This is a genomic window from Rhizobium sp. AG207R, from assembly GCF_027109195.1.
GTDB classification, from domain to species: Bacteria; Pseudomonadota; Alphaproteobacteria; order Rhizobiales; family Rhizobiaceae; genus Rhizobium; species Rhizobium dioscoreae.
This window is the reverse complement of sequence record NZ_JAEPVT010000011.1, coordinates 169,968-285,310: the sequence shown is the minus strand read 5'-3', so window position 1 is coordinate 285,310 and position 115,343 is coordinate 169,968. Positions and strand designations below refer to the sequence as shown.

The window sequence follows — 115,343 nt, the reverse complement described above, 5'->3', positions numbered from 1 at the left end:
GGATGTAGCCGCGGGCGCCGCACTCCAGCGCATGCAGCAACTGTGCAAGCTCATCGCCATCAGCGCCGACGATCACAGGGCTCGTCTGGAATCTTTCCACCAGAGCGCAGATCTTGGCACTGACATCCGCGTCGGAAACCTTACGGCCGCCGATCATGAAGAGAACCGCGGACGGTAATACTTGCATATTGCGCATCTGCCATTCGTCGAGCGAACCCACGGTAACGATATGCATGGCGCTATCGCATTCGGTCAGACTTTTCGACAGGCACTCGCGATCGAGAGCGCGAGAATCTATGAGAAGAATATAGTCTTCCCATTCATCGATCCCGGGCGTGCCGGATGCGATGAATGGCCTCAACGTGTCGGATGTCCGAACTGAAATGATGCGTGCGCCCGTGTCTGACGTGAATTTTTCACTTGTGAGCGATTGTCCAATCATGGCCGTTACCCCCAACTTTTAAAATGGCCTTTGTATTTCTTGCAACCTTTAGAGTATTTACTCGATTTAAAGAGAATAACATCCGTTTAAGCCGAGGATCTTCTTGAGTTCCCATATTTTTCCCCTCTTTTTAGGTTTATGTTACCGTAGTAATTGCTTATTTTGTTTTTCCGCGCATTAACATATGTTAATAATGAATTTAAATATTGCATAAAATAATTCTTTCTTGCTCCATTAGTAATGGAGACAAAGTATTGCTCAAACCATAGTTGTATCGAAACAGGACTCGTCGAAGTCGACGAGATCGGCTAGACGCGGCCGATCGAGAAAGGCGACAATGCCGTTGCGGAAGGACAGCAGGCCGGCTTCACGCATGTCCCTGAGGACGCGGTTGATGTGCACCGTCGACAAGCCAACCGCGTCGCCAATATCCGCCTGGGTCAAAGGACAATCGAAGTATTCTGCGTTTGCATAGTCCCGCGAAGTACCGATGCGTGCCCCGAGCTCCAGCAGCAGGTAGCCGGTTTTCTCCAGAGCGTCGCGGCGTCCTATATTGGCGAGCCTCTCAGACATGCGCGCCTGATGTCGCACCAGTTCAGCAATGACGATACGATAGAAAAACGTTGGCGCCTCGATCTTCGGCAGAGAGGTGAAGTCAGGGAAGACCATCACCGTGACATTGGTGATCGCCCGCACGGTCTCGCGCGAAAGCGCCGTCAGGGATGTCGAAATCATATCGCCGCGCAACACGAATTCCGTCATGAAGCGCGTGCCGTTCGGAAGCATCTTGCTGCGCGAGGCCCACCCATCGAGCACAAAGAGAAGGCGTGGCGTATCGTGGTCGTAGTCGCAGATCACACTACCTGCAACAAAGGTCCGCGCTACACCACCGAGGCTGCGAATATGCTCAATTGAAAGCTGCGCTGCCATGCCGTCATCCCCTCGGACGAAAAGCATATTTCGAACGCTCCATGGGCCTTTCGAAAATATATTTTTCGTGAGTTCCAAGTATTTAATACCATAGAAAATCCACGATGTCTTTATTGCAAATCGATATCCGTTGTTCCTCGAATTTTTACCGCCATAGCGGGACAAAATTCGATGTCTTTATGTATACCTTTTAGTATTTCCGTCCGCGTCACAAATTCTATACTAACGACCTCTTGTATCGTTTTGCGTGCACCTATATCCGCGACATAACGCATTGGTCGCGCTCGACCAGATGTCGCCGCATGTTGGAGATTCCGGCGCGGGCTTCCGAAATCGTGTCGCGATGGCGGCGCGCCTCTATGCCTTCCTGCTGTGCTGCCTTCAGGAGCAGGGCGACGTGCTTCGGCGGTGGCGATACTCCCTTTATGAAGTAGCTTTCGCGCCCGACCGAGTTGAAGAAACCTTCGACCTTCTTGTCCCAAGCCAAGCCGACATGCGGAATTCCGAGCGCATAGGCGGCAATGCATGCGTGCAATCTGTGAGCCAGAACCACATCCAGCGACTGGATGATCTGGATGAGATCGATCGGAAGCCGCGGGCGTCTGCAAACATCCAGGGTGCCGGACGTGGCGATACGCTGCCTGGCGAGCGAAGCGCCGATGCGCTCCGCAAAAGCTTGATCCTCTTTGGCTCCATTGCAAAACAAGACCACCTGCTGGCCGTCATCCAGGAGAAGCTCGATCAGATCGCGATAGGCTTCAACATCGGCGAAGGGGATACCATCGGTCTGAACGGCACCATGCCGATGCAGGACGATGGGATCCGTCACGCATAGACCTATGGTCAAAGGGCCTTTGGACGGAGCACGTACGCCTTCATGCCCCGGCGAGGCCTGGATCAGCAGTCCGGGATCACGCACGATCTTCGCACCGGGTCCATCGGGAAAATGCTCGCGCCAGTTATCCTGCGCGAAGCCGTCGCGTACCGAAAGATGAACAAGGCGCGCCTGCTTCAATCGCGCGAAGAGATGATATGCTGGCTCCGACCAATGGGCGCCCACCCCAACCGCATAGATCGCCAGCGGCCGATCGTACCGCACGACACAATCGAGCACAGCACCGATCTTCAGCGGGAAATTGAGATCATCGTCCTGAAACAGGTTCCCGCCGCCGATCACGACGGCATCGGCAACCGCAACCTTCTCTTCCCACTGTCCGCGAAGCGCGCGCAGCCTGCGCTCCAGTACGACGCGAACGAGCCGCCGACGGGCGCCCGCGGGCAGTCGATGGAGCAATTCCAGCGCAAGCCGCCTGCGGCCGCCATGGCCTGTCGCGAAGGCCTGTCGCCCGGCAAGGTCGATCGTCTCCACTTCGATCTCATCCCTGCCGCTCGCCAAGGCGGATTCGACGCATTCCGCAAGCAGCCCGTCCCCGAGGTTTTCGCTGTATTTGACGTTGAAGACGACAACCTTCATTGCATCTCCCCGATGGTGCGCAGCCGCGGAGTGTATTCGCCCCCGATCTGCCGTGCTTCGGCACTCAGCGCGGAAATGCTGCCAGCGAGGATATAGAACATCAGTCCGAGGTCATAAACAGTGCCGGACGTGGCCGCTGAAATGAGAACCGTGATGATCCCGGCCTTAGCAGCGCGCAGAACCGCGGTGGTTTCCCGCGATGATGAATGCGATCCGCACATGTCGGCCAAGAGCAGCCGAGCGACGAACATCGCAAAGAGTAGCGTTCCGAAGACGCCGATATTGGACAGCAGCACCAGACCGAAGCTCGATGCCCGGGCACTCCCAAGGCCGGCGCCAAAACCACTCGTGTCCAGAAAGGCCCGGTAAGCCATGGCGTTCCACATGAAGCGCTCCCGCCCCGACTGGCTATCGGCCTTCGAAAAGAGCATCTCGTCCAGAAAATCTTGCAGATTATGCGCGAGATCCGGCATGACGATGAGAACGAAGAAGATGACGAGCGGCATGCTCGCCAGAATGGACACGATCAGAACGGGCCGGCCGGCGCCAGGCTCGCGACGGGAGGCCAGAAACGACTGGAGGCTGAGGATCGGCAGGATGGCGGCGAGCCCGACAAGTGCGGTCGCCGACGTCGACAGGATCAGCGCGACCAGCAGCAGACCTGAAAAAGTGCCGGTGACCTTCGAGCGGATGCCCCCAAGCCAGAGGCTGGTGACGATGGCAAAGAGCACGAGCGTGAAATCGGCGAAGGCCGAGGCTTCGGGAAAAGTGCCTGAAATGCGCTTCAGGCCGCCCTTTTCGGCATTGGTCAGGAGCGCGTAATTGGCTGTCCGCACGAAACTCAGCAGAAAGTCTGTATGTGTGAAATGGGTCACTATGTCGGCGAGCGCGAAGCCGAGGTTGACACCGATAACGACCAGCACGCCGTTGATAAAGGCCGAAGGGGTGCCCTGGCGACGAAAGAAGGCAAAGGTCGTTATGAAGCAGATGAGGCCACCCACCGCGTAGACCGATTGAGTGATATTGTTCGAAGAGAAACGCAGCGGCACCAATGCAATCAGGTTACGTGCCCCAATCGATCGTTCGACCGTCATCGTCTGCGTCATGCCTTGGAACATGCGCGGGAAGAAAATCGCAGAGAAGATTCCGAAGGCCGTCAGAAGCAGCAGAAAGAAACCAGGGCGCCAGGGAGCCAGGGCGCCGAGGAACGGCCCCTCCCCGTAGGCCGCAAACAACCGTGCGGCGAAGAATACCAAAAACAGGCTCGGAACGAGTACCGATGCACCGCCAAGACCGGGTATGCTGAAGGCCGCCGCCGCACCGAATACCGTCGACAAAACCATGATGATGAATGACCATCGCACAGGCGCGGTCAGCGCAACAACTCCTACAATCAGTGTTACGAGCCCCATGGCATTCATGTCTGGCAATCCGGTTGTTCTGCCTCAATGTCGCCGCAAACTACCACGGCGTCATGCAGCTGTATTTCCGCCGCGCCTAAGCCTTTTGGTGGACGTTATGGCCGAAATACGTTCTATACCGCGGAAATTGCACCGTTCATGCTTGCATTCATGGATCAGTTCTCGCGGATATCTAATGTTCGATGCAGGAGCAACCGCCGCGTATTTCTTCGCGCGTCTATTGCGGCTGCGTTAGTTTCGATCATGGATGTAGGAATTGTTCGCGCCGGTGATACGGGCGATACGCTTGATGTCAGCAGCATGACACTTACCTTCGAGGATGCTTTCAACGATCTCAGCATCTCCGCCTGGGGTCCTGGTACCCGCTGGATTTCCCACACACCATGGAATGGCGACTTTGGCGGCGCTCGCTTCTCGGATCCGAGTGGCGACTTCCCCTTCGCAATCCAGGACGGTATGTTGCGCATTACCGCTGCACGCGACAGCAAACGTCTATGGCGCTCCGGCTTGATTGCCTCTGTCGATGAGCATGGAAATGGCTTTTCTCAGCAATATGGCTACTTCGAGATGCGGGCGCGATTGCCGGATGGCCCCGGTGTCTGGCCGGCCTTCTGGCTTATCGGCAAGGATCGGTCAAAGGCTACCGCCGAGATAGATGTCATCGAATATTACGGCGATAAGCCCGGCGCCTACTCTTCAACGGTGCATGTTTGGCATCGGGATGGGCGGCACGATTCGGCCTTTTCCCGCATCAAGGTGTTCGCCACCGCAAATCCCGCTGATTTGCACACCTATGGCGTGAAGATCGATTCCGATTTCATACGCATGTATTTCGACGGTAATCTCGTCTGGAAAACCAAAATTCCGCCAGAACATCGCCAGCCGCTGTATATGCTCATCGACCTCGGTATCGTCGAAGGCATATCCAAAATGGCTGCGGCCGACCCATCCTTCATGTTTGTCGATTACGTCAGAGCCTATCAGTTCAAATAGCCTCTGCATCGTCCCCCCTCTCCGGCAATTCTTCCTGAACCAGGGCGACCACGTGACCTTCCGATGGGCAGGATTGATGCCACGCATAATGCTTTCGGCCGGGTTGCGGCTGCCATGGCGGACCTCTCCGACAAAATGGCTACGCGCCCTTAGGACTTACGACTTTCGGTGGTGCGGACAATCATCCCAATGACCAGCTGGTGCTTTTGCTCCAGCGTGAAATTCTGCGATCGACGACGAAGCATTTCGCAACATGCCGTCATCCATCGCAGGACAACCCGGAGAACGATAATGATTGACCGCGAGGCACAGGCAGACGCAATTGGCGCAGCAAGCATGCATTACGATCGCAATCTTTGCCTTCATCACATGCTGCGCGAACAGGCCAGGGCCGCACCGGAAGCAACAGCTCTTGTTTCCGGCGATATCCGTATTACCTATCGTGACCTTGATCGCATATCCGATGCGCTGGCGTTGCATTTGATAAAGGTAGGTGTCCACAAGGCCGACATCGTCGGCCTTTTCCTGCCGCGCAGCATCAATGCGATCATTTGTACCCTGGCCATACTGAAAGCCGGCGGCGCCTATCTCCCGCTCGACCCAGCCTTTCCGGTGGAGCATCTCGACTTCGTCATCGCGGAATGCGCTCCCAAGGTCATTTTCGTCGACTCCGCCCATGGCGAGAAGCTGGCCGGCGTGCCGAGCATGAACGGCAAGGTCATCGAAGCGGATGCCATGATCGCGGAAATGGCACATCGGCCCGGCGCGACCATGCCGTCCATTGAGATAACGGGCGGCGATCTCGCCTATATCATGTACACATCCGGCTCAACCGGTCGGTCCAAGGGAACGATGATCAGCCATCGCAGTATTTCGCGGGTCGTTCTCGATCAGAACTATATCGAATTCCACCGCGATGACGTCGTCCTGCACACGGCCACCATCTCCTTTGACGCATCGACATTCGAAATCTGGGGTGCGCTCCTCAACGGCAGCACCTTGGCGGTCATGCCCGATACCGATTTCTCGATTTCACGGCTGTCCGATTTCATGCGGGAGACGGGTGTCACTATCGCCTTCCTGACGACGGGGCTATTCAATCTCTTCGCCGATCACGCCCGCGCGACCCTGCCGAAACTTCGTCATATCCTCTTCGGAGGCGATGTCGGTTCGGCCGTCCACGCTCGCCGTTTCCTGGAGCACTATCCCGGCTGCAGGCTCACCAATGCCTATGGGCCGACCGAGACGACCGTCTTTGCCACCGCTTTTCAGGTTCTGCCAGGCTTTTCGGGCACTGAGCTACCGATCGGTAAGGCAATCGCTCATACCGGAATCGCGATATTAGACGAGGAATTGCGTGTTGTTCCTCCAGGCATTGAAGGCCAATTGGCGATATCGGGGGACGGCCTCGCCATCGGCTATTTCAAGCGACCGGAGCTGACGGAACAGAAATTCGTCACCATCGAAACCAAGGATGGCGTGACGCGCTTCTATCTGACGGGCGACGTGGCCTGCCTGAAGCCGGATGGCACCGTCACCTTCAAGGGCCGCCGCGACCGGCAGATCAAGATCAACGGCAAACGCATTGAACTCGATGAGATCGAGGCAGCACTTCGCCGTGATCCGCGCCTTGCCGACGGGATCGTGCTTTGCCACATGCAGGGCGAGAACCTCAAGCGCATCGTTGCCTATCTGTGCCCGAAGGAAAGCCATGTGGGCGTGGGCGCCGATCTGGCGCAGGGCGTCATGGCGACACTGCGCGCGGCTCTTCCCGCCTATATGATCCCGAATGCCACGGTCATCGTTGACGCCTTGCCGCTGACGCCGGCCGGTAAAGTCGATCGTTCGAAATTGCTGCCGCCTCCGGTTGAAACCCAGACAAAGCCCGCCGATGTCAGGAGCCGGACGGAGGAACTGCTGACGACGCTATGGCAAGACGCATTGGCGCTCGAAAGCGCCGATCTCGATCGGAACTTCTTCGATCTCGGTGGCACGTCCCTTCAGCTGATGGAAATTCATGCCGGTCTCGAAGAGATGCTCGGTCACGCGATCGATGTGGTTGCGTTGCTGCGTCATCCGACCATTCGCGAACTCGCACTTCACCTGGATGGCCGCGCATCCGGCCCAACCCGTCTTGCCGCCGCGGCGCAGCGTGCCGCGCTGCAGAAAAAGGCGATCTCTCATATCCGCAGGAGCTCCTTATGAAAGGGAATCACCAGGACAATGGCAATCAGCGTGATTTCGAAGACAATGAGGATCTGAGCGAGCAAATTTCCGGGCATATCGCCATTATCGGCATGTCCGGCCGCTTTCCCGGAGCCCCCTCGGTGCAGGCGCTCTGGCAGCTTGTACTCGAAGGAAAGAACGCCTTTTCGCTTTTTTCGCCGGATGAGATTGAAGACGCTTTTACCGATGAAGAACGGGCACAGCCGAATTATGTCGCCGCAAGGCCCCATCTCGACGGTGCCGATATGTTCGACGCCGAGTTCTTCGGCATGTTTCCGCGCGAAGCCGCCGTTACAGATCCGCAGCACCGGATCTTCCTCGAAATATGCTGGGAAGCCCTCGAGGACGGCGGCTACGATCCACAGCGCTATGACGGCCTGATCGGGGTTTTCGCCGGCTCTTCGATGCCGACCTACCTGATCAACAATGTTCTGCGCGATCGCGCCAAGGCGGAGGAATTCACGTCGAACTATCAGATCGGCTGCTTCCACGAGCTTGTTGGCGCGCTCAACGACACGCTGGCGACCCGTATCGCCTATAAATTCAACCTGCGCGGTCCGGCTTTCACCGTGCAATCCGCCTGTTCAACCTCGCTCCTCGCGGTTTCCCAGGCATGCCAGAACCTGCTGACCTATAACTGCGACATGGCTCTGGCCGGCGGCATCTCCGTCACCATTCCGCAAAAGCGAGGCTACATCTACCAGGAAGGCGGCATGGCCTCACCCGACGGAACCTGCCGGCCGTTCGATGCCAACGCCGCCGGAACGGTTTTTGCCAGCGGGGCGGGCGTCGTCCTCCTGAAGCGGTATGAGGACGCGCTCAAGGACGGCGATCACATCCATGCGGTCATTCGCGGCTATGGCATCAACAATGACGGCAGCGACAAGGTCGGCTTCACGGCACCGAGTGTGGAAGGCCAGGCCGAAGCGATTGCCACGGCTCTCGCAAATGCGGCCGTCGATCCCTCGACCATCGGCTATATCGAATGCCATGGCACGGCGACGCCGCTTGGCGACCCCATCGAATTCAACGGATTGACGCGCGCCTTCGCGCAGGATGCGTCGCAGCCAGCCCGCTGCGCGCTCGGATCGGTCAAGGGCACCATCGGTCATACCGACGCGGCGGCCGGCGTGACAGGCCTCATCAAGACGGCCTTGGCCCTGCGCAGCGGGAAAATCCCGCCGATGCCCAATTATCAGCGGCCCAATCCCCGCATCGATCTTGAGAAAAGTCCTTTCTACATTCCAGTAACGGCAACCGAGTGGCCCCGGGGACAGGCGCCACGAAGGGCGGGTGTCAGCGCTTTCGGCGTAGGCGGAACAAACGTTCACGTCGTTTTGGAGGAGCCGCCCTACCCGCCGGCTCAGTCGAAAGAGGTAGAGGGCCACTACATTCTCCCCCTTTCGGCTCGCAGCAAGCCGGCGCTTGCCGAGATGCGCACCAATCTGAGTGATCATCTCGCCGAAAACCCGAAACTTTCAATGGCGCAACTGGCCCACACGCTTCAAGCCGGACGACGCGAGTTCGGCCACCGGCTGGCCGTTGCCGCCGAAAATGTCGAGGAAGCGATCCTCAAGCTGACGACGGAGAGCTATCAGCCGCTCACCGCCGCCGATCAGCCGTCCGTCGCCTTCATGTTCCCAGGCCAGGGCGCGCAATATGTCGGCATGGGTGCCGGGCTTTACCGCTCGGAGCCGGAGTTTGCGCGCTGGATCGACCGCGGTTCCGAGCTTTTGAAGATAACGCTCGGGCTCGATCTGCGCGACTACATCTGCCACACCGGCCCGGCGACGCAGGCCATCACCGATGAGCAGCGCGAAACCCGCATCGCGCAGCCCTGCCTCTATCTCGTCGAATATGCGCTTGCCCGATTGTGGCTCAGCCGCGGCGTCAAGCCGTATGCCATGATCGGTCACAGCGTTGGCGAGTTTGTTGCCGCTACGCTCGCCAACGTCATTTCGTTCGAGGATGGCCTCCGTCTTGTGGCCAATCGCGGCCGGTTGATGCAGCATCAGCCGCAAGGCGCGATGGTATCCGTTCGTGCCGATGCCGCAACGACGGCCTCCTACCTGCGCGGCGCGGTGGAGATCGCCGCGATCAACGCCCCGAAACTCTGCGTCATCTCCGGTCCGTTTGCCGATATCGAAATGGTTTGCGCGGCACTTTCGGAAGCTGAGATCGCCTTCAGCCGGCTGCACACATCGCACGCCTTCCATTCCGCCATGATGAACGATGCGGCTCTGGCGCTACGCCAGGAGACCGAGAAGGTCACCTACGGTACGGCCACCATACCCTTCATCTCCGGGGTGACGGGCGATTGGCAGACGGCTGAATTGGCGACCTCGCCGGATTACTGGGCCATGCATTGCCGCGACGCCGTTCGCTTCGCCGATGGGCTTGCGACGCTCTGCCGCGACCGCAAGCCGGTTCTTCTCGAAGTGGGGCCAGGACGCACACTGTCGGTCTTTGCCGCCCAGACGCTCGCACGCGACAGTCTTGCCGCAGTCGTACAAAGCCTGCCCGAACATGACCGGGCCTCGGCCGCCGCGGCAACGCTTGCAGAGGCTCATGGAAAGCTGTGGATGGCCGGCTGCCGCCTCAACTGGCCGGCTCTTCCATCGGTGTCACGGCAGCGGCTGTCCCTGCCAACCTATCCCTTCCAGCGGCAGCGCCACTGGATCGATGCTCCGTCATCCGCCCGTCGCGCATCGACCCAGCGCCCGAATGCCGAAGCAGACACTCGGCCAGCCGCCGAGCCCTTTGTCTCTGACGTCAACCTTACCGGGGAGAATCGAGCAATGAATGTTGCAGCACCCATTCCCACCTCCAACCGTCTGCCGCAATTGGAAGCGGCTCTTCTGACCTTGCTCAGCGACATGTCGGGCGAAACGCTCGGGCCGGACGAGCGAGCAGCAACCTTCCTGGAGCTCGGCTTCGATTCCCTCTTCGTCGGCCAGTTCGCGCAGCGCATCGAGAAAGACTTCAAGGTCAAGATCTCCTTCCGGGAACTGCTGAGCGATATTCCCTCCGTTGCCGATCTGGCTGTTTATCTCGATCGTCAAATGCCACCGGATGCAGTAAAGACGGCTGAACCATTGGCCGCGACCCCCATCGCTGCTGCGGCGGCGCCTCCCATGCCGGTTTCGACGCCGATGCCGATCATTGCGCCTGCTCCACAGGTCGCATCGATCCCGGCTGGAGCATCGGATCTCGCCACGGTGCTGCAATCGCAGATCCAGATGGCGCAAAGCCTGTTTTCCCAGCAATTGCTGATGCTGCAGGCCATGCAGGGCGGAGCTCCGGCTGCCGCAGTACCAAGTGTGCTGCCCGCAGCACCCATCGTGCCGGCGCCGCAAGCTGCAGCGAGCCAGCCCTCCTCCCCGTCGGCTCTGGTGGCTCCCGCAGCACCTGCCGAAAGCGATTTCGGCACCGAGCGCATCAAGCTTTATCGTCCGAACGCCAAAAGCGTGACATCGGAGATTTCCGCCGCCAAGCAGGGTTTCATCACTGATCTCACCAGGGCCTATGAAACCAAGAATGCCAAGTCCAAGGCCTTCACGCAGGAGCATCGCGGATATCTGGCCGACCCCAGATCCGCATCGGGCTTCCGCGCCGATTGGAAGGAGATGGTGTTCCCAATCGTCTGCGACCACTCCAAGGGAGCCTATATCTGGGATATCGACGGCAACCAGTATGTCGACCTGGTCAATGGCTTCGGACAGACGGCCTTCGGCCACGCACCGGATTTCGTAATCGACGCCGTCAAGGCTCAAGCCGATCGCGGATTTGCGATCGGTCCGCAGACGCCTCTTGCCGGCGATGTCGCAAGGATGATCGCCGATGTAACCGGCCACGAGCGGGTAACCTTCTGCAATACCGGCTCGGAAGCGGTCATGGCCGCGATGCGGATTGCGCGCGCCGTCACCGGCCGCGATCGGGTCGTCGTCTTTGCCAACGATTATCACGGCCAGTTCGACGAGGTTCTGGTCAAGGGCCGCAATCGCGCCGACAAGCCGATTGCCCTGCCGGTCGCCTCCGGCATTCCGTTGGCCTCCGTGTCGAACATGACGGTCCTGCGTTATGGCGCGCCGGAGAGCCTCGATTTCATCCGCGCCAATGCAACCGATATAGCGGCTGTCATCATCGAACCGATTCAGAGCCGCCATCCGGAACTGCAGCCGCGCGAATTCGTCCGGGAATTGCGTGATGTCGCCACTCAATTCGAATTCGCCCTCGTCTTCGACGAGGTCGTCACCGGCTTCCGCGTCGATCCCGGCGGGATGCAGGCGATCTGGGGCATCAAGGGCGACATGGCGACCTATGGCAAGGTCGTGGGCGGCGGTATGCCGATCGGCGTGCTGGTCGGCAGCCCGCGTTTCATGGACGCCCTCGACGGCGGCCATTGGACCTACGGTGATAATTCCGTTCCCATGACGGCACCGACATTCTTTGCCGGAACCTTCGTCCGTCATCCGCTGGTGCTTGCCGCCGCCGAGGCCGTGTTGCATCATATCAAGGGAGAAGGCTCCGCCCTCTACGACCGTGTCGCAGAGCGAACGGAGGCGCTGGTTGCCGAGATCAAGGCCGATCTCGCCAGGCGCGGCATCGCGGATGTCGTTCATGGCTACAAAAGCTGGTTTGCCACCGACTTCTCCAGTCAGGATCCGCTCGGCGCGCTGTTTTATGCGCAGATGCGACTGAATGGCGTCCATATACAGGACGGTTACCCCTGCTTCCTGACGACAGCCCACAGCGAGGACGACTTCCGCTCCATCGCGAAAGCCTTCCGCGACAGCCTCGACGCCATGCAGGCCGTCGGTATATTCACCGCGATCAGGGAGCCAACCCTATCGCCAATGCCGGTACAGGCATCCGAGGCAAGGCCGCAATCCGCGCCGCTGACGGAAGCGCAGACGGAAATATGGCTTGCGGCCCAGGCGGGCGACGAAGCCTCCTGCTCGTTCAACGAGTCCTTCTCGCTGGCGTTGGAGGGGACCCTGGACGAGACAGCCTTCCGGCGGGCGTTCGATACGGTCATTGCCCGTCACGACGCCTTCCATATTCGCTTCGATCGCGGCGGCGAGTATTTCCGCTTCATTCCGGATTTCAAGCTCGACCTGCCGCTCCTTGAAGACATCGATGACCAAGGCCTTGCCATTCTCATCGACGATGATGCCCGTACGCCCTTTGACCTGATCAACGGCCCTCTTGTCCGCGCCAGCATCATCAGGTTGGCCCCCGAAAAGCATGTGCTGGTCTTTACGGCTCATCACATTATCTGCGACGGCTGGTCTATAAACACTTTCATCGAAGAGCTGGCGACGGCCTATAAAGCCTATAGCGTCGGAAATGTTCCGGAATTCCAACCGGCACTTTCCTTCGCCGCCTATTCGATCGACCTTTCGCCCAGGCCGGAGAAATCGCAGGCGACCGAGCAATTCTGGCTCGATCAGTTCAAGACGGTTCCCGATCTTCCCGATCTGCCGCTGGATCGCCCGCGGCCGGAATATCGCAGCTTTGCCGGCGGCAGCTGCACCGGCTATATCGATGCCGACGTCTACAAGGCGCTGAAGAAGAAGGGGGCAAAGTCGGGCGCCACGCTATTTTCGACGCTGCTGGCGACCCTCCAGGTGATGGTATCACGACTGTCGGGCCAGGACGATATCGTCATCGCCATTCCGTCGGCCGGTCAAAGCCTGCTTGACGGCCAGATCCTCGTCGGCCATTGCGTCAATCTGCTGCCGTTGCGTCAGGCTGTATCGCTCACAGAGCCGTTTGCGGCGCATCTGAAGGCAACGCAACAGCTCGTCTTTCAGGCTTTTGAACATCAGGATTACACCTACGGCACGCTGGTGCGCAAACTCGATACCAAGCGTGATCCACGCCGCCTGCCGCTCACCGAGATCCAGTTCAACCTCGAGCGCATGGCCGGCGGATCGTCCTTTGGTGATCTAACGCCGAGCATCGAGCCGAATGCAAAGGCCTTCTCCAACTTCGACCTGTTCTTCAACATGATCGAGGCGAGCGACCACATCCGCATCGATGTCGACTATAACGCCGATGTCTTCGACCGCGCGACCGTGGAACGATGGATCGGCCATTTCTCGACGCTGGCGGCAGCCTTGGCCAAGGACATGGATCACAAGATCGGCGAGCTGCCTCTGCTTTCCGCGGCCGAGAAGTCCTGGCTGATCGACGATCTCAACCGGACGGCAATGCCTTACGATCATGATCAATTCGTCTTCTCGCTCTTCTCCGCGCGTGCGGCCGAACATCCGGATGCCGTTGCGGCTCAACATGACGGCCAGTCGATCACTTACGGTGAGCTGGAAACTCGATCGAACCAGCTGGCTCTCTACCTCCAGATGGCGCTTCCCGAACCCGGCCAGCGGATTGCTATATTGGTCGAGCGTTCGCTGAACATGATCGTCGCCCTCCTCGCCGTCATGAAAGCGGGGCATACCTACGTGCCGATGGATCCGGCGCATCCGGAACCACGCTTGCGGCAGACGCTGGAAATCGCCCGCATCCGCGGCCTGATCTGCGACAGCGACGACATGGCTCGGCTGGCGTCGACGGATATCCCTGTTATCCGGCTCGATCAGGATGCCAAGGCGATCAACTCGATGACGGGCCTCCCCCTGAAGACCCTGCCCGTCGATACCACAGCATCGGCCTACATCATCTTCACATCCGGTTCCACCGGCACGCCGAAGGGCGTGGAGGTCTCGCATCGGTCCCTGACGAACTTCCTGCTCTCCATGGCGAAGGAACCTGGCTTCGGTGCGGATGACACGCTTGTCGCAGTCACGACCATCTCGTTCGACATAGCCGGTCTGGAACTTTACCTGCCGCTGATATCGGGCGGAAAGGTCGTCATCGCCAGCCGGAGCCAGGTCCAGGACGGCTTCGAACTGGTCAAGCTCATCGACGAACACGATGCCACGGTGCTGCAGGCAACGCCTACGCTTTGGCAGATGCTGGTGGAAGCGGGCCTGAAGGACCGGCCGGCGCTGAAAATGCTTTGCGGCGGCGAACCCCTACCCAAGGAACTGGCGCGATCCCTACTTCAAATCGGTGGCGAGCTCTGGAACATGTACGGCCCGACGGAAACGACGATCTGGTCGTCGCTGCAGCGCATCACGGATGCGGATCAGCCAATCACGATCGGTCATCCGATCGCCAATACCCAGCTCTTCATCCTCGACCAGAGCGAGAATATCGCGCCGGTCGGTGTCATTGGCGAGCTGCACATCGGAGGCGACGGGCTTGCCGAAGGCTACTTCGATCGTCTCGATCTCACCGAGAAGGCTTTCGTTCCGCATTGCTTTGCCATCGGCAGGCCGATGCGGCTTTATAAGACCGGTGATGTCGGGCGACGGCTTGCCGATGGGTCGCTGCAGCTACTCGGGCGGCGTGACCAGCAGATCAAGCTGCGCGGCTTCCGCATCGAGCTTGGCGACATCGAAGCCGTCATCTCCAAGGTGGAAGGCGTGCGCCAATGTGCGACCGTCGTCGCCGAAAACGCCAGGGGCGATCGTTCCTTGGTCTGCTACATCGTGCCGACCGCGGAGGGCGGCGAAGCACTTGCGGCCGATATCGCGGCGCATGCCAAAGCCAATCTGCCGGCGCATATGGTGCCGAGCTTCTGGGTGATGGAGAGCGAGCTGCCGCAGACCGGCAACGGGAAGCTCGACCGCAAGACCTTGCAGCAGCGCGGCGTGCCGCAGCGTGTTGTCGCGCCAACCAAGGTCCAGCCGAAAACCGAGATGGAACAACGGCTGCTGGCGATCTGGCAGGATGTGCTCAACCTCGGCGACATCGGCATTGACGACAATCTCTACGCGCTGGGTGCCGATTCACTTGCCATATTCCGTATCGCCGCCCGCATGCGCGACAACGGGCTGTCGCTCGAGGCAAAGCATCTATTGCGTCATCCGACGATCGCCGCGCTGGCAGCCTTTGCCGACGCCCAGGGAGGGGATCCATCCGATGCCGTGCATCTCCACATTCCATCACTGCGAGATTTTCGTAACGGCGCGCGCCGCGGCCTGGGGGCATCTCTATGAGTACAGTCGATAACAGCCCAAGCGGTTCGCTTGCCGAACCGCAGATCATCGGTGAATTTCCTTGTACGCAGACACAGCTTCGCTGCTGGATTCTCGATCAGCTCAATCCCGGCAACCCCGCGCTCAATGTCGCGGTTCGATGGGAGATCCGGGGGGTATTCAGGGTCTCGACCCTTGAAGCAGCCTTTCGAAAGATCATTCAGCGTCACGAGATCCTTCGAACGCGCTTCATCGAGAGGAATGGCAGGCCCTTCCAGCAGGCCGTCAGCGACGTCAACTTCAAGATGTCGGTGATCGATCTGCGCGGCATGCCGCCCGAGCAGCGCCAGGCGCGGATCCTGTCGATCGGCGAGGAGACGGCGCGGGCGCCATTCGATCTCAGCGCGCCGGGCCTGTTCCGCGTCACACTGCTGATGGCGGAAAACGAGCGCGGCTTCCTGCTGATCACGGCCCATCAGAGCTGCTTCGACGGCTGGTCGATCCGTGTCCTCGGGCGAGAGGTCGGCGAAATAGCCGCCGCAATCGATGCGGGGCGTGCACCGGTCCTGCCCGAGCTGCCCTTGCAATATGGCGACTATGCCCTCTGGCAGCAGGAATATCTGCAGAGCTACGGCTTCGAGACGGAAAAAACCTTCTGGCGCGAAACTCTGCTCGGCGCCCCTTATTTCGAGGTCATTTCCGACCGGCCTCGCGGTCAGGTTAAAACCAATCGCGGTGATATTCTCTCCATTGTCCAGCCACTCGCCTTCACCGATCGCATGGATGCGGCCGCGCGCGCTCATTGCGTCTCGCAATATAGTTTCGGCGCTGCCGTCCTCAGTGCGGCCCTTCATCGGTTGACCGAGGCTCCGACCGTGCTCTTCGGCTCGCAGATCGCCGGCCGTGAACATAGCGATCTGGAGGATATGATCGGCGTCTTCATCAACAATCTGGTGCTGCGTTTCGATTTCGGCTCCGATGTCAGCTTCGCCGAACATATTCGTTCCGTCAGCGCGACGATCGAAGGGGCGCTGAACCATCAGCGCATGCCGTTCAACAAACTCGTGGAACTGGTCAATCCGGTGCGCGATCCTGCGCGCAACCCGCTGATCTCGGTCAACTTCAATCTGCAGAAAGCCTTTCTTGAGGATCGTCGCTACGGCGGCTTCGAGCTGATCAGCTCGCCCTCGCAATCCCCCGGCGTCATCTACGACCTAAGCTTCATCATGATCGGACGGCCGACAGGCTGGCGTATGTCGATCGAATACAATGCCGACCTTTTCGAAGCCAGCACCATCGAAAGCCTCCTGCAACTATGGAGGAACGCTTATGAAATTGCTCTCGATCGCCCTGAGGCGCCGCTTTCTTCGCTCATTGCGCCGGACCGGCACGTGGCAGCTGCCGCCGAGACTGCGCCGATGGATGGCGCCGTCACAGGCAAATCGCCGCCGAATACGCGAATGGAAGCGCTTGCTGAAATCTGGAAGGAAGTCCTACAGGTTCCGCAAATACGCCCGGATGATGATTTTTTCGCGCTCGGTGGCCATTCGCTTCTCGCGCTCCGGCTTCTATCGGAAACACGCGCAAGATTTGATGCAAGCCCGACATTGCAGCTTCTATTCAAACAGCCGACGTTTGCGGGCTTTGCAGCTGCGGTCTTCAACAGCGAGGAGATCGAGAAACCGCGGGAAAAAGCAGTAAACCCGTGGGAGTTGATTACCTGCAAACATGGGGTGGGGACCGGGGCGGTCTATACCCTCAACCATCCATTCCTGTACTACCGTCTTGCCAATGAATTGCCGGACGAGATTTCGGTATACAACGTCAACATGTTCCACGCGGATCTGACGGGCGGCCTGGACGGTCTCAGCATCGAGGATATCGCCAGCCATGCGATCGATGCCATGCGGATCGACAAGGCCGCGGACCGCATTGCCATCGTTGGGCTCTGCGTCAATGGCGTCCTCGCGATGGAAATCAGCCGGCAATTGCGCGAGAGAGGCATAGATGTCGGCATCACGGCCATTATCGATGCCTGGGCTCCAGGCTATTTCGCCTCCCTGCCGAAGCGGGAGCAAGCGCGATGGCATCGGGAGCGGCGGCGCAAACGTCTTGCCTATTTCACCCGGAAACTGCTGTCCCGCCGTATCCGGCTGATCGACTATCTCAAGGAGTTCGAAGTCTCACTGGCGCTACTGAGGATCCTCGGCGTCAAGGCCGGTCAATACTCTCCGGAAGAAGAGGCGAACGAGGCTGTTACCAAATTGCTGGTGACGGCGGCTCGCCGCTATAAGCCGCCGCGGACAAGGGACGAAAGCGTCGTCCTGCTTCGAAGCAGTGCGACCCATCCTCGGGCGCGCAAAATGCGGTTTGGATGGGGTGAGGCGGTCGGAGAGGACTGCATGGTGGTCGATATCGACGGCTGGCATGAGGATTCGCTGACCAGCAACGGCATCCGCGACCTGGCGTCGACGCTCTCGGGAAAACTCACCGATGGCTAGAGCAATTCCACGAAAAGCGCATAGCGGCTTTCAGTCCGGAATTACGTGAAAACAAAAGGATAGAGCGCTTTCGCGACTCGAGAAAGCGCAAAGGCTTCAGGTAGCCGCCAATGCCTCGGACCATATCCGGCAAATGGTCGAGCCATAGAGGAAACAGTTATGAACGAGACCAAGCCATTGAGGGTCGGCATTCTCGTCGCGCGCGGACATGCGCTCGAAAATTGGGAGCTGATGATCCTGGATCGAATTCTGGCCGCCCCGGGCCTGGAGCTTGCAGCCGTGCTGACCCATCCTCATCCGTTCGGCGTCGGCAAGGCATCGAAGCTGTTGTCCTGGAGTGCGCGACTGGAGGCTCAGGCTCTAGCGCGTCAACCCGCCTATTTGCCAAAGCATTTCAATAGCCGCCGTCGTTTTGTCGACTGCTACGAATCCGATGGCGACAAGACGGGCGCTGTCGACAACATCACGGCGGCGTCGCTGCGCCGTCTGAAGCTCGACCTCGTCATCCGCATGGTTCCAATGAGCATGGCCGACGAAGCGATCGCGGCTCTCCCATTCGGGGAATGGGCCTTCAACCTCTCCGACCAGCGATCGGCGGATGTGGATTGGTACGGCTATGCCGAGATCCTTGCTCGCGCGTCGACTGCCGATCTGGTCCTTTATGCCAAGCGCGGTGGCAAGGCCGGCAGGTTCGAGATTGCGCGGGCGTCATTCAACATCAAGCCCAGTGCAGCGCGATTGAGTGCCTTCGTAAGGGAGCGAAGCGTTACCCTTCTGCTGCGGGAGCTGACGCGGCTCGCCGACACCAGGCGGTTCAACCCATCCGCTTTTGCTGGCTCGATCATCGAGCAGGCGCCATCGCCCGGCGATCTCTTTCGCTACGGCTGCATCGTTGCGGGATCGATCTCGGTCAAGGCCATCAAATCGATCAGGGCGAGACTCCGCGCCGAGTCGGCCATATGGACACTTTATACGGGACACGGTCACATCGATGATTTCGATCCGAGCAAGGCCGTGGAAATTCCACCTTCCGATAACAGGATCAAGGCCGATCCGTTCCTGTTTCAGGAGGATGGCAAATGCTACCTGTTCTATGAGGCCTATTCCCACGGCGACCGCAAGGCGCATATCGCGGTCGGCCGTTTCGACGGCGATGCGCTCACGCAGGTTGGGGTGGCGCTGGAGCGCCCCTACCATCTCTCCTATCCATTCATATTTCGCGATGGCGACCAGATCTTCATGATACCGGAAACGCATCAGGCACGGCGGCTCGAGGTCTGGCGCTGCCGTGAGTTTCCGGTGAAATGGGAGCTGCACGCCACTGCCTTCGAGGGCCAATCGCCGGCCGATAGCGTCTTGATCCGCCATGGCGGCAAATGGTGGCTATTCACCAACCTGTCGGATTTCCATGCCTATGAAGACCATTGCAGCGAGCTCTATCTGTTCGAAGTCGACGGCCCGGCGCTCACAGGCATAAGACCCCACAAACGAAATCCGGTCGTGATCGGGAGTACCGAGGCTCGAGGCGCAGGGCGCATCTTCGAACGTGGCGGCAGGCTGTTGCGGCCCTCGCAGCACAATGCATACGGCATTTATGGCTATGCTCTCAACATCATGGAGATCGAGAGACTCACGCTCGACGACTATCGTGAACGCCGCATTCGCACCATTACCCCGGCTTTCAAGGCCGGACTTCATGGTTGCCATCATTTCGATGCCGTCGACGGTCGCTACATTCTCGATGCGCGGCTGACCATCTGACTGATATTTCCATTGCGATAGCGCAGGCCTACCTGGTGCCCGCCGGTCGAGGCAACAACGGCGCCAGCGAAGTTGGCCGGTGTCGCAAGCTCCAGAATGGCCCAGTTTTGCGGTGCATCCTCGTCCCCCTCCAGCCGTTCCAATCGCGATTGCTTCGATCTGTCGAACGTGACATCGAAACTGTCGAGCGGCAGCGACAAGCCGGCACCATGGGCTTTGATGAACGCTTCCTTGCGCGTCCAGCAGCGATAGAAACCATCCAGGTAGCTGTCAGCCGGCAGAGATCGAAGCGTCTGATACTCCTTGCGAGAGAAGAACCATTTCGCAATATCTTCCCTCAGGAACCGAATTTCCTCGATATCGATGCCGAGTTCATAACGATCGGAAACAGCAAGAACAGCCCGGTCGGCGCTGTGGCTGAGATTGAAATGGATGGGACAAGCGCCGCCGATCGCGACGTAAGGCTTGCCGTTGTCGCCGTAGTCGAAGCCTATCGACCGCGGCGGAATGCCGAGATAGCGCCCGAGGATAACCCGCATTCCGGTCCTGGCGGCGACGAAACGATGCCTGTCCCGCTCATGGACGAAGCGAATGGTCCGAACGCATTCGTCGAGCGACAGCAATGTGATATACATGCCGAGATCAGGCAACGGCATGTCCAGCTTCCAGTGCCAGACATCGATTATGTCAGGCCCGATATTCTCCATGTCAGATCGTTGCGTAGAAGAGATTGGCGTTCTTCGATTTTGCCTGCCGTGACATCCGCCTCGCCATATAGGCGACCAACGCGACGGGATAGTTTTCTCCAAGGCTGATGCGGCAGCTGCGCTTCAGGATGTCAAGTGTCTGCGCGCAAAGTTCCGGTGTGTATTCGATCTTGCGATCGGTCCAGTGGAAGGGGTTCATCGCCGGATGGCCTGTGCGTTGCTGCAGAACAGGTTGCCAGTTGGTATAGACATGGCGGCTGGAATCGAACAGCCGATAGACACCGCGCTTGTTTTCCTCGGCAAATCGCTTGGCCTCGTCCGACGTCTCGAAGATGACGTGGAGGCCCGCCGCATTGCCGATATCGTTGTGGGGCCCCACCATGATCTGTCCGCTCTTGGCGAAGATTTCACTCATCACATCGTAGCGCTCACGCAAGCGGGCAATCATCGGATCAAGCTTTTTCAACTGCACGTTCAGCATGGCGCCTTGAATCTGGCTCGCCTTGAAATTCACCCCCAGCATGGGCGGTTCGTTGGCATTGTCGAGATGGCCGCGAAACATGGAGCCGATGTCGTGATACATCCGGGCGCGCGCAAACAGCCGCGCGTCGTTCGTGACAACGGCCCCGCCCTCCCCGCAATTGATGTTCTTGAACTGATTGAAGCTGAAGGCTCCGAAATCACCGATTGTCCCAACCCGCTTGGTCTTGTAATGCAATCCGACAGCCTGGCATGCATCCTCGATGACGACGAGGTTATTCTCCCGGGCAATGCGCATGATGCTGTCCATGTCGCATACCATGTTCGACATGTGGACCGGAATGATTGCCCTCGTCTGTGGCGTAATCTTACGCAGTATGTCCCGCGGATCCATCGTGAGCGTGTGGTCGATATCGACCAGGACCGGCACCGCGCCGGCGGCCAGTGGGGCGGCAGCGGTCGCGATCCAGGTATAGGCGGGCACGAGCACTTCATCCCCGGGACCGACGCCGGCGGCAACCAGCGCCGAGATCAATGCGCCGGTTCCGCTGCTGGTGGCCAAGGTATGGCGGACACCGAACTTGGTGGAAAAATCGGCTTCGAAGCGCCCGAGCGGGCCGCCGGTCTCGTCGCTGTAGCGTGCCAATTTGCCCGAGGCAAATACCGGCGCGAGCGCCAACCACTCCCGTAACCCCACCTTGGCCATGATCTTCGCTCCCAGGAAACTCGGCATTTGCTGGAGAGCCTAGCCTGTGATTGATGCATTTTCAGCATGGACTTCCGACTGAAAGAAGCGCCGGAACCGATCAGATCACCTATCCGAAATCGGTAGATATCGCGCCCGCCTATGCCAATCGAACAGTTATCCGCATGCTCGCGATGCTGGTAAAAACTAGGAAAACGAGCGGGAAAACGATCATGATAACCAGTGACTTGAGGTCTATGCCGGAAGGCATTGAAATACATGCCGATATTGCGATCGTCGGTGGCGGACCGGCCGGAATTGCGATCGCCCGCGAGTTGGTCGATACCCGCTTTCGGGTCATTGTCATCGAGAGCGGCGGCCAGGATTACGAGGCGGAAATACAGGCGCTGAATTCCGTCGAGAACATTGGCGAGCCATTCATGTCGGCGAATGCCGTGCCCGAAGGACGGGGCTATACCGGCGGATTGGCATGGCTGAACGATGTTCCCGCATTCGAGTTGCGAAATCGCATGCTTGGCGGCAGCAGCCATACATGGATCGGCAAATGCGCCGCCTTCGATGACATCGATTTCCTGAACCGACCGTGGCTTCCGCTCTCCGGCTGGCCGATCGATCGCGGGCAGCTGCTGCCTGCTCTCGATCGTGCCGGCAAACTGCTCAACCTCGGGCCGAACCTCTACGATGAAAGCCTTTTTGCGCTGCTTCGTTCACGCCCGGACGATCTTGGCCTGGACAAGCGGCTTCTGAAACCTTTCTTCTGGCAATTCAGCCACATGCGCCATCCGCGTGCCGAGCCGACGCGCTTTGCCCGACTTGCTGGCGATATCACGGCCGCGAACATAAGCTTCCTGACGCATGCCACGGTGACCGAGATCAATGTCGACAGCCAGGGCCATCGGGTGACCTCGCTCAATCTCCGGAGCGCCACCGGCCGCAGCGCGACTGTCCGTGCAAACACGATCGTTCTTTGCGGTGGGGGCGTCGAGAATGCACGCCTGCTGCTCGCATCCAATTCCCTTCTGCCGGCGGGCATAGGCAATGAGCATGATGTTGTCGGCCGCTATCTCTGCGACCACCCCCGAACATCGCTCTGCCGCTTCACGGGACGCGACATCGACGTGATCGCACGTCATTTCAATTTCTATGGCCTCAGCCACGAGGGGCGCACGCATTTCTATCTCAGGGGCCTGTCCCTAAGCCCTGAAATTCAGGCACAGGAAGGCCTTACCAACTGCGCCGCCTATCCGGTGCAGCTCCATGCTCGGGATGATCCCTGGGCGGCGCTGAAGCGCTTGACGAAGGGGGTGGGCAAGACCGTCATGGGAGATCTTGCAACAGTCGCGAGATCGGCTGATATGATCAGCTCGGGGCTCTACGAACGCCTCGTGCGCAAGCGCGGCCTGCCGCATCGCTCGACGGAATTGCGCTTCGACGTCATGGTCGAGCAACAGCTCGATCCCGAAAGCCGTATCATGCTCGCCCAACAGCGCGATCGCTTCGACCAGCCATTGCCGCGGGTCAACTGGAAAATCGGCCAACGCGAAATAGCCAGTGTCAAACGACTTGCAGGATTGATCTCGAAAGAATTCGTTCGCGTTGGCTTACCGAAACCAGTGCTGCCGGATTGGATCGCGGCGAGGGAGAACACCCAGCCCGTCTTCATGGATATGGCCCATCCTTCCTGCACCACCCGCATGGGAACCGATCCGCGAACGAGCGTCGTCGATACCAATGCCATGGTTCACGGCATCGATGGCTTGTTTGTTGCCGGCAGCTCGGTCTTCCCGACGCCGGGCCACGCCAATCCGACGCTGATGCTACTCGCCTTGGCTATCCGCCTTGCCGATCACCTCAAGCAACGGCACGCCTCCAAGCAATCGCACAGACCGGATCATCGGAACGAAGCGGACCTATCGCTCCATCGCGGCTAAAACCTTCCGCTCGAATCGCGAAAATGCTCCGGCCTTTTTGCGCGATTCCCGACGGAAAACCGCTATGCACTTTTCCCGGAATTATCCTAGCCCAGCCGAAAATAGAAACCGGCGCTCTCGCTACGGCCGAGTTCCGGGTGCGTGTCTATGGCGTGGGACAGGGAGGGAATGGACCAGCGGTCGACCTGCTTGTAGCCGAGCTTTGCGATATCGTCGATGAAGTCCGCCTCGTTGCGCATGTGATAGGGGACATAGGACCTGCCGATGCGTTCCAGCGTGACGACCGTGCCGCCCTTGCGGAGCGCAACCTTGTTGAGGATCAGGTGCTGCGGCCGGGAGGGCATTTGCGATAGCAGTCCGGACAGCGGCATATCGAGATATTGCATCAGCCCCGATCCAAGCAACAAAGGCATCTCGCCGGCATCTCCAATCCGATCGACAAAGGACAGGCTCGTCAGGCCTTCCTTCTCGGCAAGGCTCTGCCCGGCGCGGACGATGGCCGGCAGATCGTAGACGACCCAGCGAAAAGCGTCGTCGAGCGGCAGCAGGGGACGGAAGGCGCGATATTTCGTGCCCATGTGCCCACCAGCATCGACGAGGCCATCGATCTCGTGCAGCAAATTGCGGACCCAGAACAGCACCGGATAATCCCAGGGGGCCACCTCACACATTTTGACGAAGGCGACGGTTGCGATCTCGTCATGATCGTAGCCAGCCATGGTCTGCCTGCGGGCGGCGGCCATGGCGGCGTCATAGGTGTCATAGGCGCCGGTAAACCGCCGTGGAAAGGGCAAGAGATAATTCAGCCTTCCTCTGGCAAGGCGCAGTGGCGAAAGCCCTTGAGCGGCCGCCTGTGCGGCGCTCTTCAAGGCCGAGCGCGCATGCGCCGACCATGACGCATTGGATTGCAACGAAGCCGTCATCCTGCATCCCCCTATCTAAATCCATCCTGTCGTTGCCGGTCACCGCCTGCCCGAGAGAATCGAAACCGCACCTCCGCTCATCTTCTCCAGAGCAAGTAACGTGCAGACATAGATTGCACCGCCCGAGACCACCTGCAGCAGTACAGTCAATACGCGCTGCATGCTGAGCGATCCGGCGAAATAGCCGAGCCCGTAAACCGCCGACGCCATCAACACCACGGCAACGGCAAGATAACCGCTCTTGCGCAGCACACGTCCCCACCGAAGGCCGCCATAGTTCTTTTGCAGGTGCATCGATGTTAAAAAGGAGATCAACGACGCCAGACACTGTCCCCAGGCGGCAGCGGCCACGCCGAAAGGCGCCAGAAGCAGGATCAGGGAGACGGAGACCACCGCATTCAACAGCAGGGTGGGAGGCATGCGCCTGATATTGCCCGACAGGGATAGCAGGGCTTCCGTGACGTAGCCCGGCATCAACAGGATCTGTTTTATCGACAGGATCGCGACCAGAATCGCCGCTGGCGCCCATTTTTCGCCGAGGACGATGTCGATCAAATCGGACGATATGAGCGAAAGGCCGAGATAGATCGGCGTCGAAATTGCCATGAGAACCGTCATGAAGATCGTTGCGGAAGGACCGGCGTCGCGAACCTGCCTTCCGTCCGCTCCGATCACGATCGCGGCGCGGCGAAACAAGGTCCAGGCCAGCATTCGCGCTGGTTCGCCGATGAGTTCGGAAAATGCCGCGACGATACGTTCCGCGACACGATAATAACCTGCCTCCGCGAGGCCCAGAAAGCTGCCGATCGCGAGCGTTCCGGAATAGGATCGCAGAAAGAGGATCAGCCGGTTCGACAGAATATGGCTGGAAAATTCGAGAATCTCGCGCGCGAAAGGCCAGGTGAGATGCAGCTTGGGACGCCAGCCAAGCACGGCCACCGAGCCGGCAAGACAAACGAGCTGCGAAACGAGCCGGCCGGCCGCGAGCGAAAACACGTTCCAGCCGAGCCACAGCCCAAGCATCGTAGCGCTAAGCCCGGCAACTTCGCTTGCCATCCGGATGGTGGCCTGCTTGCGCAGCAGGCCACGTGCGACCAACAACCCATCGTAAACCGCGTAAAGGGACGATGGCAAAAACCAGCAGCTGAAAAGAACGAGGAGTAGCGCTTCATGCGGCCTGCCGAAAAGGAGCCAGGCAATGGCGGAAGCAAGCAGCCCGACGATCGTCACGAGCACCCCGGCGACGATCGAAAGCGTGCCGATCTGGTCGAGCTCGCGATCCGTACACTCGGCCTTCATGACGAACTCGCCCCATCCGCCTTCTGAGATCACGACGAGCATGACGACAATAGCGGAACTGAACGCGTAGAGACCGAATTCGGCCGATTCCAGCACACGGGCGGCGACGAGGAATATGAGAAGCTGGACGACCTGAGATACGACTTTCGAAACGAGCGTCGAGGCTCCATCGCCGACGATCGCGGGCATGCGGGCGCGTAGCCAGTAACGTATGCTCGTCCAGACGGCACGCTTGGGGCGAAGCGGAAAGTTATCCATCAGCGCACCGTCGCGGCAAGTAAATACGAGCATAGGCGGCCTTCGCATCGCCCGGTTGAGAAATCCCATTGAAGTGTAACATGATAATCCACAGTTGTTTCCAGCCTTGCACCAGATAAAGTCTATAGTGTTCCCATTCAGGACATGATTCCGTGCAATGAAGCGCTGCCTGCAAGCGGGGTGCGCCGGAATTATTCGATTTTCCATCAGAGAAATTATTACCCTGAACGTCAGGGTCCGATGGAAGTTCTCGGCAATAGAAGAGGGGCTTGCCGGCAATCGTCATGAAACACCACGCAGAGCCGCTTATGAAAGACGAAAACCATGATCGCATCGCCCCGGAACGGCCGGGTGGATTGCGCCAGAAACTTTTGCTTCGTTGGATTCTGGTGATTTTCTGCCTTGTCGTCTGGATTGCCGTAGCCGCTTTTTTCATTTGGTGAGACGTTCTTTTTCGTTGCGTGCAAGCAGCACGACGCCAACCGTTTTTACGAGAATTGCAAAATCGGTGCGCAAGGAACGGCTATGGAAGTAATCCAGATCAAACTGGATACGCTCCTCGTAAGTGGTATCGGCATGGCGGTTGACCTGCCAGAGGCCCGTGATCCCCGGCCGCAGCCCCAGATAACAATAGAGATTGGCTCCATAGCGATCGAGCTCCGCGGCAACGACAGGTCGAGGTCCGACCAGGCTCATCTCACCGCGCTGAACGTTCACCAGTTGTGGTAGCTCGTCGGCGCTGCTCATGCGCAGGTATTTCCCGAGCCAGTGCACGCGAGGGTCGTTCGTCAGCTTCTGTGTCGATAGCCACTCCTGCTTTCGCGTTTCGTCACGTGCCAGTAGTTCCGCCAGCTGCCGATCGGCATCCTTGCGCATCGTGCGGAATTTCAGGCAGTCGAACGGGCGTCCATCGCGGCCGACGCGCGTATGGCGATAGATGACGGGCCGGCCGTCGACCAGAAGCAATGCAATCGCGATGACAAGCAGCGCCGGCGCCAGAAACAACAGCCCGAGCCCAGAAAGAACAAGGTCGACAATACGCTTGGCGCGTCCCCTTCGTTCCGCCCGCTTCGCCTCGCGGCGAGATCGCTCGCGATGGGCAATGCTGTCAAAAGTCGATAACATCTTCCGGACCCCTCACCACCATCATGCTTCCTTCAAAGGCTGCCAGCTGCCCCAATCCTTGACAATTGACCCTGCGGACATTGGGTTAGTCCCATTGGCGTAGGACGCCGGGCACAGAGCTACCCACAAGCCTCAGCCCGCTTCGTCGATCAGTCGATGGGCGGCTGAAAAGTCGTCGTCCAAGGTCGACCGCAAGTTCGTTCTGGCAGCGTTTGCGCGGTCGAGAACACGATCGTACAGGGTAAGCAATGCGTCGCGCCATGAGACAGGTGTGTGCGCCAGCTCGCCTGATCGGCGGAGGCAATTCACGCTCATCCGTCGAAGAAGTATGTCATCGCTGGCAAGCCGGCGCATTCCGCTTGCCAGCGTTTCCACCTTGCCGCCCTGAAAGGTCAGTCCGCATCCGAGCATCGCGAGTTCGTCGCCGAGAAGCGCGGTATCCGGCAAGATCACCGGTATGCCGCTCGTCACGGCCTCGAGCGCCGCCAATCCGAAAGGTTCCGGCACCCGGGAGGAAATGACGAGGGCGCGCGCGTCGCAAAGGATGTTCCGCATCTCACTCTTGGATTTCCAGCCGTGAATGACGACTTCGGGAAAGTCCCGCTCCAGCCGACCGCGGCCGGCGCCGTCGCCTATGATCTGCAGCTTTCCACCGGCAAGCCGCGCCGCGATCGCGGCATCTTCAAATCCCTTTTCCGGCTCCAGCCGACCAACAAAGAAGAAATCGCGCTTCTTCCATGGCTCCGTAGGATGATCGAGGAAGGGTTCGACCGGATTGCGAATTGCCTCGATATTGCCCATGTTGATCTGGCCGCGGGCGAAGTATTCGCGCATACGTTGATGTACGACGATGATATTGGCGGCAAATTGCTGGATGGGGTAATAATGCTCCCTCACCATATGGCGGGCCGATCTCCAGATCTTCTCGTGATAGCCGCGCTTGTCGCAGTTTGTCGCCAGACAGCCGAGCGACATCGGCGTCAGAGGGCAGACCTGGCTTCTCCGGTAATTGGCAAATCCTCCGTTCGGGCACGAGAGGAAATAGTCATGAGCGTGCAGGACGACTCGGTCCCGAACCGGCCATAGGGCGCGGAAAATCGACGGCGATAGGATCTTCGACCAGCCGTGGACATGATAAATAGTGCCCTTGGTATCGACGCGCGACATGAGAGCGCTCAAGCCTTCATAGGCCCGATGGCTATAAAGACCGCTGGCAAGTGCGCTGAGACGCGGCTGCTGCGTTAGCGGCTGTGCGGCCAGATTGATGGTGTCGGCCGCTGGCTGTTCGGAGCCGGCGCCATCGCCGGCGAAGTAGGTCACGGCTACCCCGGCTTCCTGCAGCAAAGTGGCCGAGAGCATCGCCAGATTCGATGCTCCGCCTATCCTGGCGGAGCGGTCGTTGATGATGACGACACGATCGAGGTCGGATGAGCGTGCCACCGGATTATTCCAGCGCTTCGATGTTTTGGGGCGCCAACCTGCCCTTGAGGAGATCGCGAAGCGCGATGACATTGCCCTTAAGGCGGCCCTTGCGGTCGACCCAAGGCTCCGGTCGCCAGACCTTGACGAGGTTAGCCGCGAGATTGCGGCCGATCTGCATTGTTGCCTGCGGCACGCTCATCGTGCGCTTGCGCATGAGATAGAGCGGGTTGGCTATTTGCGAATAGCCGAGACGAACACCGCCCGGTCGGCCACCTTTCGTGCCGAGATGAACGCCTTCGAGTTGCTTGACGCTCACGACCTGGCCGTAATGGGCCACGAGTCTGCTGAAATCGACATCCTCGAGCCAGCCATAGAAGGGTAGGTTCTCGTCAAAACGCAGGGCCGCGGCTTTGACGACGGCCATGCGGATCGCCATGTTGCAGCCATAGGCATTGTAAACAGATCGGATTTGCATCGAGGGCTCGGAGCGGCGGCGGCGCTCCGTGCCGACCAATCGTAAGCCGTCACGAACGGAAATGCCCGGTCCGGTAATGCCGTCGGCCAAGACCGTGCCGGTGCACATGGCGACATCCGGCTGCAGCTGAAACAGTCGTTCCGTTTCTGCGATATAGGCAGGCGTCATCAGAAAATCATCATCGAGGAAAAGGACGATATCCGCGTCCTGAACGCTGTCGAGAATGCGATTGCGCTGACGGCAGAGCCCGCGCTCGCTGATAAGCACCCGCACCGGAATGTCGAGATTTCTAAGGCAGCTCGGATCGATGTCTTCCGGGGAGGAAAGGCAGACGACGATCTCGTCCGGCTTCCGTGTTTGGCTGGCAACATGGGGGAGGATGGACGACAGGATATCGCGGCGGCCGGAGCTTGCAACACCGAGCGTGATCTTCAAGGGCCGGCCCGTTACGCTGCCCGTAAGTCGTCGCGCCGACGCGCGCACCTGGCGACGATCCTGACGGCGGCGCCAAAGCCGCTTGTCCTGGCGGTGGCGCCTCTCATGGCTGCGGTTGGCGATGATGCCGAGGATATTGATCGTTGTCGTGCCAAAGCTTGCCAGCGCGTCCGACAGCCTCTCCACCGTCATCTTGTTCGTCTGACCGACGACGACGACAATGCCCTCGAGATAGGTGCAGATGACGCGGGTATCGGCAGAATCCTCGAAGGCAGACATATCGACGATGACGACCTTGTATCGCCGGCGCAACAAGTCGATCTCAGCCTTCAGCGCGGGCAGATGCCCATAGCGCTGAAAAGCGGTCACGGATTTTTCGGTCTCGTCGACGGTGACGACCGGGACGCCACCATGGGCCTGCATGACTTCCGCCTCGGGCTCATGCTCGGCCTTCGCGACAAGCAGGCCGCCTTCATGGGCGACGGCATAGCGGCGCGGCGCATCGTTGATGCTCAAGGCCTCCATGCCGAAATCCGTGCCGGCTTCGGTAACCACGCAGCTCAGTCTCGCATTGAGAAAGTCGGCGTCGACGAGCACAACGGATGCACCTTCGTGCTGATAGAGCTGCGCGAGATTGGTCGCGATCGTGGTCTTGCCTTCGCCGGTGCCGACCGAGGTGATGCCGATCACCATGGGTGCGTTCGGCGGAAATGCGGAATCGATCGAGTGCTTGACACCACGCAAGGCTTCCGAAAATTGCGAATAGGGCGTATCGAGCACGGATCTCAACGGCAGCATCGTTCGTCGCCAGCCCGCGTTGGCGGCCGCCATTCTTCCCGGCAGGAAGGACGGGCTCATGTAGACGGGCACGTGGCCGAGAGAGCTGATCCCCAATTCCCGCCGCAGCTTTTCACTGGAGCTGACGCGGCGATCCAGGCCGTCCCGCAAGAGCGCCGCCATGACACCGGCCGCAAGGCCGAGCATGGCCGTGAAGGGCAGGACGAAGGAAGACTTCGGCCAGCTCTTTGCCAGCGGCACGGCGGCCGCGGTCACGACACGAACATTGCCAAGCGGAAACGATTCCTTTTGCAGCGCGCCAATCAGCTGCTGCAGGATGCTTTCATACATCCGTCGGTAGGTGGTGGCGCGGCTTTCCATCTCCGACAGCTCCACCCTTGCCAGATTCTTGTCCGTTCCGGCGTCCTTAAGCGACGCCAATTCATCGCTGAGCAGCTTCTCGCGGGTTTGGGCGACTTCCAGATTTACCTTGTAGACTGCCTGGATACGCTCGAACTCCTTGCGCATATCTCCCTTTATTCGATCGATTTCCTGCTGCGCGGCAATGATGGCGGGATTATCGGCATCATATCTGCCGGTAAGGTTGTTCAATTTGATTGTCGCAGCTCCGAGATCCTCCTGCAGCTTCTGTATGCGCGGATTGTTCATCGTCTCATCGACATCGCCTTCGACTTTACCACCCGACATCAGCTGGTTGAGTGTCGCGAGCTTGGCTGATTCTGCCGCCGTCTGTGCCTTGGCCGCGACTGCTTGACTACTGATCTCCGATAGTTGCTGCTGATCGAGGGATGACGATGTACTGATCTCCATGATGCCGTTTTTAGCGCGAAACTCCTCAACATTCATCGCCGCCTCGCGAGCTTGCCGTCCGACTTCGATCAAACGTGTCTCCAGCCATTTGGCACCACTTTGCGCTGCCGATGCCCGCTCCGACAGGCCGGTGCTGATATAGGCCTCTGCAATCGCGTTCGCCGCCAGAGCCGCCTTTTGCGGATCGACCGAACTATATCCGATCTCAAGAATGTAGGACTGGCCAACGCGGGTAACCTCGACCCTGGAGAGGAAGGAGGCCATGGTGCGGCGCATGAGATCATCCTCCGTGGTTTCCACTTTCGCGCTGCCATCATCGCCGTGCTTGAAGTAGCTGAAGAGTGCGCGCAGCTTGTCATGCAGCGTCGCCTGCCAGGACATGCCGCCGACTATTTCCGGATCTTCCGTGAGATTGAGTTTCTGCACGACCGCGCGCGCGATCGCCTCGGATTTGACGATCTCGACCTGGCTCGCGATTTCCGCCGCCTCGATGATGACCGTTCCGGTGAAGGCGTCCTGCGAGACGATGCGTCCCTGGTCTGGATCCATGACGAGCCGCGTGGTCGCCAAATAGACCGGCTGGGTGGTCGCCATGTAGAAGCCGCCGACGCCGAGGCCCGCCCCCGTAAACAGTGCGAAGATCATCCAGTGGCGCTGCAGGAAACGCCAGACGTCACGAAAGGAGATATATTCGCTGCCCCCTGTCCCCTTGGCGCTCGAAGGAATGCTGCGCAAGCCCTTACCGATCTCGTGAATTGCCATGATTGTCGCCCCACATTGCTCGCTTATCACTATTGAGATTGGCCGGTATCGGCAGACGAAAGCGCCGTGCCGTCCAGGCTTCCGGAAATATTGTAGCGCACATCCAGAACGTCCCCCGGCTGCAGCACGGTCGCTTCCGATGCCTTGATCGCATTGGCCTCGTCGCCGTTGCGGGTGATCCAGTATTCCATCGGCTGGAGATCGAGCGCCTTCATGCTCTGACTCCTCGAAAGCGAAGCGCCCGAAAGCTGCAGAAGTTGCAGCGTCGTGTTTCGCTTTAGTTTGGTATCCTCGATTTCGGTCTCGGTAGTCTGCAGCAGTTGGCCGGCATCGGTCTTGCGCTGGCCCTTGAGATTGAGCGCGTCACGTTCGGTCTCGCTCAGCTTCTGCTTTGCCTGCATCGAAGCAACGACAAGATCCAGCTTGCCTGCCTGCATCTCGGCGACGATCCGCTCCAGCGAGGTTTTCCGAGAGGTGGTCAGGATCTTCGTGTCGACCAGCTTGGAAATGTCGCTCAACTCGTCCTGCGCGATCTTCACCTGCTCGTCCTGCGACGACATCTTCTCATCAAGGATGTTGATTTCGTTGCGCAGCAGCACTTCCAGATCCGCGGCGGCGGCGAGTTGCTGACGCAGAGCATCTGCCCTGGCATTGAACAGGTCTACTTCGCTCGTCATGATCTGCCAGATGGCCGATCCCTCGGGAGCGGCCTTGATCTCCGGCGGGAATGTGATCGCCGGCTGATCGTTGAGTTCGGCCATCAGGCGGGCCCGCCGGGCGCCGAGCTGTTTCAGCTGCAGCTCCATCCGGCTGATCTCGCCGGCATAGCTGACCTGCTGCGCCTCCGAGTAGTCACCGGTCTGGCTGGACCGACGCTCACGCCCACCCGCCATGGCAACCGCCTGCTTCACCGTCAGGCCGGGCCTGAACTCCAGCTCGCTCGGCTTTTCGACAGCGCCGGACACGTAGATCATCGGATATTTGACCACCTCGACCGAAGCGGTCGGTGCAAGCGCCAGACCGGTGATCTGCTTCAGCTTGTCGCCGATATCGGCGCTGATGTCCTCGACGGTCTTGTCGCCGACCCGCATTTCTCCGATCATCGGAATTGAGATCGAACCCGATTGCGACACGACATATTCGCCGTTCAGCGCCGTCCATTCCTTGTATTCGCCGGTTGCGGCGATCCATTCGACGATGGCGACCTTGATCCGCGCCTGAGGTCCGACACGATAGGCGTCGGCCGCCGCAGCACTCGCCATGCCATGCATCCCCACGCCGGAAAGAAGCAACGCCATCAACCAGGGCGCCATCAATCGAGATGGCCTGGAGATGGAATGGTAAGCCGAAGCGCACACTCTGGACATGAGTCTAAATCTCGCTTTCTTGATCGCTTGCGCCATCACACGGAAAAGGCGCCATGGAGCGAGATCAGCAGCTGAACGCATAACGTGTAAATCCCCTACCGAAGCAACGGGGCTTATCATTTCTGGCAGGGAGGTAGGCGACGCTGCCGTCTCTTGGTCGGATGGGCATATCCTTGTGTGCAGGCACATACCGGCAGCTAAATCTTTTGGTCACTCGCTTCGGCCATTTGTATGCCGCGCTGAACCGATGTAGGCCCTGTCGCAAAAGTTGCCGGCTGCCCAATGTTGTCTCGACCCATGGAGGGAAGAGCAATGCGGGTAGCGATCGTGCATTATTGGCTGGTATCGATGCGCGGCGGAGAAAAAGTGGTCGAGGCGCTCTGCGACATGTATCCGGACGCCGATATCTTCACTCTCGTCTATGATGAAAGCCGTGTCTCCGAGAAGATTCGCAGGCACAAGATTTTCACCTCCTTCCTTCAGCGGATTCCGGGTGCCGCCAAGACCTACCAATCGCTCTTGCCGCTGATGCCCTTCGCGTTGGAGAGCTTCGACCTCACCGGCTACGATCTGATCATTTCCAGCGAATCCGGCCCGGCCAAGGGTATCATCCCGTCGCCGCGGGCGACGCATATCTGCTATTGCCATTCCCCCATGCGGTATCTTTGGGATCACTATCACTTCTATCGATCCCATGCGGGCCTCGCATCCCGGCTCATATTGCCGATGCTGGCGCCGATGCTGCGCTCCTGGGACGTCAATACGAGCATGCGCGTCGACCGCTTCGTCGCCAACTCGCATCATGTCTGCGACCGCATCGGCAAGTATTATCGGCGGCCCGCGACCGTGGTCTATCCACCCGTCAATGTCGATGACTTCACGCCGGCGCCATCGACAGAGGATTTTTATCTCTGCGCCGGCCAGTTGGTTCCCTACAAGCGGATTGATCTGGCGGTGAAGGCTTTTACCCGGATGAATCGCCAACTGGTCATCATCGGCGAAGGCAGCGAAGCGGAGGGGCTCAAACGTATCGCCGGTCCCTCGATCACTTTTCTCGGCCGGACCCCATTTCCAATATTGAGAGAAAAGCTCGCGCGCTGCCGTGCGCTGGTCTTTCCCGGCGAGGAGGACTTTGGCATGGTTCCGGTGGAAGCGATGGCCAGCGGGCGACCCGTCATCGCTTACGGAAGTGGGGGGGCGCTGGAAACGGTCGCGCCGGGAGTGACTGGCATTCTCTTCGACCAGCAGTCCGTCGATGCGCTGATCAAGGCCGTGATCGATTTCGAGGCCATGCAGCACCGCTTTCACCCGGAAACACTGCAAGCGCATGCGGAACAGTTCAGTCCCCGCAAATTCACCGCGAGCATGCAAGCGATCATCAATGAGGAGTTGCTTATTCGCAAGGCCGCAAGGCTTCGCAGCCACCCTGTCGTTCAAGGGGGCCGCGAAGCGCAATTGCCGGTCCTTGCGATGGAGCCGCAAAGCAGGACACTTCAGTAGAAGGCGGCGGGACTGCGACCGCTGGCGTCGATCGGAAAAGAGGACACTCCACGAATCAACCATGGAGCCATCGAAATCACCCGATGGAAACACTGCAATCTAAACGCATCGTGCGATCTGGGAGTGCAATCTTCTAGCACTCAAAATGAAACAGATAATATCGCCGCGGTCGATTTAATCTGCACATGTTTTAGCAGTCATTGCTAAATATGAAGGTCTAGTAATATATTCGCTTAAAGCGGCTGTCACGTTCTGGTAAGTTACGACTTGCGCCCGCACGATCGATGAGACTGCGATTGTTGATGCGCACGCTCCGATGCGAACGGACCAGTTGAAACTGAAGAATGGCCGGATTTTGTTTGACCGGCTTGGGGAGGACGAGGCCATATGCCTGAGAACCGAGTGGATCGGTCGCAGCAAATTCCATATGAGTCCGAATCCGACAACGGTTTAGAGGCGGTTATTTCGCTTTGGAACCTCGATCTCAAACTGCTCGACTCCTCTAAGGGATTCAAAGAGCATATCGGCCTTCCCACCCGGAACAAGGTGACATTGTGGGAGGCCTATCCGGCACTTGCAAAACCGGCGCTTGCCGAGCTCATTCGTCAGGTAATCGATACAGGTGAAGCTCGCACGATCCCGCTCGACGATCCGAGGCGAGGAAAACGCAACGTTGTCGTCTCCTACATTCGAGTAGGCCTCCTGATCGTCGAAACCAACGGGGCAAGCTCGAATGGGAACCTGCCATCCGACGACGGTGAAAAAGCGCGGCTGATCCATCAGGCAACACACGACGCGTTGACCGGATTGCCCAATCGCCGCCAATTCAGTACCGCGCTGGCGCAGCTCCTTCCGGCGAGCGGCAAGATCGGGCCGGCGCTGATGCAGCTCGATCTCGATGACTTCAAGCCCGTCAACGACACGCTCGGCCACGGTGCCGGCGACATCGTGCTGAAACTCGCCGCCGCACGAATCAAGGAAGCGCTCGGCGAGGGCGGAACGGTCTACCGTCTCGCCGGCGACGAATTCGCCATCATCCAGGTCGGACCGCAGCGTGCCTTCGAGGCGGAGCGACTGGCAGACGCGCTGGTGAGCGAATTCAAGAAGCCGTTCACGGTCAACGGCATCTCTCTTTTCGTCGGCGTAAGCGTCGGCATTGCAATTGCGCCGCGCGACGGCAACGAGGGGGAACAGCTGATGAAGGCTGCCGATGTCGCCCTTTATGCCGCCAAGAAAGAGGGACGACGGCGGGCGCGGACTTTCGATCCGGCCATGCTGATCGTGGTCGAACAAAGGGAGCTGCTGCGACGAAGCCTGCGCGTGGCGCTGCAACGCGACGAGTTCTTCATCGAATATCAGCCGCTGGTGGAGTCTTCGTCCCATATAGTCGGCTTCGAGGCGCTGCTGCGCTGGCGGCATCCGACCCTCGGGATCATTCCGCCGGCCGCTTTCATTCCCATGGCCGAAGCCGACGGCCTCATGCGCGAAATCGGTCAGTGGATGCTGGAAGAAGCCTGCCGCGAGGCCTTGGCATGGCCGGCGCATTATACGCTCGCAGTCAACCTTTCTCCGGCGGAATTCCTGACGCCGGGCCTGACCGATCGCATCTCCCAAACGCTCGATATCGTCGGATTTCCAGCCGAGCGCCTGGAGCTGGAAATCACCGAAGGCGTGCTTCTGGAACGCACGACCAACAATCTCGACACGCTGAACACGCTGAACGTGCTCGGCATCCAGATTTCCCTTGATGACTTCGGCACGGAATATTCCTCGCTCAGCTATCTCAAGAATTTTCCCTTCGATACGATCAAGATCGATCGCTACTTCATCAGGGATATTTTGCAGGACGGCAAAAGCCAAGCCATTGTGCGCTCCGTGATCGGGCTTGCCCACGGTCTGGACATGCGGGTGACCGCGGAAGGCGTCGAAACGCAGCAACAGGCCGCCTGGCTCCGGGAAGAAGGCTGCGACCGCCTGCAGGGCTATAGCATCAGCCCTCCGCTCAGCGCCGACAAGCTCGATGATTTCATAAGGCGGGGTGCGCGCACTCAACCGGTCACCACATTCGACGAATATCACGCCAGCCCGTGAGTTTCGCATTTCGTTCGGGAATTTCTTGAGGGGGTAACATGGAGGAGGTGCAAATGGGCGCGGCCTTCGAGCCATTGCTTGAGCTGGAGATGGAGATGGCGACCCTGGTGGCGGACTGGTCGCATTGCGACCAATGCGCCGCTTATGTGGCACGCATGGTCAGCCATGATCGCCACGATCCCATCCGTCATGCCAACCTGCTTTCGTCAGCCCTGAATGAACTCTTCGAGATGTCGTTTCATACCAGGGAAAGCGGCGGCACCCTTACCTGCCGCTTCTACCGGAATGGCTTGATCGAGCGAATCGAACTGACTTTTCCCTGCTCGGCCGAACAACGCGCTTCATATCAGGCAATCGTCGAGCGCATCGGAAACGGCCATGCGCTTGCAAACTATCTCGATGTCATCACCGATGACGCCGCGCGTGCCGAGCACGCGATCCTTCTTGGCCTTGCCGTCAATTACGATGCGGATATCGAGCTGTCCGATCAGGATACAGGCGTGATGACTTTCGTGGTGGATCTCGCACTCGAAAGGCTACTCAATTGAACAACCCCTCCTCTAGCCGTTTCACAGCGCAATTCGATGCCAACAATCAGGAATTTTCCCTGTCGGGAGTCCTTAGACCGCATTCGGTTGCCGAGCTCGCCGATGATCTCGCCCTGCTGCGAAACGGTATCGAGACGGTGAACGGTGTCTGCTACATCAATCTGAAGCGCGTCATCCACATGAACAATACGGCGTTCCGCGCCCTGACGCATGCACTCCTCGATGCCACCCGGTCGAGGCCGGATCTCAAACTGACGGTCGTCGCCTCGAGCGTCGTCGCATGGGCATCGCGGCTGTTTCGCCATTTGAGCGATCTGTCGCCCAACATCGCCGTCGAGATCTACGATTCAGCCTTCTATCCCGGGCAGACGTTCGTGGAGAACCAGAGCTTCATCCCGATCCTCCGAACCCAGACGAAAATGACCTGGCGGCACGAACGCGAGATATTGCCGCGACACGGCCTTCGTGAGGGTTTGCATATTGCCGACATCTGTTGCGGCATCGGCGATTTCGCCATGCTGCTGCGAAAGGATTTCAAGCCGGCGCGGATCGTTGCCCTCGATCACTCGGTGACGAGCCTGGAATATGCCCGCAAGGTCGCGGACGACTTCGACGTCCAGGATATCGAATATACCTATGGCGATGCATCCCAGATGCTGTTCGAGAGCGACCAGTTCGATTTCGTGACCTGCAGGCATTCGCTGCAGATCTTCGACCGTCCGGATATTCTGCTGCGCGAGCTCTATCGCATATGCAAGCCAGGCGGCAGGGTCTACATCACCAACGAGAAGAACTCCCATTGTCTTGGCGAGCCCAGAGCCGACAGCATCCAATGGACCTATAACGAGGTCGCGAAGCTGTTTGCCCATTTCGACATGGATGTCGAAATGGGTCCCAAGGGCCGCCGCATGCTGCTGGATGCCGGCTTCAAGGATGTGCGGATGGAAAGCTTCATGGTCACCAATCTCGACGGCGATCCCCAGGATTTCGCCGACATCATCATGGCGTGGCGGAATGTCTACGCAGATGAGATGGCGGTCCGAAGAGGGGATTCGGCCGCATTCATCGAGCGATTCAAACAAGGTTTCGCCGACCATATTTTTGCCGCGCTCCACCCAAGAGGCTATGCCGGCTGGCCGATCTGGGCTTCCTCGGGACAGAAACCGCTATGACAGACGCGTCAACCGCCAAGCAACGGCTCGGACTGCGCTCCTTTCGCGCCAAATTTCTACTCGTGGTCGGGGGTGCCGTTCTTTTCGACCTGCTCGTCAGCGGCGGCCTTGCGCTTTGGAACGTCCAGCGTCTTTCGCGCAACGCCACGACGGAAGTGGGACAAGGCCTGGAGAAGGCGAGCCAGGATTACATTCGCTCCTATGCGGATTCGACCGCCGCGGAGGTCGGCCTGCTGATCGACCAGGTCCATTCCGACGTGAAGGCGCTGGCGGGCGTGCTGCAGGGACAGATCGACAACCCCGCGCGAAGCGTGGATGTGGGGGCCGCCATGAGCAGGGCGTCCCCGGGTGCCGTAACGGTGTCCTACGACCCGGTTGGCCAGTGGTCACAGAACTTGCCCGGCACGCCCTCCGTCATCAGTGTCTGGGGGTACCTGCTCGATAAGGATCACCATCCCCTGCCCCAGGTACAGGCAGACATAGAGTGGAGCGCGGTGCTCGATCTGGTCGCCCCTTCATTGCTGCATAACGGCGCGTCGAAGCTGCAGATGTATTATATCGGCCCCAGGGAGCGTCCGATTTTCCGGACCGCTCCCTATACGACGCAGGCACAGACCTTCGACCGGCTCTATCCCGGCCATAACAGCGCCGATTTTTGGACATTCTTCTTTCCGGGCCTCTACGAATCCTGGCAGCAATGGGCTTCCAACCCGTCATCACGGCCGGTTGCCGATTACATCACCCAGACCGCTCCCTATACCGACGCCATCACCGGCAAGCTGATCGTCAGCTTTTTTCATCCGCTCTGGACGCCGGATCGGCATCAGGTGGCCGGTGCCGCTGGCGCTGATATCACGCTCACGCAACTTGCCGAAATCGTCGAGCATGTGAAAGTCGCCCAGACCGGCTTCGGCTTCCTTGCCATGTCGAATGGAAATGTCGTCGCGATCAATCCCGTGGGCGAGAAGGTCATCGGCTTGCGTGCCGCCAATGATGCCGCCGCCAAGGGCGTCACCGGCGTCGATCGATCCTTGCGCAACAGCACGCAAACGGCAATCACCACGCTGCCACTCGAGGCCGACGGCGTGATCCAGCATATTACCCTTAGCCAGCAGGGAGAGGATGTTCCCTACCTCGTGGTCGTCAAGCAATTGCACCCGACCAATCTTTGGGTGGATGGACCGGTGCAACGCGAGGTCATGTCGCTCGGGATAGTCGTGCCCGAGCGCGAGATCTACGCCTCGCTCATTGCCGCCAAGGATGAGATATCGCGGGCGACCAACCGCATCCTGCTTTATCAGATCATGGCGGTCCTTGTGTCGCTGATGATCGTCACAGCGGCGGTCTTCGCTGCTTCGAAACGCGTCACCAGCGGCATCAGCGCGCTGGCGAGCGCCGCCAAACGCATACAGGCGAAGGATTATTCGGTCCGGGTCGATATCTCGACCAGGGACGAGGTGGCTGAGGCCGGCATCGCATTCAACCGGATGGCGGAGGATATCAGCTTCCACACCGAAAACCTCGAAAAGCTCGTCTCGGACCGGACCAAGGAGATCGAGGCCGCCAAGGAAGAGATTTCCACCCTCAACAGCCAATTGAAGAACGAAAATCTGCGGCTGGGTGCCGAGCTCAATGTCGCCAAGCAAATCCAGCTCATGGTCCTGCCGCGGGCCAAGGAACTGACGGCGATCAAGCATCTGGAGATCGCCGCCTACATGCGCCCAGCCGACGAAGTCGGCGGCGATTACTATGATGTTCTGCAGAACGGAAACAACCTCAAGATCGGCATCGGCGACGTGACCGGCCACGGGCTGGAGAGCGGCGTGCTGATGCTAATGGTGCAATCGATCGCCCGCGCCCTGCAGGAAGCAGGCGAGATGGATCCGGCAAAATTCCTGACCGATCTCAACCGCGCCATCTTCAAGAACATCGAACGGACACGGACGGACAAGCATCTCACCTTGTCGTTCCTCGACTATGACGGCGAGAGATTGACCATATCCGGCCAGCACGAGGACATGATCATCATTCGCCAGGACGGCAAGGTGGAGCGGATAGATACAGGCGATCTCGGTCTTCCTGTTGGCCTCGAGCCCGACATAGCTCCCTTTATCGATACGCGGCAAGTATCCTTCGAGAAGGGCGACATGGTAGTCCTGCATACAGACGGTGTCACCGAAGCGGAGAATTCGAAGGGCGAACTGTTCGGCTTCGACAGGCTTTTGGAGGATGCCCGCCGGCTACATGGCGGGACTGCGGAAGAAGTCGTCGAGGGCATACTCGACGATTTGATGGCTTACATCGGGACCCATAAGATCCATGACGATATTACCCTTGTGGTGATGCGGCACAGGTGAGGAGATGACAACAGCAATTTTCGGCAAGGAACATCTGGTTTCGTTCGACGGCACCAATGCCCTTCGCATTCGCCTGTTCGACGGACCTCTTCACTTGGCGTGGCGCCATTCGGCCATGACATCCGACTTTATCGCGGAAACGATGGCGCTCGATTTCCGTGCTTCCGAGCGCCAATACAAGACGGTACGGCACGATATCGGTTATTTGACCAACGAGCTCATCGAAAACTCCATCAAGTTCCGCGCCACGGGCGAGATCCTGATCGAGGCGTTGAGGGATGACCATCATTTCAGGATGCGGATCGGAAACTTTATCGACCGCGACGCGACTGAACGCTTCCAGGAATTATTGCTGAGGGTTACGGCCGGCGATCCCGGCGATCTCCTGATAGAACAGATCGAGGCAAGCGTTCTTGCCGGCGACGATGCATCCGGGTTAGGACTGTTGACATTGATGAGCGACTACCAGGTCCAGTTGGCCTGGCATTTCGACGAGGATGGTCCGCACAAGCGGATCAAGCTGCAAACCTATGCCGTAATGGCGATTTCATCGGCGTGAACCAGCGAGAGGCCTTTTATGGAAATCAAAGAAGAAGCATTCCGCGTCTGGTCCGAAGGCAGCACCCTTTATTTTGACGGAACCATGCGTCTGGCGGGTCCCGACGCCTATGCACCGGTCTATGATCTGGCCAGGACGATCCTTCATGGGGGCGGAGGCAAGGCGACTTTCGATCTCACCGGTCTGCAATTCTTGAATTCTTCGGGCATCAACCTGCTTGCCAAACTGACGATAGAGGCGCGCAAGCATCCGGATGTTCATCTTACCGTCTGCGGCTCGTCGCAAATTCCCTGGCAGATGAAATCATTGCCAAATCTGAAAAAGCTGCATCCGCGCCTGGATCTGCGCCTGACCTAGCCATCAAGCGCCCGCGCCCCTATCCTTGCCGCTCCCTCGGGGTGTCAGAACGCTCATGGTTCGGGCATTCGCCCTTATGGAATTATCCGCTTACAAGATCTCAGATGAGCCACGGTGCTTTGTTGCTGTCGCGCAGGGCGCGGACACGAAAACTTGCTGGAGAAGAGGAGTATCGTGATACAACATATCGCGCGAATTTATTTGAAGCCGAATTTGGGTCGACTCTCCCTTACGCCTATCGGCTTCGCCATCTGGGACGGAGATAAATAACAATACTCATTGATATCTCTAAAATATCTTATAATACCAACGTATATCTGAATTCTATAGTAAAAACTACAATTTAAATCACACGCCCAATGTAAATTATTTTAAATTAATACATCAGCGCTGATAGCGACAAAAATGGACAGAATGTAAAACTTCTGCATTCCTTGATAACGACAGCATAGTTAAACGTTAGTAAACTATAGCCATAAATTGCAGAAATAATTCCCAGTTGTAAACAGCCTACAACAAGGCGGAAGTCTTACTTCGCCTTGATACTCGGCTGCGTGTCTAAAGTACCGGGAGGGTTTGATGGGCATAGCGTTCAAATCTGCAGGCATCACTCCAAAAAATACCAAGAGACGTACGATTCTTGTTGCGGGAGGCGCGGGGTTCCTCGGCTCGCACCTTTGCGACCGGCTTCTGCAGGATGGCCATGAAGTCATCTGCGTGGATGATTTTTCAACCGGGCGGATGGACAATTTGTGGCATCTTCTTCGCTATGACACGTTCAGCTTTATCCGCCATGACGTCATAGCGTCACTCGATCTGCCTGTCAGCGAGATCTACAATCTGGCCTGCCCGGCATCTCCGCCGCATTATCAGGCCGATCCGATCCATACGATGAAGACATGCGTTTTCGGCTCGCTCAACCTGCTGGAGCTAGCCGCTCATCACCAGGCGCGCATCTTCCAGGCCTCCACATCGGAGATCTATGGAGATCCCCAGGTACATCCGCAGCCTGAGAACTATTGGGGCAACGTCAATTCCTTCGGCCCCCGCTCGTGCTACGACGAAGGCAAGCGTTCCGCCGAAACGCTTTTCCGTGACTTTCACGCTAAGCACGGCGTCGACATCAGGATTGCCCGTATCTTCAACACCTATGGGCCGCGCATGCGCCCCGACGACGGCCGCGTCGTATCCAATTTCATCGTCCAGGCACTCAGGGGCCAGGACATCACGGTCTATGGCGATGGCTCCCAGACGCGCTCGTTCTGCTATGTCGCCGACCTGATCGATGGTTTCGTCCGCCTTATGGCCGACCAAACGGTCATCCATACGCCTGTTAATCTCGGTAATCCGGGGGAATTTACCGTGCGTGATCTTGCCGAACAGGTGATCGCGATCACCGGCTCCAGCTCAAAGATCGTCCATAAGCCCTTGCCGGTCGACGATCCGCGTCAGCGCCGGCCCGACATCAGCGTCGCGAAACGCGAACTGGGATGGGAACCGTCGGTCGCGCTAGCGGATGGGCTGAAGTCCACCATCGCCTACTTCGAACGGCAGCTGGTTCGTCCAAGCAGCGAGCTTTTCGAGGTTGCGTGATGGCCAGGCAAAAAATACTCGTCGTGGGTGGCGCCGGCTTCATCGGCAGCCACACCGCGAAACTCCTTCATCGCCAGGGCTTCGAGCCCGTCGTCTATGACAATCTCTCGACGGGCCACCTGACCTCCGTGCGCTGGGGGCCCTTCGTCCAAGGCGATATTCTCGACACGCCCCGCCTTGTTGAGGCGATCGATGGCCACAGGCCTGCGGCGGTCATACATTTCGCCGCCTCGGCCTATGTCGGCGAGTCGGTTGAAAATCCCGCGAAATACTACGCCAACAATGTCACCGGCACGCTGTCGGTTCTAGAGGCGTGCCGCCGCGCGCAAGCCAATAAGCTGATCTTTTCATCGAGCTGCGCGATATACGGAATTCCCGCCCATCTGCCGATCCGCGAATGCGAGACGCCTCGACCCATCAATCCCTATGGCAGAACGAAGCTGATTGCCGAACACATGCTCGCCGACTATTCAGCCGCATACGGACTTTCCTATGTGGCACTACGCTACTTTAACGCCTCGGGCGCCGATCCCGAACGGGAACTGGGCGAATGGCATGATCCCGAAACGCATCTCATTCCACGCGCGTTGCTGGCGGCGGCCGGCGCGATCGAAACCTTGGAAGTCTATGGAGACGATTACGACACGCCGGATGGTACCTGTGTGCGCGACTATATCCACGTGCTGGATCTTGCCAGGGCGCATGTCCTGGCAGTCGAGTATCTATTGGCTGGTGGTGACAATCTTGCCGTCAATCTGGGAACAGGGCACGGCACGTCGATCAAGGAGATCGTCGGGGAGATCGAACGCGTTTGCGGACGCAAGGTTCCCGTCGCCATGCACAGGCAGCGACCGGGCGATCCGCCCGTCCTTTATGCCGCTTCCGAACTCGCCGCCGAGAAACTCGGCTTCCACGCTCTGCATTCGAATATCGAAACAATCATCCGGACCGCGGCTCCCTTCTTCGGATTGGAGATGCGAGGATGACATCGATCCGGACACGAGCTGAAGCAATGAAGGAAAGGGCGTTGATGACGCCAATCCTGCGGGGACGCCAGCGCGCGGAATATGTCGCTTGCGCCACGCTATGGCTCGCGGCGCTTGTCTATTTCTGGAGCTGGTGGTTTACACCCGCACACCATGTCGACCCGATGGGATCGGTCTTGCTGACCCTGGTGCTTGCCTGGGTGACGATCATTCCAGCCTATTTCATCATCGTCTTCTTTCGCGCCGAAAAGCCGACGGGGCAATTGCGGCTTCCCGCCGGCAGCCGCATCGCCATGGTCGTCACCAAGGCACCATCGGAGCCCTTCGCGGTGGTGGCTCGGACATTGGCTGCCATGCTGATGCAGAATGTGCCGCACGACACCTGGCTCGCGGATGAAGATCCGTCACCCTCGACGCTGGATTGGTGCCGCGAACATGGCGTCCAGGTGTCCACCCGCAAGGGCCGCGAAGATTATCACCGCCAGACCTGGCCGCGGCGCACCCGCTGCAAGGAAGGCAATCTCGCCTTCTTCTACGATCACTACGGCTATGAAGGCTATGATTTCGTCGTGCAGCTCGATGCCGATCATGTGCCCGAGCAAGGCTATCTTTTTCAGATGCTTCGCCCCTTCGCCGATCCGGCGGTCGGCTATGTATCCGCGCCGAGCATCTGCGATCAGAATGCCGGTGAAAGCTGGTCGGCACGCGGCCGTCTCTATGCGGAAGCCAGCATGCACGGATCGCTTCAGGTGGGGTTCAATCACGGGCTGTCGCCGCTTTGCATCGGCTCGCACTACGCCGTTCGCACCAAGGCCCTGAAGAGCATTGGCGGTCTAGGCCCAGAGCTGGCGGAAGACCACTCCACCACGCTGATGATGAATGCGCACGGCTGGCGTGGCATTCATGCGCTCGATGCCATTGCGCATGGCGATGGCCCGCGCACCTTTGCCGATCTCATCACCCAGGAGTTTCAGTGGTCGCGCAGCCTGATGATGATCCTGCTGCAATATTCGCCAAGCTTGATCAAGCGGCTGCCGCTGCGTCTCAAGATCCAGTTCCTGTTTTCGCAGCTCTGGTATTCTCTTTTCTCGCTCTTCATGGCGCTGATGTTCGTCATGCCCATCATCGCGCTTGTTAGAGGCAGGACCTTCGTCGATGTCTCCTATCCCGATTTTCTGCTGCACTTCGTGCCGCAATCCGTTCTGCTGATCCTGTTCGCTTATCGCTGGCGCAGTACGCATACGTTCAGGCCGGCCAATGCCAGGATCCTGAGCTGGGAGATGACATTGTTCCTGTTTGCCCGCTGGCCGTGGGCACTCGTGGGCGCTCTGGCTGCCATTCACGATCGGGCGACCGGATCGTTCGTGGATTTCCGCGTCACGCCGAAAGGCACATCGGAGGTCGATCCGCTGCCGTTCCGGGTCCTTGCACCCTATGGCTTTCTCTCTCTCGCCTCCATCTTGCCGGTGCTATCCGTCAGCGCGGAGGAGAGCAGCGGCTTTTATATCTTCGCAACGATGAATGCCGCCATCTACACTTTGCTGCTGCTGGTCATCATCGTCCAGCATGCGCGTGAAAACACGCTCGGCGCGAACAAGCGCTTTTATCGGCCAGCGCTCGCCAGCGCTCTGCTTGCTCTGACGGCGCTGCCATTTGTCGGCATCATGGAGCACGGCCGCGCCGGAGTACAATCACTGATTTGGGACACCGACGGCTACGTGCTGTTCGACAATCGCTTTTCGGTGGCGGGCGCCGGCATTGGCGGGCGTGGACTGCACAGAATGGTGCTCAATCCGCACTGGCACGTGAGTGACACGGACAATTGAGGTTCATGACGGGAAGGACGCTATTGGCGGGAACGCACATGAAGATAGCTGTTATTGGAACCGGATATGTGGGCTTGGTCAGCGGCACATGCTTCGCCGAATGGGGCAATCGTGTCGTCTGTGTGGACAAGAATGCCGATAAGATCGCCGCCCTTCGTCACGGCAGGATTCCGATCTACGAACCGGATCTCGACGAGCTGGTGGAACGAAACTATGCCGCGGGACGGCTGGACTTCACCTGCGACATCGCAAAGGCGGTCGAAGGAGCAGCCATCGTCTTCATAGCGATCGCTGCGCCCCCGCATCCAGGACAAGCGGATGTCGACCTTTCCTTCATTTACCAGGCAGCGCGCGAGCTCGCGGCGCTTATCTCGGCTGATAGTATCGTGGTGATAAGATCGACGGTGCCGGTCGGAACCGGCGACGCCGTGCACAGGATCATCAGCTCGGTCCGGACGCCTGGCACCTTCGCCGTCGCCTCCAATCCGGAATTTCTGCGCGAAGGCATTGCGGTGCAGGATTTTCTCGCTCCGGACCGCATCGTCCTGGGCGTGGAGGAGGAATGGGCCTGCAAACGGCTTGTCGAGCTCTATGATGTCCCGATCGAGCGCCAGAATACGCCCGTCATCATCACGATGCGTCGGACGGCTGAGCTGATCAAGCATGCCGCCAATGCCTTTCTCGCCACGAAGATCACCTTCATCAACGAACTTGCCGATCTTTGCGAGGAGATGGGCAGCGATGTCGGAGAGCTGGCGCTCGGTATGGGGCTCGACAAGCGCATCGGGGCAAGCCTCCTTGCCGCCGGCCCTGGCTATGGCGGCTCATGCTTCCCCAAAAGCGCGCTTGCGTTGTTGCAGACGGCGCAGGACCATGGCGTGGCGTTGCGTATCGTCGAGGAAACCCTTGCCGTCAACGAGATGCGCAAGCGGCGCATGGCACGGAAGGTCAGCAAGGCACTTGGCGGCGATATTGACGGCCTGACCATCGCCATTCTCGGCCTGACCTTCAGACCCGATACCGACGACATGCGCGACGCGCCCTCCGTGCCGCTCATCGAAACCCTGCAGCGCCTGGGTGCCCGCATCCGGGCATATGACCCCGTCGGCATCGAGAATGCAGCAAAAGTCCTCAGCAGCGTCGATTTCCACGAGGATCTTTATGAATGCGCGAGAAACGCGGATGCCGTCGTCGTCATGACGGAATGGGACGCCATCCGAAAGATCGACCTGGCCCAGCTCAAGAAGAAACTGCGCCAGCCTGTTCTCATAGATCTGCGAAATGCGCTGGATGCGGAAGCCGCCCGCCGGATTGGCTTTCACGTCTGCTCCATAGGTAAGTCGGCAAGCACACATAGCAGCCTGCGCGATATCGCCAAACGACGAAACCGGCAGCGAGCCGTAAAGGCGGCAACCCCAAAGCTCGTTCCAATCCACGATACGGGAGAAGCAATATGAAGCCATTAAGGACACAGACCTCCCTGGTCCCCGCTGCATCGCTGGCATGTGCGATCGTGCTTGGACTTGCAGCGGGGAGCAATACGGCCTTGGCCGCAACGACCACCAAGGTGCCGGATGGAGCAAGACCCATGACGGCGGTTGAACTTTACATGCTCTATCACGACAAGAGCTGGCGCTGGCCTGATGGTGCTGGCCGAATGCAGGATACCGACCGTCGGTTTTCTGCCTGGGTCGACGGGACCAACGGACAATCCTGGGCTGAAGGCCGCTGGGCTGTGACGGACACCGGCCGTCTGTGTCTCGAGGCAACCTGGCACGCCACGAACGGCCAGTTTCCCGCCAAGACCTGCTTCATCCATCGCATTCTCGATGGAACGATCTATCAGAAACGCGAGACTGGCGGAGCATGGTTCGTGTTTCGCCATCCCGTCACCAAGAAAACCGACGAGGCGACAAACTTGATCGCCGATGATCTGGTCTCACAACGACTGGAGGCCTTGAAGACCTCTTTGACCGTCCAAAAGACCGAATAGAGGAAGGAGGCAAAGCTATGAAAACTCTATCAAAACTGACGACGACCTTGCTTGCGGCTGGCGCCCTCTGCGGGGGCGTATACGCTGCCAGCAACGGCCTGGACGCGAAGGCCGAGACTCGGCCTCTCTTCAACGACAAGAGGCCGATCATCACACCCCAATCGCTGCCGGGGGGTGCCTATGATCCCAACGGGGACTTTTCCAGTGACCCCAATCCGAAGATCGAACATCTTTTCCTGCCTTGGGAAGACGTCGATCTGTCGACGCTGAGTACGGCAGACGATTATGCCCGCAAGCGTGGGCGTTCGCTGCTGATCACCATCGAGCCCTGGTCATGGGCCCGCGACTGGCGCGTCACGCCTACCGATCTACTCAATGGAATTCTGGTGGGCCACTATGATTCCAACATGACGGCAATCTGCTCGGCGGCCGCGAAGCTCAATGCACCCGTTACCATTCGCTGGGCGCAGGAAATGGATGAGAAGAACGGGCAGTTCACCTGGGCCTACTGGAATGCGGAGGAGTATGTGAAGGCCTACAGGCACGCCGTCACCGTCTGCCGCAAGAGCCTTCCCTCGGCGAAGTATATGTGGTCGCCGATGGGCAAGGATGGGCTTGAAGCCTATTATCCCGGCGATTCATTCGTCGACGTCGTCGGGCTGTCGGTCTTCGGTTACCAGCCGTTCGATCAGCGCAAGCTCGGGCGAGATTCGACCTTCGTGGAAGCGACCAAACCCGGCTACGACCGTGTGAAACGCTTCAAGAAGCCGATCGTGATCGCGGAACTGGGCTACCAGGGCAACGAGGCCTATGTTCACGCGTGGGCCGAGGAAGCCAACAAGCCGCATTCCGAATTCCCTGACCTGAAAGCGGTGGTCTACTTCAACGACCGTGAAGTCTATCCCTGGCCGGATGGTCTGGGCAGGCCGGATTGGCGCGTCGCCACGCCGCCTCTCTTGAATTGACCGCGATGATGAAAGATTGAGGAGAAACCCATGTCTTGGTTCCGTTTCATCATCCTGAACGCCATGTTCGCGATGCTGCTGGCCGGCACCGCGAACGCGGCGACACAGCATCAAATCGATCGAATGACAGCGCGTGCGGCCCATCAAGCCATGCCAATGAGCGCCAAGGAACTGAAAAAGCTCTACTCGGGACGTTCCTGGATATGGAAGGACGGGGCCGGCTTCTTCTCGCGTCATCACCGTCGATTTACAGCCTGGTCGCATACGGGCGCTCAAAAATCCTACGCAAGGGGCATCTGGTATGCGACCGATCGCGGTAGGCTCTGCATGAGCGCTGTCTGGTACAGCAAGAAAAGTGCCGCACCCAACGTGTCCTGCTTCCTGCATCGCAAGAAGGCCGGGATCATCTATCAGAAACGAGCATCAGGCGGAAAATGGTATGTGTTCCGTCATAATCCGATCAAACATGATGACGAAGTTCTGAAACTGCGGCCGGGCGACTATGTTCGCAGACATCTGCCCGGTTGAAGTCGAATACTCACATAGGGGCTTTCTTTTGGATAGCGGGCGGCATGCGTCTCACCTGTTCCGTCGAACCGCCATCCGGGAAATGCCCCTATTCTTTTCCGCGCGCAGTGCGTGGCATCAGCCGGCTCAACTCAAAATGCGCTGCGATTGTAGCAATGCGACGTTCTTCCAAATCCACTTGGTGTGCAGATATAAGGAGAACCTTTGAAGTAATTCTCGGCGGAAACCGAAGTCGTCCTGGTAAGTGAACTTCCGCTATAGAAGACGACATTGTCCTTTTGATACTTCTTCATGTACAACTGCACAGTCTTATTCTTCACGTGCACATTCTCGGCAGCATTTGCAGTTTCATGCATGACCACCGAAGATGCAATCGCAAGTATTATCGATAAAGAGACGCCGACCTTTCGATTACCTGCGGATAGATTGCAAGAATTCTTCCAAAAACTCATAAGTTTACTCTCCTTGACAAGTTTCCTTCGTGTATTTCAGCGGAAAATATTTAAGCAACTTCTATAAATATCTTGAAAATATTAATGAAATCTGCTTAATTTCCCCTTACAGCCTTCGGGGCGGGGACCTGCGACAATGCTGCCTGCGATGATAATAACTTGGCGCGACATTCGGCGGATGCACAGAGCCTCGGCTCAGACATCCACAGACTTCTTTGGTTTGCCGGCCAAGGCGCACCGCGAGGCAGAATTCTTTGCTCAAGACATGAAACGATCACTTTCCTTATGTCCGTCCGCCAACCGGCGGGCGCCCGGATGGACTGAAATTCAGGCTGTTTTGCGACAATTGGGAAAGATCGTAACCGGACAAGGCCTGTACTTTCCGCGCGCGACCCATTTTGGGCGTCGATCACCTATAGGGGCCCGTCCCCTCCATCCGCCCGCGGTAAGGATACCGCCGCGACTGCCAGCCGATTTGGCACGTTTTGTCGAAAGGCCGCCACGATGATGTGGAACAAGACCGAGACTACAGCCGGACAACCAGCTTTTGTCGAAAGGCGCCGGTGGCCCCGCATTTCCGAAGCTCCAATTTGCGGCAAGACCACGGATGTGCCAGAGCTCGTGTCACTGCCATTCTCCACGTCCCATGAGGCTCCCAGTCAGCAATTCCCGGCTTGGCAGAAGCATATGGCGCCGCTGATAGACGCGTATCTTCCCGAAAGCGGCCAGGCCGGAGAAGGTTTCGTGGCATCTCAAACCGTCTGGAATCTTGAAGGGGCGCTTCTCATCCAGCAGCAAACGCCAGCCTTCAGCTATGAACGCTCTCCGGAGAAACTACGCTTCAGCGCCATAGATCATTGGCAAATCACATTCCTGCGCACGGGCAAGACATGGACCAGCGTCAATGGACATGTGGTCGAAAACGAGCCCGGGATGATGGAAATCCGGGCACTTGGCTGCCCGTTTTATGGCCGCACCATAAGCGCGCAATCCGTTACCCTCATTCTACCTTGCGATTTGTTCGCCGATCATGGCGGACTGCCTGGAGCAAGCAACAACATCGTCCTGGGGGGCGCGCGCGTCAAGCTGCTGGCCGACTACATCGCTTTTCTCGAAGCGAACCTCAACCGTTTGACGAGGGATGATCTGCACAGTGTACGCAACCAGCTGCAAGAGATGATATTTCATAGCGTCACGCCGCTGGTGGATGGCCATGCGATCGGCGATCGCAGCTCCGAGATCGGACTGATGACGAAAGCGCGTCGCTTTATTCAGAGCAATCTCGGATCAGCGGAGCTCACGCCGGAAGCGTTGAGCCGTGAATTGGCAATCTCCCGAACCAGACTGTACGAATTGTTCCAGGCATCGGGTGGCGTGTTAAACTACGTGCGCAGAAGGCGCCTCCTGGCCGCACGCGCAGCACTAGCCGACCTGAACAATGGTCAGAAAATTGCAGATATCGCAAGTAATCTAGGCTTCGAATCGGCAGCCAACTTCAGCAGGGCCTTCACACATGAATTCGGCTACAGCCCAAGCGAAGTCCGCAGGCATAGCGGGGAATGCAAGGTAGAGCATCTACCACGCGTGACGAAGACATCCAGCTTCAGCGACTGGCTTAATACACTGGGTATTTGACGGGTACAAACAATGCAGTGGCAAGACAATTTCGACGCAGTTCGGACGCTGCTGAACACATGTCTCACGGACAATAGCGGATAAAGACATGCATGTAGTTCATCAATATTTAGGTGTAGTGTCATCCACAACCACGGCATCATCTTTTAATCCGGTTGTGGTGAGGACGTTGTTTCCCCCTGAGTAATCTCACAGGCCAGCAGGAGTGGTTTGCCGAGCGCCGGGGCATCCTGCTTGCCCAACAAAACGGCGACCGCCGCTGCCGCTATTTCCTGAATCGGCTGCTTCACTGTGGTCAGGCGTGGTATTGTCATGCTCGCGAGCGGAATACCATCAAAGCCGACGATGGAAAGGGCAGCCGGGATTGGGATCCCCAAATCATGGGCTGCACGCATGCAACCGATCGCCTGTTGGTCGGAACTTGCAAAGATGGCAGTTGGGCGCTCGTGGCGGGCGCGCGCGAGAAGATAGTTTCCAGCGGACCGCCCGCTTTCATAATCGAAAGCCGCTTCCGCGATCAGCGGCGCCGCGTTCTGCTCGCCATCGCCGGCCAACTTCATCGCATCGAGATAGCCCCGGAGGCGATCATTGGCTGGGACGGAGTCTTTGGGACCCGAAATGAAGCCGATGCGGCGATGGCCAAGCTTCACAAGATGCTCGACGCCGAGGCGCACGCCGCTGCGATGATCGGCGGCAATGCCGGAATATCCCGGCAGGAGGCGGTCGACGATGACGATTGGCAGGCCCCTCGGCGGCTTGAGCGCATGGAAATCATTGCTCGGAACAAGGATGATGCCGTCCACCTTCCGACTTGTCAGCTGACCGATGCGATCCGCTTCCTTGGCCGCGTGATCGAAAGAGGTCATGACGATGATGTTATAGCCATGCTTCGCCGCCGCTTGCTCCGCGGACTGGACGAGTTCCGAGAAGAAGGGATTGGTGAGATCGGGAATGATGATGCCGATGAGACGGCTGACCTTGCCGCGCATGCTTCTGGCAGAAGGATCGGGCGTATATCCGAGCTCTTCGATGATGCTTCTGACCCGTGCCCTCAATTCATCCGTCACGGAAGGATGGTCATTCAAAACCCTTGAGACGGTCCCGGTGGAAACCCCCGCCAGCTTGGCAACGTCTCGAATTCCAACCTTCGGCATAACGGAACCAATATCCCTTCATTTCACCTTCCGGACCATGGAGGCGCCTGAGCAGCCTCTCAGCTAATGGTCTCTGCCGCCTTAGTCAAAGGGCTTCATGTCAAGCCGATCCCCCACCGCAAAAGCAACGCCGGCTCGATGGAAACGGTTCATCATACCCATCTTCCGAGACCGGTAAAGCTCCAAATTCACCTGTTTTTCACCGCAAAATCGGTGCCTTGACAATTCCTGGCGGCATGATACCCAATATACGTGGAAACGGTTCATTGTCGCAGACAACTCAGGTGGAGCTGAGCTCAGGACCGTTCGGGAGGAAAGAAATGACCAATTCTAAAAAACGCGAATCCGTCTTGATCAACACCAAGCGGCGTACGGCGCTGAAACTGGGGCTTGCCGGCACCCTGGCGCTCGCGCTGTCCTGCGGCGTGTCGCCCGCCTTTGCCGCCAGCAAGCCGAAAGTCGGGCTGATCATGAAGTCTCTATCCAATGAGTTCTTCAAACAGATGAAGGCCGGCGCCGACAAATATGCGGCCGAAAACAAGGATAAGTTCGACTTCAAGGCCGTCGGCATGAAGGACGAACGGGACTTCGCGGCCCAGGTCGATGCGGTCGAGAACTTCGTGACGCAGAAATACGACATCATCGTCGTCGCGCCGGCCGATTCCAAGGCCATGGCCACGCCGCTCGCAAAGGCGGTGAAAGCTGGCGTGAAGGTCATCAACATCGACGTGCCGCTCGATGCCGATGCCAAGAAGGCGGCCGGTATCGATCTCGCCTTCTTCGGGCCGGATAACACGGCCGGCGCCAAGCTTGCAGGCGATGCGCTCGCCAAGGATCTTGGTCCCGGCGCGAAGGTGGTGATCCTCGAAGGCAATCCCGAGGCCGACAATGCCAAGGAGCGCAAGGCAGGCTTCATGGACTCCATCAAGAACGGCAAGCTCGAGCTTCTCGACAGCAAGACCGCGCATTGGGAGACGGAAGAAGCCAACACCGTGATGACGAATTTCCTCACCAAGTACAAGGATATTCAGGGCGTCATGGCCGCCAACGACTCCATGGCGCTTGGCGTGGTCAAGGCTCTCGACGCGTCAGGCCAGGCGGGCAAGATCAAGGTCGTCGGCTTCGACAATATTCCGTCCGTCAAGCCGCTGCTCAAGGACGGCAAGATGCTGGCGACCGTCGAACAGTACGGCGCGGAAATGGCGGCCATGGGCATCAAGTATGGCCTTCGCGAATATGCCGGCGAAAAATTCACCGGCTGGGTCAAGACGGATGTGACACTCGTCACCGCCAAGGATCTCAAATAGTCGATAAACCAGCCTTGCGGATAAGGATGTGCTGGCATTTGCCGGCGCATCCACTTTCCGATCGATCTTCTAGTCGGCCTTTTACCGCGAGGCGTTAGGCCCAGCGGAAGGCGGCGCGAGGAAGATCGCCATCTCCGATTCAAAACGGAAACGCTGATGAGGTGGACGTGCCAGAGACTGTAGATGACGCCATCCTGAAGTTGGAAGGAATAGGCAAGCGCTTCCCGGGCGTCGTGGCCCTGAAGGATGTCTCGATAGAGATCGGTCGTGGCAAGGGTCACATTCTTCTTGGCGAAAACGGCGCCGGCAAATCGACCCTGATCAATCTGCTTGGCGGCGTCTTCAAGCCGGATGATGGCCGCATCCTGTTTGACGGCAAAGCCTATCATCCGTCGTCTCCGCTGGAAGCGTTCCAGGCGGGCATCCGGGTCATTCACCAGGAGCTGCACCCACTTTCCAATCTTACCGTTGCTGAAAACCTGCTCTTTGAGCATCTGCCGCGCCGATACGGCCTGGTAAATTATAAGCAAATGAATGCCAGGGCGACGGAACTGCTGGCGGAAGTCGGCCTCAACGTGGCGCCGACGACGCTTGCTGGCAGCTTGAGCGTCGCTCAGCTTCAGCTTCTCGAGATCGCCAGGGCGCTCTCCAACGAAAGCAAGCTTCTCGTCCTCGATGAGCCGACGGCGACCCTAACCTCGAAAGAAGTCGACCGCCTCTTTGAGATTCTGAAGCGACTGAAGGCGCGGGGTGTCACCACGCTTTACATATCGCACCGCCTCGAAGAGATCTTCGAGGTGGGCGATGACGTGACCATCCTGCGCGATGGGCAGCATGTGATGACGCGGCCGCTCGAAGGGCTTGGAATTCCAAAAATCGTCGAACTCATGGTCGGGCGCGAACTCGCGCAGCATGACGCCTTTCGCGGCGACAGCGCCATCTCCGGCGAGGCGCTCGGCGTCTCCGGCCTCAAAGTGACGAACCATAGCCCGGAGCTGTCATTTTCCGTCGCCAAGGGAGAGATCGTCGGCATTGCCGGGCTTGTCGGCAGCGGCCGCACCGAGGCGGTCCGGGCCATATTCGGCGCCGATATCAAGGCGGCCGGCGAAATCCGCATAGACGGCGAGCCGGTCGAGATTGCCTCGCCCAGGGACGCCGTAACCGCAGGACTATGTCTCGCGACCGAAGACCGCAAGATTCAAGGTCTCATGCTCGATATGAGCTGCGCGCAAAACAGCACCATCACCAATCTCGGTAAGATCTCCCGCAACGGATTGATTTTGCGCAAGGCGGAGGATGATTCCGCGCAGCGCCTCGTGCGTGAATTGCGGATAAAGACACCATCCATCCATCAGGCCGTCAGGACATTTTCGGGTGGCAACCAGCAGAAAGTCGTCATCGCCAAATGGCTGTTTCGCGGCCCCAAGGTGTTGATCTTCGACGAGCCGACCCGAGGCATCGATGTCGGCGCCAAGGCGGAGATCTACGAGCTCCTGTGGAAATTTGCCGCCGAGGGGAAAGGCGTCCTCGTCGTATCTTCGGACCTGCCGGAACTGATGAGCATTTGCCATCGCATCATCGTCTTCTCGGACGGCAAGATAGCCGGGGAAATACCCCGAGAGCAATTTGACGAGAGCAGGATCCTCTCGCTCGCTTACAAGGAGTACAGTCGTGTCCGGCAACATTGAAAAGACGACCGAGGCGAAAGAGGCCAGCGTCTGGGACAAGCTCATCCGGATCTCGATGAAAGAGGCCGGCGTCGCTATCGCCCTAGTCCTGATCTTGATCTTCTTCTCACTGACGGCGCCTTATTTCGCGACGCCGGAGAACTTCCTGAAGATCTTCGTGCAGATCGCTATCAACACCGTGCTTGCCGCCGGCATGACCTTCGTCATCCTCACGGGCGGCATCGATCTTTCCGTCGGATCGCTGCTGGCACTTTGCACGGTCATCGGCGCGACGATCATGATCGATCCGCGGTTTTCTCCGTGGCAGGCGATCGCTCTTGCATCGCTCGCCTCGATGGGGGCCGGCGCGATCCTGGGCGCCATCAATGGATGGATATGCGAGAAGTGGAAACTTCCATCCTTCATCGTCACGCTCGGCATGCTCAACGTCGCGAGCGGCCTTGCGCGTGTCGTCAGCGACAACTCCACCATCACCGGCCTGCCGCAGCCCTTCGTCGATTTCGGCAATCTGATTTTCTGGGGTGTTCTTCCCTCGATCTTCCTGATCGCGATCGTCGTCGTCCTCATCGGCTGGTTCGTGCTGCGCTACACCGTATTCGGACGTTTCGTCTTCGCGATCGGCACCAATGAGGAGGCGGTCCGCCTCTCGGGCCATGAACCGAAAAAATACAAGATAGCGGTCTTCACCATCTCCGGACTGACCGCCGGCATTGCCGCCATGGTCTATCTACTACGCCTCAATGTCGGCAGTCCGGTCGCCGGCATTGGCTATGAATTGAACGCCATCGCGGCCGTGATTATCGGAGGCACCAGCCTATCCGGCGGCAAGGGCTCGATCATCGGGACACTGGTTGGCGCCTGTATTCTGCAGGTGCTGTCGACGGGGTTGCAGCTCTTGGGCGCCGACGACAACATCAAGCCGATCGTCATCGGCGCCGTCATCGTGCTTGCAGTCATTCTCGACAGCTATCGCGGCCGGCTCATGCGGATCCTGGAGAGCCGCTGACAGGGCGGCTCTTTGGAGCAGGTAGGCGCCGAATTAATCTGTCGTCAGGTCCGCTGCAACTTCCATGTCCGGATTTCGAACGGCATGATATCGGCTGGACCGGTGCGTTCGATCGGCTCCTCCAAAATGTTCAGCGACCCCGAAGCCTGCCATCCCGACGGCAGCGTCAGAGAGAGACGGCCGCGCCGACCGGCCGGTTCGTAAAGCCGCAGGATAAGGCCCTCGCCTTCCTCGGCCGGCTTCAGGCCTGAGAAGGCAACCGGCGTGCCTTCGATGTCAATTGGCGACAGGGTGCCTGCCGCAAGACCGCTTGCCTCCATGCTGACCAACGGCTGGTTGAGATCGATCGCCTCCGATAGAACTCCGCCTTCATACCAGGCGCCCTCATGCGGCATCAGCGCATAGGTGAAGCGCTGCTGGCCTTCGTCGGCGAGTGGGTCGGGATAGATCGGCGAGCGCACGAGGCTCATGCCGATGACATTGCCGCGGGCGCTATGACCGTATTTGGCATTATTGAGCAAGGCAACGCCGAAACCGGGCTCGCTCAGATCGACGAAGCGGTGTGCCGCCGCCTCGAACATCGCCTGCTCCCACGAGGTGTTGGTATGCGTCTGCCGCTCCACGACCCCGAAGGCGCATTCGAAAGTCGCTGTACGCGACCGCACGGCGACCGGATTCAGGGTTCTGAGCAGCGTTCGCCGATCATGCCAATCGATGGTCGTCTCGATATCCAGTCTCCGGGCATTGGCCGTCAGAACATACAACTGGGTCACGGTCGAGTTGCGATATCGATAGACAACTTGGATCGCTGCACGATGCGGCCCCTCCTCGACCAAGGCAATGCTCTCCGGCTGTTCGAGCCGGATGCCTTTCTCGGCATAATCTGCGTCCACGTCCCAGGCGTCCCAGTTACGTGGCTTGTCGGCGGGATAGACCCAGAGCTGGTTGGCGGCCCCTTCGATCGCCTCCCGCCCCGTTGCCTTGTGAACAAGACTCGAGACGGCTCCGTCCTGACCGATGACGATAGACAAATGCTCGTTTTCGAGGTGATTGCTATCGGCTTTCAGAACCCCGGCCGGCCTTATCGCCTCGCGATCGAAGACCGCGACGGAAAGAGGCGCGATGGGATCAGCGGAGGCCAGAACCGTTCCATCAGACAGCAATGCGGTGAGCGGGCGCGCCGACAAAGACGGGTTAACGACGACAAGCGCATCGGCGACCCCGCCAAGAGGAAGATGGGCCGACAGCGTCTTCAGGGCACTTGCCTGCTCCGCCTTGGCCTTGCCGATTACGTCGTCAAGTTCCCGCTCGGCATCCACGTAGACCTCGCGAATACTCGATCCGGGAAGGATATCGTGAAACTCGTTTTTCAGAACGACGCGCCAATCGGCCTCAAGACTTTGAGGTTTGGCGGCGCCCAGCATATGGGCGAGCGAGGCCAGCGTCTCCGCCGTGATTAGGGCGCGTTCGGCCTGGCGATGCTTGCGCTTGACGCCGCTTTGCGTCGTCAGCGTTGCGCGATGGAGTTCGAGGTAGATTTCGCCATCCCAGACCGGAAGTTCCTTGTCCTTAGCGGTGAGGTGCGCCTTTTCGTAAAAACTCTTTACCGTCCCCCAGCGCGCCTTCGGGATCGCCGGGAAGTCGCGCAGCTGTACCTCACGCTCGACCATCTCCGGCGTGACGCCTCCACCGCCATCGCCGTAGCCGACGGCCAGCAACGAGGTGTCGTGCTGCGTCTTGCCGCGGAAATTCTTCCAGGTCGGCACGAAGCAATCCGGTTGCACGAAGCCGTTGTAGCCTTGCATGGGATTGTCGAATGTATGGGTCAACACCTTGCTGCCATCGAGCCCCTTCCACCAGAAGAGATCGGACGGAATGTGATTGGTTTCGCTCCAGTTCACCTTGATCGTGAAGAAGCTATCGATGCCCCCAAGCCGCAGGATTTGCGGCAAGGCACCTGAAAAGCCGAAACAATCCGGCAGCCAGCAGACGCTATGACGCAGGCCGAAATGCTTTTCGAAATAGCGCTGACCATAGAGAACCTGGCGCACGAGGCTCTCGCCGGTCGGCATGTTGGTATCCGGCTCGACCCACATGCCGCCGACGGTTTCCCATTTTCCCTCGGTAACTTTCTTCTTAATGCGCTCGAGCAGTTCCGGATCGTCCTCTTCCATCTGCGCATAATATTGGGCGGTCGATTGATTGAAGCGGAAATCGTCGGAGCGTTCCATCAGCGAAAGCGCTGTATTGAAGGTGCGGCGCATCTTGCGACGCGTCTCGCCATAGGGCCAAAGCCAGGCCAGATCGATATGGGCATGGCCCGTCAGCAGCAGCTCGCCATTTTGCGGGAAACGCGCCTGAAGCTCTTTCAGCTGGGCCAGCAGGCGATCATAAGCAGCGGCGGCGGAAGCGCTCTGCGCGTCGCTGAGACCGGCCGGATCGCCCTGAAGTTCCGGCAGCTCCCAGATCTTCTGCTGCATTGCCGCCCCTCCGGTGCGCGAGATATAGGCTGATGTCTCCGATGGCCAGTCGAGACTGCGCAGCGCCCGTTCGGCGGCATCGATCAGATGCGGCACGGCTTCATGGCCATCGAGAATATCGGCAGCCTCGCCGATCTGCTGCAGCAGAAGATGCAACCGGTGGACGGCCTCATCCAGCCAGATCAATCGCGCCTTGTTCAGCTTCGGCGCCCTATTGGGCTCGCCGAAGGGAAAACGCGCGACGCTCTCGGTTGTGATCTGGAAGTCGCGACCCTTGATCGGAAACTCCTGGTGATAGGGGTCCAGACCGAAGGTCTCCGCTTCGCCATCAGGGTAACGCAGCGTCAGCAGGCTCTCGCCGCCAAGATCGAGCTGCAGGCGGGTTTGTTCAAGCGGCCAGTCCCGCGGCCCCGTTGCCTTGGCGGCAAAGCGAACCGTCCCTTCACGATGCGGCCAGTCCTGATGATGCGCAATCGGCTCCCCATCGAAGGTCCAGCCGTCGATCGCGAGACTTTTCCTGTCGCGCCAATGCGCAAGCTCCGTAGTGCGGACTTTCAGGCGATCAAGGCGTTGGGCAATAGTGAGGGACATTGGCGGATCCTATCGGGAAATCGGCAACTGACGACGGGGGAGAAAATAAATCAGCGCGAGTTGATCGCCGGCCCCGCGCCCCTCTCCCTCCCAGCGGATCGCATAGCCCAGGTTTAGATTAAGTAACTTTGTTTTGGCGTCAAGGCGTACGGAAATAAGTTGCAAGACTTTTGTGTGCCTCGACCCGGACACGTTCGAACTGCACCGAGCCGCTACCAGCGCTTGACCTTAACACGCGGAATAGAGAAGTGCCCTAAATCTGTCGCCACGCCCCGATCAGCATGCGCATGAAATGCTCTGCAGCGGGGGACAAGGTGCCTCCGCGGCGGCGCACAATGCCGATGGTGCGCGAGATCTCGGGGTTTCTGATGGGACGCGTGATCAGGAAGGGATGTTCTCCCTGGGGGGTCGCCATTTTCGGCAGCACGGAAATCCCGAGCCCCGCCTCCACTAGGCCGAGCGATGTGGAAAGATGGGTCACTTCGTAAAACCAGTTGAGCTTGATGTTGGATCTGGCCAGAGCGGCATCGAGCAAAGTCCTGTTCGCGCTCGAGCGATGAACCGTAATTAGGGGATAAGGCTCGAGATCCTGCCATCGGACCTCTTTCTTTTCCGCTAGCGGATGGTCCCGCTTGGCCGCCAGGACAAACGGGTCTTCCGCTAGCCTCTCGAAGACCAGATCGCTGTCCGAGCTTCCCATGATATTGATTCCGAATTCGACTTCGCCGCGCGCCACAGCCTGAAGTGCTTCGGTCGCAGTCAGATCGAGGATCCGAAGCCGGATATTCGGATATTCATGGTTGAACTGGCGGATGACGGAAGGCAGGAAATAAAATGCTGCCGTCGGCAGGCATGCAATCGTTACCAGGCCTCCGCGCTTGGCTCCCAGTTCCCGCATCGAAAACAGCGAACCGTCGAATTCTTCGAGCATACGCTGCACCAGAGGCACGAGTTCGGTTCCAAGAGCGGTGGCCGCGACATGGCGCGTCGTCCTTTCCAGCAGCGGCGCGCCGATCGCCTGCTCCAGCTTTTGAATGCGGCGGCTGAGCGCCGGTTGCGACATGTTCAGCTGATCGGCCGCGCGATGAAAGCCCTGCAGCTCGACCACGGCGAGGAAGGCTCTAAGGTCAAGGATCTCACAATTGATGTTCATTTCGTATCAATGTCCTCAATTTTAGCATTTCACATATCAATCATTAATTCTATAATAGCAATAACAAGGCGAATTAATACGATAATCACATCATATGGCGAGAAAAACGCATGAATGATTTACTCTCCATACCGTGTGTCCTGATGCGGGGTGGCACCTCGAAAGGCCCGTTCTTTCTGGCGTCGGACCTGCCACAGGACCCGGCCGAGCGGGATCAGGTGCTTTTGTCCGTGATGGGCTCGGGGCATCCGCTTCAGATCGATGGTATCGGAGGAGGAAATCCGGTCACCAGCAAAGTTGCCATCTGCGGACCGGGAACGGTGCCCGGTGCTGATGTGGACTATCTGTTCGCGCAGGTTCGTGTCGACAGGCAGATCGTCGATACCTCACCCAATTGCGGGAACATGTTGGCGGCTGTTGGGCCGTTCGCGATAGAGGCGGGGCTTGTCCCGGTCGCGGGAGACACCACCCTCGTCAAGATCTTCAACGTCAACACCGGCAAGATGATCGAAGCCGAGGTTCCGACGCCGAATGGTGCGGTCGCCTATCTCGGCGACGCGAGAATTGACGGCGTACCCGGTCAGGCCGCTCCGATCGCGCTCACGTTCAAGGATGCGGCGGGTGCGCGAACGGGTGAGCTTTTTCCAAGCGGCAAATCGACAGAGACGATCGCCGGCATCGATGTGACCTGTATCGATTGCGCGATGCCGATGCTCCTGATCGAGGCAGCCTCGCTTGGCGTGACCGGATACGAGAGCGCTGCCGAACTGAACAGCAATCATTCGTTGATCGAACGGCTGGAAGACCTTCGCATCCTCGCCGGCGAGAAAATGGGAATGGGTGACGTTCGCGGTCAAGTCACTCCGAAACCGGTCCTCATCTCTCCCGCCCGACAAGGCGGCGCATTGAACGTTCGCTACTTCATGCCGAACGAATGCCATCCGTCACTGGCGACGACAGGCGCTGTCGGGATCGCAACGGCCTGTGTAAGCGAAAACACCGTCGCATCCCGCCTTATCGGCGTTCAAACACCGCCTATCGTGCTTTCCATCGAACATCCCAGCGGCCATCTGGACGTGAAGTTGCAGTTGCGGGATGGGAAGCTCGTCGCCGGGATTCTTCGCACGGCGCGCAGGCTGTTCGAGGGCCATGTCTTTGCAAAGCCTGCCAAAACGCTGGTTTGTGCAGCATAATCAATCAACCTATGGTGCCGGGAGGGTGCCAAAATGGAGGAGATCAAATGAAAAAGCTTATTCTCGCACTCGCGGCAGCGGTAGCGCTGTCCGGAACGGCTTTGGCGGAACCTGTTCGCATAAGCGTCGGTTCCTACAACCTCAACAACCTGCCTTTCCCGGTCGCGCAGGGCTTGGGTCTTTATGAGAAAGAAGGGCTGGAGGTTACCGTTGAAAACTTCGCGTCAGGCGGATCGAAGACCTTGCAGGCCCTGGTTGCCGGCTCGACGGATGTCGCTGTCGGCTTTTACGACCATACGATTCAGATGCAGTCGCAGAACAAGCACGTTGTCGCCTTCGTGGAGCTTGGGCGCAATTCCGGGCTCGTTCTAGCTGGCGGCAAGGACGCGAAATTCGATCCGAAAAATCCGCAAACGATCAGGGGCGCCAAGATCGGAATCACCGCTCCGGGATCGTCCTCGGATTTCTTTATTCGCTACTATCTTCAGCGGCATAAGCTCTCGGCGAACGACGTTTCGATCATCGGCGTCGGATCGGGCGCCGCGGCAGTGGCGGCTCTTCAGCAGGGCAAGATCGACCTGCTCGTCAATTATGATCCCGCGGCGACGTTCGTTGTCGAGAAGGGCGTCGGAAAGATCCTGATCGACGCCCGCAATGACGATGGCGCCAAGGAAATCTATGGCGGCATCTATCCGACATCGGTCCTTTACGCCACGCAGGACTACATCTCCAAGAATCCGGAGACCATTCAGAAGGTCACCAATGCAACGGTAAAGGCGCTTCAATGGATGAAGACGCATAGCGCCGCGGAGATTGTCGAAAAGCTTCCGCCGGAATTCATTTCGGGCGACAAGGAGACGTATATCAAGGCAGTTGAAAACGCGCGGCAGATCTTTTCCACGGACGGGCTGCTCGACGAAAAAGATATCAAGACGCCTCTCGATGTCCTGACGTCGTTCAACGACAAGGTCAAGGCTGCCAAGATCGACCTTTCCAAGACCTATACCAACGAATTTGTAGCGAAGGTGCCGGCGACGGCATCGAACTAAGGGAGGTTAAGATGTCCGTGACAGCCTTAAAGCCGGCAACACAGACACCTCATGCAGCGGCGGCGTCCAAGGCAATGGTGGCAATCGAAAATGTCACCATGTCCTTTGGCTCCTTCGTCGCGGTCCAGGATGTAAATCTGACGGTGGCCGATGGCGAATTCGTCGCCATCGTGGGGCCGACCGGCTGTGGCAAAAGCACGATCCTGAATGCGATCGCCGGCCTTCTCAAGCCGGCAAAGGGCTCGGTCTCGATTGATGGCGGCGTGGTCTCGGGCGTCCAGAATAACATCGGCTATCTATTTCAGCAGGACGCGCTATTCCCTTGGAAAACCGCGATCGAGAACGTGGAACTGGGCCCCTTGTTCCAAGGTGTCGGCGCTGGCGAGCGCCGGGAGCGGGCCCTCAAATGGCTGGCCAAGGTCGGTCTTAAAGGCTTTGAGGACCGCTATCCGCATCAGCTTTCCGGCGGCCAGCGTAAGCGTGTGCAAATGGCGCAGGCGCTGATAACGGGGCCGAAAGTCATCCTCATGGACGAGCCATTCTCCGCCTTGGACATTCATACCCGGCATCTCATGCAAAATGAACTGCTTCGCCTGTGGCAGGAAGAGCGGCGGGCTGTGGTTCTGATTACGCATGATCTCGAGGAAGCGATTGCCCTGGGGGATCGTGTCGTGGTTCTGGCGTCAGGTCCCCGGTCGCGCGTCATCGACAGTTTCCCTGTCGATCTGGAGCGTCCTCGCGATGTCGCGGAGATCAAGCTCGATCCCCGTTTTACTGACCTCTATCGCAATATTTGGGCTTCCCTGCGCGGTGAAGTGGAGAAAAGCTATGAACGCCATGACTGAGAGACTTACCCAACTGGCATTGCTGCTGATGATCGTCGGCGGTTGGGAGATCGGCGTGAACCTCGGCGTGGTCGATGTCTTCTTCTTTCCCTCGCCCGTCGATATCATAAAGCAGGTGTTCGCATGGGTTGCCGATCCCAGCTTCTTCAAGCATGTGACCATTACCTTGACCGAAACAGTGCTCGGCTACGTTATCGGCACGGCTCTCGGCGTGGCTGCGGGAGTATGGCTCGGCCTGTCGCGCTCGGCTGCTCGGATCCTCGATCCATTCATCAAAGGCCTGAACGCCATCCCGCGCGTGGTCCTTGCTCCGATCTTTGTCCTTTGGCTCGGTCTGGGGCTCTGGTCCAAGGTGGCGCTCGCCGTCACGCTCGTGTTCTTCGTGACCTTTTTCAACGCAATGCAGGGCGTGCGTGAAGTCAATCCCGTCGTGCTGTCGAACGCCCGTATCCTCGGCGCGAAGAAGTCCGAGCTCCTGCGTCACGTCTATTTCCCGGCCGCGGCGAGCTGGATTCTGTCTTCGCTTCGAACATCCGTGGGGTTCGCGGTCGTCGGCGCCATCATCGGTGAATATCTGGGTGCGTCGGCCGGCCTGGGATACCTCATCGCGCAGGCGGAAGGTAACTTCGATGCCGTCGGCGTCTTCGCGGGCATCTTCATCCTGGCGGTGTTCGTCCTATTGATCGATCTCGTCCTGGATTTCGTCGAAGCTCGCCTGATCAAGTGGCGTCCCCGCGCGGCGGAACGGACCACCTAATTGCGCCACGGTCGGAGAGAGAAGGAAACCGGCGAGCATGTATCCGCACATGTTCGCGGTTCGCCGCAACGAGGCCGGATACGGAAATCGGCAAGAGGGTCTCTGAGACGATTGTCAGCGTCGGAAGAGACCGAGGCGTGGCGAACATCGGACTCTATCGCTCGCTCTCTCCAACTTAAGGCTGATTGCGCATTACACGCGGAACGGCTTTGTTTCCGTCGGACTCCATTCATGAGCGGCAAAATGATGAAGCTCGTGGGCGCCCATTACGGGACAACGATCCGAGCAGTTTCTGGTAGGGTTCGCGAGCCACTGAGATGGCGTATGGCTCCGAATTCATCCCGCCTTTAAAGCGCGTCGGTGAGCTTCTATCGCCAGCCCGTCGTTTAGGGCGAGCGCTGATACGGAGAACCAACCGCGAGGATTGTATTGCACGCGTGGGAAAAGGGTCCTTACTCGTAAAAGACCGCAAATGTGGGCCGGAGTACGATGCCACAGGCTACAAAGGCCGATTGGATACATGATCGAGCCGGCGCCCGGCCAGCGAGCTATAAGTCGCGCAATCGATGGCTCATAGAAGAAAATCGAAATACAACGACCTCTTGCTGCGGCTGAATTAAGCTCAGGCTCTAAGCCGTGGGCGGGTCGGACTGGAGGGAGGATAGCGCATCAACTCCCTTCGCTCTTGGGATGCTGATACGCAACGTCCGGCTGGAACCGACACTCCGCGGCGCACACTAGGATATTTGCTCGAACGTATCGGCGTTGGTTTGCACGGAATGAGCCCAACCGAGCTTTCGCGCCCTACCGGATTGCTCGGGCTTCTTGCTGGTCACAACATGCCAGATCGTCTGGAGCTTTTTCTCGCGCAACATTCCGGTGAATGAGCAGATGGAGGTCGAACCTTCGCCCGCCATTCCAAAAGCGAAATTTATGCAATCATCGAACCAAACGCCAGCCACCGGCAACTCGGAGCCAAAAAAGACACTGTCTTGCAGCGCGGTCTTGAATGTCCCTCTGATTAAACCATCCTGCTCGTCGGTTATCTTGACCGTCGAGCCATATTGATTGCGCCAAATTCCAGTCCAGCTCATGATGGATGTCTCCTTGACGTTTTTGTGGGCGGCAAGTCGATCAGGCGTTGCGGGCCTGTTCCGGACGTCTGGTCAACCGAATTCCTCGACAATCCTCACACAGACGCCGGCAGACTTACGGAGCGTTATTCACGAATAGGACGCCCATAGGCTGCTTTTTTCCCTTTGCCTTTAGAGACCGGAGATGTTTCGGCTTCGCGTTCCGTCTCTTGGTGCTGCTCTTCGGCCCGTTGCCAATGATCGAGATCGCGTCCGTCGGGCCGCCCTTCTTCCTCCCAGATCCTATAAGCTCGCTCGCGGCGCTTGGCTTCATCATCATCCATTGACTTGCTCCTTGATGTTGAATGCGGATTTCTAAAAGCTTGGACAGCGTCAGCGATCTAATCGACCAGGAAATCGAAAGTTCCCTCTGGATAATTTATTGCGGAGAAGCGCGTGCAGGTTGAGCGCGCGGTGGTGGCTCGCCGAAGATGGCGCAAGCTCAGGAGGCATGGCTGAAAGTTCCGCTTTGGCAGTCGGCGATGCATTTTTCAGCTGCCTTTGCTCCGATGAAGGAACTCTGGATGCCCACGCGAGTTGGGGTCTCTCTTTCAAGGAGGACAGAGACATGCAAGTGAACGCAGCAATGACGCGCGACGTGCGCGTCGCAAATCCTAATCATTCCATTCGCGACGCCGCGGTCATGATGGCCGATCTGGATGCCGGCGTTCTTCCTGTCGGCGAGAACGACAAGCTCGTGGGCATGATCACGGATCGCGACATTACAGTCCGCGCTGTCGCACGCGGCAAGGGACCCGACACCAGGATCAGTGACGTGATGTCGGCAGAAGTTAAATACTGCTTCGAAGACGATGATGTCGACGACGTGATGACAAACCTGGGGAACATCCAGGTGCGGCGGCTGCCGGTGCTCAACCGAGACAAGCGGCTGGTCGGCATACTCTCGCTCGGAGATCTCGCTGTTTCCATGGCTGATGGGTCCGCCGGTCCCGCGCTCGCCGAAATCTCCAGACCCGGTGGAGCGCATTCGCAGACCTGAACCAGCAATTATCGAAGGAACGACGCCATGTCCGCATCGAAAACAACCACGGACCATGAAACAATCCGTAAATGGGTGGAAGCAAGAGACGGCCGTCCATCACGTGTGAAAAGCGCCGGCGGCAATGGCGGCCTTTTGCGGATCGATTTTGGTGAGCCCGAGCACAACTTCGAAGAAATCGGCTGGGACGAATTCTTCCGGATCTTCGACGATAACAAGTTGGCGTTCCTCCATCAGGAAGAGACGGAGGACGGTCGCGAAAGTCGCTTCAATAAATTCATCAATCGGTCGTGATGTCGGCGGCGGTCTTACGCCGGCGGCAGCGATTATTCCTGGAAAGGCGGTTTAACATGCCCAAGATGATGGCCATTAGAATGCATGAGTTCGGCGATGCCGATGTCTTGCGGCTTGACCAGATCGAACGGCCCTCCCCCGGTGAAAACGAGATTTTGGTCAAGGTCGCGGCAGCAAGTGTCAATCCCGTCGACTGGAAGATCCGCAAGGGTGGCTATCCCGCGGTCAAGCAAGATGACCTGCCGATCGTTCCCGGACGCGATCTCGCGGGCACTGTCGAGGCTCTTGGTCACAAAGCAACCGGCTTTGCCAGCGGCGATCGCGTGATCGCGTTCCTCGACATGAAGCGGGGCGGCTACGAGGAATATGTCGCCGTTCCGGCTGCGTTGCTCACGAAAATGCCATCCTCGATCAGTTTCGAGGAAGCCGCGGCCATTCCGCTCGCCGCCATGACCGCATGGCAGGGATTGTTTGATCATGGCCGCCTTCGAAGCGAGCAGCGGGTTCTGATCCATGGAGGGGGTGGAGGCGTGGGCCATTTCGCGATCCAGTTCGCGAAGGCCAAGGGAGCTTGGGTCGCAACGACTGTTTCGGGGCTGGACATCGATCTTGCCCGGCGCCTTGGAGCGGATCAGGTCATCGACTACAAGTCCGAACGTTTCGAGGATATGCTCGATCCCGTCGATATGGTCTTCGACCTTGTCGGGGGTGAAACACAAAAGCGCTCGTTCGAAGTTATCAAGAACGGAGGCGTTCTGGTGTCGACACTAGGCGAGCCGGAACGACCGGACACCGTATCCGGTAATATCCGGGTTGCCGGCTATATGGCCACGCCGAATGCGGGCCAGCTTCATGAAATCGTCGATCTGATAGAACAAGGGCAGGTCAAAGTCCTGCTTCACAAGGTTTTTCCGCTTGATATGGCCGCAAACGCTCAACGAACCCTGGAAAACGAGCACGTCCAAGGAAAAATCGTTCTGAGCGTGGACTGATCGGCGAAGATAGATGGATTGCCGACACTGGACTTATTTCAACCGATCGGAAGGGTGATGGTAGACCAAGCTGTCCGGTGTGGTTGCACAGCAGTCGTGCAATTCTGGAATTCCATTCCGTCAATGCAAGGACGATCAAGAACGCCTAGCTCGATCCGACTGCAATAACGCCGCTTGACGGCCAAATAATCGCCTTGGCACCCAGGCAACTCTCGCCGACGCGCCTGAGCCGGCCATCCAGGTCATCCCGATGACCGGCGCGCCATCGGGATGACAGGTTTGAAAGAGCATTTCGCCGCCGTTGCCCGGCACGATCAAAGGCCATGCAGCGGGGGGACCGTTTGACTTCGTTCTGGATTTAATTCGGGGTCACGTCGAAGCCGAACCATTTCTGAGACAGCTTCGCGATCGTGCCGTCGGCTTTTGCCGCCGCGATCGCATCGTTGAACATCGCCTTCAGCTGGGTGTCGTCCTTGCGCAGACCGACGGAACTGCCGCGGCCGAGGAGGCCGCCTTGGAAGCGCGGTCCGGTCACGGTCATATCTTCATTGCCGGGTTTTGCCGCCGCCGTCGACAGATAGGCCATCGACGCCATGATGAGATCGACGCGGCCGGCCTTCAGGTCGAGGTCATGCTGCTCGGTCGTCTTGTATTCGCGAATATTGGCAACGCCCTTCAGATATTTGTCGAGGAAGGTTGCCGCGATCGATGCCGTCTGCACGCCGATCGTCTTGCCCTTGAGCATCGGTTCGAGTTCCTTCAGCGCCTTGGCCGCACCGGCTTCATCCGTCGCGAGGGAAAACACCTGGCCCTTCATGGGAAGATCGACAAGGGAGGAATCCTTCAGGGTTGCGAACGTCTGGCCGGTGGTGCCGTAGGAATCGCTAAAGGCAATGACCTCCTCCCGCTTTGCGGTCGCCGACATGCCGGAAATGATCGCGTCGAATTTGCCCGCATTGAGCGCCGGGATCATGCCGTCGAAGGGCTGGATGACGGTCGTGCATTCGACTTTCATGTGATCGCAGAGATATTTGATCAGTTCGATCTCATATCCGTCCAGGCTGCCGTCCGCCTTGGTGAAATTCCATGGGCGAAAAGCACCTTCGGTCGCGATGGTGACATGCGTCCACTTTTTGTCCTCGGCGCGCACGACGCTCGCCGTCGCGAACGTGGCGACCATCATGAGCGCGGTTAGAAGTCCGGTCAGGTATTTCATGATCGAGTTCCCCATTGTGATTGAACTTGAAATTATTGGCTGATGAACTGGCGGAAGCGCTCGGAACGTGAACCGGCAAAGACATCCTGCGGCTTGCCGTCTTCCTCGACGACGCCCTTGTGCAGGAAGATGACGCGGCTCGAGACATCGCGCGCAAAGCCCATCTCATGCGTAACGACGAGCATGGTGCGTCCCTCCTCGGCGAGCGCGCGCATGACCCTCAGGACCTCGCCCACGAGCTCGGGGTCGAGCGCCGATGTCGGTTCATCGAACAGCATGACCTTCGGATGCATGGCGAGGGCGCGCGCGATGGCCGCGCGCTGTTGCTGGCCCCCCGAAAGATGAGCCGGGTAGAAATTGCGCTTGTCGGCGATGCCGACCTTGGCGAGCAGCGCTTCCGCTTCCTCGATGCATTCGGCGCGCGAACGGCCCTGGACGTGGACGGGCGCCTCGATCACGTTCTCGAGCACCGTCTTGTGGGACCAGAGATTGAAGCTCTGGAACACCATGCCGAGTTGGGAACGGATGCGATCGACCTGCCTTCCATCGGCTGGACGATGGGCGCCGCGGGCTGTGCGCTGCATGCGGATCGTTTCGCCCGCCACGGTCACCTCACCGGAATCGGGCGTCTCCAGCAAATTGATGCATCGCAGGAATGTCGATTTTCCGGAGCCTGAAGAACCGAGAATCGAGACGACGTCGCCTTCCAGCGCATCGAGCGAGATACCCTTGAGCACCTCGATCGGTCCAAAGCTCTTGTGCATGTCGCGCACGCTGAGTGCGATTGGCGTGGCAGTCATCGCGGATCTCCTACGGGGGCCGCCCCGGCGGCGGTATCGTGCGTCACCGGCACGGGCGGGCGCAGATGCGGGCTCAGCCGATACTCGGCAAACTGGATGAGGCGTGTCAGCACGAAGTTGATCACCAGGTAGATGGCACCTGAAACGACGAAGACCTCGATGGCGCGGTAGGTCTCCGAAATGATCTTCGCCGCGACGCCCGTGACTTCCATCAGCGTGATGATCGAGGCAAGCGATGTCGCCTTCACCATCGAGATCATCTCGTTGCCGTAGCCCGGCAGCGCCTGACGGATGGCAAGCGGCAGGATGATGCGCCGGAACATCATGAGTCGATGCATGCCGCAGGCGCGCGCAGCCTCCACCTGCCCATGCGGCACCGAGAGCAGACCGCCGCGGATGATTTCGCTGGCGTAGGCCGCGGTATTCAGTGTCAGCGCCAGGACGGCGCACCAATAGGGATCGCGCAGAAATGGCCAGAAAATGCTGTGACGGATGACGGGGAACTGGCCGAGACCGTAGTAGATCAGGAAGATCTGGACGAGCAACGGCGTGCCGCGAAAGACGAAAACGTAGAGCCGGGCAAACCAGTCGAGGACGGTGACGCCCGATAGGCGAGCAAGCGCCAGAAGCAATGCGAGGATGGCGCCGAGGCAGATCGACGTCACCGCGAGTTCGATCGTCAACGGGATCGCCGCGACAAGGCTCACGAAAGTCTCTTCAAGGAATTGCCAATCCATCAGCGTTTCCTCACACCGCGCGACAGATGGCGCTCTGCTTGCTGGATGATCAGGCTGGATAGGGTCGAGATCATCAGATAGATCACCCCTGCGATCAGGTAGAAATCGAACGGCAGTCCCGTGGAGCCCGCGCCGACCTGCGCCTGACGCAGCAATTCGGCGACGCCAGTGATCGAGACCAGCGCCGACTCCTTGAGAACAACCTGCCAGACGTTACCGAGCCCCGGCAGCGCATGACGCAAGGTCAGCGGCGCGATAATCCGGCGCAGGCGCAGCCAGCGCGGCATTCCGCAGGCGATGGCGGCCTCGATCTCACCGGGATGCACGGCCTTGAACCCGCCGCGCAGCACCTCCGTGAACTGCGCACCGGACGTGACGCCGACGGCCAGGGAACCGGCGAGGAAACCCGGAAAACCGAGGAAGCCCTCCGCTCCGAACATCTTACCGATGGCCGTGACGACCGCGCTGCCGCCGAAGTAAAAGAGATAGATGACCAGCAGATCGGGGATGCCGCGAAGAACCGTCGTATAGGCATCCGCCGTGGCGCGTGCAATCCGGTTGCCGGCGATCTTGCCCCACGCGCCGAGCGTTCCGATGCAGGCGCCGACTGCATAGCCGGAAATCGCGACAAGAATGGTCATCCAGGCGCCGGCCAGGAGAGCATGACCCCAGCCATCCGGACCGAAGCCAGCAAGCTCGAATAGGGTTGGCTGGTTCATCCGCTTGACCTGAAAGAATGGATGTGCGCAGGGGAAGTCATGGTCTTAGCCTCGGCCGGGAACGGTGGATGCGGGACGCGCTCAATTGGCCTCGAAGGTCGGCGTCAGGTCGATCTTGCTCCATTTTTCCGAGAGCTGCTTGATCGTGCCATCCTTGGCCGCTTGCTTGATGGCATCGTCGAATTTCGCCTTCAGATCGGTCTCGCCCTTGCGCATGCCGAGAGCGACCTCCGTTGCCAACATCGCACCCTTCACCAGGGGGCCGGACATCATCAGATCGTCGTTGCCGGGTTTGGCGAGTACGGAGGTTTCATAGACGCCGCTGTCGAAGCCGGCATCGATGCGGCCTGCCTTGAGATCAAGATCGCGCTCTCCGGAGCTCTTATAGGCACGCACCGTCACATCGGATCCGAAATAGGAATTGATCAGCTGCTCCTGGCTGGTCGACTGGACGACACCGACCGTCTTGCCCTTCAAGGCCTTGCCGATCTCCGCCATCACCGGATCCGCTTTCGCCTTGTCGTTGAGATTGAGCCGCTCACCCGTCATCGGGAGAGGTGAAACCGATCCATCCTTCACGAGCAGGAAGCTTGCGACACCGCTCGCATAGGGTACGGTGAAATCGACCACCTGTTTGCGCTTATCGTTGATGCCGAGCGTCATCACCAGATCGAATTTGCCGGCATTCAGGCTTGGGATCATCGCGTTCCATTCGCCGGCGATCAACTCGCAATCGACCTTGGCGCGCTTGCAGAGATCGTTGATGAGATCGACGTCGAAGCCGGCAAGCTTGCCGCTTGAATCCATCAGGTTCCACGGCGGGAACGCGCCTTCGATGCCGACCTTCACCTGCGTCCAGTCTTTGGCGCCGGCGGTCAGCGGAGCAAGGGAGGCAATCATGCCGAATACGGCGGCAAGCATTTTTCTGTTTTTCATCTTCGTTCCCCTTTTCGGCCGCCTAAGCGGCCTTTTGTCAGATCCGGTATTCTCGGCGTCAGTTCTCCAGAGCCGCTCGCAGGGCGGCATTGGCCTCCCGCAGCGCGTAAGCGATGCGATTTCTCGTCTGACGCGCGTGAACGACGTAGAAAGCGGTATCCTGCGCGCCCTCATCCAGTCTCGCCAGCGAGCGCAGCCCTTCCAGAGAGGGCCAGGCGACGTGCGGTAGCGCGGAATCAGGATGGAAGCGTTCGCCGCTCGTATAGTTCAGCGGCACCAGATGCCGCCCGGCATGCATCAGCGAGGCATCGATCCGCGCCGCTCGTTCCGGCTTGGGATCCCTCACCTGCAGAAGCGAATTTGCGTTGACGCGCAAGTCTTCTATGGCCCGGGACAAGCCGGAGATATCGAGACGGCCGGCAAGCGCTGCCTGCAATTGCCCAATCTGCTCGTCGAGGGAGGCGGCATATTGAGTGTAATCCAGCGGCAAGACGGGCAAAGTCAGCAGCCGCCAGAGAACTTCGAGAACAATCGCCGTGTCCCGGCAAAGATTGTCCGGATCGATATGTTCGGCGGTGTCGTGCGGCGTATGCCACCACCATCCAAGCGCCGTCAGCATCTTGACGGGTCCCGGCGGCTGATGGCTGAGGCTGCCGAACATCGAGGGAATACCGATGCCCCAGAAGGACTGATCCGCGGCGCGGCCATGACGCCTGCCGGCGTGTTTCTGTCCGGTCACACGCTCGATCACATCCGCAGCCAAGGGCCTGAGTTCGTCGATCACACCGGAATTGGTGAGGACGGTAGCACCCTCGCCGCCGGTGGAATCGACATTGACATGGACGGCGCAGCGGCGATCGAGTTCGTCGAAATACTCGTCGGCGTACCAAGCTGAGCCGGAGTAGCGGCCATGGGAATGACCGGACCAGAAGCATATGCGCAAGCCCCTGCGCCATTCCGAGGCACGAAGCGCGAGCAGGCGCGCCGCCTCGAGCATCGTCGCATTGGCGCCGCCATTGTCCATGACCCCGAAATGCCAGGTGTCATGATGGCCGGAAAACAGGACGAAAGGTCCATCGTCGCCTTTCGGTTGAAGCTCGGCAACAAGCAACGGCGTCTTGCGCCAACCCGTGTCCACCTCCGCGCAAAGCGTTGCAGTCACCGCCTCTCCGCGCGCAAGCCTTTCACGCAGGCGGCCGCCATCATCCTTAGCGATCGAGCAGATGACGGTCGTCGGCAGCCTGTCGCGCGTGTGTTGCGACGGGCTGCCCCAGACCGGGGAGACGCACATCTCATAGAGATGCTCGTTCGGACTGATGTGAAGTTCGCCGAGCGCGCCGAAAGCACTCGCAAGCGCGGCCACTTCTTCGGTCGCGATACCATCGACCAGAACGATCTTGCCGGCGATATCCTTGCCGGCGAAATCGGCTTCGGTTCCCTCGCCGACATGGATGAGATTGCCGGTTACTCCCGCGGCTGGTGTCGAGATCGACATGGAATGCGTGATGCAACGAAGGTTCTTGCCATCGATCTCAACCGTGGCGGCACGTGGCAAGCTGATGAAGGCATCGTGCGACAGAAGCCGCGTGCGATAGCCAAAGCCGTCCATCTCAGCCTGGAGATAGCGGAAGCTTTCCAGCTCTTCGGCCGTGCCCGAAAGCTTTACTCGGCGCGCGAATTCGCCGATATGCGCCATCAAGCGCGCGCGATCGGGCTTCAGACCGGCCTTAGCCATTGGCCTTCTCCGGCAGCGGCGGCTCGACATCGTCCGGGATCGGGTTGACGAAGGGCGTACCTTCGAGGCGTGCTTTGTGATCTTCCTTGGCGGCCGCGATGAGCGCGGGATTGCGGATGAGTTCGACGGCCGTGCTCGCCATCACCTTGGCGGCATGTTCGGTGCCCTTGTGAGCGACAGGCAGCTTGCCCTGCGCGACGAGCTGCCAGGAGTGGCCGGGCGTGCCGATCGCATAGGTGGCGCCGCGCATCTGCACGGTCGGGACGACCCAGCTGACCGTTCCGACATCGGTCGAGCCGACCAGGGTGCCATCGCCGGCGTTCAACGGAAAGATTTCCTCACAGAGCGCCTGGCCCTTCTTCGGCTTCAATGCAAATCGGCCGTAGGAAGCGGCAATATCCTCCGCGCTGAAGGTCTGCTGAAACTTCAGCGCGGTCTCGCGATCCGCGTCGTCAAACACGGGCGGCCCGAGCCGATTCAGCTGCGCGAACATGCATTCCTCGAGCGGTGTATTGCCAACGAGATTGGCGTCGCCGCTGATGATCTCGCTGCGAACCGTCGTCTCTGTCATTAAGGCGGCACCCTCGGCCACCTTCTTGACCCGGGCGACCAGCGAAAGGAGTTCCGGCAGGGTCCGCGCCCGCACGAGATAACGCACGGTGGCGCGCGCCTGCACGACATTGGGGGCCGCGCCGCCGGTATCGGTGACGGCATAGTGGATGCGCGCCGTCGACGGCATGTGTTCGCGCATGTAGTTGACACCGACATTCATCAGCTCGACCGCATCCAGCGCGCTGCGGCCAAGATGAGGCGTGGCAGAAGCGTGCGAGGCACGGCCGGAAAAATGGAAATTGATCTCGTTGCAGGCGAGCGAAATGGGATTGTTGACGCCGGCGAAGGCCGCCGGATGCCAGGAGATCGCGATATCGACATCATCGAAAACGCCAGCACGAACCATGAAGCCCTTGGAGGATCCACCCTCCTCGGCCGGGCAACCGTAATAGCGCACCCTGCCCTTCAGGCCGTTTTCCGCGAGGAAATCCTTGACCGCGGCCGCCGCGAGCATCGAGCCGGCGCCCAGCATGTTATGGCCGCAGCCATGGCCATTGCCGCCATCGACCAGAGGCCGCTCTTCCGCGACACCGGCTTCCTGGCTCAATCCGGGCAGCGCATCGAACTCGCCGAGGATCGCGATGACCGGACCATCCTCGCCCGCTTCGCCCATGACAGCCGTCGGCAGGCCGGCGATGCCGCGCTCGACACGAAACCCCTGACGCCCAAGCATCGCGGCATGTTCTTCGGCGGATCTGTATTCCAGGTAGTTCGTTTCAGGAATGTCCCAGATCCGATCGCTAAGCGCGAAGAATTCCGCGCTTTTCCTTTCGACAATGTCCCAGACCGCCTCGGAATTTTGCATGGACTTGCCATCCGCCTCATATAATGGATACTAAATTGGTACCAATTTATGTGCCAATAAGAACGGATGCGCAAGAGATGAGCATGAATATTTTTTTGGCAGCCATAGCGCGCGCCGTGTTGAAAAATGTGGACCTATGATAGTCATCGCCAACTTGGGAAGGTCTGGGAGAGCTGCATGAACTCGCTGGAAGCTGAAGCGGCGGCGCGGTCGCACGGAGGAGAGGCGCCCGACGTGACCGAGCTCATTCTCCAGGACATCCTCGCGGGCAGGCTCCCACCGGGAACATGGCTGAAGCAGATCGATCTGGAGCGTCGGTACAGTTGTACGAGGCCGCAGGTGCGACGGGCGCTCGACCGCCTCGTGCAGAAGCGGCTTGTCGAGCACATTCCCAATCGCGGCTATCACGTGCACGAGCAGGACGGGCGCCGCGCCCAGGAAGTAAGCGATATCCGCGTGATCCTCGAAGTGGCGATCAGCGATCGCATCGTCGCCAATGCCGGCGATGCGGATATTGCCAATTTGCGCGCGCTGGCTTCGCGCTTCGATGATCTGGTGCTCAATGGCACCATGCTCGAGCTTTACGAAGCCAATCTCGCTTTTCACCGCTACCTGCTGGTACTTGCAGGAAATCAGGAGCTTGTCGAACTCATCACCGAAATCCGGCAACGCACCTCGTCGGCACCGGTCTCGCAATGGCGAACCCGAGCCCGCATCGAGCAGTCCGGCCGCGAGCACCAGCAGATGATCGATGCAATAGAGAAGCGCGACGTCGATATGCTCAAGGAACTGACCCGCAGGCATATTTTGCAGACATGATTGATATCGACCACAGCCTGGGGCATGCCCTGCGAGGCTATCGGCCGGGGCCGCGACCCCATTTCACATCGCGGGCCTATCCGCGCCTGGATCTGTCCCAGATCATTCGGACCGTCTTGCCGTGAACGCAATGATGGCGGCCGCCAGAAACAGAACACCGCTATAGGCGAATGGGCTCCACCACCCGACGCCGTCGAACAGCAGCCCGCCTGTGAAGGCACCGGCGGTGATTGCCGCCTGGATCAGCGCCACCAGCAGCCCGCCGCCGGCCTCGAGTTTGTCTGGGATGGCCCGGGTCATCCATATGTTCCAGGCAACAGGAATGGGCGTGGCGAAGAACCCGAACAGGCAGAGGAGCGCGGCGACCGCAATACCGGAAGGTGCGAGCGGGATCAGCAGCAGAGCGATCGCGGCGAGCGCCGCGGGGAATCCGGCGAGGACGGCATCCAGATGCGCTCGCAGCAGGAAGCCGATCAAGGACGTGCCTAGCAGGCCGAACACGCCGATGCCGAGGAGCACGACCGACAGCTCGTTCACATCAAGCCTCGTCACATCTCCAAGGAGCGGTCGAAGATAGGTCGATAGCGCGAATTGGCCCATGAAGAAGAAGGACATGGCGGCCATGCTGATTGCCAAGACGCGGTTTCGCAGCAACCCGAGCGGACCGCCCCCGTCATTCTTCGAACCGCCGGGTATTCGCGGCAAGGCGAAGATTTGCCAGACGAAGGCGATGATGCCGACCGGAACGACGATGAAGAAGGCACCGCGCCAGCCTATCAATCCGCCGAGGAAGCTTCCCAACGGCTGAGCGATGACCGTGGCCAAAGCAGTACCGCCCTGCAGCATGGCGAGGGCCTTTGGAATGTCCTGTTCGGCAGCGATGCGCGCGACGATAGAGGTGGACAGCGACCAGAAACCGCCGATCGCGATGCCGATCAGCGCGCGGCCGAGCATGAAGACGAGATAGTTGGGCGCGAATGTGATCGCCAGACCCGAGAGCACCATCACGATCGTATAGGACAGGACCACCGTTCGCCGATCCAGCCGCCCCAGCACCGTGTTGCTGAACAGGCTGGTGACGACCGCGAAAAATCCGGAAACGGAAATCGCCTGCCCCGCCTGCCCCGCGGTAATGCCAAGCTCCTCTGCGATCGGGGTTAGCAGGCTGACGGGAAGAAACTCGGAAGCGACGAGGGTAAAGGTCATCAGCGTCATGCAGATGATCGCGGCCCATGGGCTGGCCGCACGCTCGACGGCGCGGTCATAGGTGGTTTCCATAACAATTGTCCAAAGTTGCCTGAACGCGCTGTTCAGCGGAAAGTCTTGATGGTGGCAGGGGCGCTCGTCGCGGCGATGAATTGCCTTTTCTTCATGGCCTGCTCCTCACATCCCGAGCAGTGCCCTGATGGCCCGGCACTCATCCATGGCCTTGTAACCATGCGCGACATCGGCAAGCGGAACCGCCAGATCGAAGACCTTTCCGCGATTGATGAATGATTGTCGCGAGCATGGCCCGGTCTCCCGTCGGGGCGCGTTGCGCCTGTCCGTTTCGCATTCGGGAGAATACATAGCATCGCTCGATAAATCGGATTAGATGGGGTAATTTGCATGAACCTATCGAAAATTGATATTAATTCGGCCCGCGATTATCGGATAGGACAAGCTCATGCCACGGGAAAATTTCAACGAACTGCTGGTGTTCCTGGCCGTCGCCGAGGAACGGAGCTTCACGAAAGCGGCCGCAAAGCTGGGCACATCCCAATCGACGCTCAGTCATGCGGTGAAGAAACTTGAAGAACGTCTTGGCATGCGCCTGCTGGCGCGCACGACGAGAAGCGTTGGACTGACGGAGGCGGGCGAACGGCTCCAACAGTCCCTGTCGCCTCGCATCGCCGAGATCGAAGCGGACATCGAAGCCTTGACCGTCTATCGGGAACGCCCGGCAGGAACCGTCAGGATCACGCTTTCCAACCACGCCATGGAAAGTGTCGTGTGGCCGAAATTGTCGTCCATCCTTGCCGATTACCCTGATATCAAGCTTGAACTCAGCGTCGATGGCAGCTTCCGCAACATCGTCGCGGACGGGTTCGATGCCGGCGTCAGGCTTGGCGAAAGCCTCGAGAAGGACATGATCGCGGTACGCATCGGCCCCGACTGGAGGCTGGTGGCGGTCGGCTCGCCAGAGTACTTTAGAACCCGATCAGCACCGCTGACCCCACAGGAGCTGATGCGTCACAACTGCATTCGTCGACGCCTCGGCCGCATCGGCGGTCTCTATGCCTGGGAGTTCGAGAAGGACGGAGAGGAGATCCGGGTCAGGGTCGAGGGCCAGCTCACGTTTAATACCGATCGCGAGATGATATCGGCCGCTCTCGACGGACACGGAATTGCCTACGTTCCGGAAAGCTATGTCGAGCACCATCTGGAGGCGGGGCGACTTCAACTTGTCCTCGACGACTGGTGTCCGAAATTCGCGGGCTACTACCTCTATTATCCCAGCCGCCGACAGAATCTTCGCGCATTCTCCGTCGTCATCGATGCCCTTCGCGAAAGAGGCTGAAGTCAAACACCAACGATCCGACCAAGGCGCTGTTATCGGTGCCGGAGGGCGGTCAGGCCAATCGAGAAGCCGCAGCGGACTTGGGAGGCGGCTCGGATGCTGCTCAGCCCGCTAAAATCAATCAGCCGCAGCGGCAGCAATTCCTGTGATTGATCCGAGCTTTAGGGCGGGATCAGATTGGGATAGGTTGTAGCCTGCCGGATGCATCCTGAGATCCGGACAGCTTGCGCGACGGTGGAATCGTTCGGCTGTTCATTCCGCTGCCTCGTCGATTTCCATGTAGCGCGCCAATGCCAAGGCCGCATTCAGCATATGTTCGCGCATGACTAGGGCCGCTTCCGTCGCATCGCCCCGGATCATGGCGCGCAGGATCGCCTCGTGCTCAAGGAATGAAGCCGTCAATCGCTTCGGTTGCCGCAGCTGAGTCCTGCGGAATGGCAGCAGTCTTGCCCGCAGCCTCATCAATTCATCAAACAGAAACTCGTTATGCGCACCGCGATATAGCGTTTCGTGGAAGGACAAATTGAGCTTATCATACTGTTCAAAGTCGTCTGCCTTCGCCGCGAGTTCGGAACGCTCATGAATTTCGGTCATAACCGCGCGCTCCACGCCCGTTATCCGATGGGTCGCCAGACGGACGCACATGCATTCCATCTCGGCGGTCACTTCGAACATCTCCATCAGCCGCGGCAAGGTCAGCGGCAGGACGGTTGCGCCTCGCCGCGGACGAATCTCGACGAGCCCGATCGCCTCCAACTGACGTAAAGCATCCCTTACCGGCGTGCGGGAAGCGCCGAAGCGGCTGCTGAGCGTTGCCTCGTCCAGGCTTGTGCCGGGCCTTATGGCGCCGGAGGAAATCTCATCCATCAGCACCAGTTTAATGCGCTGACCGATCGATCCAGCTTCGTCAAATTCCGTCATGTCAAACCTTGTTTCCGATTTGGCGGGCAACCATTCAGTTTTACACCATCCAATTCGACAGATAGCAATCGATATGAAGCATGGTGCCGCATCCGGCCCGTTTTGCCTGCTGGCGAGGAGGCCATCGACGACGGCTGGATCGGCAAGCATCGGGGTATAGCCGGGCGCCCAAATCGTACCGGCGATCCCGTGCAGGATGCGGCATCTAAAAGCCTTTTTCTGCACCGGTTCGACCGGCTTTCCCCATTTTGTTTCAGCCCCCTGCAATCGCCCTGACGGCGAGATAAAGGATCGAAGGCGCTACAAGGCAGCCCAGCCCCGTGTGAAACGTCGCCGTCAGTGCGCCATAGGGGACGAGACGGCGATCGGTCGCCGCCAGGCCGCCGGACACGCCGCTGACGGTTCCCATCAGGCCGCCGAACACCATAGCGCTGCGGGGATTGTCGAGACCGATCGCCTTGGCCACGATCGGTGTTCCGACCATGACAAGGACCGCCTTGAAAACACCGGTCGCAATCGACAGCGCGATCACGGCCGAGCTTGCGCCCAGAGCGGCACCCGTCACAGGTCCCACGATGTAGGTAACGGCACCGGCGCCGATCGTCGTTATGGATACCGCATCCGTATAGCCGAAAGCGACGGCGAGCAACGAGCCGACAATGAACGGAAGAACCGTGCCGAGGCCAAGGGCAAGCGCACCGACAGCGCCAGCCTTGCGTGCTTGGCCGACATCGACCTCGAAGGCCGTGGCGACGATGGCGAAATCGCGCAGCATGGCTCCGCCCATGAGGCCGATGCCACTCAGGATTGGAATATCCACCACCCCTTTCTCGCCTCCGGTCCACAAACCAGCCGCGAAGGCGGCGGCGAGCCCCAGAACGATCGCGATGGCCGAGCCGTGGACACGGCCGAACAGGACATGTTTCGAAATGGCGTTCGACAGCCACATGACCAATCCGACGATGGCGAATGCGGTAAGCAGGCTGTTGGCGGTCAAGCCGTGTTTCAAGATCTCCATGGCGGCCTCCCTCAGACCGGATTGCTGGAGGTGGCAAGCTCACCCCTGGCCCTCGTTTCGATTTCGTCCATCGTTTCGCCTCTCTCGCCGATGCGACTCATCAGGGCGACGGTCGCGAAACAAACGAAAACCGTCACGATACCGGCGATCAGCACCAGCGGACCGCTGCGCGCGGCCACCAACACGTTTTGCTGCGCCGCCATGGCGACGACGATCGGGATGTAGAGAGCGCCCCAGAACTCGACACCGAGTTTGAGCGGCAGCGTCAACAAGCCCCGCCTACTCAGCCAAAGCCGCGTGGCGATAAGCAGGATCATGGCAATGCCGACACCGCCGACATTCGCCTTCACGCCCAGCGCTACCCCCAAGAGATCACCGAGGATGCTTCCCAAGAGGGTGCAAAGGGCAAGCATCGCGACACCAGAGATCATCATGAGCGATCCTCCCCGCATGCGCTTCGATAGAAATACGAGTTCACCATTTTTCCCCTCCAATGCATACGGATAGACCGCGCGACGATTTTAAAATACACTTTGTTGCAGTTTTCGCAATTGTGTGTACATTATATTTCCAGAAACACGCTCTTGCGCATACATAGGGCTATCAAATGCTTGATTGGAATACGAAAGGTCGCGACAGGCTAGCGCGTCTCGAGGCCGGCCAGCGTTTCTCTGCCGGCAAGCTCGTCGACCCGCAGCAGCTCGTCGCTTTCCTGGAAGCGATCCTGAAGCCTGGAGATCGCGTCTGCCTCGAAGGTGACAACCAGAAGCAGGCGGACCTTTTGGCCAAGGCGCTGTCCAAGGTCGATGTCGCCAAGATACACGACCTGCATATGGTACAGTCGGGTGTGGTCCTGCCGGAGCATCTCGACATTTTCGAAAGCGGCATCGCCCGAAGGCTCGATTTTTCCTATTCCGGCCCGCAGTCGGCTCGCATCGCGCGCATGATGTTCGGCGGCCAGATCGAACTGGGTGCGGTCCATACCTATCTGGAACTCTTCGCCCGCTATTTTATTGATCTGACGCCCAAGGTGGCGCTCATCGCCGCCGTCAGCGCGGACAGAGAGGGAAATCTCTATACCGGGCCGAATACGGAAGACACGCCAACGGTGGTGGAGGCGACGAGCTTCGGCAAGGGGCTGGTCGTCGCGCAGGTGGGCGAGATCGTCGACCGCGTGCCGCGCGTCGACATTCCCGCCGACCAGGTTCATTTCGTCGTGGATGCCAAGCGACCCTTCTATGTGGAGCCACTGTTCACCCGCGATCCGGCGGCGATTACCGAAACGCAAATCCTGACCGCCATGCTGGCGATCAAGGGGCTCTATATGCCCTATGGCGTGCGCCGCCTGAACCATGGCATCGGCTTCAATACGGCGGCCATCGAGCTGCTGCTGCCGACTTACGGTGAGCGGCTGGGATTGAGGGGCAAGGTCTGCACGCATTGGGCACTGAACCCTCATCCCACCTTGATCCCCGCCATCGAAGCCGGATGGGTGGAGCAGATCCATTCCTTCGGCTCCGAAGTGGGTATGGAAGACTATATGCGGGCTCGCCCCGACATTTTTTTCACCGGGCCTGACGGCTCGCTACGTTCCAACCGCGCCTTTTGCCAGACCGCCGGACTCTATGCCTGCGACATGTTCATCGGCTCGACCTTGCAGATCGACCTTGCCGGCAACAGTTCGACCGTGACCGGCAGCAGGGTCGCGGGTTTCGGCGGCGCCCCCAATATGGGATCGGACGCACGGGGCCGGCGCCATCCGAGCGAGGCCTGGCTGCGCGCCGGCCGGGAAGCCGATCCCTCCGCTGCCACCCCTGCCCTGCGCCGGGGCCGCAAACTGGTCGTCCAGATCGGCGAAACCTTCGGCGATGGCATGGTGCCGATGTTCGTCGAGCGTCTGGCCGCCCTGGATCTGGCCGACAAGCTACAGCTCGATCTGGCTCCCGTGATGGTTTACGGTGATGACGTGACCCATATCGTGACCGAAGAGGGGATCGCCAATCTGCTGTTGTGTCGCGACAGGGACGAGCGGGAACAGGCGGTCCGCGGCGTGGCCGGTTACACCGAAGTCGGTCGCGCCCGAGACCGCAAGATGGTGGAGCACTTACGTCAGCGCAAAGTCATCCAGCGTCCCGAAGACCTTGGAATTGATCCCCTGGATGCCGATCGCAGTCTGCTGGCCGCGCATTCCATCAAGGATCTGATGCTCGCCTCTGGCGGCCTCTACAGGCCGCCTTCCCGGTTCCGCAATTGGTAGGCCATCCCTATGGAAAATCTGCTTTACGAATTGAAATCGACGCAGACTGGCGGGACCCGCGCCCTCGCCTTGGTGGGCGTCGTCGCGTCGGGCAACCTCGAAGTATTGCTTGAACGGCGAGAGGCGCCGGACCTTTGCGTCATCGAGATCGCGACGCCGGCCCATGGTTTCGCCGAGCTGTGGGCAGCGGTTACCGAAGATTTCGCGGCACGCTCCGCCGCCGGCGGCCTGCGCATCACGATCAATGACGGCGGCGCCCGGCCGGATATGGTGGCGCTGCGCCTCGCCCAGGGTGTGCGGCTGATGGAGAAGCCAGAATGACCGATCCTCGCACGCCGCGCCGAAGCTGGTATGAAGACTCCGCCCGTGGCCGGCTGCTGCATCTGCTCGATGCCGGCAGCTTCACCGAATTCCTAGGCCCGGAACGGCGGGAGACGAGCCCTCACCTCTCACTCTTCGATTTGCCCCGGCAGTTCGACGATGGCATCATCGTCGGAGCCGGCCGCATTGACGGTCGCCCGGTACTGGTAGCCGCCCAGGAAGGGCGCTTCATGGGCGGTGCCATCGGCGAGGTGCACGGCGCCAAGCTGACAGGCCTGCTGCATGCCTCGGCTAAGATGCGGCGGGATATCGTCATTCTCTTCGACACGGGCGGCGTGCGCCTCCAAGAAGCCAACGCCGGTGAATTGGCGATCTCCGAGATCATGCGCGCCGTGCTGGAGGCACGGTCCGAGGGCGCGCGCGTCATCGGTCTTCTTGGCGGCCGGGCGGGCTGCTATGGCGGCGGCAGCCTGATTGCCGGCTGCTGCTCGGCACTCGTCATCTCCGAGCAGGGTCGTCTATCCGTGTCCGGGCCGGAGGTCATCGAGACGAACAAGGGCGTGGAAGAATTCGACTCGCGCGATCGGGCGCTCGTTTGGCGAACCATGGGCGGCAAGCATCGCTACCTGATCGGCGGGGCCGATGTCTTCGTCGAGGACGATATCGCCGCCTTCCGCGCCGGCGCGATTGCCGCGCTGCAACGGCCAGCCACTTTAGACCCGACGGTACTGCAAGCGGAACAGACGCGGCTCGAACATCGATTGCGCCATTTCGGCAATGCCCATGATGCTACCGAGATATGGGCGCGGCTGCAGATCGACGACCCCGAGCAAATACCGGAGCGGGACATCGGGACTTTCCTCACCACGGCCAATATCCATCGGGAGAGCGCCGATGCAGCTCGCTGACATCCTGTCCTCACTCTTTCCCGCCGGCCATGAGATGACGCTGGCGGATGGGCTTGTTACCGGCTGGGGCCGGTTGGACCGACAAAACCGGATCGACCTGATCGGCATTGCCGACAAGACCTATCCGGGCGTCGATGAAGCGATAGCGCTGGCCGGGCATATCCTGTCAGTCGCCCGGCGGCCGGACAGTTCACCCCTGTTATTCCTGGTCGACTCCGGCAGTCAACGCATGAGCCGGCGTGACGAACTGCTGGGTCTCAGCGAGGCGCTGGCGCATTTGGCAAAGGCGCTGTGGCAGGCTGAGCATGCGGGACACCGCACGATCGGCCTTCTCTATGGTGGCAGCGCTGCCGGCGCCTTCATTGCCACGGCACTGGCTTGCGGATCGCTGGCAGCCCTGCCCACCGCCTGGCCCGAAGTCATGGACCTGCCATCCATGGCCCGGGTGACCAAGCTGCCGCTTGCCACGCTGAAAGAAAAGGCCGACACAACCCCCGTCTTCGCGCCCGGCCTCGATAATCTTCTCGCAACCGGCGCCATAGCGGAAGTATGGGATCCGGCGTCCTCTTTGAACGCCCAGCTCGCCGCGCTTCTCGCCAAGCCCATTTCGCTCGATCCGCGCGCGCAATGGGGCGCGGATCGCGGCGGTCGGCCGAAGGCCGCCATGATCGCGGCCGAAGTAGAACGGCTGGCTTTGCTCCATGGTTGATGTCGCCGCCCTCCGCCGTCACAATCTTGTTTATGTGCGCTCCGAAGCATGGCTGGGCTTGCTGCAGGGACAAGTCCAGGACGAAATGGAGCCCGATCTGCTGGCATGGGCGGAACTGAGACGACCAGCAATCTTCCGTCGTCGGACCTGCGGCGACGCGGCGGATATCGTACCCTTGGGGCTGCCCCTTCCTCCAGGCATGGGGCGCAAACGGCTCGCTCTCGCATGCCCGCCAGCTGCCGTGATGCGGACGGCACCTCCTCCTCTATTGAGGGACGCGCTGCCCGCGGCGCCGGCGCAATGGTGTCAGGCCATTGGCGCGCTTCTGGAGTCAGCCCCCTCTTGTCGCTGTTTCGGAAGTCTGGCTTGGCAATACCTGACCGGCCTTTCCTATCTGGCCGATACTTCCGATCTCGATCTTCTGGTCGAGTGTCGCTCGGACGCAGATGCAAGGCGAGTGACGGCTTTACTGACCGATGTTGCCGAACACGCGCCCATGCGGATCGACGCGGAATTGATCACGCCCTACGGCACGGCCGTTCAGTGGCGGGAATGGCTGTCGGAAAACCCGGAACTCCTGGTTAAATCCCATACTGGATCGGCCCTTATTGCGCGGGAGGCGCTCTTCGCATGACGTTTCCATTGCTGGCCGAACCATGTCCCGTCGCCGTCAAGCATCGCGATCCCGCGCTGATTGGACGGCATGCCGCCCAAGCGCTCGTCCTGGAGGTGGAAACCTGGCCCAAGCCCGGATTGGTCAGCCACATCGACAACGGCGCTCACGCCGACATGGACGCGGATCTTCTGCGCCTGAGCGCTCGGACGCTGGAGCCGTTCTTCGTCGCGCTTGCGGAGGCGGGCGCGATGAACGCCGGCATGGATCGCCTGCGGCAAATCGGCATTGAGGCGGAAAAGGCAATGAGGGATGCGACCGGCGGAGTAAACACCCATCGCGGCGCCATCTTCGGCCTTGGCCTTCTGGCGGCGGCGGCCGGCCTGGCGGCGAACCGCGCCTGGCAGGCGCCGCTCGGCACCCTTGTCGCACAGCGTTGGGGACGTGACATCCTTAACCATGCGCCGGAGCACGACACTCACGGCAGCGTGGTGGCGCGACGCTACCAGGTCGGCGGCGCGCGGGCCGAGGCTGCCGCCGGCATGCCATCCGTCTACGATGTCGCCCGCCCCGCGCTTGCCGAAGGGCGGCGCCTGGCCATGGGTAACGAGGAAGCCGCGAGGGTTCATGCCTGCATGGCCCTGATCGCGGTAGTCGACGACAGCAATCTGCTTTATCGTGCCGGCCCGGAAGGGTTGAATTTCGCGCGTGACAAGACCAGCGCCTTCCTGGCGGACGGCGGGGTCGGACGCGCGAGTTGGCGATGGGATGCCAAGGCCGTTCACGAGGCGTTCGTGTCGCGCAACCTCAGCCCGGGCGGTTGCGCCGACCTCCTTGCGATGGCATTGTTTACCGAGGTGTTGGAATCGTGACCCTCGCGCTGCTGTGTTCGGGCCAAGGCCACCAGAGCCGGGAAATGTTCCGGCTGCTGGCAGCGGAACCCGACGCGCAGCTCATCTTCGAGGCCGCGGCCGCGGTGCTTGGGGCGCATCCAACGGACTTCTGCCGGACCGCACCCGAAGCCGCGTTGCATGCGAACCGCGAAGGTCAGATCCTGTGCGTGATACGTGCGCTTGCGATTGCTCGCGTCCTTTTTCCGGCCGGAGCGCCAAGCGAAACAATGGTGGCTGGCTACAGCGTCGGTGAAATGGCGGCGTGGGGGGTGGCTGGGATCTGGTCACCCATGGACACTTTGAGGCTGGTCGATCAGCGGGCGCGGGAAATGGACGCCGCCGGCGGCCCGGACGACGGACTTGGCTATGTGCGTGGTTTGCCAATGGCGGCGGTGCAGGAGCTTGCCGATCGTTTCGGCTGCGCAATCGCCATCGTGAACCCCGATCTCCTGTTCATCCTCGGCGGCGCCAGACAATCGATCGATGCGTTATGCGCCGCCGCGTTGGAAGAAGGCGCGGCACGCGCCGCGCCGATGCCAGTGCATGTCGCCTCCCATACACCGCGGCTCGCCGGTGCGGTGGCACCGTTTGATAAAGCCCTTGCCTCGGTAGCCATGAGCCGTCCGGCGCTGCGCCTCATGACCGCCACCACTGCCACGCTTGTCGTTGATCCGCAACGCGCCCGCGGAGGGCTCGCGCGGCAATTGGCCGAAAGGATCGATTGGGCAGGCGTGATCGAAGCCATGGCCGAACGTGGCGTCACGACGATCCTCGAACTGGGGCCGGGTCGAGCCCTGGCGGAGATGGCAGCTCTTGCGCTACCCGGAAGAAGAGTGCGTGCGGTCGACGAGTTTCATAGCCTCACAGGGATCAAAGCCTGGCTGGCTGCGGACTGAAACCAAGGTCTTCCCGCTACCGACTTGTATTACCTGTCCTCGGATGCCGCGATGCAACCGATCTTCAGGCCGGTGGCGGCGAGCAATGGCGAATGAGCTTACTCCAGCCGCCGGCCGGTCGCCGCGTCGAAAAGATGCAGCCTTCCAAGATCAGGTATCAACGAAAGACGGCCGCCAGCCTGCGTGGCCACCCGCTCGCGCAGCGCTATGACGAGATCGTCGGACCCGATACGGCAAACAATCAGGGTCTCCGCTCCGGTCGGCTCCACCACCACGACTTCCGCATCGATGCCGCCCTCGCCCATGGCAATGTTTTCGGGCCGCATGCCGTAGACAACCTCCGCGCCACGCTTGACGTCGAGCCCTGCGGGCAATGGAAGGCGCGCTCCGCCATCGGCGAGGAATTCCAGCGGGCCAGCGCTGCTGATCTTGCCGCGAATGAGATTCATCCCCGGGGAGCCGATGAAGCCAGCAACGAACAGGTTGGCGGGTCGGTCGTACAGTTCCAGAGGCGAGCCGATCTGCTCGACATAGCCGTCGCGCATGACGACGATCCGGTCCGCCATCGTCATGGCTTCGATCTGGTCATGGGTGACGTAGATCGTGGTCGTGCGTAAACGTTGGTGCAGTTGCTTGATTTCCGAGCGCATCTGCACGCGCAGCTTGGCGTCCAGATTGGACAGCGGTTCGTCGAAGAGAAATACCTGTGGCTGACGCACGATCGCGCGGCCCATGGCAACGCGTTGGCGCTGACCGCCGGACAGATTGCGCGGATAGCGCTCGAGCAGGTTTTCCAAGCCGAGGATCTGCGCCGCATCGCGCACGCGCTGCCGGATCTCTTCCTTCGGCGCCTTGGCCAGCCGAAGCGAAAAGCCCATGTTCGCCGCGACGGTCATATGCGGATAAAGCGCGTAGGATTGGAACACCATGGCGATGTCGCGGCTCTTGGCTTCGACATCGTTGACCACCCGACCGCCGATCGCGACCTCACCGCCACTGATCTCCTCCAGTCCGGCGATCATGCGAAGAAGCGTCGATTTTCCGCAGCCCGAAGGGCCGACAAGAATGACGAATTCGCCATCCTCGATATCGATATCCACTCCATGCAGAACTTCGAAGTGACCGTAGCTCTTGCGGACACTCGTCACGCTGACCGATGCCATTATGATCTCCAGTTAGAAAAGCGTGTGTCTGATCGCCAACGCCTTTGCCGACCGCCATGGCCGGAAAGCGCGCTAGGGCGACTATGCGAGCGTGGCCGCGGAATAGGGTTCCAGGGCCGCATCGATAGCGGCGATGCAGAGATCGCGCGCCCGAGGCGGAACCCTCCTTGCGACCACTGCCGGATAGACCCGGCCGAGATACTGGCTGATGAGCGTTTCCGGAATATCGCCTTCGAAGCGCGCGAACAGGGTCTCGACTGCCGCGGCCGCCTTCTCGTTCGGCCAATAGTAGCGGATGCGATCGCTATAGCTGAAATGGCGCTGCAGGCGCTGTTCCTCGGTCGAGCCCCCATAATGGGAATTCCAATGACCTGGATTTTCGAGCATGAGGGCCTCCATTGTCGTATAGATCGCATCAGGCGGAGCCCTTCCGGCGAGAACCGATGCGATGGCATCGAGGCCATAGAGCGCCTCCCGCAAGGCAAAGGTCAGGCCCGGGCCGACCTTGAGGATCGCAAAACCGCCCTGCACGAGGGCGGCGAGCGCGTCCCGGGGCTGATAGTCCGTGGAATGCGCCTCAAAGAGCAAGCCGGGCATTTGGTCGAGAGCGCCAATCAAGCCATCCGCGCGATCGGGTCTGTAAAGGACGACATTGGCATTGCCGAACTCGACGCCGGGCTGGACGACGATGGCGATCACCCGCTCCAGGGCGCTTTCGACACCGGCCTTGGCGAAGGCGGCACGATGCACCGCCAGCGTGTTTATCGCCGCCTCTGCTCGCGTCACCTCAAGCTCGTCGAGGGCGTGGGTGGCGCCGCCCGGCGGCGGGACCTCGGTTCCGATAATATAGACCGGTGGTCGGAGGCCGGAGCGACGAGCGGCCTCTTCCGCCACGCGGGCGAGCCGCGCGGCACGCTCCGCCGTCAGTTCGTCGGCCAAGGCGACGGGCTCGCCCGCGCAGCCCATCGAGGTATCGAGATGGATCTTTTCGAAGCCCGCCTCGATATAGGTGGCAATCATCGCTTCGGCCTTCGCCATTGCTTCCTCCGCGGGAAGCTTCCTCCACGGGTTCGGCCCAAGATGGTCGCCGCCCAGGATGAGGCGATCGATGGGAAGGCCGACCGCGACGGCGATTTCCTCGACGAAACGGCGGAAATCGCGGGGTGTCATCCCGGTATAGCCGCCGTCCTGATTGACCTGATTGCAGGTCGCTTCGATCAGCGCGACCGCCCCTTCCGAAGCCGCACGCTTGAGCGCCGCCTCGATAACGAGCGGATGCGCGGAGCAAACGGAGGTGATGCCGTGCGGCAGTGTCTTGACGCGATCGCCGAGAAGCTTCTTCAGCGCGATGCCGCGATTGTGCTCGAAGGAGGCGTTCATCCGAGCATCACAACCTTGGTCAGATGACGGGGCGATACCGTATCGACACCCTTCGACTGTGCTGCCCTTTCTCCAAGGATCTGCAGAGCCGGCAGCACGTAGAGGCTCACGAGTGCCGGATCGCAATCGACAGTCAGTTCCAGATCGCCTGGACCGCCAAAGCCGATGACAGTCGCTCCCTTTTGCCGCAACTCCTCGATCAGCAGGGCTTCCGCGACCTTCTGATCGGCGCTGTAAAGCATGACAACAGCGGTATTTTCATCGACGAGGCTGATCGGACCATGGCGGTATTCGAGCGGATGGAAGCCCTGGGTGACGATCTGGCTCATTTCCATCAGCTTCAGCGCCCCCTCCAAGGCAATGCCGTAGAGCGATCCGCTGCCGAGGAAGACGAAATGCGAGCGACCTTTGATGATCTTCGGAAGAGCCGCGTCGAGCTGATCAGCCAGGCGGCGTGCCGATTGGGCGATCGATGGCGGGATCTCCATGCCGACCATCTGCATGCCCAGAAGCAGCATCAGGCTCGCCGAAACCGTCATGACGATGCCCTCATCGCCGTGGGTCGCCGCTTCGATCAGCCGGTCGCAGTTCTTGGCAAGCGAGCTTTCGGGCTCGACCGTTATGGCGGTGACGAAAACGCCGGCCTTGCGGCTTGCCTTGGCGGCGGCAACGGTTTCCGTCGTTTCGCCGCTGCGCGAAAGGGCCACCAGATGGGCCTTCCGCCAGCGTGGCCAGACGGCGGCTGGCCGGTTCAGCCATTCCGCACCCGGTACGGCAATCGCCGGATAGCCGGCAAGATTGGCGTGAGCCGCAAGCGATAAAGCAAGATTGTAGGATGTGCCGCAGCCCAGAAAAACCGTCAGTTCGGCATCATGCGGGGCGGAGACCGGTCCGATCGCCTTTTCCCAATAAGGGAATTGTTCGAAGATCACCTTTTCCGTCGTATTCATATCAGCTCCGATTTACTTGACCGATCCTGCCAGCAGACCGCTGACGAGGTATCGATTGAGAAAGATGACGACCAGGGCGGGAATGATGATGGCGATCGATCCGCTTGCCGTGATCAGCCCATAGTCGATGAAGTTCTTGGTGACGAATTCCGGGATCAGCACCGTCAGGGGCTTCGTCGCCTGCGGCGAGAAGATGAGCGGGACGAGATACTGCCCCCATGCGCCAAGAAAGGTTAGGATGGCCGCCGCCGTCAGGCCGGGACCGGCAAGCGGCAGGACGATGTTGAAGAAGATGTAGAGCCTGCCCGCGCCATCGAGCTGTGCCGCCTCCTCAAGCGCGATCGGCAATGCCTCGAAGACGCTGCGCAGCAACCACAGGGACAAAGGCAGATAGGCCGACACATAGATCAATGCCACGCCGACATAGGTGTCGACCAAATGAAGGCTGATCATGATCCGGTAAAGTGGGATCAGCACCGCGTAGCCGGGGATTGCCAGTGTCGCGACCACAGCTGCAAACAAAAAACCACGACCAGGAAACTGGATCCGCGTGAAGGCATAGGCGCCGAGGGCCGATATCGCCACGCAAAGAAGCGTCGCGGCCACCGAGGTGACGATGCTGTTGATCAGTGCCGCGCGAAACTGCGACCAGACCTGAACTCCGCCGATCCTGGCAATATCGATGCCGAAGAGGCGCGAGAAATGGTCCAACGTGAAATGCTGCGGAAAGAAATGGATCGGTCTAGCCGAAAAGTCCTCGGTCGGAGTGATGGAGCTTGCAAGCGTCCAGTAGATCGGCCCGAGCGACCAGATCAGGAGAACCGCGACACCGGCCCAGATCAGCAAACGATAGGAAAGGCTCTGTTTCATCAATCAAACCTGGTGTTGCGATAGACCCGCAGGACATAGACGAGCGAAACCAGCAGCGAGACCAACGTGATCACGAGAGACAAGGCCATGCCGTAAGAGAAACGCAGGTTCTGGAAGGTCTCGAGATAGATCTGGACGAGAACCGGTCGCGTCTCGAGGCTGGAACCCGCCAAGACCCAGGCCTCATCGAAGAGGTTGAATGCATTGACGGTCGCGTTGGTCATGGCAACGGCAATGGCGCTGCGCACCAGCGGAAGCGTGACCAAGGCGAACATCTGCGTGCGCGTTGCACCATCGATGCGCGCGGCCTCATAGAGATGAGCGGGAATGCTCTGCATGGCGGCCAGCACGATGACGACGGTGAGGGGCATCATGCGCCAGACGTGAACCACCGTGACGGCGATGATGGCGCTGGTGCGATCGTTGAACCAGACGTGGTTTTCAAATGGCAACCCCACGGCCGATAGAATGCCATTCAGCAATCCCGCGCCGGGCTGATAGATCCAGAGCCAGATCACCGCGTTGACGACACCGGGCAACGCCCAGGGCAGGACGACAGCCGCGAGCAGCCATTGCCGTCCAACCTTGACCTGATTGATGAGAGCGGCAGCCAGCACGCCGAACACCGTTTCAGCGATGACCGCAAGCACGACATAGAGAAATGTGTTGATCCATGTCGTACCAAGCGCCGCGTCGGAGAACATGCGGGTGTAGTTCTCCAGCCCGACGAAAGGTGTTCCCGCCTGCATCGGATTGACCCTGTGCAGGCTGTCCCACACCGTTCTTCCGATCGGGTAGAAAACAAGGGCCGCCATCGTGATCAGGATCGGCGAGACAAGCAGGATACCCAGCATGGTGTCGGCCTTGACGCCGGCACCACGCCTGCTCCTGCCATCGGCAGAGACTGCGATTGTCATTGCGCCGATGCCTGCTTTGCCGCTTCGGCGATGTTCTGCATGGCCTGATCGACGGTGACCTGGCCCTTCGCCGCGCTATTGATGGCTGTATTTACCGCGCTGGAGAATTCCGGATACCAAGGAGGCGTACCCTGCGGGAACAGCGGCTCGACGGTCTTCGATTGCGCGACCAGCGTATCGCCACTCAGCAGCTGGCCGGCGGCGTTGAGCTCGGACAATGCCGAGGTGCGGGTCGGCAATGCGCCATTGGCCGCGTTCTTCTTCTGGAAGTCCTTGCTGGTGAACCATTTGACGAAGGCGATGGCGGCGTCCCTATTTTGTGAAACGCGGGGAATCGCGAGTGCTTCGGGAAGGCCGAAGCTGCGGGTCTCGCCGCTTGCCGTCGGCACCAGGATCGCCTCGATCTGACCGGCCACTTTCGACTGCTTGGGATCGTTCATCTGACCGATCCTGCCCGGCTCGCCCGAGATCATGATGCTCGTGACGCCCTGGGCAAACATGCTCTCATTGATCTGGCTGTCCTTGAGGCCGGTAGACGCCGGATCGACGAGCCCCTCCTTCAGCAGCATCAGCTCGAAAGCGAGTGCCTTGTAGCCGGCCGAATCCTTCGAGACAAAAAGCGGCTTGAAATCCTTGTCGAACAGTTCGCCGCCGAAGGCTTTCGTCAGCAGATACCAGCTGGTCGACGCGCCTTCGGTCGCCGAAAGCGGCAGGCCGATCGGATAGGTCGCGATCTTCTTTTCCTTGATCTGCTTGGCGGCGGCGACAAGCTCGTCGAGTGTCCTCGGCATTGTCGTGATGCCCGCGTCGGCGAAATGCTTCTTGTTGATCAGCATGACGCGGAAGTCGTTGGTATAGGGCACGCCGAGCAGATTGCCGTTGACCGTGAAGATCTTGGAGACACCGATATCCTTGACCGTATCGGCGTCGATCACGTCGTTGAGCGGCAGATACCAGTCCGCGGCGCTGAACTGGCCGGTCCATGACCAATCGAATTCGGTGACATCGGCCGGCGCTGTTCCCGCGATCAGCGAGGTGACGAGCTTGGGGCGGATATCGTCCCACGAGAGTGTCTGCATATTGACGTGAATGCCGGTCTCGGCTTCGAAGTCGCCGGGAATGTTGGGCGCCTGCGGCGAAGGCATCAGCACTGTGATCGATTGACCGGCAAGCGGTTTCGCATCCTGAGCGAGAGCCGGAACGGCGGCAACGAGCGCCGCCAGAGCGACGAATGGCAAAGTAAATTTACGCATGTTCCCTTCTTTCCTTGTTATTGAGGTCTGCTTCACCTGAATGCACCGCCGCGGTCTTTACCGTTGCGGCGATTTGCGTGATCCAGCCGTCATCCACCGGCCAGTCGAGGAGTCGGGCGGCCACCAGGAGGGCGCCGCCGATGGGAGGAAGCTTCGGGCTCACGGCCGGGCGACCGATGCGCCGCTCGAGCGCGGTTAGCAGGGCGCGGCTTGCAAATGTTCCGCCGGCATGGGTCCAGTCTGCCGACGGTTCGCAATGCGGCGCTATGGCGTCGACATGCTTTACCAGTTCGGATGCGGCCTGTTCGATCAGTCGTTTGGCTGCTGCGTCACCAGCGCGCGCAACGCGATCGACGAGAACTGAGAGGGCAGCGATCTCGGCGCGAGGGTTTTCGAGTTCGCTCACCCATCCTCCCAGCGCATTGACCGGGTCGATGCTGTCGAGGCTCAGGAATTCGAACATGGCCTTCGCCAGCGTGGTCGGACCTGCCCGCCCGTCGAGACTCTGACTGACGAGGCTGAGAGCTGCCCGCCCGATCCAATAGCTGCTGCCCTCGTCGCCGATGACATCGCCCCATCCGCCGACGCGCGCAGATGCGCCAGCACTGTTACGTGCCCAGGCCATGGAACCCGTTCCGGACAGGATCAGAATACCAGGCTTTCCGGCGAAGGCGCCGATATGAGCCGCGTCGACATCGTTGAGAATATGCCGCTTCGCCTTGGGGAAGCTGGTCTCGATCGCCTCGCGCTGCCGTTCCGACAGGTGGGCGACCTCACCATAGGCCGGCAGCGCGGCGGCGACGGCGGCCGGCTGCTCCCGCTCCAGGAAGGGGCGCAGGGCAAGATCCAGTTCGCGCCGCCAGTTCGGATTGTCCATCGGATTGACGCCGCCGCTCCGCGTCATCTGGAGTACGTTGCCGGCTCTATCAGCGAGCGCGACCAGCACCTTGCTGCCGCCGCCATCGATGCCGAGGATCAGCTCGTCGCTCATTCCGGCGCTCCGAGATCCGCGATTGTCATCTCAACGCCGAGGTTGACGAGTTCGCCGCGCCAATGGGCGGAAAGACCCGCATCGGTTATCACCTTGGCGGCACTCAGGGGAGCGACCTTATAGGTCGCCATCGTGCCGAATTTGGAGGAATCGGCGAGCACGAAACGGTGCGCCGAGCGGCTGAGCATGCATTTATTGAGGCTCGCTTCGGCGCTGTCGACACTATAGATCGCGCCATCCGGGCTGATGGCGCTCGCGCCGAGGAAGAGCTGATCGAACCATATGCTCTCGAGCATCGCTTCGGCCTGCGGCCCGACGAGCGAAGCATTTTCGCTGCGAAGCTGGCCACCGAGCAAGACGACGTCCAGATTGGGAATATTAAGGAATTCCTGCGCCACCGTCAGGCCATTGGTGAAGATGCGAAGTGGGATCGGGTTGAGGCGGATAAGACGCGCGAGCTGCAAGACGGTGGTTCCGGCGTCGAGAAAGATCGCCGTGCGCGGGCTCAGCAAATCGTAGGCAGCTGTTGCAATTGCACGTTTGGCCGACAAATGCCGCTTGGCGCGCTCCTGAAAGGCAAGCTCCACCGAGGAGCCCTCGGCGATGCGAGCGCCGCCATGCACCCGGTCGATGGCGCCTTCCCGTTCGAGGACCTGCAGGTCCCTGCGCACCGTTGCCAGGGACGCGCCGATGGCGTCCGCGAGCGCCTGGATGGTCGAAAATCCGTTCGCATAGAGATGACTGCGAATAGCATCGAGACGATCGACTTTCACCCCACCAGCCTGGCTCAACGAAGGTTCCTCTTTCGCAATTGCTTCTATTTCGCTCAAACTTCCACCCAATAAGATCAATGTCAATCAGACTTTTGATCTTTTTTGATTTAATCCTGTGATCACCTCAGACCAAAAAATGCAAACGCGCGGCCTCCTCTATTGAGGAGACCGCGCTTGGGAATTACCTTCGCTGAAGACGTGATGGGCTAGTGGTAGGCGGGCAAAAGACTGCCGTGCTGCTCGATCATATCGTCGACAAGCGTCCATATTTGATCGGGTGACAGTTCCGCCGAGGTGTGCGGATCAAGTAGGGCCGCCTGATAGATGCGATCTCGCTTCTTCGTCACTGCCGCTTCGACCGTCAGCTCCTGCACGGAAACGCTTAAGCGCATGACGGCGGCGAGCTGCGAAGGTATCCGCCCGATGCGCATCGGCTGAATGCCGTTGTGATCGACATGGCATGGAACTTCGACAATACACTCGTCAGGCAGATTTTGGATCAGTCCATTGTTCGGGACATTTCCGTAGATCAGCGCGGGCTGCCCGGTGACTGCCGCGTGAATGATGCCGGCCGCGTATTCGTTGCTCCGGCAGACATCGATCGGCTTGCCGCCTTCAAGGTCGCGACGCAACTCGTGCCAGTCGGCGATCTGGACCTCGCAACGGCGGATATATTCATCCAGGGGAATATTGAGCCGCTCTATCAGATCGCTACGGCCTTCCTTGATATACCAGGATGTATATTCCGAGAAATGCTCGCTCGATTCCGTGACGAAGTAGCCAAGTCTTTTTAGAACGTCGAAACGTACCCGATCGTCAGCTGGAATGCGTCCTTCTTCGGCGAGAGCGCGCAGACGCGGATAGAGGTCCTCGCGGCTGCCGTCGACGTGCAGCTTTTCATATTTGAGAAAGAAGGCGACATGGTTGATGCCGGCCGAGAGATAGTTGATATCGGCGACATTCTCGCCGAGGCAATCGGCAAGATGGGCGGCCGTGTGCTGCACGCTGTGGCAAAGCCCGACGGTGCGGATGTGGGGCGCGATCTCCTTGATCGCCCAGCAATTGATCGCCATCGGGTTGACGTACTGCATCAGCAGGGCGTCGGGGCACATGTCTTCCATGTCACGGCAGATTTCTTCGAGAACAGGAATGGTGCGAAGCCCGCGGAAAATACCACCGATCCCGAGCGTATCGGCTATGGTCTGCCGGAGACCATGCCGTTTCGGGATCTCGAAGTCAGTCACCGTGGCCGGCTTATAGCCGCCGACCTGCATCATCAGGATGACGAAATCCGAACCTTTCAGCGCTTGTCGGCGATCGAGCGACGCCTCGACGCGCACCTTGTCGAGATGAAGCGCCTCGCAGAGCCGGCGGGCAACGATTTCGGATGTTTTCAGGCGCTCCGGATCGATGTCGAAGAGGCTGATGACGTAATCGCCACCCGTCTGACTGGAAAGGACGTCGCCCAGAATATTCTGGGCAAAGACGGTGCTGCCGGCACCGATCAGGCAGATCTTTGGCATGAAGGGATCTCCGCTTGGAATAGCTTTGAGCCTCAATGCCTCTTTCAATTCGGAATTTCCTCCTGCTATCAATGAAATTATTCCCGGATTCGCGCCACCAGATAGGTCCCATGCCGAAACCCAGCCATTCCGTCGAGCGCGAAGCTCTCATCACATCCGCCGGCGGCTTTCTGATCGAGCGGCACATCGCCGATGCCATGAGCGCCGCGCATTGGCACGACCATGTCGAGCTGAACTTCCTCATGGAAGGGCAGATGACCTATATCTTCAATGGGAGGCAGGAGCAGGTCGAAGCGGGGCGACTGGTGCTGTTCTGGGCCGCCATTCCGCATAGGACGATTGCGGTCACCCCTGGTGCGCCACTCATCTGCATCTATCTTCCGCTCGTCGATTTCCTGAGTTTGCCGATCGAGCGTAGCGTGCGGCAGTCGATCATGCAGGGACGGTTTTCGGCCGACAGCCGCCCCTACCCCGCCGACGCGATGCTCCTGGCGCAATGGGTGGCCGATTGGGAGCATGGCGACATGGCTCGGCGTCGGCTGATCCTCGACGAGGTCAAGCTCAGAATACGGCGTTTCGTTCTCGATGCTCCCGACGACAACCATGACTACGCCCGACGGCGCTCGGTACCGGCCGTCAGCATCGCCGTGCAGCGCACCGAAACATTGACGGACCTTATTCATACCCGTTATTGCGAACCGGTAAGCCTGCCAATGCTGGCAGGGCTCGCCGGCATCCATCCCAGCACGGCCAACAAGCTATTCCGCAGCGTATTGGGCATCTCCGTCAACGAATATCTGACGCGCTATCGCCTGGCCCGGGCGATGCAGCAGCTTGCAGAAACCAACAGCCCGATCCTTCAGGTCGCCTATGACTGCGGCTTCGGGTCCAGCAGCCGGTTCTACGACATCTTCAAACGGCGGACCGGAACGACGCCGAGACTGTTCCGTTCGTCGCTTGGACGGGATGGAGGCACCGATGATAGCGATGCAATGCCGTTCCTAACCATTTGACGGCGCCGGACCAAAGCTCTCGCGCCGAATGAACTTGCTTTCGATGACATGACGCAGGGCCGTTGCCTTATCCGGCGCATCGATCCGCTCCATCAGCAAGCTCACGGCCATCTGGCCCATTTCCTCCACCGGCTGTTCGATGGTCGATAATGGCGGCAGCGAATATTCGCAGACCGGAGCGCCGTCGAAGGATACGATTGAAAGATCTGTCGGAATTTTCCAGCCCATGCGTTGAACGCAACTCATGAAGGAAATCGCCATGTCGTCGCTCGTGGCAATGACGGCCGTCGGCTTCAAGATGAGATCGGCAAATTCCGCCGCCGCGGCGACGCCGATCTGGAAACCATGCTGATAGTCGAGGCTGCCGCCGGACCTGACGATCGCGGTCTCCGGCAGACCCGCGGCGGCAAGCGCTTCAACGGCGCCCAGATAGCGTTCTCTGTCGTGATAATTGCCCTCCGGGCCGGCAAGATAAAGGAAACGCCGGTGGCCGAGAGCAAGCAATTCGGCCGTGGCCTCGCGAACGGCCTGCCGATCATTGGTCACGACGCTCGGCAGGGCCGCGTGGCTCATATCGAACAAAAGCGAGACGATCGGCAGGGCCGAATCCTTCAGTGACCGACCGCCATGGACCGGCAGATCCGAGGAGAGAATGATGGCGCCACGCACCGTGCCGCCGAAAGCCAGATCGAGGATATGGCGCTCGGAAGCCTCATCGCGATCAAGGTTGGCAATCATCAGGTGATAGCCGTTCTGGCCCAACGATCGGTTTATACCGTGCAGGACCAGGGGGATGACCTGCGAGACACCGTAATAAAGCGAGCCCGGCAGAATGATCATGACGACGTTGGACTTGCCGACACGAAGCCCCCTCGCCATGGCATTGGGCGTATAGCCGAGCTGCTTGGCGGCGGCATCGATCTTGGCGCGGGTCTTCTCGTTGACGCGACCGGGATTGGCAAGCGCCCGGCTCACCGTCGAGATCGCGACGCCTGCCAGCCGAGCGACGTCGGCCATCAAAGGGCCGGAATGCTCTTCTGCTGGCAGATCCTTGTTATTCTTCACTTTTTGGCGTCCTCCCCAATGCCTGTCGCGCGGGATGCTACGGCAAAGCTTATCATTTAGCAAACGTTTGCCAAAAATCGCTTGCATATAAAAACGACTTGTCTACTATCTAGGCACGGCAAACGTTTGCCACTTGCAGTGCATTGAAATCATTATGGATTATTTGCCGTGGATCGTGGTTCCGCGAGCGATCTTCCATGTCTTAAGAACGGATAATCTCATGACGTCTACGGAACGGCTGCGTTTTGGTGTCGATCTCGTCACCTTTTTCCACCCCGGATTTTGGGGCGTAGGGGATTATGACGGCATCATCGCGCTATCGCGCAATGAGCCACGCGCCTTCTGGGACAAGATACTGGATGCCGTGCAAGCCTCCGGCGTCACCGGCGTGGAACTGACCTTCTCGCCCTTCAACTGGCAGGATGCGACGAAGACCTATGGTTCGGTCGAGAACTTCGCCGCAGAGCTTTCCAGGCGTGGCCTGACGCTTGCGAGCGGCTTCTTCGCGGAACTCGAAGCCGCCGGCGATTTCACCGAGGCCTCCGCCCAGGCCGCCATCATCGGTAAGGCAGAAAAATATGCCGAATTCCTCAAGGCATGCGGCAGCGATATCATGGTCATCGGCGCGCCGCTTCGCCAGACGCTCGGCGCTCAGCCGGTACGGTTCTTCGATTTCGAGCAGGCGCGCAACATTGCCGATTTCCTCAATCGCCTCGGCGCCGCTCTCTACGCCAAGGGTGTGCGGCTCGCTCTCCACACCGAGGCGCATTCGATTTTCGCGGCAGCGCGCGACGTCGATCTGCTGATGCTGCTGACCGATCCCGCCTACGTGCATATGTGCCCGGATACGGCGCATATCATCGTTGCCGGCTCCGATCCGCTGCAGCTTGTCGATCGTCACCATGAGCGCGTCATCATCGCCCATTGGAAGGATGCGCTTGGCCCGATGCCGGCCGATACGGTCATCGACGAGCATATCCATGATCGCCATCGCCCCTATTTCTGCGGCTTCGGTCTCGGCCGGGTCGACTGGCCGGGCTGGGCCAGGCTGCTGCGCGACCGCGGCTATGAAGGCTGGGCGATACTCGAGCTGGATGCCGCGCCCGATCCGGTCGGCGATATCGCCAACGGCCTGACGCTGGTCAGACAGGCGCTCTCGCCGATTTATCGCTGATACCAACGATCCGAAAACGAATAGCCCCGCCAAGAGGGCTTTCCTGAAGAGGTGGAACGATGAAAGACATAGTGAAAATGCTACTGATGGGAGCCGCGCTCGTTACGGCTTCCATTCCTGCCCATGCGGAAGACAAGCCGCAGGCCGAGGTGATGACCTCCTGGACATCAGGCAGCGAAGCCGCCGCCCTCAGCGTCGTCAAGCAGGAGTTCGAAAAGCGCGGCGGCACCTGGAAAGACTCTTCCATCGCCGGTTTCGGCGCGGCCGATGCCGCTTTCCAGAACCGTCTGGTCGCCGGCGATCCGCCGATCGCAAAACAGGCCGTGCTCGGCCTTGCCAATGCCGATTTCGTCAATCAGGGGCTTATGAACCCGATCGACGATGTGGCGAAAGCCGGCAAATGGGCCGACGTCCTGCCGAAATCGATCTACGATCTCATCACCTATAACGGCAAGGTCTACCTCTCCCCGACCGGCGCCCATGGCGAGAGCTGGGTGTTCTATTCCAAGGATGCCTTCGCCAAGGCTGGCCTCACCGGCGAGCCGAAGAGCTGGGATGAATTCTTCTCGGCACTCGATAAGCTCAAGGCAGCCGGCATTCAGCCCGTCGCCTGGGGCGGCCAATCCTGGCAGGAATCCAAGGTCTTCAACATGATCCTGCTGACCCAGGTCGGCATCGACGGCTTCCTCAAGATCTATGCAAACAAGGACAAGGGCGATACATCCGTCGAGGGCGTGAAGAAGACGCTCGATATTCTCGGCAAGCTTCGCGCCTATGTCGACGAGGGGGCTGCGGGCCGCAACTGGAACGACGCGACCGCCATGGTCATCACCGGCAAGGCGGGCGTGCAATTCATGGGCGATTGGGCCAAGGGTGAATTCGTTGCAGCCGGCAAGGAACTGGGCAAGGATTATGGCTGCATGCTCGTGCCGCAATCGCCGGGCATGGTCTACGTCGCCGATTCCTTCTCCTTCCCAAAGATCGCCGATGCGGCCGCGCAAAAGGGCCAGACCCTGCTTGCGGAGGTCGCCATGGATCCGACCGTGCAGGTCGAATTCTCGCTGAAGAAGGGCTCGGTGCCGATGCGCACCGACGTCGACAAGTCCAAGCTCGATACCTGCGCGCAAAAAGGCCTTGAGCTGATGAGAGCCGGCAAGATCGTGCCGGATCAGGCGCTGATCCTTTCGCCGCAGCAGGCCGGCGCACTCAACGACTTCGTTGACGAGTTCTGGACCAATCCGTCCGAGGACAGCGCCTCGGGCGCGGAGAAGTTCTTCGCGATCTTCGAATAGCCTTCCAGCGAGCCGATCCTCGAATTCCGGTCGATCGGCTCCGCCCATCCTTTCGAGAAAGTTTGCCTATGCAAACCAAGCGCAGACGTCCCCTTGCTGCGACCTTTGCCCTGCTGCCGACATGGATTGCCGCGATCGTCGTCTATATCGGCACCATGGTCTGGTCGGTGCGCCTGTCCTTTACGGATTCGACCATTTTCCCCTCGTCCAACTATGTCGGCTTTGCCCAATATGCCAAGCTGTTCCGGACATCGCGATGGCTCGCATCCCTGGAAAACGTGCTGATCTTCGGCGTTCTCTACGTCGCCGGCTGCCTTGTTCTCGGCTTCGTGCTCGCCGCGGCCCTCGATCGCAAGGTTCGTTTCGAAAGCCTCTTTCGCACCATCTTCCTCTACCCCTATGCCATGTCCTTCGTGGTTACCGGCCTCATCTGGCAGTGGATGCTGAACCCGACCTTCGGCATTCAGGCGACCGTCAGGGCGCTCGGCTGGCAGAGCTTCGTCTTCGACTGGATCGTCAATCGCGACATGGCGATCTATACGGTGGTCTTCGCCGGTGTCTGGCAGGGAGCCGGTCTCGTCATGGTCATCGCACTGTCAGGCATGCGCGGGATTGGCGAGGAGCAATGGAAAGCCGCCCAGATCGATGGCATTCCGGTCTGGCGCATCTATGCCTCGATCATCCTGCCGCAGCTTGGGCCGGCGCTTGCCGCATCGGGCATGCTGCTCTCCATGGGCGTGATCAAGACCTATGACCTCATCGTCGCGCAGACTGGTGGGGGCCCCGGCTATTCGACCGAGGTGCCGGCAAAATTCATCATGGATAATCTCTTCGAACGCCAAAACCTCGGCCTTGCGAGCGCCGGCGCCACCGTGCTCGTGCTTTCGGTCGTCATGGCCGTCGCTCCGTTTCGCTACGCGCTCCATATGCGCGCCAGAAGAAGGGGAGCACATTGATGGCGGCTCTTCATCCCCGTGGTCCCAAGCCATCACGGCTCACGGCAGGCCAGATCGGGCTCTATGCCTTCCTCATCCTGTCCGCGCTCTTCTTCCTGCTGCCGCTTTATACGATGCTCGTCACCTCGCTAAAGACGATGGAAGAGATCCGCCAGGGTCGCATCTTCGCCTTCCCCGATACCATCGATTTCACCGCCTGGAAGACAGCGTGGTCGGGAGCCTGCATGGGCACCCAATGTCTGGGTGTGCGCATCGGCTTCTGGAATTCGGTCAGGATCACGGTGCCGGCAGTCGCGATTTCCGTCTTCATTGGCGCGATCAACGGTTATGCCCTGTCCTTCTGGCGGCCGAGGGGCTCGAACCTGCTATTCGGCCTTCTGATGGCCGGCGGCCTCATCCCCTACCAGATCTTCCTCTATCCGCTGGTGCGGCTGCTCGCCAACCTCAGCCTTTATAACTCAGTGGCAGGCGTGGTCCTCGTCCACGTGATCTTCGGCCTGCCGCTGGTGACGCTGCTGTTTCGCAACTATTTCGTCGCCATTCCCGAGGAGCTCTGCAAAGCGGCTCGCGTCGACGGCGCCGGCTTCTGGCGGATCTTCATCGAGATCATGCTGCCCATGTCGGTGCCGATGATCGTCGTCGCCTCGATCTTCCAGTTCACCGGAATCTGGAACGACTTCCTGATCGGCCTGGTCTTCGCCGGACGCGACAACCTGCCGATGACGGTGCAGCTCAACAACATCGTCAACACCACCATGGGCGAGCGCGCCTACAATGTGAACATGGCTGCCACCATTCTGACCGCCGTCGTCCCGCTCGCCATCTATTTCTTCTCCGGCCGCTGGTTCCTGCGTGGTGTCGCCGCCGGCGCCGTCAAGGGGTAATGCCATGCAGCCTGCCGTCTCGGTCAAGGATCTCAAGATTGCCTATGGTGATCACACCGTCATCGACAAGCTGTCGATCGACATCGCTCCGCGCGAATTTCTCGTGCTGCTCGGCCCTTCCGGCTGCGGAAAGTCGACCCTGCTCAACTCGATCGCCGGCCTGCAAGACATCCGCGACGGCGAGATCTGGATCTCGGACAAGAATGTCACCTGGGCCGAGCCGAAGGATCGCGGCATCGGCATGGTCTTCCAATCCTATGCGCTCTATCCCCGCATGTCGGTGCGCAAGAATCTCTCCTTCGGCCTGCGCGTGGCGGGTCTTCCCAAGGCCGAGATCGAGGCGCGCATCGCCCGCACGACGTCGCTTCTCCACCTCGACAAACTGCTCGACCGCCGACCCTCGGAATTATCGGGCGGCCAGCGCCAGCGCGTCGCGATCGGCCGCGCCCTTGTGCGTGAGGTCAATGTTTTCCTGTTCGACGAACCGCTATCCAATCTCGACGCCAAGCTGCGCAACGAGCTGCGCGTCGAGATCAAGAAGCTGCATCAGAGCCTCGGCAACACGATGATCTATGTCACGCATGATCAGGTCGAGGCGCTGACGCTTGCCGATCGCATCGCCATCATGAAGGACGGCGTGATCCAGCAGCTCGCCAGCCCTTCCGAGATCTACCATCGCCCGGCCAATCTCTTCGTCGCCGGCTTCATAGGGGCGCCGGCGATGAACTTCATCGAGGGCGAGATCATTTCGAAGGCGGACGCGCCGGTCTTCGAAAGCAACGGACTTGCGATCCCCCTCGCCGGCTACCCTTTCCTCAGCGCCGTCAAGGCAGGTCCCGCCACGCTTGGCATCCGGCCGGAGCATATCGCGCCGAATGGCGCGGACGTGGGTTGGCCTACCCTTCCGGGCACTGTCTCGGTCGTCGAGCCGATGGGCGCCGATACCGTGCTGTGGTTCGACTGGGCGGGCCGAAGCCTCTCCTACCGCGTCATGGGAGATGCCGCGCTCCAGCCGGGTGCGGCGATCACGCCCGGCCTCGATATCGCCAAGGCCTCCCTCTTCGGCGCTGACGGCGCCCGCCTCTAAGACCACTTCCACAGCATACGGAAATTATCCATGTCTGAGACTGTCTATGACGCGCTGGTGATCGGCTCCGGCGCCGCCGGCTCCTTCGCCGCCAAGGAATTGACTGCCCAAGGGCTGTCGGTGCTGCTGCTCGAGGCCGGCCCGGCGGTGACCCAGAAGGATTTCGATCCGAACCGCAAGAAGGCGCCGGCCAGCAGCATCAATATCTGGGAGCGCGCCCGCGCCACGCTGAAGGGCCAGCCGATCCAGGCGCGCGCCGCCTTCTTTACCGAGCGCTTCAGCCATTTCTTCGTCAACGATCGCAAGAACCCTTATACGACCCCCAAGGATGCGCCATTCCTGTGGATACGCGGCCGCCAGGGCGGCGGCCGTCTGCACAGCTTCGGCCGGGTGCTGCTGCGCTGGACGGATGATGATTTCAAGATCCGCTCGAAGACGGGCAAGGGCGTCGACTGGCCGGTTTCCTACGACGAGCTCGCGCCCTATTATGCCGAGGTCGAAGGAAGCCTTGGTCTCTATGGCAACGAGGATGGCGTGGAGACATTGCCCGACGGCGTCTACGCCCATCCGGCGAAACTGACCCCGGCCGAAGAAATCTTCAAGACGGAAGTCGAAGGACGCTGGCCGAAGCGGCATGTCGTTTCCTGGCGCTATATCGCGCCCGATGCCGAACGGACGCCGAAGCCGCTGCGCGAGGCGTTGGCGACAGGACGGCTGACCATCCGCCATGACGCCATCGTGCGGCGTATCACCACCGACGATGCCGGCGGCCGGGCGACGGGTGCCGAGTTCATCGACCGCGCGACCGGCAAGGTCGAGGCCGCGCGCGCTGCCCTCGTCGTGCTCTCCGCATCGCCGATTGAAAGCGTCCGGCTGCTTCTCAATTCGGCCACGGCTCGCCACCCCCATGGGCTCGCCAACAGCTCGGGTGCGCTCGGGCGCTATTTCATGGATCAGCTTCCATGCCTTGCCTTCGGCTCCTTCTCCAAGGCGAAGGGTTGGACGGCCGATGATTCCGCGCCTGTCGATCCCTTCTACAATCCATCCGGCGGCATTTTCGTACCGCGCTTTGGAGAGGGCGACACAGGCCGCGGCGATTTCGACTATCAGGGAAGTATCGGTCGCGCGCCGACACCGGATGACGAGCCTTCGCGGCTGGCCTTCTTCGGCTTCGGCCGCATGCTGCCCTATGCCGACAATCGCATCACGCTCGATGTAGCGCGCAAGGATGCCTGGGGGATTCCGGTGCCCCATATCCGATGCGTCATGGGCGAAGAGGAACATGCCCTGCTGCGCCGGCAGCAAGAGGTATTGATCGACATGGTGCGTGACGTCGGCGGCGAACTGGAATTCATCGGCTCGCCCACCGGTCTTAGGGAGATGGGCCGTGGAGCCTTTCCCGAGGCCGATCCGTTCAGCCGCTTCATGTTCCGCAGATGGTTCCGCAAGACCATGTGCATGGGCGCCGCCATCCATGAAACCGGCGGCGCGCGCATGGGAACATCGAACAAGGACTCCGTCCTCAATCCCCATAACCAGAGCTGGGATGTCCCTAACCTGCTCGTGACGGATGCTTCCGCCTTTCCGGGCAGCGGCATTGCCGGCACCACGCTGACCGTGATGGCCCTGACCATCCGCGCCTGCAGGAACATTGCCGATCAATATCGCGCCGGACAATCATGATCAGGCGCTTCGTTCCGATTGGAATTCAAACCTTCGGTCGACCTCCATTTTAGATATGGAGGCTCACCGCACTCCTCCATGGCCGCCGTCCGTGTAACCTTCGCGGTTTCGCCATCTGATGGAAATAGTTTGGCTTTGTCACCTTGCCACTGTAAATATCGTGCATATCTTTCTGCCCAACTAAATCGAGCGATTGTGCAGGACGAAGAGGTGGGTTCGACCACTCCGTTACGGTGCCCAACCCAGAAGAAATTCGCGCCGAAATAGCTTGAAAAATTAGAATGTCTTTCGCCAATTGCAGGGAAATCCGGCTCTAGCGCGCAAAGCCATTTAAAGCGCACAATCTCCCCTCGCCACGAAGCGTCGAAAACCGCTTCTCGCGCCAGCATCTGGAGGAGATGCGGGACAAGCCCCATGATTTGACGAGCGTCGGGAACGCTTAGGGAGGAACAATGCTTGAACGACTTTTCAAATTGAGTGAGCACGGCACGTCCGCGCGCACCGAACTCATCGCCGGCGTGACGACGTTCCTGACGATGTCCTATATCATCTTCGTCAATCCCGACATTCTGTCGACGACCGGCATGGATCGCAACGCGGTCTTTGTCGCCACCTGTCTCGCAGCCGCGCTGGGTTCGATCGTCATGGGCCTCGTCGCCAATTGGCCGATCGGCATGGCACCGGGCATGGGGCTCAATGCCTTCTTCGCCTTCACCGTGGTTTCGGCTCTCGGCTTTACCTGGCAGCAGGCGCTCGGCGCGGTCTTCATTTCGGGCTGTATTTTCGTCCTGTTGACGGTAACCGGCGTGCGCAGCTGGCTGATTGCCGGCATCCCGCATTCGCTCAGAAGCGCGATTGCCGCGGGTATCGGTCTCTTCCTGGCGATCATCGCGCTCAAGAGCGCCGGCATCGTCGTCGCCAACAAGGCGACCCTCATTGGCCTCGGCGACCTCAAACAGACCGGCCCCCTTCTCGCGATCTTCGGCTTCTTCGTCATCGCCGTTCTCGATGCGCTGAAAATAAGAGGTTCGATCCTCATCGGTATTCTCGCCGTCACCATTCTCTCCTGGATCTTCGGCGTCAGCGAGTTCCACGGCATTGTTTCGGCGCCGCCGTCGATCATGCCGACCTTTTTGCAGCTCGACATCGTCGGCGCTCTCCATGGCGGCCTGGTCCATATCATCCTCGTCTTCGTGCTTGTCGAGGTTTTCGACGCCACCGGGACGCTGATCGGCATCGCCAAGCGGGCGAACCTGATCCAGGAAGGAAAGCCGAACAGGCTGAGCCGGGCTCTGCTTGCCGATAGCGCGGCCATCGTCGCCGGCTCACTGATGGGCACGAGCAGCACGACGGCCTTCGTCGAAAGCGCGTCGGGCGTCCAGGCCGGTGGTCGCACGGGTCTGACCGCGATCACCATCGCCGCCCTCTTCATCGCCGCCCTCTTCTTCTCGCCGCTCGCGGCTTCCGTGCCAGCCTATGCGACGGCTCCGGCGCTGCTCTATGTCGCGGGCCTGATGATGCGCGAGCTGACCGAAATAGAATGGGATGACCTGACCGAGGCGGCACCCGCTGCAATCACCGCGCTTGCGATGCCCTTCACCTACTCGATCGCCAATGGTCTTGCTTTTGGCTTCATCACCTATGTGGCCGTGAAAGTCTTCACCGGCCGCTGGTCGATGCTGCATCCGGCAACACAGATCGTCGCGGCCCTGTTCGTCGTACGCTTCGCCTTCTTCGCGGATTGACGGCGGAATGATTTCAAGGCCGGGTCGTTCGCTGGAATGACCCGGCCTTTTGGCATTCCGCAGATTGCGAGGAACGGGAACCACTTTGACAAATAAGGGGCGCTGCAACCGCAGCGCCCCTTATTTGTCTGCACCGATCGAGATCCGATCAGCGGATCAGGAACGCCTCGTCATAGAAATGCTCCTCAAGATTGACGCCTTTGCCACCGCGATCCACAACGATGAAATCCGAGATGCCGTCGAGGGGCGTCAGGATGCCGTGCCAGACGTTGCGCCGGATATTGACGCCTTGTCCGGGCCTGGTTCGGAAAGCCATGGGCTCGCCCGGACCATTGTCCGTCTCCGGCGCCGCAACGACGAGGAACGGATTGCCGGTCAGCGGCACGAAGGCCTGGCTGCCGAGAGGGTGCCGCTCGACCATCTTCAGTTCCAGCGGCAGCGCATAGGGTTCGCCGCGCAGCCAGCTGATCATCGTGCGTGCCTCCTCACCAATCGCTTCGACCTTTGCGAGATCATGATAACGAACGCATTTCCCGGCGTTGATGGGGAAACTTTGTGCCCCCTCCATTTCGATGACATCGCCAAAGGGCGCGAATGCGGCTCTCGTCAGCGGCTGAATTTCGATCACTTTCATTCATGGGTCTCCCGTTTCCATTCTCCGAAGTCATCTCTTCCTCGATCGACGATATGTTCGCTTGGGTTCGATACCTGACCCGCTGTGCGGACAGCGGAATTCGACCGGAGCGCGGCTGGCACCCCGGCGGCCGCCATGCCGCGGCTATTTCCATGGTCAATCACTACCGACGCTGATCACGAAGACCGCGGCATCGGATTCCCCCTGCCGCAAGCGCCTCTACCCGATACCCATCAGGGTCGGCCGAACATCGGCGTGCTCATCACGTCCGCCATGCAATACGGAAATCTGCATTTTCATGAAATGCATATCGCGATACCGGCACGTATTTCCCGGCCTCAGCGCATGCGAAGCCCGCAAGCCGTACTCATCCATCCCGCCGCGACATCGTATGAAACGCTCCTCCAAACGTTTCGACATCCAATGTCTAACCGCAAATCACGCGTGCCATTCCCCTTGGAAATTTTGAAAGTCTCGAACGTTACAGCTGCTTTTCATGGGAATGAGCCTGGCGGATAGTAGAGAAAGGAGCGCTACGTTCGGGAGAAGAATATGCAGTCTCATTCGCCAGGAGCCGGACGGCTCACGACCCACGTCCTGGATACGGCGCTCGGCAAACCTGCTGAAGGCTTGCGCATCGAACTCTACCGGATCGAGGGCGATGCACTGCACCTCCTGACGTCCACCGAAACCAACGACGACGGTCGCTGCGATGCGCCGCTGCTATCAGGCGAAACCATGCAGGCCGGCACCTACGAGCTGCGCTTCCATGCCGGTGACTATCTTGGCCGCACATCGGCGAGCCCGATGTTTCTAGACATCATTCCGATCCGCTTCGGTCTCGCTGATGAACAAGCGCACTACCATGTGCCGCTGCTCCTCTCGCCTTACAGCTACTCCACCTACCGCGGGAGCTGAAAATGACATCGACGAAAATCCGCTCCGAACTTCGTTTCATTCTCAACGGCTGGGACATCATTCTTACCGACGTGGCGCCGGACCAGACGCTGCTCGACTGGCTGCGCCTTTCCCGTTCGCTGAAGGGCACCAAGGAAGGCTGCGCCGAAGGCGACTGCGGCGCCTGCACGGTGCTTGTGGGTCGGCTGACGCCCGCGGGTGGCCTCGTCTATGAGAGCGTCAACGCCTGCATCCGCTTCCTCGGTTCGTTGGATGGCTGTCATGTGGTCACCGTCGAGCATCTCGCCCCGAGCGACGAACACCTGCATCCGGTGCAGCAAGCGATGGTCGACTTTCACGGTTCGCAATGCGGCTTCTGCACGCCTGGTTTCGTCATGTCGCTCTACGGACTTTGGATGCAGACGCCGAATCCCACGGATCAACAGATCGAAACAGCGCTCCAGGGCAATCTCTGTCGCTGCACCGGCTATGAACCGATCTTGCGCGCCGCCCGCTCCATCTCCCAATATGGCGGTACGCAAGACGACCCGCTGCTGATCGAACGCGAAACCATGATCGCGCGCCTGCAGGCCCTTCGCGATGGCGCCCGCGTCGAAATCGGCGAGGGTCGAAATCGGCTGATCGTGCCGGCGAACCTTGATGATTTCGCCTCGGTTCTGGAGGCATCGCCGACGGCGACCGTGGTGGCCGGCTCGACCGATGTCGGCCTCTGGGTCACCAAGCACATGCGCGACGTCACGCCGGTCATCTTCATTGCCGGGCTGCAGGAGTTGAAATCGATCGTGGTGAAAGACGGCGTGATCAGCATCGGCGCCGGCGTCACCTATTCGGAGGCGTTCGCGACGCTTTCGCAGCATGTCCCGGCGCTTGGGCCGTTGATTACCCGCATTGGCGGCCAGCAGGTGCGCAACATGGGCACGATCGGCGGCAACATCGCCAACGGCTCGCCGATCGGCGATACGCCACCGGCGTTGATTGCGCTCAACGCGTCGCTGACCTTGCGCAAGGGCATCGTTCGGCGCACCATTGCGCTTGAAGACTTCTTCATCGCCTATGGCAAACAGGACCGCCAGCCTGGCGAATTCGTCGAAGCCATCCATATTCCGGTTCCTGCAGCCGCGGCGAAATTCGCCATCTACAAGGTGACGAAGCGCCGGGACGAGGACATTACCGCCACGCTCGGCGCCTTCCGGCTGGTACTTGGCGAAGATGGCACGGTTGCCGAAATCCGGATCGCCTATGGCGGCATGGCCGCGACGCCGAAACGGGCCTTCGCCGTCGAAAGGGCGCTGCTCGGCCAGCCCTGGAGCGAGAGGACCGTGGAGACGGCAATGGAGAAATATGCCGAGGATTACGCGCCACTGACCGACATGCGCGCCACGGCGGAATATCGCGCGTTGGCTGCCAGAAACCTGCTGCTGCGCTTCTACCTGGAAACGACGTCCATCGCGGCGCCGGCGCAGGTATCGAGATACGAAGCCGCGTAAGACATGAACAAGCACACTCCCGATCTCAAACCCGAAACCATCATTGGCGGCGTCCATTCCAGCCCGCGCCATGATTCCGCCCACAAGCATGTCTCCGGTGCCGCCGTCTATATCGACGACATCACCGAACCCACGGGCACGCTTCACGTCGGCCTCGGCCTGTCCACCGTGGCGCACGGCATCCTGAAATCCGTCGATCTCTCAGCCGTGCGGGTCGCCCCCGGCGTCGTTGCCGTCCTCACCCATGAGGATGTGCCCGGCGTCAACGATATCTCGCCCTCCTATATGCATGATGACCCCGTGCTTGCCGCCGGCAAGGTCGAGTTTCATGGCCAGCCGATCTTTTGCGTGATCGCCGAAACGCGCGAGCAGGCGCGCCGCGCGGCAAGGCTGGCAAAGATCGAGTACGAGGAATTGCCTGCTGATATCGACATCTGGGATCTGGATGTTTCCTCTCATAAGCAGGTCGTCACGCCGCTAACGCTGAAGCGTGGCGATCCGGCGGACGCTCTTGCGAATGCTCCGCGGCGCGTGAAAGGCCGAATGCGGCTCGGCGGCCAGGATCATTTCTATCTCGAAGGCCAAGTCTCGCTCGCTGTTCCCGGTGAGGACGACGAGGTGGTTGTCTATTGCTCCACCCAAGGCCCGAGCGAGACGCAGCACATGGTCGCCCATGCGCTTGGCGTGCCGAGCAATGCTGTTACGATCGAGGTTCGGCGCATGGGTGGCGGCTTCGGCGGCAAGGAAACCCAGGCGAACCAATGCGCCGCGATCGCTGCCATCGCCGCCAAGAAGCTGAAGCGCGCCGTCAAGATCCGGCTCGACCGCGACGAAGACATGATCGCGACCGGTAAGCGGCATGATTTCGCCATCGACTACGATGTGGGCTTTGACGACGAAGGCCGCATCCTTGCCGTCGACTATACCTTCGCGCTTCGCGCCGGCTTCTCAGCCGATCTGTCCGGTCCGGTCGGCGACCGTGCGCTGTTTCACTGCGACAATGCCTATTTCTTTCCGCATGTTCATGCGAAATCGGCGCCGCTCTATACCAATACCGTCTCCAACACGGCCTTTCGCGGCTTCGGCGGTCCGCAGGGAATGGTCGGCGCCGAACGGGTCATCGACGAGGTGGCCTTCGCCGTCGGCAAGGACCCGCTCGAAATTCGCAAACTGAATTTCTATGACGCGATGGGCGTCGATGGTGAGCGCAACCTTACCCCCTACCACCAGAAGGTCGAGGACTGCATCATTCAGCGCATCGTCGCCGAACTGGAGGAAAGCGCTGACTATGCCGGACGCCGCAAGGCGATCGCCGAGTTCAATGCCAAGAGCCGCATCGTCAAGCGCGGCATCGCGCTGACTCCAGTGAAATTCGGCATCTCCTTCACCAAGACGGAGTCGAACCAGGCCGGCGCGCTGGTGCATGTCTATAGCGATGGCTCCGTGCACATGAACCATGGCGGCACCGAGATGGGACAAGGCTTGCACCTGAAGGTGGCGCAGGTCGTGGCGGAAGAATTCCAGATCGATCTCGACCGGGTGAAGATCACCGCGACGACCACGGCCAAGGTGCCGAACACCTCACCGACCGCGGCCTCCTCGGGTGCCGATCTCAACGGCATGGCGGCCCAGAATGCCGCGCGCCAGATCAAGGAGCGACTGATCGCCTTTGCCGCGGAAAGCCATCAGGTATCGCCTGACCAGGTTCTCTTCCTGCCCAACCGGGTGCGCATCGGCGACATCGAAATGCCGTTCGACGATCTCGTCAAGAAGGCCTACATGGCCCGCGTCCAGCTTTCGGCCGCCGGCTTCTACAAGACGCCGAAAATCCATTGGGACCGCAAGGCGGGCCGCGGCCATGCCTTCTACTACTATGCCTATGGCGCGGCGTGCTCGGAAGTATCGATCGATACGCTGACGGGGGAATATGTCGTTGAACGCACCGATATCCTGCACGATACCGGCCGCTCACTGAATAAAGCCATCGATATCGGCCAGGTCGAAGGCGGCTTCATCCAGGGCATGGGCTGGCTGACGACGGAAGAGCTCTGGTGGGACGGCAAGGGGCGGCTTCGAACGCACGCGCCCTCGACTTACAAGATCCCGCTTGCATCCGACCGGCCAAAGATTTTCAATGTGGCCCTAACCGATTGGTCGGAGGCCCATGAGCCGACGATCCATCGGTCCAAGGCGGTTGGCGAGCCGCCGCTGCCGCTCGGCCTCTCCGTCTTGCATGCCCTTTCGGATGCCGTGGCGAGCGTCGCCGACCACAAGATCTGCCCGCGTCTCGACGCGCCGGCGACACCCGAACGGGTACTGATGGCGATCGAGCGTCTCAAGGCGGCGAAGAAGGAGTAAGATCATGCCTGCCGCCTGTGAAGACATCCGGGATTTTCTCCGCCGCGAACCGGCATCGATTCTCGTCGAGGTGACGGGGGTCGCTGGCTCCGCACCGCGCGATGCGGATGCCTGGATGCTGGTATCGGAGCGGGCAATCTTTGCGACGATCGGCGGCGGAACACTGGAATATATGGCGATCGACCAGGCACGACGGGCATTGCGCTCCGGCCTTGCGGCGGAGCCGATGAACGTACCGCTCGGCCCGGAGATCGGCCAATGCTGCGGCGGTCGGGTGGGCCTCGCCTTCACCGCCCTCAGCCCAGCGCTTGCGAATGATCTCATAGCTCGGAGCGACCGCGAGATGGCCACACGCCCACATGTCTATGTTTTCGGCGCCGGTCATGTCGGCGATGCGCTTGCCATGGCGCTTTCGCTCGCGCCATTACGCGTGGTACTTGTCGATACGCGAGAGGAAGAGCTTGTCGCCAGCTCCGTGCCAGGCATTGAAACCTGTCTCACGGCCATGCCTGAGGCTGTCGTGCGCGATGCGCCGGCCGGCAGCAGCTTCGTCATTCTCACCCATGATCACGCGCTCGATTTCCTGATTGCCGCCGAGGCGCTCAAACGTAACGATGCAGCCTATGTCGGCATGATCGGCTCCAAGACGAAGCGCGCCACTTTCCGCAACTGGCTGTCGCGCGAAAGCGGGCACGCTGAGCTTTTCGATCGCCTCGTCTGCCCAATCGGCGGAACGGCCGTGAAAGACAAGCGTCCCACGGTCATCGCCACGCTTGCCGCCGCCGAGATCATGACAGCGGCGCTGACTTGGACGGCCGCGGCACAGCTAGCCGCGACAAAACCTGTTATCGGATAACGGGCAACTGCTTGAAGGGATTGGCGACCGGCACGCCGAGCGGCGCGAAATGCCGCTCATTGGCCGTCAAAACCGTGAGGCCGCATGCAGCGGCGATGGCGGCGATGGCAATGTCCTCGAAGCCGGGGTCGTGAGCACGCGCCCGGTCAAGCATCAGGCCAGCATGCTGCGCCTCCTCAACTCCGAAGGGCAGGATACGGCCGGCATAGAAATGTTCCACCGCGGCGAGCCAGCGGCGCAGGTGCTCCGCTTTCGTCGTCGCCCCAATCCTAACCATGCGGGCGATGCCTGCCTCGATCTCGGCGATGGTGATGGCCGAAAGATAAAGCCGGTCACTATTGGCGCGCAGCCAGGCCGCGAATGCCTCAGCGCCGACTTGGCGCTTGATCGGCGCATCG

General features: G+C 59.8%; 93 protein-coding genes and 1 pseudogene (2 of these 94 cut by a window edge). 53 read left to right on the top strand and 41 right to left on the bottom strand.

Annotated elements, in window-relative coordinates; genetic code table 11:
* The 4 genes from JJQ51_RS25545 to JJQ51_RS25530 all read right to left on the bottom strand — a co-directional run.
* On the bottom strand, positions 1-442 hold the 5' portion of the coding sequence (locus JJQ51_RS25545; protein ID WP_069615132.1) for a response regulator transcription factor. 326 nt of this gene lie to the left of the window's left edge; 442 of the gene's 768 nt are visible here — the first part of the coding sequence; it begins with the start codon at positions 440-442; the stop codon falls past the left edge of the window.
* 258 nt (positions 443-700) lie between these two features.
* Entirely contained in the window at positions 701-1,537 is an 837-nt protein-coding gene (locus JJQ51_RS25540; protein WP_152093969.1) for a Crp/Fnr family transcriptional regulator, read from the bottom strand.
* 88 nt (positions 1,538-1,625) lie between these two features.
* Entirely contained in the window at positions 1,626-2,846 is a 1,221-nt protein-coding gene (locus JJQ51_RS25535; RefSeq protein ID WP_113353319.1) for a polysaccharide pyruvyl transferase family protein, read from the bottom strand.
* Positions 2,843-4,267, bottom strand: a complete 1,425-nt coding sequence (locus JJQ51_RS25530; protein ID WP_269245479.1) for a hypothetical protein — start codon at positions 4,265-4,267, stop codon at positions 2,843-2,845. Before JJQ51_RS25530 ends, JJQ51_RS25535 begins: the two co-directional genes overlap by 4 nt.
* A 27-nt stretch (positions 4,268-4,294) precedes the next feature.
* On the opposite strand from JJQ51_RS25530, the gene JJQ51_RS25525 reads away from it, so the two are divergent.
* The 5 genes from JJQ51_RS25525 (at position 4,295) to JJQ51_RS25505 (ending at position 19,796) form a co-directional block, all read left to right on the top strand.
* Complete coding sequence (locus tag JJQ51_RS25525) at positions 4,295-5,260, top strand: glycoside hydrolase family 16 protein (RefSeq protein WP_269245478.1); 966 nt, start codon at positions 4,295-4,297, stop codon at positions 5,258-5,260.
* Between the two features lie 291 nt (positions 5,261-5,551).
* Complete coding sequence (locus JJQ51_RS25520; RefSeq protein WP_269245477.1) at positions 5,552-7,465, top strand: non-ribosomal peptide synthetase; 1,914 nt, start codon at positions 5,552-5,554, stop codon at positions 7,463-7,465.
* On the top strand, positions 7,462-15,555 hold the full coding sequence (locus tag JJQ51_RS25515; protein WP_269245476.1) for a non-ribosomal peptide synthetase/type I polyketide synthase: 8,094 nt from the start codon (positions 7,462-7,464) through the stop codon (positions 15,553-15,555). The genes JJQ51_RS25520 and JJQ51_RS25515 overlap by 4 nt, the downstream gene beginning before the upstream one ends.
* Positions 15,552-18,035 carry a condensation domain-containing protein gene (locus JJQ51_RS25510; RefSeq protein ID WP_269245475.1) on the top strand — a complete coding sequence of 828 codons (2,484 nt, stop codon included), beginning with the start codon at positions 15,552-15,554 and terminating at the stop codon, positions 18,033-18,035. Before JJQ51_RS25515 ends, JJQ51_RS25510 begins: the two co-directional genes overlap by 4 nt.
* A gap of 159 nt (positions 18,036-18,194) precedes the next feature.
* Positions 18,195-19,796 (top strand): glucosamine inositolphosphorylceramide transferase family protein, encoded by a 1,602-nt coding sequence (locus JJQ51_RS25505; RefSeq protein WP_145634326.1) that lies wholly within the window; start codon positions 18,195-18,197, stop codon positions 19,794-19,796.
* Here the strand turns inward: JJQ51_RS25505 and JJQ51_RS25500 are convergent.
* Positions 19,766-20,503 carry a 4'-phosphopantetheinyl transferase family protein gene (locus tag JJQ51_RS25500; RefSeq protein WP_269245474.1) on the bottom strand — a complete coding sequence of 246 codons (738 nt, stop codon included), beginning with the start codon at positions 20,501-20,503 and terminating at the stop codon, positions 19,766-19,768. The genes JJQ51_RS25505 and JJQ51_RS25500 overlap by 31 nt on opposite strands.
* Before the next feature lies 1 nt (position 20,504).
* Positions 20,505-21,689: a DegT/DnrJ/EryC1/StrS family aminotransferase gene (locus tag JJQ51_RS25495; protein ID WP_113353577.1), complete on the bottom strand. Its 1,185-nt coding sequence runs from the start codon at positions 21,687-21,689 to the stop codon at positions 20,505-20,507.
* 212 nt (positions 21,690-21,901) lie between these two features.
* On the opposite strand from JJQ51_RS25495, the gene JJQ51_RS25490 reads away from it, so the two are divergent.
* The gene (locus JJQ51_RS25490) at positions 21,902-23,620 is read left to right on the top strand and encodes a GMC oxidoreductase (RefSeq protein ID WP_269245473.1); all 1,719 of its coding nucleotides are present in this window, start codon (positions 21,902-21,904) and stop codon (positions 23,618-23,620) included.
* An 86-nt stretch (positions 23,621-23,706) separates the two neighbouring features.
* On the opposite strand, the gene JJQ51_RS25485 is transcribed toward JJQ51_RS25490, so the two are convergent.
* On the bottom strand, positions 23,707-24,543 hold the full coding sequence (locus JJQ51_RS25485) for a methyltransferase, TIGR04325 family (RefSeq protein ID WP_113395124.1): 837 nt from the start codon (positions 24,541-24,543) through the stop codon (positions 23,707-23,709).
* Between the two features lie 39 nt (positions 24,544-24,582).
* Entirely contained in the window at positions 24,583-26,133 is a 1,551-nt protein-coding gene (locus JJQ51_RS25480) for an oligosaccharide flippase family protein (protein WP_233789988.1), read from the bottom strand.
* Positions 26,134-26,369: 236 nt separating this feature from the next.
* Here JJQ51_RS25480 and JJQ51_RS25475 point away from each other — a divergent pair, with 236 nt between their 5' ends.
* Positions 26,370-26,543 (top strand): hypothetical protein, encoded by a 174-nt coding sequence (locus JJQ51_RS25475; RefSeq protein WP_162718440.1) that lies wholly within the window; start codon positions 26,370-26,372, stop codon positions 26,541-26,543.
* Here JJQ51_RS25475 and JJQ51_RS25470 read toward each other — a convergent pair.
* The 4 genes from JJQ51_RS25470 to JJQ51_RS25455 form a co-directional block, all read right to left on the bottom strand.
* Positions 26,533-27,225 (bottom strand): sugar transferase, encoded by a 693-nt coding sequence (locus JJQ51_RS25470; RefSeq protein WP_069615122.1) that lies wholly within the window; start codon positions 27,223-27,225, stop codon positions 26,533-26,535. The two genes, JJQ51_RS25475 and JJQ51_RS25470, sit on opposite strands and share 11 nt — an antisense overlap.
* Before the next feature lie 132 nt (positions 27,226-27,357).
* A complete protein-coding gene (locus tag JJQ51_RS25465; RefSeq protein ID WP_113353328.1) occupies positions 27,358-28,665 on the bottom strand; it encodes a glycosyltransferase family 4 protein in 1,308 nt (435 codons plus the stop codon).
* Positions 28,666-28,669: 4 nt separating this feature from the next.
* On the bottom strand, positions 28,670-31,927 hold the full coding sequence (locus tag JJQ51_RS25460; RefSeq protein WP_233789986.1) for a nucleotide-binding protein: 3,258 nt from the start codon (positions 31,925-31,927) through the stop codon (positions 28,670-28,672).
* 29 nt (positions 31,928-31,956) lie between these two features.
* Positions 31,957-33,225 (bottom strand): polysaccharide biosynthesis/export family protein, encoded by a 1,269-nt coding sequence (locus tag JJQ51_RS25455; RefSeq protein ID WP_233788494.1) that lies wholly within the window; start codon positions 33,223-33,225, stop codon positions 31,957-31,959.
* Between the two features lie 381 nt (positions 33,226-33,606).
* Between JJQ51_RS25455 and JJQ51_RS25450 the strand changes: the two genes are divergently transcribed.
* From JJQ51_RS25450 to JJQ51_RS25380, 15 genes are all read left to right on the top strand, one after another.
* Complete coding sequence (locus JJQ51_RS25450) at positions 33,607-34,794, top strand: glycosyltransferase (RefSeq protein WP_113331222.1); 1,188 nt, start codon at positions 33,607-33,609, stop codon at positions 34,792-34,794.
* A 387-nt stretch (positions 34,795-35,181) separates the two neighbouring features.
* Entirely contained in the window at positions 35,182-36,885 is a 1,704-nt protein-coding gene (locus JJQ51_RS25445; RefSeq protein WP_113331223.1) for a putative bifunctional diguanylate cyclase/phosphodiesterase, read from the top strand.
* Between the two features lie 53 nt (positions 36,886-36,938).
* Positions 36,939-37,433 carry a ubiquinone biosynthesis methyltransferase UbiE gene (locus tag JJQ51_RS25440; protein ID WP_246661137.1) on the top strand — a complete coding sequence of 165 codons (495 nt, stop codon included), beginning with the start codon at positions 36,939-36,941 and terminating at the stop codon, positions 37,431-37,433.
* Positions 37,430-38,605, top strand: a complete 1,176-nt coding sequence (locus tag JJQ51_RS25435) for a class I SAM-dependent methyltransferase (protein ID WP_269245472.1) — start codon at positions 37,430-37,432, stop codon at positions 38,603-38,605. Before JJQ51_RS25440 ends, JJQ51_RS25435 begins: the two co-directional genes overlap by 4 nt.
* Positions 38,602-40,962 (top strand): SpoIIE family protein phosphatase, encoded by a 2,361-nt coding sequence (locus tag JJQ51_RS25430; protein WP_113353331.1) that lies wholly within the window; start codon positions 38,602-38,604, stop codon positions 40,960-40,962. Before JJQ51_RS25435 ends, JJQ51_RS25430 begins: the two co-directional genes overlap by 4 nt.
* A gap of 4 nt (positions 40,963-40,966) precedes the next feature.
* Complete coding sequence (locus tag JJQ51_RS25425) at positions 40,967-41,521, top strand: slr1658 superfamily regulator (protein WP_269245471.1); 555 nt, start codon at positions 40,967-40,969, stop codon at positions 41,519-41,521.
* A gap of 18 nt (positions 41,522-41,539) precedes the next feature.
* Positions 41,540-41,878 (top strand): slr1659 superfamily regulator, encoded by a 339-nt coding sequence (locus JJQ51_RS25420; RefSeq protein WP_069615114.1) that lies wholly within the window; start codon positions 41,540-41,542, stop codon positions 41,876-41,878.
* Between the two features lie 579 nt (positions 41,879-42,457).
* Entirely contained in the window at positions 42,458-43,471 is a 1,014-nt protein-coding gene (locus JJQ51_RS25415; RefSeq protein ID WP_113353332.1) for a UDP-glucuronic acid decarboxylase family protein, read from the top strand.
* Positions 43,471-44,457 carry a UDP-glucose 4-epimerase GalE gene (gene galE, locus JJQ51_RS25410; RefSeq protein ID WP_269245470.1) on the top strand — a complete coding sequence of 329 codons (987 nt, stop codon included), beginning with the start codon at positions 43,471-43,473 and terminating at the stop codon, positions 44,455-44,457. The genes JJQ51_RS25415 and galE overlap by 1 nt, the downstream gene beginning before the upstream one ends.
* A 44-nt stretch (positions 44,458-44,501) precedes the next feature.
* Positions 44,502-46,283, top strand: coding sequence for a glycosyltransferase family 2 protein (locus JJQ51_RS25405; RefSeq protein WP_442967348.1), 1,782 nt, complete (start codon positions 44,502-44,504; stop codon positions 46,281-46,283).
* Between the two features lie 38 nt (positions 46,284-46,321).
* Positions 46,322-47,740, top strand: a complete 1,419-nt coding sequence (locus JJQ51_RS25400; RefSeq protein ID WP_113353334.1) for a UDP-glucose dehydrogenase family protein — start codon at positions 46,322-46,324, stop codon at positions 47,738-47,740.
* Positions 47,737-48,276 carry a DUF995 domain-containing protein gene (locus tag JJQ51_RS25395; RefSeq protein ID WP_269245469.1) on the top strand — a complete coding sequence of 180 codons (540 nt, stop codon included), beginning with the start codon at positions 47,737-47,739 and terminating at the stop codon, positions 48,274-48,276. Before JJQ51_RS25400 ends, JJQ51_RS25395 begins: the two co-directional genes overlap by 4 nt.
* Positions 48,277-48,293: 17 nt before the next feature.
* Positions 48,294-49,241, top strand: a complete 948-nt coding sequence (locus tag JJQ51_RS25390; RefSeq protein ID WP_269245468.1) for a glycoside hydrolase family 26 protein — start codon at positions 48,294-48,296, stop codon at positions 49,239-49,241.
* Between the two features lie 30 nt (positions 49,242-49,271).
* The gene (locus JJQ51_RS25385) at positions 49,272-49,769 is read left to right on the top strand and encodes a DUF995 domain-containing protein (RefSeq protein WP_113353337.1); all 498 of its coding nucleotides are present in this window, start codon (positions 49,272-49,274) and stop codon (positions 49,767-49,769) included.
* A gap of 956 nt (positions 49,770-50,725) precedes the next feature.
* The gene (locus JJQ51_RS25380; protein ID WP_113353339.1) at positions 50,726-51,856 is read left to right on the top strand and encodes a helix-turn-helix domain-containing protein; all 1,131 of its coding nucleotides are present in this window, start codon (positions 50,726-50,728) and stop codon (positions 51,854-51,856) included.
* Positions 51,857-52,002: 146 nt separating this feature from the next.
* Here JJQ51_RS25380 and JJQ51_RS25375 read toward each other — a convergent pair whose 3' ends face one another.
* On the bottom strand, positions 52,003-53,010 hold the full coding sequence (locus tag JJQ51_RS25375) for a LacI family DNA-binding transcriptional regulator (protein WP_113353340.1): 1,008 nt from the start codon (positions 53,008-53,010) through the stop codon (positions 52,003-52,005).
* Between the two features lie 320 nt (positions 53,011-53,330).
* On the opposite strand from JJQ51_RS25375, the gene JJQ51_RS25370 reads away from it, so the two are divergent.
* From JJQ51_RS25370 to JJQ51_RS25360, 3 genes are all read left to right on the top strand, one after another.
* The gene (locus JJQ51_RS25370) at positions 53,331-54,317 is read left to right on the top strand and encodes a sugar ABC transporter substrate-binding protein (RefSeq protein WP_113353341.1); all 987 of its coding nucleotides are present in this window, start codon (positions 53,331-53,333) and stop codon (positions 54,315-54,317) included.
* A 161-nt stretch (positions 54,318-54,478) separates the two neighbouring features.
* Positions 54,479-56,005: a sugar ABC transporter ATP-binding protein gene (locus JJQ51_RS25365; RefSeq protein WP_371865522.1), complete on the top strand. Its 1,527-nt coding sequence runs from the start codon at positions 54,479-54,481 to the stop codon at positions 56,003-56,005.
* Positions 55,989-57,011 (top strand): ABC transporter permease, encoded by a 1,023-nt coding sequence (locus JJQ51_RS25360; protein ID WP_112338060.1) that lies wholly within the window; start codon positions 55,989-55,991, stop codon positions 57,009-57,011. The genes JJQ51_RS25365 and JJQ51_RS25360 overlap by 17 nt, the downstream gene beginning before the upstream one ends.
* A gap of 44 nt (positions 57,012-57,055) precedes the next feature.
* Here the strand turns inward: JJQ51_RS25360 and JJQ51_RS25355 are convergent, their stop codons facing one another.
* Complete coding sequence (locus JJQ51_RS25355; RefSeq protein ID WP_152095106.1) at positions 57,056-60,082, bottom strand: alpha-mannosidase; 3,027 nt, start codon at positions 60,080-60,082, stop codon at positions 57,056-57,058.
* Positions 60,083-60,335: 253 nt separating this feature from the next.
* The gene (locus JJQ51_RS25350) at positions 60,336-61,235 is read right to left on the bottom strand and encodes a LysR family transcriptional regulator (protein ID WP_113331799.1); all 900 of its coding nucleotides are present in this window, start codon (positions 61,233-61,235) and stop codon (positions 60,336-60,338) included.
* Positions 61,236-61,345: 110 nt separating this feature from the next.
* Between JJQ51_RS25350 and JJQ51_RS25345 the strand changes: the two genes are divergently transcribed.
* The 4 genes from JJQ51_RS25345 (at position 61,346) to JJQ51_RS25330 (ending at position 65,079) form a co-directional block, all read left to right on the top strand.
* On the top strand, positions 61,346-62,428 hold the full coding sequence (locus JJQ51_RS25345; RefSeq protein ID WP_113353343.1) for a 4-oxalomesaconate tautomerase: 1,083 nt from the start codon (positions 61,346-61,348) through the stop codon (positions 62,426-62,428).
* A 47-nt stretch (positions 62,429-62,475) separates the two neighbouring features.
* Positions 62,476-63,477: an ABC transporter substrate-binding protein gene (locus JJQ51_RS25340; RefSeq protein WP_113353344.1), complete on the top strand. Its 1,002-nt coding sequence runs from the start codon at positions 62,476-62,478 to the stop codon at positions 63,475-63,477.
* A gap of 74 nt (positions 63,478-63,551) precedes the next feature.
* Entirely contained in the window at positions 63,552-64,322 is a 771-nt protein-coding gene (locus JJQ51_RS25335; RefSeq protein WP_173002534.1) for an ABC transporter ATP-binding protein, read from the top strand.
* Entirely contained in the window at positions 64,306-65,079 is a 774-nt protein-coding gene (locus JJQ51_RS25330) for an ABC transporter permease (protein ID WP_113353345.1), read from the top strand. The genes JJQ51_RS25335 and JJQ51_RS25330 overlap by 17 nt, the downstream gene beginning before the upstream one ends.
* A 737-nt stretch (positions 65,080-65,816) precedes the next feature.
* Here JJQ51_RS25330 and JJQ51_RS25325 read toward each other — a convergent pair.
* Positions 65,817-66,173 carry an avidin/streptavidin family protein gene (locus tag JJQ51_RS25325; RefSeq protein ID WP_113353346.1) on the bottom strand — a complete coding sequence of 119 codons (357 nt, stop codon included), beginning with the start codon at positions 66,171-66,173 and terminating at the stop codon, positions 65,817-65,819.
* A gap of 125 nt (positions 66,174-66,298) precedes the next feature.
* Positions 66,299-66,496: a DUF2934 domain-containing protein gene (locus tag JJQ51_RS25320; protein ID WP_113353347.1), complete on the bottom strand. Its 198-nt coding sequence runs from the start codon at positions 66,494-66,496 to the stop codon at positions 66,299-66,301.
* 284 nt (positions 66,497-66,780) lie between these two features.
* On the opposite strand from JJQ51_RS25320, the gene JJQ51_RS25315 reads away from it, so the two are divergent.
* From JJQ51_RS25315 to JJQ51_RS25305, 3 genes are read left to right on the top strand one after another with little or no spacing between them, the layout of a single operon-like run.
* On the top strand, positions 66,781-67,212 hold the full coding sequence (locus JJQ51_RS25315) for a CBS domain-containing protein (protein WP_113353581.1): 432 nt from the start codon (positions 66,781-66,783) through the stop codon (positions 67,210-67,212).
* A 27-nt stretch (positions 67,213-67,239) separates the two neighbouring features.
* Positions 67,240-67,506 carry a hypothetical protein gene (locus JJQ51_RS25310; RefSeq protein WP_269245467.1) on the top strand — a complete coding sequence of 89 codons (267 nt, stop codon included), beginning with the start codon at positions 67,240-67,242 and terminating at the stop codon, positions 67,504-67,506.
* Positions 67,507-67,562: 56 nt separating this feature from the next.
* Positions 67,563-68,498, top strand: coding sequence for an NADP-dependent oxidoreductase (locus JJQ51_RS25305; protein WP_269245466.1), 936 nt, complete (start codon positions 67,563-67,565; stop codon positions 68,496-68,498).
* A gap of 358 nt (positions 68,499-68,856) precedes the next feature.
* Here the strand turns inward: JJQ51_RS25305 and JJQ51_RS25300 are convergent, their stop codons facing one another.
* From JJQ51_RS25300 to JJQ51_RS25270, 7 genes are all read right to left on the bottom strand, one after another.
* Entirely contained in the window at positions 68,857-69,714 is an 858-nt protein-coding gene (locus JJQ51_RS25300; protein WP_269245465.1) for a transporter substrate-binding domain-containing protein, read from the bottom strand.
* A gap of 32 nt (positions 69,715-69,746) precedes the next feature.
* Positions 69,747-70,514, bottom strand: coding sequence for an ABC transporter ATP-binding protein (locus tag JJQ51_RS25295; RefSeq protein WP_113353350.1), 768 nt, complete (start codon positions 70,512-70,514; stop codon positions 69,747-69,749).
* Positions 70,511-71,251 carry an ABC transporter permease gene (locus tag JJQ51_RS25290; protein WP_113420714.1) on the bottom strand — a complete coding sequence of 247 codons (741 nt, stop codon included), beginning with the start codon at positions 71,249-71,251 and terminating at the stop codon, positions 70,511-70,513. Before JJQ51_RS25290 ends, JJQ51_RS25295 begins: the two co-directional genes overlap by 4 nt.
* Positions 71,251-71,970 (bottom strand): ABC transporter permease, encoded by a 720-nt coding sequence (locus JJQ51_RS25285; protein ID WP_112721666.1) that lies wholly within the window; start codon positions 71,968-71,970, stop codon positions 71,251-71,253. Before JJQ51_RS25285 ends, JJQ51_RS25290 begins: the two co-directional genes overlap by 1 nt.
* An 81-nt stretch (positions 71,971-72,051) precedes the next feature.
* Entirely contained in the window at positions 72,052-72,906 is an 855-nt protein-coding gene (locus JJQ51_RS25280; protein WP_113388765.1) for a transporter substrate-binding domain-containing protein, read from the bottom strand.
* Between the two features lie 58 nt (positions 72,907-72,964).
* Positions 72,965-74,641, bottom strand: coding sequence for a M28 family peptidase (locus tag JJQ51_RS25275; RefSeq protein WP_269245464.1), 1,677 nt, complete (start codon positions 74,639-74,641; stop codon positions 72,965-72,967).
* Positions 74,634-76,058 (bottom strand): M20 family metallopeptidase, encoded by a 1,425-nt coding sequence (locus tag JJQ51_RS25270; protein ID WP_269245463.1) that lies wholly within the window; start codon positions 76,056-76,058, stop codon positions 74,634-74,636. Before JJQ51_RS25270 ends, JJQ51_RS25275 begins: the two co-directional genes overlap by 8 nt.
* A 177-nt stretch (positions 76,059-76,235) precedes the next feature.
* On the opposite strand from JJQ51_RS25270, the gene JJQ51_RS25265 reads away from it, so the two are divergent.
* The gene (locus JJQ51_RS25265) at positions 76,236-76,877 is read left to right on the top strand and encodes a GntR family transcriptional regulator (RefSeq protein WP_113420712.1); all 642 of its coding nucleotides are present in this window, start codon (positions 76,236-76,238) and stop codon (positions 76,875-76,877) included.
* A 102-nt stretch (positions 76,878-76,979) separates the two neighbouring features.
* Here JJQ51_RS25265 and JJQ51_RS25260 read toward each other — a convergent pair whose 3' ends face one another.
* Positions 76,980-78,155, bottom strand: coding sequence for an MFS transporter (locus JJQ51_RS25260; protein WP_269245462.1), 1,176 nt, complete (start codon positions 78,153-78,155; stop codon positions 76,980-76,982).
* Positions 78,156-78,260: 105 nt separating this feature from the next.
* Positions 78,261-78,368 (bottom strand): annotated as a pseudogene (locus JJQ51_RS32995) (IMP dehydrogenase); the annotation flags it as partial.
* A 175-nt stretch (positions 78,369-78,543) separates the two neighbouring features.
* Here JJQ51_RS32995 and JJQ51_RS25250 point away from each other — a divergent pair.
* Positions 78,544-79,437 carry a LysR family transcriptional regulator gene (locus tag JJQ51_RS25250; RefSeq protein ID WP_269245461.1) on the top strand — a complete coding sequence of 298 codons (894 nt, stop codon included), beginning with the start codon at positions 78,544-78,546 and terminating at the stop codon, positions 79,435-79,437.
* A gap of 252 nt (positions 79,438-79,689) precedes the next feature.
* Here JJQ51_RS25250 and JJQ51_RS25245 read toward each other — a convergent pair whose 3' ends face one another.
* From JJQ51_RS25245 to madL, 3 genes are all read right to left on the bottom strand, one after another.
* Entirely contained in the window at positions 79,690-80,358 is a 669-nt protein-coding gene (locus JJQ51_RS25245) for a GntR family transcriptional regulator (RefSeq protein ID WP_113353357.1), read from the bottom strand.
* A 253-nt stretch (positions 80,359-80,611) separates the two neighbouring features.
* On the bottom strand, positions 80,612-81,376 hold the full coding sequence (madM, locus tag JJQ51_RS25240; RefSeq protein WP_113353358.1) for a malonate transporter subunit MadM: 765 nt from the start codon (positions 81,374-81,376) through the stop codon (positions 80,612-80,614).
* Positions 81,377-81,387: 11 nt separating this feature from the next.
* Entirely contained in the window at positions 81,388-81,810 is a 423-nt protein-coding gene (gene madL / locus JJQ51_RS25235) for a malonate transporter subunit MadL (protein ID WP_269245460.1), read from the bottom strand.
* Positions 81,811-81,983: 173 nt separating this feature from the next.
* Here madL and mdcA point away from each other — a divergent pair, with 173 nt between their 5' ends.
* Genes mdcA through JJQ51_RS25200 form a run of 7 tightly spaced genes read left to right on the top strand, consistent with a single transcriptional unit; the run spans position 81,984 to position 87,973 of the window.
* On the top strand, positions 81,984-83,633 hold the full coding sequence (gene mdcA / locus JJQ51_RS25230) for a malonate decarboxylase subunit alpha (RefSeq protein ID WP_269245459.1): 1,650 nt from the start codon (positions 81,984-81,986) through the stop codon (positions 83,631-83,633).
* 9 nt (positions 83,634-83,642) lie between these two features.
* A complete protein-coding gene (gene mdcC, locus JJQ51_RS25225) occupies positions 83,643-83,954 on the top strand; it encodes a malonate decarboxylase acyl carrier protein (protein WP_113353361.1) in 312 nt (103 codons plus the stop codon).
* Complete coding sequence (locus tag JJQ51_RS25220; RefSeq protein WP_113353362.1) at positions 83,951-84,862, top strand: biotin-independent malonate decarboxylase subunit beta; 912 nt, start codon at positions 83,951-83,953, stop codon at positions 84,860-84,862. The genes mdcC and JJQ51_RS25220 overlap by 4 nt, the downstream gene beginning before the upstream one ends.
* On the top strand, positions 84,849-85,571 hold the full coding sequence (locus JJQ51_RS25215; RefSeq protein WP_113353363.1) for a biotin-independent malonate decarboxylase subunit gamma: 723 nt from the start codon (positions 84,849-84,851) through the stop codon (positions 85,569-85,571). Before JJQ51_RS25220 ends, JJQ51_RS25215 begins: the two co-directional genes overlap by 14 nt.
* On the top strand, positions 85,564-86,205 hold the full coding sequence (gene mdcG / locus JJQ51_RS25210) for a malonate decarboxylase holo-[acyl-carrier-protein] synthase (protein ID WP_113395143.1): 642 nt from the start codon (positions 85,564-85,566) through the stop codon (positions 86,203-86,205). Before JJQ51_RS25215 ends, mdcG begins: the two co-directional genes overlap by 8 nt.
* Complete coding sequence (mdcB, locus tag JJQ51_RS25205; RefSeq protein ID WP_113353365.1) at positions 86,202-87,056, top strand: triphosphoribosyl-dephospho-CoA synthase MdcB; 855 nt, start codon at positions 86,202-86,204, stop codon at positions 87,054-87,056. Before mdcG ends, mdcB begins: the two co-directional genes overlap by 4 nt.
* Positions 87,053-87,973 (top strand): ACP S-malonyltransferase, encoded by a 921-nt coding sequence (locus JJQ51_RS25200; protein WP_113353366.1) that lies wholly within the window; start codon positions 87,053-87,055, stop codon positions 87,971-87,973. The genes mdcB and JJQ51_RS25200 overlap by 4 nt, the downstream gene beginning before the upstream one ends.
* Positions 87,974-88,071: 98 nt before the next feature.
* Here JJQ51_RS25200 and JJQ51_RS25195 read toward each other — a convergent pair whose 3' ends face one another.
* The 9 genes from JJQ51_RS25195 to JJQ51_RS25155 all read right to left on the bottom strand — a co-directional run bounded on the left by JJQ51_RS25195 (position 88,072) and on the right by JJQ51_RS25155 (position 97,793).
* On the bottom strand, positions 88,072-89,136 hold the full coding sequence (locus JJQ51_RS25195; RefSeq protein ID WP_113420705.1) for an ABC transporter ATP-binding protein: 1,065 nt from the start codon (positions 89,134-89,136) through the stop codon (positions 88,072-88,074).
* Between the two features lie 81 nt (positions 89,137-89,217).
* Positions 89,218-90,516, bottom strand: coding sequence for a D-tagatose-bisphosphate aldolase, class II, non-catalytic subunit (locus JJQ51_RS25190; protein ID WP_145321293.1), 1,299 nt, complete (start codon positions 90,514-90,516; stop codon positions 89,218-89,220).
* Complete coding sequence (locus tag JJQ51_RS25185; protein ID WP_145321291.1) at positions 90,513-91,466, bottom strand: SIS domain-containing protein; 954 nt, start codon at positions 91,464-91,466, stop codon at positions 90,513-90,515. Before JJQ51_RS25185 ends, JJQ51_RS25190 begins: the two co-directional genes overlap by 4 nt.
* A 12-nt stretch (positions 91,467-91,478) precedes the next feature.
* On the bottom strand, positions 91,479-92,336 hold the full coding sequence (locus JJQ51_RS25180; RefSeq protein ID WP_095438757.1) for a carbohydrate ABC transporter permease: 858 nt from the start codon (positions 92,334-92,336) through the stop codon (positions 91,479-91,481).
* Positions 92,336-93,253: a carbohydrate ABC transporter permease gene (locus JJQ51_RS25175; RefSeq protein WP_145321289.1), complete on the bottom strand. Its 918-nt coding sequence runs from the start codon at positions 93,251-93,253 to the stop codon at positions 92,336-92,338. The genes JJQ51_RS25180 and JJQ51_RS25175 overlap by 1 nt, the downstream gene beginning before the upstream one ends.
* Positions 93,250-94,506, bottom strand: a complete 1,257-nt coding sequence (locus JJQ51_RS25170; RefSeq protein ID WP_152093951.1) for an ABC transporter substrate-binding protein — start codon at positions 94,504-94,506, stop codon at positions 93,250-93,252. Before JJQ51_RS25170 ends, JJQ51_RS25175 begins: the two co-directional genes overlap by 4 nt.
* Positions 94,499-95,497 (bottom strand): N-acetylglucosamine kinase, encoded by a 999-nt coding sequence (locus tag JJQ51_RS25165; protein ID WP_152095103.1) that lies wholly within the window; start codon positions 95,495-95,497, stop codon positions 94,499-94,501. Before JJQ51_RS25165 ends, JJQ51_RS25170 begins: the two co-directional genes overlap by 8 nt.
* Positions 95,494-96,288 carry a DeoR/GlpR family DNA-binding transcription regulator gene (locus JJQ51_RS25160; protein WP_113331763.1) on the bottom strand — a complete coding sequence of 265 codons (795 nt, stop codon included), beginning with the start codon at positions 96,286-96,288 and terminating at the stop codon, positions 95,494-95,496. The genes JJQ51_RS25165 and JJQ51_RS25160 overlap by 4 nt, the downstream gene beginning before the upstream one ends.
* Positions 96,289-96,476: 188 nt before the next feature.
* Positions 96,477-97,793, bottom strand: coding sequence for an alpha-glucosidase/alpha-galactosidase (locus tag JJQ51_RS25155; RefSeq protein ID WP_113353375.1), 1,317 nt, complete (start codon positions 97,791-97,793; stop codon positions 96,477-96,479).
* Positions 97,794-97,903: 110 nt separating this feature from the next.
* Here JJQ51_RS25155 and JJQ51_RS25150 point away from each other — a divergent pair, with 110 nt between their 5' ends.
* Positions 97,904-98,806, top strand: a complete 903-nt coding sequence (locus JJQ51_RS25150; RefSeq protein ID WP_113353376.1) for a helix-turn-helix domain-containing protein — start codon at positions 97,904-97,906, stop codon at positions 98,804-98,806.
* Here JJQ51_RS25150 and JJQ51_RS25145 read toward each other — a convergent pair.
* Positions 98,795-99,871, bottom strand: a complete 1,077-nt coding sequence (locus JJQ51_RS25145) for a LacI family DNA-binding transcriptional regulator (protein WP_113353377.1) — start codon at positions 99,869-99,871, stop codon at positions 98,795-98,797. The two genes, JJQ51_RS25150 and JJQ51_RS25145, sit on opposite strands and share 12 nt — an antisense overlap.
* A gap of 220 nt (positions 99,872-100,091) precedes the next feature.
* Here JJQ51_RS25145 and JJQ51_RS25140 point away from each other — a divergent pair, with 220 nt between their 5' ends.
* The 7 genes from JJQ51_RS25140 to JJQ51_RS25110 all read left to right on the top strand — a co-directional run bounded on the left by JJQ51_RS25140 (position 100,092) and on the right by JJQ51_RS25110 (position 108,692).
* On the top strand, positions 100,092-101,045 hold the full coding sequence (locus JJQ51_RS25140) for a sugar phosphate isomerase/epimerase family protein (protein ID WP_152095102.1): 954 nt from the start codon (positions 100,092-100,094) through the stop codon (positions 101,043-101,045).
* Between the two features lie 59 nt (positions 101,046-101,104).
* Positions 101,105-102,337 carry an ABC transporter substrate-binding protein gene (locus JJQ51_RS25135; protein WP_113420698.1) on the top strand — a complete coding sequence of 411 codons (1,233 nt, stop codon included), beginning with the start codon at positions 101,105-101,107 and terminating at the stop codon, positions 102,335-102,337.
* A gap of 68 nt (positions 102,338-102,405) precedes the next feature.
* On the top strand, positions 102,406-103,293 hold the full coding sequence (locus JJQ51_RS25130; RefSeq protein WP_113420697.1) for a carbohydrate ABC transporter permease: 888 nt from the start codon (positions 102,406-102,408) through the stop codon (positions 103,291-103,293).
* Positions 103,293-104,177, top strand: coding sequence for a carbohydrate ABC transporter permease (locus JJQ51_RS25125; protein ID WP_113420696.1), 885 nt, complete (start codon positions 103,293-103,295; stop codon positions 104,175-104,177). Before JJQ51_RS25130 ends, JJQ51_RS25125 begins: the two co-directional genes overlap by 1 nt.
* Before the next feature lie 4 nt (positions 104,178-104,181).
* Positions 104,182-105,264, top strand: coding sequence for an ABC transporter ATP-binding protein (locus JJQ51_RS25120; protein ID WP_113420695.1), 1,083 nt, complete (start codon positions 104,182-104,184; stop codon positions 105,262-105,264).
* A 30-nt stretch (positions 105,265-105,294) separates the two neighbouring features.
* On the top strand, positions 105,295-106,947 hold the full coding sequence (locus tag JJQ51_RS25115) for a GMC oxidoreductase (RefSeq protein ID WP_113420694.1): 1,653 nt from the start codon (positions 105,295-105,297) through the stop codon (positions 106,945-106,947).
* A gap of 452 nt (positions 106,948-107,399) precedes the next feature.
* Positions 107,400-108,692 (top strand): NCS2 family permease, encoded by a 1,293-nt coding sequence (locus JJQ51_RS25110; protein WP_069614091.1) that lies wholly within the window; start codon positions 107,400-107,402, stop codon positions 108,690-108,692.
* 148 nt (positions 108,693-108,840) lie between these two features.
* Here JJQ51_RS25110 and JJQ51_RS25105 read toward each other — a convergent pair whose 3' ends face one another.
* Positions 108,841-109,326, bottom strand: coding sequence for an ureidoglycolate lyase (locus tag JJQ51_RS25105; RefSeq protein WP_113420693.1), 486 nt, complete (start codon positions 109,324-109,326; stop codon positions 108,841-108,843).
* A gap of 552 nt (positions 109,327-109,878) precedes the next feature.
* On the opposite strand from JJQ51_RS25105, the gene uraH reads away from it, so the two are divergent.
* Genes uraH through xdhC form a run of 4 tightly spaced genes read left to right on the top strand, consistent with a single transcriptional unit; the run spans position 109,879 to position 114,945 of the window.
* The gene (gene uraH / locus JJQ51_RS25100; RefSeq protein WP_113331751.1) at positions 109,879-110,244 is read left to right on the top strand and encodes a hydroxyisourate hydrolase; all 366 of its coding nucleotides are present in this window, start codon (positions 109,879-109,881) and stop codon (positions 110,242-110,244) included.
* Positions 110,245-110,246: 2 nt separating this feature from the next.
* Entirely contained in the window at positions 110,247-111,731 is a 1,485-nt protein-coding gene (xdhA, locus tag JJQ51_RS25095) for a xanthine dehydrogenase small subunit (protein ID WP_113420692.1), read from the top strand.
* A gap of 3 nt (positions 111,732-111,734) precedes the next feature.
* The gene (xdhB, locus tag JJQ51_RS25090) at positions 111,735-114,089 is read left to right on the top strand and encodes a xanthine dehydrogenase molybdopterin binding subunit (RefSeq protein ID WP_269245458.1); all 2,355 of its coding nucleotides are present in this window, start codon (positions 111,735-111,737) and stop codon (positions 114,087-114,089) included.
* Between the two features lie 4 nt (positions 114,090-114,093).
* On the top strand, positions 114,094-114,945 hold the full coding sequence (gene xdhC / locus JJQ51_RS25085) for a xanthine dehydrogenase accessory protein XdhC (RefSeq protein ID WP_113353387.1): 852 nt from the start codon (positions 114,094-114,096) through the stop codon (positions 114,943-114,945).
* On the opposite strand, the gene JJQ51_RS25080 is transcribed toward xdhC, so the two are convergent.
* A protein-coding gene (locus JJQ51_RS25080; protein ID WP_113353388.1) for a PIN domain-containing protein crosses the window boundary here: on the bottom strand, positions 114,935-115,343 show its 3' portion. The gene runs 32 nt beyond the window's last position; 409 of the gene's 441 nt are visible here — the last part of the coding sequence; its start codon lies beyond the right edge, outside the window; its stop codon occupies positions 114,935-114,937. The two genes, xdhC and JJQ51_RS25080, sit on opposite strands and share 11 nt — an antisense overlap.

What these genes read in the sequence shown, in the direction of transcription:
- JJQ51_RS25535 (WP_113353319.1), bottom strand. Translation starts at nt 2,846, where the DNA reads ATGAAGGTTGTCGTCTTCAACGTCAAATACAGCGAAAACCTCGGGGAC.
- JJQ51_RS25530 (WP_269245479.1), bottom strand. Translation starts at nt 4,267, where the DNA reads ATGAATGCCATGGGGCTCGTAACACTGATTGTAGGAGTTGTTGCGCTG.
- JJQ51_RS25525 (WP_269245478.1), top strand. Translation starts at nt 4,295, where the DNA reads ATGTCGCCGCAAACTACCACGGCGTCATGCAGCTGTATTTCCGCCGCG.
- JJQ51_RS25520 (WP_269245477.1), top strand. Translation starts at nt 5,552, where the DNA reads ATGATTGACCGCGAGGCACAGGCAGACGCAATTGGCGCAGCAAGCATG.
- JJQ51_RS25515 (WP_269245476.1), top strand. Translation starts at nt 7,462, where the DNA reads ATGAAAGGGAATCACCAGGACAATGGCAATCAGCGTGATTTCGAAGAC.
- JJQ51_RS25510 (WP_269245475.1), top strand. Translation starts at nt 15,552, where the DNA reads ATGAGTACAGTCGATAACAGCCCAAGCGGTTCGCTTGCCGAACCGCAG.
- JJQ51_RS25505 (WP_145634326.1), top strand. Translation starts at nt 18,195, where the DNA reads ATGAACGAGACCAAGCCATTGAGGGTCGGCATTCTCGTCGCGCGCGGA.
- JJQ51_RS25500 (WP_269245474.1), bottom strand. Translation starts at nt 20,503, where the DNA reads ATGGAGAATATCGGGCCTGACATAATCGATGTCTGGCACTGGAAGCTG.
- JJQ51_RS25495 (WP_113353577.1), bottom strand. Translation starts at nt 21,689, where the DNA reads ATGGCCAAGGTGGGGTTACGGGAGTGGTTGGCGCTCGCGCCGGTATTT.
- JJQ51_RS25490 (WP_269245473.1), top strand. Translation starts at nt 21,902, where the DNA reads ATGATAACCAGTGACTTGAGGTCTATGCCGGAAGGCATTGAAATACAT.
- JJQ51_RS25485 (WP_113395124.1), bottom strand. Translation starts at nt 24,543, where the DNA reads ATGACGGCTTCGTTGCAATCCAATGCGTCATGGTCGGCGCATGCGCGC.
- JJQ51_RS25480 (WP_233789988.1), bottom strand. Translation starts at nt 26,133, where the DNA reads ATGCTCGTATTTACTTGCCGCGACGGTGCGCTGATGGATAACTTTCCG.
- JJQ51_RS25470 (WP_069615122.1), bottom strand. Translation starts at nt 27,225, where the DNA reads ATGTTATCGACTTTTGACAGCATTGCCCATCGCGAGCGATCTCGCCGC.
- JJQ51_RS25460 (WP_233789986.1), bottom strand. Translation starts at nt 31,927, where the DNA reads ATGGCAATTCACGAGATCGGTAAGGGCTTGCGCAGCATTCCTTCGAGC.
- JJQ51_RS25455 (WP_233788494.1), bottom strand. Translation starts at nt 33,225, where the DNA reads ATGGCGTTGCTTCTTTCCGGCGTGGGGATGCATGGCATGGCGAGTGCT.
- JJQ51_RS25450 (WP_113331222.1), top strand. Translation starts at nt 33,607, where the DNA reads ATGCGGGTAGCGATCGTGCATTATTGGCTGGTATCGATGCGCGGCGGA.
- JJQ51_RS25445 (WP_113331223.1), top strand. Translation starts at nt 35,182, where the DNA reads ATGCCTGAGAACCGAGTGGATCGGTCGCAGCAAATTCCATATGAGTCC.
- JJQ51_RS25440 (WP_246661137.1), top strand. Translation starts at nt 36,939, where the DNA reads ATGGGCGCGGCCTTCGAGCCATTGCTTGAGCTGGAGATGGAGATGGCG.
- JJQ51_RS25430 (WP_113353331.1), top strand. Translation starts at nt 38,602, where the DNA reads ATGACAGACGCGTCAACCGCCAAGCAACGGCTCGGACTGCGCTCCTTT.
- JJQ51_RS25425 (WP_269245471.1), top strand. Translation starts at nt 40,967, where the DNA reads ATGACAACAGCAATTTTCGGCAAGGAACATCTGGTTTCGTTCGACGGC.
- JJQ51_RS25420 (WP_069615114.1), top strand. Translation starts at nt 41,540, where the DNA reads ATGGAAATCAAAGAAGAAGCATTCCGCGTCTGGTCCGAAGGCAGCACC.
- JJQ51_RS25415 (WP_113353332.1), top strand. Translation starts at nt 42,458, where the DNA reads ATGGGCATAGCGTTCAAATCTGCAGGCATCACTCCAAAAAATACCAAG.
- galE (WP_269245470.1), top strand. Translation starts at nt 43,471, where the DNA reads ATGGCCAGGCAAAAAATACTCGTCGTGGGTGGCGCCGGCTTCATCGGC.
- JJQ51_RS25405 (WP_442967348.1), top strand. Translation starts at nt 44,502, where the DNA reads ATGACGCCAATCCTGCGGGGACGCCAGCGCGCGGAATATGTCGCTTGC.
- JJQ51_RS25400 (WP_113353334.1), top strand. Translation starts at nt 46,322, where the DNA reads ATGAAGATAGCTGTTATTGGAACCGGATATGTGGGCTTGGTCAGCGGC.
- JJQ51_RS25395 (WP_269245469.1), top strand. Translation starts at nt 47,737, where the DNA reads ATGAAGCCATTAAGGACACAGACCTCCCTGGTCCCCGCTGCATCGCTG.
- JJQ51_RS25390 (WP_269245468.1), top strand. Translation starts at nt 48,294, where the DNA reads ATGAAAACTCTATCAAAACTGACGACGACCTTGCTTGCGGCTGGCGCC.
- JJQ51_RS25385 (WP_113353337.1), top strand. Translation starts at nt 49,272, where the DNA reads ATGTCTTGGTTCCGTTTCATCATCCTGAACGCCATGTTCGCGATGCTG.
- JJQ51_RS25380 (WP_113353339.1), top strand. Translation starts at nt 50,726, where the DNA reads ATGATGTGGAACAAGACCGAGACTACAGCCGGACAACCAGCTTTTGTC.
- JJQ51_RS25375 (WP_113353340.1), bottom strand. Translation starts at nt 53,010, where the DNA reads ATGCCGAAGGTTGGAATTCGAGACGTTGCCAAGCTGGCGGGGGTTTCC.
- JJQ51_RS25370 (WP_113353341.1), top strand. Translation starts at nt 53,331, where the DNA reads ATGACCAATTCTAAAAAACGCGAATCCGTCTTGATCAACACCAAGCGG.
- JJQ51_RS25355 (WP_152095106.1), bottom strand. Translation starts at nt 60,082, where the DNA reads ATGTCCCTCACTATTGCCCAACGCCTTGATCGCCTGAAAGTCCGCACT.
- JJQ51_RS25350 (WP_113331799.1), bottom strand. Translation starts at nt 61,235, where the DNA reads ATGAACATCAATTGTGAGATCCTTGACCTTAGAGCCTTCCTCGCCGTG.
- JJQ51_RS25345 (WP_113353343.1), top strand. Translation starts at nt 61,346, where the DNA reads ATGAATGATTTACTCTCCATACCGTGTGTCCTGATGCGGGGTGGCACC.
- JJQ51_RS25340 (WP_113353344.1), top strand. Translation starts at nt 62,476, where the DNA reads ATGAAAAAGCTTATTCTCGCACTCGCGGCAGCGGTAGCGCTGTCCGGA.
- JJQ51_RS25335 (WP_173002534.1), top strand. Translation starts at nt 63,552, where the DNA reads ATGGTGGCAATCGAAAATGTCACCATGTCCTTTGGCTCCTTCGTCGCG.
- JJQ51_RS25330 (WP_113353345.1), top strand. Translation starts at nt 64,306, where the DNA reads ATGAACGCCATGACTGAGAGACTTACCCAACTGGCATTGCTGCTGATG.
- JJQ51_RS25325 (WP_113353346.1), bottom strand. Translation starts at nt 66,173, where the DNA reads ATGAGCTGGACTGGAATTTGGCGCAATCAATATGGCTCGACGGTCAAG.
- JJQ51_RS25320 (WP_113353347.1), bottom strand. Translation starts at nt 66,496, where the DNA reads ATGGATGATGATGAAGCCAAGCGCCGCGAGCGAGCTTATAGGATCTGG.
- JJQ51_RS25315 (WP_113353581.1), top strand. Translation starts at nt 66,781, where the DNA reads ATGCAAGTGAACGCAGCAATGACGCGCGACGTGCGCGTCGCAAATCCT.
- JJQ51_RS25310 (WP_269245467.1), top strand. Translation starts at nt 67,240, where the DNA reads ATGTCCGCATCGAAAACAACCACGGACCATGAAACAATCCGTAAATGG.
- JJQ51_RS25305 (WP_269245466.1), top strand. Translation starts at nt 67,563, where the DNA reads ATGCCCAAGATGATGGCCATTAGAATGCATGAGTTCGGCGATGCCGAT.
- JJQ51_RS25300 (WP_269245465.1), bottom strand. Translation starts at nt 69,714, where the DNA reads ATGAAATACCTGACCGGACTTCTAACCGCGCTCATGATGGTCGCCACG.
- JJQ51_RS25295 (WP_113353350.1), bottom strand. Translation starts at nt 70,514, where the DNA reads ATGACTGCCACGCCAATCGCACTCAGCGTGCGCGACATGCACAAGAGC.
- JJQ51_RS25290 (WP_113420714.1), bottom strand. Translation starts at nt 71,251, where the DNA reads ATGGATTGGCAATTCCTTGAAGAGACTTTCGTGAGCCTTGTCGCGGCG.
- JJQ51_RS25285 (WP_112721666.1), bottom strand. Translation starts at nt 71,970, where the DNA reads ATGAACCAGCCAACCCTATTCGAGCTTGCTGGCTTCGGTCCGGATGGC.
- JJQ51_RS25280 (WP_113388765.1), bottom strand. Translation starts at nt 72,906, where the DNA reads ATGAAAAACAGAAAAATGCTTGCCGCCGTATTCGGCATGATTGCCTCC.
- JJQ51_RS25275 (WP_269245464.1), bottom strand. Translation starts at nt 74,641, where the DNA reads ATGGCTAAGGCCGGTCTGAAGCCCGATCGCGCGCGCTTGATGGCGCAT.
- JJQ51_RS25270 (WP_269245463.1), bottom strand. Translation starts at nt 76,058, where the DNA reads ATGCAAAATTCCGAGGCGGTCTGGGACATTGTCGAAAGGAAAAGCGCG.
- JJQ51_RS25265 (WP_113420712.1), top strand. Translation starts at nt 76,236, where the DNA reads ATGAACTCGCTGGAAGCTGAAGCGGCGGCGCGGTCGCACGGAGGAGAG.
- JJQ51_RS25260 (WP_269245462.1), bottom strand. Translation starts at nt 78,155, where the DNA reads ATGGAAACCACCTATGACCGCGCCGTCGAGCGTGCGGCCAGCCCATGG.
- JJQ51_RS25250 (WP_269245461.1), top strand. Translation starts at nt 78,544, where the DNA reads ATGCCACGGGAAAATTTCAACGAACTGCTGGTGTTCCTGGCCGTCGCC.
- JJQ51_RS25245 (WP_113353357.1), bottom strand. Translation starts at nt 80,358, where the DNA reads ATGACGGAATTTGACGAAGCTGGATCGATCGGTCAGCGCATTAAACTG.
- madM (WP_113353358.1), bottom strand. Translation starts at nt 81,376, where the DNA reads ATGGAGATCTTGAAACACGGCTTGACCGCCAACAGCCTGCTTACCGCA.
- madL (WP_269245460.1), bottom strand. Translation starts at nt 81,810, where the DNA reads ATGATGATCTCTGGTGTCGCGATGCTTGCCCTTTGCACCCTCTTGGGA.
- mdcA (WP_269245459.1), top strand. Translation starts at nt 81,984, where the DNA reads ATGCTTGATTGGAATACGAAAGGTCGCGACAGGCTAGCGCGTCTCGAG.
- mdcC (WP_113353361.1), top strand. Translation starts at nt 83,643, where the DNA reads ATGGAAAATCTGCTTTACGAATTGAAATCGACGCAGACTGGCGGGACC.
- JJQ51_RS25220 (WP_113353362.1), top strand. Translation starts at nt 83,951, where the DNA reads ATGACCGATCCTCGCACGCCGCGCCGAAGCTGGTATGAAGACTCCGCC.
- JJQ51_RS25215 (WP_113353363.1), top strand. Translation starts at nt 84,849, where the DNA reads ATGCAGCTCGCTGACATCCTGTCCTCACTCTTTCCCGCCGGCCATGAG.
- mdcG (WP_113395143.1), top strand. Translation starts at nt 85,564, where the DNA reads ATGGTTGATGTCGCCGCCCTCCGCCGTCACAATCTTGTTTATGTGCGC.
- mdcB (WP_113353365.1), top strand. Translation starts at nt 86,202, where the DNA reads ATGACGTTTCCATTGCTGGCCGAACCATGTCCCGTCGCCGTCAAGCAT.
- JJQ51_RS25195 (WP_113420705.1), bottom strand. Translation starts at nt 89,136, where the DNA reads ATGGCATCGGTCAGCGTGACGAGTGTCCGCAAGAGCTACGGTCACTTC.
- JJQ51_RS25190 (WP_145321293.1), bottom strand. Translation starts at nt 90,516, where the DNA reads ATGAACGCCTCCTTCGAGCACAATCGCGGCATCGCGCTGAAGAAGCTT.
- JJQ51_RS25185 (WP_145321291.1), bottom strand. Translation starts at nt 91,466, where the DNA reads ATGAATACGACGGAAAAGGTGATCTTCGAACAATTCCCTTATTGGGAA.
- JJQ51_RS25180 (WP_095438757.1), bottom strand. Translation starts at nt 92,336, where the DNA reads ATGAAACAGAGCCTTTCCTATCGTTTGCTGATCTGGGCCGGTGTCGCG.
- JJQ51_RS25175 (WP_145321289.1), bottom strand. Translation starts at nt 93,253, where the DNA reads ATGACAATCGCAGTCTCTGCCGATGGCAGGAGCAGGCGTGGTGCCGGC.
- JJQ51_RS25170 (WP_152093951.1), bottom strand. Translation starts at nt 94,506, where the DNA reads ATGCGTAAATTTACTTTGCCATTCGTCGCTCTGGCGGCGCTCGTTGCC.
- JJQ51_RS25165 (WP_152095103.1), bottom strand. Translation starts at nt 95,497, where the DNA reads ATGAGCGACGAGCTGATCCTCGGCATCGATGGCGGCGGCAGCAAGGTG.
- JJQ51_RS25155 (WP_113353375.1), bottom strand. Translation starts at nt 97,793, where the DNA reads ATGCCAAAGATCTGCCTGATCGGTGCCGGCAGCACCGTCTTTGCCCAG.
- JJQ51_RS25150 (WP_113353376.1), top strand. Translation starts at nt 97,904, where the DNA reads ATGCCGAAACCCAGCCATTCCGTCGAGCGCGAAGCTCTCATCACATCC.
- JJQ51_RS25140 (WP_152095102.1), top strand. Translation starts at nt 100,092, where the DNA reads ATGACGTCTACGGAACGGCTGCGTTTTGGTGTCGATCTCGTCACCTTT.
- JJQ51_RS25135 (WP_113420698.1), top strand. Translation starts at nt 101,105, where the DNA reads ATGAAAGACATAGTGAAAATGCTACTGATGGGAGCCGCGCTCGTTACG.
- JJQ51_RS25130 (WP_113420697.1), top strand. Translation starts at nt 102,406, where the DNA reads ATGCAAACCAAGCGCAGACGTCCCCTTGCTGCGACCTTTGCCCTGCTG.
- JJQ51_RS25125 (WP_113420696.1), top strand. Translation starts at nt 103,293, where the DNA reads ATGGCGGCTCTTCATCCCCGTGGTCCCAAGCCATCACGGCTCACGGCA.
- JJQ51_RS25120 (WP_113420695.1), top strand. Translation starts at nt 104,182, where the DNA reads ATGCAGCCTGCCGTCTCGGTCAAGGATCTCAAGATTGCCTATGGTGAT.
- JJQ51_RS25115 (WP_113420694.1), top strand. Translation starts at nt 105,295, where the DNA reads ATGTCTGAGACTGTCTATGACGCGCTGGTGATCGGCTCCGGCGCCGCC.
- JJQ51_RS25110 (WP_069614091.1), top strand. Translation starts at nt 107,400, where the DNA reads ATGCTTGAACGACTTTTCAAATTGAGTGAGCACGGCACGTCCGCGCGC.
- JJQ51_RS25105 (WP_113420693.1), bottom strand. Translation starts at nt 109,326, where the DNA reads ATGAAAGTGATCGAAATTCAGCCGCTGACGAGAGCCGCATTCGCGCCC.
- uraH (WP_113331751.1), top strand. Translation starts at nt 109,879, where the DNA reads ATGCAGTCTCATTCGCCAGGAGCCGGACGGCTCACGACCCACGTCCTG.
- xdhA (WP_113420692.1), top strand. Translation starts at nt 110,247, where the DNA reads ATGACATCGACGAAAATCCGCTCCGAACTTCGTTTCATTCTCAACGGC.
- xdhB (WP_269245458.1), top strand. Translation starts at nt 111,735, where the DNA reads ATGAACAAGCACACTCCCGATCTCAAACCCGAAACCATCATTGGCGGC.
- xdhC (WP_113353387.1), top strand. Translation starts at nt 114,094, where the DNA reads ATGCCTGCCGCCTGTGAAGACATCCGGGATTTTCTCCGCCGCGAACCG.